At 69.4% G+C, this 114,585-nt stretch carries 106 protein-coding genes, 5 tRNA genes, 7 pseudogenes and 1 riboswitch (2 of these 119 cut by a window edge); of the genes and pseudogenes, 81 read left to right on the top strand and 37 right to left on the bottom strand.

The features are described from left to right. The 5 genes from OG953_RS13040 to OG953_RS13020 form a co-directional block, all read right to left on the bottom strand. A protein-coding gene (locus OG953_RS13040) for a nitrate- and nitrite sensing domain-containing protein (protein WP_405684292.1) crosses the window boundary here: on the bottom strand, positions 1-2,743 show its 5' portion. The gene continues 431 nt to the left of window position 1, outside the view; the window shows 2,743 of its 3,174 coding nt (coding positions 1-2,743); the start codon lies at positions 2,741-2,743; the stop codon falls past the left edge of the window. Between the two features lie 347 nt (positions 2,744-3,090). Further along, a complete protein-coding gene (locus tag OG953_RS13035; protein ID WP_405684291.1) occupies positions 3,091-3,672 on the bottom strand; it encodes a GTP-binding protein in 582 nt (193 codons plus the stop codon). After that, on the bottom strand, positions 3,653-4,060 hold the full coding sequence (locus tag OG953_RS13030; RefSeq protein ID WP_405684289.1) for a DUF742 domain-containing protein: 408 nt from the start codon (positions 4,058-4,060) through the stop codon (positions 3,653-3,655). Before OG953_RS13030 ends, OG953_RS13035 begins: the two co-directional genes overlap by 20 nt. Before the next feature lie 132 nt (positions 4,061-4,192). Continuing rightward, a complete protein-coding gene (locus tag OG953_RS13025; protein ID WP_003966009.1) occupies positions 4,193-4,615 on the bottom strand; it encodes a roadblock/LC7 domain-containing protein in 423 nt (140 codons plus the stop codon). Beyond that, a complete protein-coding gene (locus tag OG953_RS13020) occupies positions 4,616-8,365 on the bottom strand; it encodes a nitrate- and nitrite sensing domain-containing protein (RefSeq protein ID WP_405684288.1) in 3,750 nt (1,249 codons plus the stop codon). It lies immediately after the preceding gene. Positions 8,366-8,945: 580 nt separating this feature from the next. Between OG953_RS13020 and OG953_RS13015 the strand changes: the two genes are divergently transcribed. The 12 genes from OG953_RS13015 to OG953_RS12960 all read left to right on the top strand — a co-directional run bounded on the left by OG953_RS13015 (position 8,946) and on the right by OG953_RS12960 (position 13,873). Then, positions 8,946-9,140, top strand: a complete 195-nt coding sequence (locus tag OG953_RS13015) for a hypothetical protein (protein WP_266357591.1) — start codon at positions 8,946-8,948, stop codon at positions 9,138-9,140. An 81-nt stretch (positions 9,141-9,221) separates the two neighbouring features. Further along, positions 9,222-9,998: a fumarylacetoacetate hydrolase family protein gene (locus tag OG953_RS13010; protein WP_405684287.1), complete on the top strand. Its 777-nt coding sequence runs from the start codon at positions 9,222-9,224 to the stop codon at positions 9,996-9,998. Then, on the top strand, positions 9,991-11,505 hold the full coding sequence (gltX, locus tag OG953_RS13005) for a glutamate--tRNA ligase (RefSeq protein ID WP_405684285.1): 1,515 nt from the start codon (positions 9,991-9,993) through the stop codon (positions 11,503-11,505). The genes OG953_RS13010 and gltX overlap by 8 nt, the downstream gene beginning before the upstream one ends. A 206-nt stretch (positions 11,506-11,711) precedes the next feature. Further along, on the top strand, positions 11,712-12,002 hold the full coding sequence (locus tag OG953_RS13000; RefSeq protein ID WP_405684283.1) for a hypothetical protein: 291 nt from the start codon (positions 11,712-11,714) through the stop codon (positions 12,000-12,002). A gap of 7 nt (positions 12,003-12,009) precedes the next feature. Continuing rightward, entirely contained in the window at positions 12,010-12,348 is a 339-nt protein-coding gene (locus OG953_RS12995) for a hypothetical protein (RefSeq protein ID WP_405684281.1), read from the top strand. Beyond that, on the top strand, positions 12,291-12,506 hold the full coding sequence (locus tag OG953_RS12990; protein WP_405691797.1) for a type I restriction-modification enzyme R subunit C-terminal domain-containing protein: 216 nt from the start codon (positions 12,291-12,293) through the stop codon (positions 12,504-12,506). Before OG953_RS12995 ends, OG953_RS12990 begins: the two co-directional genes overlap by 58 nt. A gap of 74 nt (positions 12,507-12,580) precedes the next feature. Beyond that, the gene (locus OG953_RS12985) at positions 12,581-13,300 is read left to right on the top strand and encodes an HAD family hydrolase (RefSeq protein WP_405684280.1); all 720 of its coding nucleotides are present in this window, start codon (positions 12,581-12,583) and stop codon (positions 13,298-13,300) included. Between the two features lie 88 nt (positions 13,301-13,388). Beyond that, positions 13,389-13,460, top strand: a tRNA-Gln gene (locus tag OG953_RS12980). Between the two features lie 25 nt (positions 13,461-13,485). After that, positions 13,486-13,558 (top strand) — tRNA-Glu (locus OG953_RS12975). A gap of 60 nt (positions 13,559-13,618) precedes the next feature. After that, positions 13,619-13,691 (top strand) — tRNA-Glu (locus OG953_RS12970). A 12-nt stretch (positions 13,692-13,703) separates the two neighbouring features. Then, positions 13,704-13,775: transfer RNA gene (locus tag OG953_RS12965), tRNA-Gln, on the top strand. Between the two features lie 25 nt (positions 13,776-13,800). Further along, a tRNA-Glu gene (locus OG953_RS12960) sits at positions 13,801-13,873 on the top strand. A gap of 57 nt (positions 13,874-13,930) precedes the next feature. Here the strand turns inward: OG953_RS12960 and OG953_RS12955 are convergent. Continuing rightward, positions 13,931-14,110: pseudogene (locus OG953_RS12955) on the bottom strand (transcriptional regulator); the annotation flags it as partial. Here OG953_RS12955 and OG953_RS12950 point away from each other — a divergent pair. Further along, positions 14,102-14,431 (top strand): annotated as a pseudogene (locus OG953_RS12950) (monooxygenase family protein); the annotation flags it as partial. The pseudogenes OG953_RS12955 and OG953_RS12950 sit on opposite strands and share 9 nt — an antisense overlap. 56 nt (positions 14,432-14,487) lie before the next feature. Here the strand turns inward: OG953_RS12950 and ndgR are convergent. Beyond that, positions 14,488-15,204: an IclR family transcriptional regulator NdgR gene (gene ndgR, locus OG953_RS12945; protein WP_014048551.1), complete on the bottom strand. Its 717-nt coding sequence runs from the start codon at positions 15,202-15,204 to the stop codon at positions 14,488-14,490. 174 nt (positions 15,205-15,378) lie between these two features. On the opposite strand from ndgR, the gene leuC reads away from it, so the two are divergent. From leuC to OG953_RS12925, 4 genes are all read left to right on the top strand, one after another. Next, positions 15,379-16,803: a 3-isopropylmalate dehydratase large subunit gene (gene leuC / locus OG953_RS12940; protein ID WP_405684279.1), complete on the top strand. Its 1,425-nt coding sequence runs from the start codon at positions 15,379-15,381 to the stop codon at positions 16,801-16,803. 5 nt (positions 16,804-16,808) lie between these two features. After that, entirely contained in the window at positions 16,809-17,402 is a 594-nt protein-coding gene (leuD, locus tag OG953_RS12935) for a 3-isopropylmalate dehydratase small subunit (protein ID WP_405684278.1), read from the top strand. Positions 17,403-17,506: 104 nt separating this feature from the next. After that, entirely contained in the window at positions 17,507-17,734 is a 228-nt protein-coding gene (locus OG953_RS12930) for a hypothetical protein (protein ID WP_072487271.1), read from the top strand. Positions 17,735-17,877: 143 nt separating this feature from the next. Beyond that, positions 17,878-18,546 (top strand): HU family DNA-binding protein, encoded by a 669-nt coding sequence (locus tag OG953_RS12925; protein ID WP_405684276.1) that lies wholly within the window; start codon positions 17,878-17,880, stop codon positions 18,544-18,546. A 91-nt stretch (positions 18,547-18,637) separates the two neighbouring features. Here OG953_RS12925 and OG953_RS12920 read toward each other — a convergent pair whose 3' ends face one another. Both OG953_RS12920 and cofC read right to left on the bottom strand, forming a co-directional pair. Then, complete coding sequence (locus OG953_RS12920) at positions 18,638-18,841, bottom strand: hypothetical protein (RefSeq protein ID WP_093899138.1); 204 nt, start codon at positions 18,839-18,841, stop codon at positions 18,638-18,640. Positions 18,842-18,851: 10 nt separating this feature from the next. After that, a complete protein-coding gene (cofC, locus tag OG953_RS12915) occupies positions 18,852-19,535 on the bottom strand; it encodes a 2-phospho-L-lactate guanylyltransferase (RefSeq protein WP_405684275.1) in 684 nt (227 codons plus the stop codon). A gap of 150 nt (positions 19,536-19,685) precedes the next feature. Here cofC and OG953_RS12910 point away from each other — a divergent pair, with 150 nt between their 5' ends. The 3 genes from OG953_RS12910 (at position 19,686) to OG953_RS12900 (ending at position 22,718) form a co-directional block, all read left to right on the top strand. After that, a complete protein-coding gene (locus OG953_RS12910) occupies positions 19,686-20,438 on the top strand; it encodes a lysophospholipid acyltransferase family protein (RefSeq protein ID WP_405684273.1) in 753 nt (250 codons plus the stop codon). Then, the gene (locus tag OG953_RS12905; protein ID WP_405684271.1) at positions 20,435-21,445 is read left to right on the top strand and encodes an NAD(P)H-dependent glycerol-3-phosphate dehydrogenase; all 1,011 of its coding nucleotides are present in this window, start codon (positions 20,435-20,437) and stop codon (positions 21,443-21,445) included. Before OG953_RS12910 ends, OG953_RS12905 begins: the two co-directional genes overlap by 4 nt. A gap of 115 nt (positions 21,446-21,560) precedes the next feature. Next, the gene (locus OG953_RS12900) at positions 21,561-22,718 is read left to right on the top strand and encodes a D-alanine--D-alanine ligase family protein (protein WP_405684269.1); all 1,158 of its coding nucleotides are present in this window, start codon (positions 21,561-21,563) and stop codon (positions 22,716-22,718) included. Between the two features lie 52 nt (positions 22,719-22,770). Here OG953_RS12900 and OG953_RS12895 read toward each other — a convergent pair whose 3' ends face one another. Both OG953_RS12895 and OG953_RS12890 read right to left on the bottom strand, forming a co-directional pair. Then, entirely contained in the window at positions 22,771-23,259 is a 489-nt protein-coding gene (locus OG953_RS12895) for a DUF3515 domain-containing protein (protein WP_405684267.1), read from the bottom strand. A 20-nt stretch (positions 23,260-23,279) separates the two neighbouring features. Further along, positions 23,280-23,513, bottom strand: a complete 234-nt coding sequence (locus tag OG953_RS12890; RefSeq protein ID WP_093899132.1) for an Lrp/AsnC family transcriptional regulator — start codon at positions 23,511-23,513, stop codon at positions 23,280-23,282. 323 nt (positions 23,514-23,836) lie between these two features. On the opposite strand from OG953_RS12890, the gene OG953_RS12885 reads away from it, so the two are divergent. Next, the gene (locus tag OG953_RS12885) at positions 23,837-24,808 is read left to right on the top strand and encodes a thiamine-phosphate kinase (RefSeq protein ID WP_405684266.1); all 972 of its coding nucleotides are present in this window, start codon (positions 23,837-23,839) and stop codon (positions 24,806-24,808) included. A 10-nt stretch (positions 24,809-24,818) separates the two neighbouring features. Continuing rightward, positions 24,819-24,974 (top strand): annotated as a pseudogene (locus tag OG953_RS12880) (bifunctional hydroxymethylpyrimidine kinase/phosphomethylpyrimidine kinase); the annotation flags it as partial. Positions 24,975-25,106: 132 nt separating this feature from the next. Here the strand turns inward: OG953_RS12880 and rpmB are convergent. Beyond that, the gene (gene rpmB, locus OG953_RS12875) at positions 25,107-25,292 is read right to left on the bottom strand and encodes a 50S ribosomal protein L28 (RefSeq protein WP_030928661.1); all 186 of its coding nucleotides are present in this window, start codon (positions 25,290-25,292) and stop codon (positions 25,107-25,109) included. Positions 25,293-25,550: 258 nt separating this feature from the next. Here rpmB and OG953_RS12870 point away from each other — a divergent pair, with 258 nt between their 5' ends. The 9 genes from OG953_RS12870 to mutM all read left to right on the top strand — a co-directional run bounded on the left by OG953_RS12870 (position 25,551) and on the right by mutM (position 35,154). Beyond that, a complete protein-coding gene (locus OG953_RS12870; RefSeq protein WP_405684265.1) occupies positions 25,551-27,164 on the top strand; it encodes a DAK2 domain-containing protein in 1,614 nt (537 codons plus the stop codon). A gap of 566 nt (positions 27,165-27,730) precedes the next feature. Continuing rightward, positions 27,731-29,995: an ATP-dependent DNA helicase RecG gene (gene recG, locus OG953_RS12865; protein ID WP_405684264.1), complete on the top strand. Its 2,265-nt coding sequence runs from the start codon at positions 27,731-27,733 to the stop codon at positions 29,993-29,995. Between the two features lie 96 nt (positions 29,996-30,091). Next, positions 30,092-30,673, top strand: a complete 582-nt coding sequence (gene rsmD / locus OG953_RS12860; RefSeq protein WP_405684263.1) for a 16S rRNA (guanine(966)-N(2))-methyltransferase RsmD — start codon at positions 30,092-30,094, stop codon at positions 30,671-30,673. Positions 30,674-30,702: 29 nt separating this feature from the next. After that, entirely contained in the window at positions 30,703-31,182 is a 480-nt protein-coding gene (gene coaD / locus OG953_RS12855) for a pantetheine-phosphate adenylyltransferase (protein WP_189279123.1), read from the top strand. Positions 31,183-31,281: 99 nt separating this feature from the next. Beyond that, the gene (locus OG953_RS12850; RefSeq protein ID WP_405684262.1) at positions 31,282-32,355 is read left to right on the top strand and encodes a cell division initiation protein; all 1,074 of its coding nucleotides are present in this window, start codon (positions 31,282-31,284) and stop codon (positions 32,353-32,355) included. A 147-nt stretch (positions 32,356-32,502) separates the two neighbouring features. After that, positions 32,503-33,171, top strand: coding sequence for a YceD family protein (locus OG953_RS12845; protein WP_405684260.1), 669 nt, complete (start codon positions 32,503-32,505; stop codon positions 33,169-33,171). A gap of 2 nt (positions 33,172-33,173) precedes the next feature. After that, a complete protein-coding gene (gene rpmF, locus OG953_RS12840; protein ID WP_003965982.1) occupies positions 33,174-33,347 on the top strand; it encodes a 50S ribosomal protein L32 in 174 nt (57 codons plus the stop codon). A gap of 19 nt (positions 33,348-33,366) precedes the next feature. Then, positions 33,367-34,191 (top strand): ribonuclease III, encoded by an 825-nt coding sequence (rnc, locus tag OG953_RS12835; RefSeq protein ID WP_329836320.1) that lies wholly within the window; start codon positions 33,367-33,369, stop codon positions 34,189-34,191. Between the two features lie 93 nt (positions 34,192-34,284). Further along, positions 34,285-35,154, top strand: a complete 870-nt coding sequence (mutM, locus tag OG953_RS12830) for a bifunctional DNA-formamidopyrimidine glycosylase/DNA-(apurinic or apyrimidinic site) lyase (protein WP_405684259.1) — start codon at positions 34,285-34,287, stop codon at positions 35,152-35,154. Here the strand turns inward: mutM and OG953_RS12825 are convergent. Together OG953_RS12825 and OG953_RS12820 are read right to left on the bottom strand one after the other, a co-directional pair. Then, positions 35,151-35,555 (bottom strand): winged helix-turn-helix transcriptional regulator, encoded by a 405-nt coding sequence (locus tag OG953_RS12825; RefSeq protein ID WP_405684258.1) that lies wholly within the window; start codon positions 35,553-35,555, stop codon positions 35,151-35,153. The genes mutM and OG953_RS12825 overlap by 4 nt on opposite strands. 71 nt (positions 35,556-35,626) lie before the next feature. Beyond that, positions 35,627-36,445 (bottom strand): annotated as a pseudogene (locus OG953_RS12820) (CAP domain-containing protein). Between the two features lie 145 nt (positions 36,446-36,590). On the opposite strand from OG953_RS12820, the gene OG953_RS12815 reads away from it, so the two are divergent. The 4 genes from OG953_RS12815 (at position 36,591) to OG953_RS12800 (ending at position 43,090) form a co-directional block, all read left to right on the top strand. Further along, positions 36,591-36,872: an acylphosphatase gene (locus OG953_RS12815; RefSeq protein ID WP_405684257.1), complete on the top strand. Its 282-nt coding sequence runs from the start codon at positions 36,591-36,593 to the stop codon at positions 36,870-36,872. Between the two features lie 439 nt (positions 36,873-37,311). Beyond that, the gene (locus tag OG953_RS12810) at positions 37,312-37,524 is read left to right on the top strand and encodes a hypothetical protein (protein WP_018551753.1); all 213 of its coding nucleotides are present in this window, start codon (positions 37,312-37,314) and stop codon (positions 37,522-37,524) included. A 303-nt stretch (positions 37,525-37,827) separates the two neighbouring features. Beyond that, a complete protein-coding gene (gene smc / locus OG953_RS12805) occupies positions 37,828-41,436 on the top strand; it encodes a chromosome segregation protein SMC (protein WP_405684255.1) in 3,609 nt (1,202 codons plus the stop codon). A gap of 235 nt (positions 41,437-41,671) precedes the next feature. Further along, entirely contained in the window at positions 41,672-43,090 is a 1,419-nt protein-coding gene (locus tag OG953_RS12800; protein WP_405684254.1) for a sugar porter family MFS transporter, read from the top strand. A 76-nt stretch (positions 43,091-43,166) separates the two neighbouring features. Here OG953_RS12800 and OG953_RS12795 read toward each other — a convergent pair whose 3' ends face one another. Both OG953_RS12795 and OG953_RS12790 read right to left on the bottom strand, forming a co-directional pair. Further along, positions 43,167-44,132 carry an LLM class flavin-dependent oxidoreductase gene (locus OG953_RS12795; RefSeq protein ID WP_405684252.1) on the bottom strand — a complete coding sequence of 322 codons (966 nt, stop codon included), beginning with the start codon at positions 44,130-44,132 and terminating at the stop codon, positions 43,167-43,169. 58 nt (positions 44,133-44,190) lie between these two features. After that, a pseudogene (locus OG953_RS12790) lies at positions 44,191-45,576 on the bottom strand (purine-cytosine permease family protein). Positions 45,577-45,685: 109 nt separating this feature from the next. On the opposite strand from OG953_RS12790, the gene ftsY reads away from it, so the two are divergent. Further along, on the top strand, positions 45,686-46,897 hold the full coding sequence (gene ftsY, locus OG953_RS12785) for a signal recognition particle-docking protein FtsY (RefSeq protein WP_405684251.1): 1,212 nt from the start codon (positions 45,686-45,688) through the stop codon (positions 46,895-46,897). Between the two features lie 165 nt (positions 46,898-47,062). On the opposite strand, the gene OG953_RS12780 is transcribed toward ftsY, so the two are convergent. Next, positions 47,063-47,722, bottom strand: coding sequence for a bifunctional DNA primase/polymerase (locus OG953_RS12780; protein WP_405684250.1), 660 nt, complete (start codon positions 47,720-47,722; stop codon positions 47,063-47,065). A 422-nt stretch (positions 47,723-48,144) separates the two neighbouring features. On the opposite strand from OG953_RS12780, the gene OG953_RS12775 reads away from it, so the two are divergent. From OG953_RS12775 to ffh, 5 genes are all read left to right on the top strand, one after another. After that, positions 48,145-49,620, top strand: coding sequence for a hypothetical protein (locus OG953_RS12775; RefSeq protein ID WP_405684248.1), 1,476 nt, complete (start codon positions 48,145-48,147; stop codon positions 49,618-49,620). A 369-nt stretch (positions 49,621-49,989) separates the two neighbouring features. Continuing rightward, complete coding sequence (locus OG953_RS12770) at positions 49,990-51,348, top strand: ammonium transporter (RefSeq protein WP_405684246.1); 1,359 nt, start codon at positions 49,990-49,992, stop codon at positions 51,346-51,348. Then, positions 51,345-51,683 carry a P-II family nitrogen regulator gene (locus OG953_RS12765; RefSeq protein WP_093899110.1) on the top strand — a complete coding sequence of 113 codons (339 nt, stop codon included), beginning with the start codon at positions 51,345-51,347 and terminating at the stop codon, positions 51,681-51,683. The genes OG953_RS12770 and OG953_RS12765 overlap by 4 nt, the downstream gene beginning before the upstream one ends. Positions 51,684-51,712: 29 nt before the next feature. After that, the gene (locus OG953_RS12760; protein WP_405684244.1) at positions 51,713-54,172 is read left to right on the top strand and encodes a [protein-PII] uridylyltransferase; all 2,460 of its coding nucleotides are present in this window, start codon (positions 51,713-51,715) and stop codon (positions 54,170-54,172) included. 132 nt (positions 54,173-54,304) lie between these two features. Continuing rightward, a complete protein-coding gene (ffh, locus tag OG953_RS12755; protein ID WP_266357542.1) occupies positions 54,305-55,855 on the top strand; it encodes a signal recognition particle protein in 1,551 nt (516 codons plus the stop codon). A gap of 59 nt (positions 55,856-55,914) precedes the next feature. Here the strand turns inward: ffh and OG953_RS12750 are convergent, their stop codons facing one another. The 8 genes from OG953_RS12750 to yhfZ form a co-directional block, all read right to left on the bottom strand. Beyond that, complete coding sequence (locus OG953_RS12750; protein WP_405684242.1) at positions 55,915-57,156, bottom strand: phosphopentomutase; 1,242 nt, start codon at positions 57,154-57,156, stop codon at positions 55,915-55,917. A 26-nt stretch (positions 57,157-57,182) separates the two neighbouring features. Continuing rightward, on the bottom strand, positions 57,183-58,346 hold the full coding sequence (locus OG953_RS12745; protein ID WP_405684241.1) for an alanine racemase: 1,164 nt from the start codon (positions 58,344-58,346) through the stop codon (positions 57,183-57,185). 2 nt (positions 58,347-58,348) lie between these two features. Further along, complete coding sequence (locus OG953_RS12740) at positions 58,349-59,464, bottom strand: aminotransferase class V-fold PLP-dependent enzyme (protein ID WP_405684240.1); 1,116 nt, start codon at positions 59,462-59,464, stop codon at positions 58,349-58,351. Positions 59,465-59,466: 2 nt separating this feature from the next. Beyond that, positions 59,467-60,423: a phosphotriesterase gene (locus OG953_RS12735; RefSeq protein ID WP_405684238.1), complete on the bottom strand. Its 957-nt coding sequence runs from the start codon at positions 60,421-60,423 to the stop codon at positions 59,467-59,469. Between the two features lie 35 nt (positions 60,424-60,458). Next, positions 60,459-61,793, bottom strand: coding sequence for a YhfT family protein (locus OG953_RS12730; RefSeq protein WP_405684236.1), 1,335 nt, complete (start codon positions 61,791-61,793; stop codon positions 60,459-60,461). A 42-nt stretch (positions 61,794-61,835) separates the two neighbouring features. After that, positions 61,836-62,192: a DUF2620 domain-containing protein gene (locus OG953_RS12725; RefSeq protein WP_405684234.1), complete on the bottom strand. Its 357-nt coding sequence runs from the start codon at positions 62,190-62,192 to the stop codon at positions 61,836-61,838. A gap of 66 nt (positions 62,193-62,258) precedes the next feature. Continuing rightward, positions 62,259-62,645, bottom strand: a complete 387-nt coding sequence (locus OG953_RS12720) for a PRD domain-containing protein (protein ID WP_405684232.1) — start codon at positions 62,643-62,645, stop codon at positions 62,259-62,261. Between the two features lie 97 nt (positions 62,646-62,742). Beyond that, a complete protein-coding gene (gene yhfZ / locus OG953_RS12715; RefSeq protein WP_405684230.1) occupies positions 62,743-63,681 on the bottom strand; it encodes a GntR family transcriptional regulator YhfZ in 939 nt (312 codons plus the stop codon). Positions 63,682-63,846: 165 nt separating this feature from the next. On the opposite strand from yhfZ, the gene ftsH reads away from it, so the two are divergent. Further along, positions 63,847-65,760 carry an ATP-dependent zinc metalloprotease FtsH gene (gene ftsH / locus OG953_RS12710; protein ID WP_405684229.1) on the top strand — a complete coding sequence of 638 codons (1,914 nt, stop codon included), beginning with the start codon at positions 63,847-63,849 and terminating at the stop codon, positions 65,758-65,760. Between the two features lie 31 nt (positions 65,761-65,791). Here the strand turns inward: ftsH and OG953_RS12705 are convergent, their stop codons facing one another. Next, on the bottom strand, positions 65,792-66,652 hold the full coding sequence (locus OG953_RS12705; RefSeq protein ID WP_405684227.1) for a methyltransferase domain-containing protein: 861 nt from the start codon (positions 66,650-66,652) through the stop codon (positions 65,792-65,794). Between the two features lie 242 nt (positions 66,653-66,894). On the opposite strand from OG953_RS12705, the gene proS reads away from it, so the two are divergent. From proS to OG953_RS12615, 18 genes are all read left to right on the top strand, one after another. Continuing rightward, positions 66,895-68,310, top strand: a complete 1,416-nt coding sequence (gene proS / locus OG953_RS12700) for a proline--tRNA ligase (RefSeq protein WP_405684226.1) — start codon at positions 66,895-66,897, stop codon at positions 68,308-68,310. A 214-nt stretch (positions 68,311-68,524) separates the two neighbouring features. Then, the gene (locus OG953_RS12695; RefSeq protein ID WP_030928573.1) at positions 68,525-69,118 is read left to right on the top strand and encodes a hypothetical protein; all 594 of its coding nucleotides are present in this window, start codon (positions 68,525-68,527) and stop codon (positions 69,116-69,118) included. A gap of 157 nt (positions 69,119-69,275) precedes the next feature. Further along, complete coding sequence (gene rpsP / locus OG953_RS12690; RefSeq protein ID WP_030928571.1) at positions 69,276-69,719, top strand: 30S ribosomal protein S16; 444 nt, start codon at positions 69,276-69,278, stop codon at positions 69,717-69,719. 2 nt (positions 69,720-69,721) lie between these two features. Continuing rightward, the gene (locus tag OG953_RS12685; RefSeq protein WP_005311361.1) at positions 69,722-69,961 is read left to right on the top strand and encodes an RNA-binding protein; all 240 of its coding nucleotides are present in this window, start codon (positions 69,722-69,724) and stop codon (positions 69,959-69,961) included. A gap of 79 nt (positions 69,962-70,040) precedes the next feature. Then, positions 70,041-70,625 carry a ribosome maturation factor RimM gene (gene rimM / locus OG953_RS12680; RefSeq protein ID WP_405684224.1) on the top strand — a complete coding sequence of 195 codons (585 nt, stop codon included), beginning with the start codon at positions 70,041-70,043 and terminating at the stop codon, positions 70,623-70,625. After that, entirely contained in the window at positions 70,625-71,446 is an 822-nt protein-coding gene (trmD, locus tag OG953_RS12675; RefSeq protein WP_405684223.1) for a tRNA (guanosine(37)-N1)-methyltransferase TrmD, read from the top strand. The genes rimM and trmD overlap by 1 nt, the downstream gene beginning before the upstream one ends. 129 nt (positions 71,447-71,575) lie before the next feature. Beyond that, positions 71,576-71,926, top strand: a complete 351-nt coding sequence (rplS, locus tag OG953_RS12670) for a 50S ribosomal protein L19 (RefSeq protein ID WP_093899094.1) — start codon at positions 71,576-71,578, stop codon at positions 71,924-71,926. Positions 71,927-71,971: 45 nt separating this feature from the next. Further along, positions 71,972-72,742, top strand: a complete 771-nt coding sequence (gene lepB, locus OG953_RS12665) for a signal peptidase I (RefSeq protein WP_405684221.1) — start codon at positions 71,972-71,974, stop codon at positions 72,740-72,742. After that, positions 72,735-73,811: a signal peptidase I gene (lepB, locus tag OG953_RS12660; RefSeq protein WP_405684220.1), complete on the top strand. Its 1,077-nt coding sequence runs from the start codon at positions 72,735-72,737 to the stop codon at positions 73,809-73,811. The genes lepB (OG953_RS12665) and lepB (OG953_RS12660) overlap by 8 nt, the downstream gene beginning before the upstream one ends. Beyond that, positions 73,711-74,625 carry a signal peptidase I gene (gene lepB / locus OG953_RS12655; protein ID WP_405691795.1) on the top strand — a complete coding sequence of 305 codons (915 nt, stop codon included), beginning with the start codon at positions 73,711-73,713 and terminating at the stop codon, positions 74,623-74,625. The genes lepB (OG953_RS12660) and lepB (OG953_RS12655) overlap by 101 nt, the downstream gene beginning before the upstream one ends. A 51-nt stretch (positions 74,626-74,676) precedes the next feature. Further along, on the top strand, positions 74,677-75,423 hold the full coding sequence (gene lepB, locus OG953_RS12650) for a signal peptidase I (RefSeq protein WP_405684219.1): 747 nt from the start codon (positions 74,677-74,679) through the stop codon (positions 75,421-75,423). Further along, complete coding sequence (locus tag OG953_RS12645; protein ID WP_405684218.1) at positions 75,413-75,901, top strand: NUDIX hydrolase; 489 nt, start codon at positions 75,413-75,415, stop codon at positions 75,899-75,901. Before lepB (OG953_RS12650) ends, OG953_RS12645 begins: the two co-directional genes overlap by 11 nt. Positions 75,902-75,965: 64 nt before the next feature. Beyond that, on the top strand, positions 75,966-76,274 hold the full coding sequence (locus OG953_RS12640; RefSeq protein ID WP_003965949.1) for a DUF2469 domain-containing protein: 309 nt from the start codon (positions 75,966-75,968) through the stop codon (positions 76,272-76,274). A gap of 136 nt (positions 76,275-76,410) precedes the next feature. Continuing rightward, positions 76,411-76,770, top strand: coding sequence for a YraN family protein (locus OG953_RS12635; RefSeq protein ID WP_093899088.1), 360 nt, complete (start codon positions 76,411-76,413; stop codon positions 76,768-76,770). Continuing rightward, the gene (locus OG953_RS12630) at positions 76,770-78,395 is read left to right on the top strand and encodes a YifB family Mg chelatase-like AAA ATPase (protein WP_405684216.1); all 1,626 of its coding nucleotides are present in this window, start codon (positions 76,770-76,772) and stop codon (positions 78,393-78,395) included. The genes OG953_RS12635 and OG953_RS12630 overlap by 1 nt, the downstream gene beginning before the upstream one ends. Continuing rightward, entirely contained in the window at positions 78,392-79,636 is a 1,245-nt protein-coding gene (gene dprA, locus OG953_RS12625; RefSeq protein WP_405684215.1) for a DNA-processing protein DprA, read from the top strand. The genes OG953_RS12630 and dprA overlap by 4 nt, the downstream gene beginning before the upstream one ends. Positions 79,637-79,878: 242 nt before the next feature. Further along, entirely contained in the window at positions 79,879-80,715 is an 837-nt protein-coding gene (gene whiG, locus OG953_RS12620; RefSeq protein ID WP_093899085.1) for an RNA polymerase sigma factor WhiG, read from the top strand. Positions 80,716-80,832: 117 nt separating this feature from the next. Then, complete coding sequence (locus tag OG953_RS12615) at positions 80,833-81,399, top strand: TetR/AcrR family transcriptional regulator (RefSeq protein WP_405691793.1); 567 nt, start codon at positions 80,833-80,835, stop codon at positions 81,397-81,399. 215 nt (positions 81,400-81,614) lie between these two features. Here OG953_RS12615 and OG953_RS12610 read toward each other — a convergent pair. Further along, positions 81,615-82,115, bottom strand: a pseudogene (locus OG953_RS12610) (peptidoglycan DD-metalloendopeptidase family protein); the annotation flags it as partial. 277 nt (positions 82,116-82,392) lie between these two features. On the opposite strand from OG953_RS12610, the gene rpsB reads away from it, so the two are divergent. The 10 genes from rpsB (at position 82,393) to OG953_RS12560 (ending at position 92,998) form a co-directional block, all read left to right on the top strand. Further along, entirely contained in the window at positions 82,393-83,301 is a 909-nt protein-coding gene (rpsB, locus tag OG953_RS12605; RefSeq protein WP_405684212.1) for a 30S ribosomal protein S2, read from the top strand. Positions 83,302-83,403: 102 nt separating this feature from the next. Continuing rightward, positions 83,404-84,240 (top strand): translation elongation factor Ts, encoded by an 837-nt coding sequence (tsf, locus tag OG953_RS12600; RefSeq protein ID WP_405684211.1) that lies wholly within the window; start codon positions 83,404-83,406, stop codon positions 84,238-84,240. A gap of 159 nt (positions 84,241-84,399) precedes the next feature. Further along, entirely contained in the window at positions 84,400-85,176 is a 777-nt protein-coding gene (gene pyrH / locus OG953_RS12595; RefSeq protein WP_405684209.1) for a UMP kinase, read from the top strand. Positions 85,177-85,356: 180 nt separating this feature from the next. Further along, entirely contained in the window at positions 85,357-85,914 is a 558-nt protein-coding gene (frr, locus tag OG953_RS12590; RefSeq protein WP_093899080.1) for a ribosome recycling factor, read from the top strand. Then, positions 85,914-86,999, top strand: coding sequence for a phosphatidate cytidylyltransferase (locus OG953_RS12585; RefSeq protein WP_405684207.1), 1,086 nt, complete (start codon positions 85,914-85,916; stop codon positions 86,997-86,999). The genes frr and OG953_RS12585 overlap by 1 nt, the downstream gene beginning before the upstream one ends. Before the next feature lie 101 nt (positions 87,000-87,100). Next, a complete protein-coding gene (rlmN, locus tag OG953_RS12580; protein ID WP_093899078.1) occupies positions 87,101-88,207 on the top strand; it encodes a 23S rRNA (adenine(2503)-C(2))-methyltransferase RlmN in 1,107 nt (368 codons plus the stop codon). Positions 88,208-88,248: 41 nt separating this feature from the next. After that, positions 88,249-88,365: riboswitch (TPP riboswitch) on the top strand. 74 nt (positions 88,366-88,439) lie between these two features. Then, complete coding sequence (locus tag OG953_RS12575) at positions 88,440-89,549, top strand: thiamine ABC transporter substrate binding subunit (protein ID WP_405684205.1); 1,110 nt, start codon at positions 88,440-88,442, stop codon at positions 89,547-89,549. Positions 89,550-89,695: 146 nt separating this feature from the next. Then, a complete protein-coding gene (locus OG953_RS12570; RefSeq protein WP_405691791.1) occupies positions 89,696-91,309 on the top strand; it encodes an ABC transporter permease in 1,614 nt (537 codons plus the stop codon). Between the two features lie 2 nt (positions 91,310-91,311). Further along, positions 91,312-92,337, top strand: coding sequence for an ABC transporter ATP-binding protein (locus tag OG953_RS12565; RefSeq protein ID WP_405684203.1), 1,026 nt, complete (start codon positions 91,312-91,314; stop codon positions 92,335-92,337). 208 nt (positions 92,338-92,545) lie between these two features. Then, the gene (locus tag OG953_RS12560; protein WP_405684201.1) at positions 92,546-92,998 is read left to right on the top strand and encodes an SRPBCC domain-containing protein; all 453 of its coding nucleotides are present in this window, start codon (positions 92,546-92,548) and stop codon (positions 92,996-92,998) included. 11 nt (positions 92,999-93,009) lie between these two features. Here the strand turns inward: OG953_RS12560 and OG953_RS12555 are convergent, their stop codons facing one another. From OG953_RS12555 to OG953_RS12535, 5 genes are all read right to left on the bottom strand, one after another. Then, positions 93,010-94,137 (bottom strand): LOG family protein, encoded by a 1,128-nt coding sequence (locus OG953_RS12555; protein WP_405684200.1) that lies wholly within the window; start codon positions 94,135-94,137, stop codon positions 93,010-93,012. A 55-nt stretch (positions 94,138-94,192) separates the two neighbouring features. Continuing rightward, positions 94,193-95,377, bottom strand: a complete 1,185-nt coding sequence (locus tag OG953_RS12550) for a hypothetical protein (protein ID WP_405684199.1) — start codon at positions 95,375-95,377, stop codon at positions 94,193-94,195. After that, the gene (locus OG953_RS12545; protein WP_405684198.1) at positions 95,359-96,096 is read right to left on the bottom strand and encodes an ABC transporter ATP-binding protein; all 738 of its coding nucleotides are present in this window, start codon (positions 96,094-96,096) and stop codon (positions 95,359-95,361) included. The genes OG953_RS12550 and OG953_RS12545 overlap by 19 nt, the downstream gene beginning before the upstream one ends. A gap of 333 nt (positions 96,097-96,429) precedes the next feature. Beyond that, positions 96,430-97,809, bottom strand: coding sequence for an aspartate aminotransferase family protein (locus OG953_RS12540; RefSeq protein ID WP_093899072.1), 1,380 nt, complete (start codon positions 97,807-97,809; stop codon positions 96,430-96,432). Continuing rightward, positions 97,794-98,285: an Lrp/AsnC family transcriptional regulator gene (locus OG953_RS12535; RefSeq protein ID WP_030928325.1), complete on the bottom strand. Its 492-nt coding sequence runs from the start codon at positions 98,283-98,285 to the stop codon at positions 97,794-97,796. The genes OG953_RS12540 and OG953_RS12535 overlap by 16 nt, the downstream gene beginning before the upstream one ends. A gap of 178 nt (positions 98,286-98,463) precedes the next feature. Between OG953_RS12535 and OG953_RS12530 the strand changes: the two genes are divergently transcribed. The 4 genes from OG953_RS12530 to OG953_RS12515 all read left to right on the top strand — a co-directional run bounded on the left by OG953_RS12530 (position 98,464) and on the right by OG953_RS12515 (position 103,201). Further along, on the top strand, positions 98,464-99,903 hold the full coding sequence (locus tag OG953_RS12530; RefSeq protein ID WP_266357463.1) for a gamma-aminobutyraldehyde dehydrogenase: 1,440 nt from the start codon (positions 98,464-98,466) through the stop codon (positions 99,901-99,903). A gap of 191 nt (positions 99,904-100,094) precedes the next feature. After that, the gene (locus OG953_RS12525) at positions 100,095-101,258 is read left to right on the top strand and encodes a PotD/PotF family extracellular solute-binding protein (protein ID WP_405691789.1); all 1,164 of its coding nucleotides are present in this window, start codon (positions 100,095-100,097) and stop codon (positions 101,256-101,258) included. A 53-nt stretch (positions 101,259-101,311) separates the two neighbouring features. Then, the gene (locus OG953_RS12520; RefSeq protein WP_405684196.1) at positions 101,312-101,854 is read left to right on the top strand and encodes a hypothetical protein; all 543 of its coding nucleotides are present in this window, start codon (positions 101,312-101,314) and stop codon (positions 101,852-101,854) included. Positions 101,855-102,040: 186 nt separating this feature from the next. Further along, on the top strand, positions 102,041-103,201 hold the full coding sequence (locus tag OG953_RS12515) for an RNA-guided endonuclease InsQ/TnpB family protein (RefSeq protein ID WP_405684194.1): 1,161 nt from the start codon (positions 102,041-102,043) through the stop codon (positions 103,199-103,201). Between the two features lie 96 nt (positions 103,202-103,297). Here the strand turns inward: OG953_RS12515 and OG953_RS12510 are convergent. The 4 genes and pseudogenes from OG953_RS12510 to OG953_RS12495 all read right to left on the bottom strand — a co-directional run. Then, a pseudogene (locus OG953_RS12510) lies at positions 103,298-103,378 on the bottom strand (hypothetical protein); the annotation flags it as partial. A 619-nt stretch (positions 103,379-103,997) separates the two neighbouring features. Further along, a complete protein-coding gene (locus OG953_RS12505) occupies positions 103,998-104,798 on the bottom strand; it encodes an SAM-dependent methyltransferase (protein WP_405684193.1) in 801 nt (266 codons plus the stop codon). Positions 104,799-104,866: 68 nt separating this feature from the next. After that, positions 104,867-105,571 carry a glycerophosphodiester phosphodiesterase gene (locus OG953_RS12500; protein ID WP_405684192.1) on the bottom strand — a complete coding sequence of 235 codons (705 nt, stop codon included), beginning with the start codon at positions 105,569-105,571 and terminating at the stop codon, positions 104,867-104,869. A 22-nt stretch (positions 105,572-105,593) separates the two neighbouring features. After that, positions 105,594-106,628: an adenosine deaminase gene (locus tag OG953_RS12495; RefSeq protein ID WP_405684191.1), complete on the bottom strand. Its 1,035-nt coding sequence runs from the start codon at positions 106,626-106,628 to the stop codon at positions 105,594-105,596. Between the two features lie 135 nt (positions 106,629-106,763). On the opposite strand from OG953_RS12495, the gene OG953_RS12490 reads away from it, so the two are divergent. Beyond that, on the top strand, positions 106,764-107,489 hold the full coding sequence (locus OG953_RS12490; protein ID WP_405684189.1) for a DUF4190 domain-containing protein: 726 nt from the start codon (positions 106,764-106,766) through the stop codon (positions 107,487-107,489). Between the two features lie 110 nt (positions 107,490-107,599). On the opposite strand, the gene OG953_RS12485 is transcribed toward OG953_RS12490, so the two are convergent. Next, entirely contained in the window at positions 107,600-108,139 is a 540-nt protein-coding gene (locus OG953_RS12485) for an NADAR family protein (RefSeq protein WP_405691787.1), read from the bottom strand. Between the two features lie 216 nt (positions 108,140-108,355). On the opposite strand from OG953_RS12485, the gene OG953_RS12480 reads away from it, so the two are divergent. The 6 genes in view from OG953_RS12480 to OG953_RS12455 are tightly spaced (at most 56 nt apart) and all read left to right on the top strand, a layout consistent with a single transcriptional unit that may run on beyond the window. Beyond that, positions 108,356-109,870 carry a gamma-aminobutyraldehyde dehydrogenase gene (locus OG953_RS12480; RefSeq protein WP_405684188.1) on the top strand — a complete coding sequence of 505 codons (1,515 nt, stop codon included), beginning with the start codon at positions 108,356-108,358 and terminating at the stop codon, positions 109,868-109,870. Between the two features lie 43 nt (positions 109,871-109,913). Continuing rightward, the gene (locus tag OG953_RS12475) at positions 109,914-111,164 is read left to right on the top strand and encodes a spermidine/putrescine ABC transporter substrate-binding protein (protein ID WP_405684187.1); all 1,251 of its coding nucleotides are present in this window, start codon (positions 109,914-109,916) and stop codon (positions 111,162-111,164) included. A gap of 56 nt (positions 111,165-111,220) precedes the next feature. Beyond that, a complete protein-coding gene (locus OG953_RS12470) occupies positions 111,221-112,387 on the top strand; it encodes an ABC transporter ATP-binding protein (protein WP_405684186.1) in 1,167 nt (388 codons plus the stop codon). Beyond that, on the top strand, positions 112,384-113,310 hold the full coding sequence (locus tag OG953_RS12465) for an ABC transporter permease (protein ID WP_405684185.1): 927 nt from the start codon (positions 112,384-112,386) through the stop codon (positions 113,308-113,310). Before OG953_RS12470 ends, OG953_RS12465 begins: the two co-directional genes overlap by 4 nt. After that, positions 113,310-114,110 (top strand): ABC transporter permease, encoded by an 801-nt coding sequence (locus OG953_RS12460; RefSeq protein ID WP_405684184.1) that lies wholly within the window; start codon positions 113,310-113,312, stop codon positions 114,108-114,110. Before OG953_RS12465 ends, OG953_RS12460 begins: the two co-directional genes overlap by 1 nt. Before the next feature lie 24 nt (positions 114,111-114,134). After that, positions 114,135-114,585 carry the beginning of an NAD(P)/FAD-dependent oxidoreductase gene (locus tag OG953_RS12455; RefSeq protein ID WP_405684182.1) on the top strand. It continues 965 nt past the right edge of the window, so the window shows 451 of its 1,416 coding nt (coding positions 1-451); the start codon lies at positions 114,135-114,137; its stop codon lies beyond the right edge, outside the window.

Genomic DNA, 114,585 nt, shown 5'->3' with positions numbered 1-114,585 from the left:
CGGAGTTCGGGGTGGCCCCCGGACGATCGAAGCCTACGCGTTCCTGCGGCTCGGCGGGGATGCTCGGGGAAGATTCCGCTTCGACTTCTGCCGGCGGCTCGTACGCGCCCTGGTAGGCGCTCTGATCCGCCCACCCGTCCTGGTGGGGCTGGGGGGCGAACTGCTCCTCGTACGACGGCTGCGGGACCTCACCGGCCGCATAGGCAGCCTCCGCATAGCCGCCCTGATGAGCGCGGTCGGGCTGCTCGGCAAAGCCCGCGTCGCCGCGGTAGGGGTCGTAGCCGCCCTCGTACGAAGCCTGCTCGTACTGCTCCTGCTGCGGCTCCTGGGCGTACCCGTTCTCGGCGTACCCGTTCCCGGCGGGCTGGTTCGCGGCGTACTGCTCCTGCGGGAACTGCGGGCGCTCGCCGGCCGTCTGTGCCTCCAGCGTGGCCCGGCGCTCCTCACGCATCAGCGAGCGGCCCACCGGGTCCAGCTGCGCGGCGTCCACCGACTGCTGCTCGTAGCGAGAGTCGTCGAAGCCGAGCTCCGCCGCCGTGCGCATCTGGGGCTGGTGCGGCAGCTGGTCGAAGGTCTGCTGCTGCGGAATGATCGAGGAGACGGTGAAGTCGTCCTGCGCGGCGACCGGTTCGCCACCGCCACCGTGGGTGATGGCGTCCGGCAGCATGACCAGCGAGGTCGTTCCGGCCTGCTCGCCCGAGGGGCGCAGCTGGACCCGGATGCCGTGCCGGTCGGCGAGCCGGCCGACCACGAACAGACCCATCCGCTGGGACACCGCGGCGTCCACGGTCGGCGGGTTGGCCAGCTTGTGGTTGATGTCGGCGAAGTCCTCGGCGGTGAGGCCGATGCCCTTGTCGTGGATCTCGATCATCACGCGGCTGTCGGGCAGCCGGGTCGCCGTGACCCGCACCTTGGTCTGCGGCGAGGAGAACGTGGTGGCGTTCTCCAGCAGCTCGGCCAGCAGGTGCACGAGGTCGGTGACGGACTGGCCGTGGATCTCGGTCTCCGGCACCCCGGAGAGCTCGATGCGCTCGTACGACTCCACCTCGGAGGAGGCAGCCCGCAACACGTCGACCAGCGGGACCGGCTGGTTCCAGCGGCGGCCCGGTTCCTCGCCGGCGAGGACGAGGAGGTTCTCGCCGTTGCGGCGCATACGGGTGGCCAGGTGGTCCAGCCGGAAGAGGTTCTCCAGCTGGTCCGGGTCGGCCTCGTTGTTCTCCAGGTCGGTGATGAGGGTCAGCTGGCCCTCGATCAGCGACTGGTTGCGACGCGACAGGTTGGTGAAGATCGCGTTGACGTTGCCTCGCAGCATGGCCTGCTCGGCCGCCAGCCGCACTGCCTCGCGGTGCACCTGGTCGAAGGCGCGGGCGACCTCACCGATCTCGTCACGGCTGTCGATCGGGATCGGCTGGACACGGGTGTCGACCCGGCCCGGATCGGTCCTGGAGAGCTGGTCGACCAGCATTGGCAGCCGCTGCTCGGCGACCTGGAAGGCGGCTGTACGCAGTCGGCGCATCGAGCGGCTCATCTGCCGGGCCATCAGCCATGCCAGGACGAAGGCGGCCAGCAGGGCGACGATCACGACGGCGGCGTTGACGACGGCGGCTTTCTTGGCGCTGGACGAGATGTCCGCGGCCTCGGCCACCGCCTTGTCGACGAGTTCGTTCTCGACCGTGGTGTAGGCGTCGAACTTGGCGGTGGCGGCCGCCATCCAGGTCTCGGGCGTGATGCCCTTCGCAGCCAGCTTCTCGGGCGACTTGCCCTGCCCGATCTGCTGGGCCATGCCGTCGAAGACCGAGCCGTCGACACTGGGAGGCGTGACGAACGGGACACCCGCGGCGTCGGCCTCCTCCTTGGCCTTCTTCAGCTTCTTCGCGCCGTCGGCCGACTTGTCGGCCATGACCTGCTTCAGCCGGGCGGCGTCGGCCTCCGTACCACCGGAGATGAACTCGTCGAGTGCGATCTGTTCCAGGTAGTTGTATGAGCCGAAGGCCTTGACCTGGGCCTCGAACTTGGCGCTCTCCTGGCTCGGACGCACCAGGAGGTGCATGCCGATGGAGCGCTGAAGCGATTCTGCAGCTTTGGCGAGTTGGATCGCGTAGAGAGTACGGCCATAGCTGGTGATGTTGCTGGTGCCCAGCCCCAGCTCGTTGGAGAACTGCATCAGGTAGTGCTGCACCTCGACGTAGCCCTCTTCCGTCTTCACCGGGTCCATGCCCTCGGCGTAGGCGGCCTTGCGCAGCTCGGGAAGCTTGGGCTCCTCCAGCCGGAACAGCTGAAGACGCCGCTCCAGGCCCTGATCCTTCGGCAGGTCCTGCACGGCCTTGTCGAACTTGGCCGCGGCCGCGTCGGTGGCGGCCCGGGCCTGGCTGACGACAGCGGCGTCACGCTCGTTCGACAGCATGGGCTGTGCGGTGAGGTCACGCTCATTGAGGAGCGCCTGGCCGTACTCGGAGGCCGCGCGCACGATCTGCGCGGTCTTCTCGGCCTCCTGCGCCTCCCGCCAGGTGTCGACCGACTCCGTCACCTGGAAGCCGCCCATGACCAGGCCGACCAGTACCGGGATCAGGAGGATCGCGTTCAGCCGGGTGGGCACCCGCCAGTTGCGCGGGGACATCCGGCTGCTGCTGCCACCGGACGCCACTGCCCTGGACGCATCGGCAGGCGACGCCGCGGCGCGCGGCGGTGGGGTGAAGTTGCCCCGCTCTCGCTGCGCCGCGGAGCCCTCGTTGCTACGCCTCACTCGACCAACAACCTCTCGGCGTCGGCACCTACGTTGTGCCGTTTTTCGTTCAGGGCCGTACTACTGGGAAGTTCGTCGAATTCCAGCACGGGGACCGGCCGCGTTCCAAACAGTCGGAACCAGCCATTCCGAGTGGTCCAGGCCTCAGATATAACGGGCATAAAGAGCGAGCCCCGTCAAAAGGCGGGGCTCATGTGAGCACAGCGGTACCGATCGAATGCATCGGGTGTTGAACGCGGGACAATTCTCTGTCGAAACGTTATGAACACGGGGGCGGATCGTGTCAAAGGACACAGTCCACCCCCGTTTGGTTACGGTAACTGCCATATATCAATACAGACTTGTGCCTACTTCAGCCGCGCCATCAGAGCGTGTTCCACGAGCGTGATGAGGCCGCTCTTGGCATCCGCACGGTGCCGCGCGTCCGTCGTGATGATCGGGGTGTCGGGTCCGATCTGGAGCGCTTCGCGGACCTCGTCGGGGGTGTAGGGCTGGTGTCCGTCGAAGCCGTTGAGGGCGATGACGAAGGGGAGTCCGCTGTTCTCGAAGTAGTCGACGGCGGGGAAGCAGTCGGCGAGGCGGCGGGTGTCGACGAGGACGACGGCGCCGATGGCGCCGCGGACCAGGTCGTCCCACATGAACCAGAAGCGGTCCTGTCCGGGCGTACCGAAGAGGTACAGGATCAGGTCCTGGTCCAGCGTGATGCGGCCGAAGTCCATGGCGACGGTCGTCGTCGTCTTGCCGCCGGTGTGCGTCAAGTCGTCGATGCCCGCGGACGCGGACGTCATCACGGCTTCCGTACGCAACGGGTTGATCTCCGAAACGGCACCGACGAACGTGGTCTTACCCACGCCGAAGCCCCCCGCCACCACGATCTTCGCCGAGGTGGTGGAGCGGGCCGCACCGCCGCTAGAGCTTGCGAAGTCCACTGAGCACCCTTTCGAGCAGCGTCACATCCGGCGTGCCGCCGGCCTCTCCATTGCCCGGCTGGTGGATGGCCACCATGCCGGCTTCCGCCAGGTCCGCGACAAGAATCCGGGCCACACCGAGCGGCATCGACAGCAGCGCCGAGACCTCGGCCACCGACTTGACCTCACGGCAGAGGTGGCAGATCCGCTGGTGCTCGGGGAGCAGCGTCCCCAGATGCGCGGGGTCGGCCGTGGTGGAGACCAGCGCCTCGATCGCGAGCTGGTAGCGCGGCCGGGTCCGGCCGCCGGTCATGGCATACGGACGGACCAGCGGCTGGTCGCCTTCACCGTCGTACGACGCGTGGTGCAGTACGCCGTACGGATCGGGTGAGGCGGGTGGCGGGGTCATGAATCCTCCGGGCGTGACAGCAAGGGGTCGGCTTGCCGTCTGAAGGGGCCGGTGGGGGCTATAAGCGGCCGAACGGGCTGGGGATGAGGGCGTTACCTGGGGCAATCGAGTCTGTCATCGATCCACGGCTGCCTAGTGGAGCAGGCTGCCTTGGAGCTCGGCACGGAGGTCCGGGGTGAGGACGGTGCCCGCACGGTCGACCAGGAGGGCCATTTCGTACCCGACCAGACCGATGTCGGCGTCCGGGTGGGCGAGCACGGCCAGCGAGGAGCCGTCCGAAATGGACATCAGGAAGAGGAACCCGCGTTCCATCTCCACCACGGTCTGGCTGACGGCGCCGCCTTCGAAGATCCGGGAGGCGCCCGCGGTCAGCGAGGTCAGACCGGAGGCGACAGCCGCCAGCTGGTCCGCGCGGTCGCGCGGGAAACCTTCGGACATGGCCAACAGGAGTCCGTCGGCGGAGACCACCACCGTGTGCGACACCCCGGGGGTGTTGTCCACGAAGTTGGTGATCAACCAGTTCAGATTCTGCGCGGCCTGACTCATCGGGCTCAACTAACGCTCCTGCTGGTGAGTGGGGCCGAGGGGAAAACTTCCGGTCGACTGGCCGTTGTTGGCCTGCCGTCCTTGCTGGATGCCCCGGCGGAGATTGGTCAACCGCCCGCGCACATCATCGGGCGCACGCGACACCTGAGGACCGGACTGATGGTTCTGCTGCTGGGCGGTGCCCGGCACCAGATTGGCGCGAGGTACCCGGCGAGGCAGTCCGGAGGTGGTCACTCCGCCTGCCGCGGGCTTCTTGGCCCGCTCCGCCTGCCGTACGAGTTCGTCGTTCGGCGAGGGGCGCCAGGAGCTTGTGGTGGCGCCCGTGTCGCCTCCGTCGCGGCGCGGCGCGGCGGGAACGGGGCGCTCCTGGGCCGGCTGCTGCGGGGAGGCGGGCGCCTGCAGCTCGGCGGGCGGCTGCTGGCCGCCCTGCTGCGGGCCGTGGAACCAGTTCGTCTCCAGGGTGTCGTACAGCGGCGTACGACCGTCCCCGGGCCCGGCCGGAGGCAGCGCCTCGGGCTGTGGCTGTGGCGGCAGGACCGGGCGGTACTGCGCGTCACCGTTGGGCAGGGCGGGCGGACGCGGGGCACCGAAGTCCCCGTTGTCCCGGCCGCGGTGACGCGGTGCCGGCAGGCTCTGGTCCTGCGCCCGAGCGGGCTGCGGCTGTCCGAAGTCGGGGCGGGCGAACTGCGCGGTGCTCGCCGGGTCCTGCGGAGACTGAGCCTGCGGGGCCGGGGCCGAGAAGTCCGGGCGGGCGAACTCGGCGGTGGAGCCGGGGCCCTGCCGGTCGTCCATGGGCGGCCGCGGGGTGAGTGGAGGGCTCGTCGGTCGCTGGAACAGGCCGGTGGACTCGGGCTCCTCGTGGCCGCGCGGGGCGTCCAGCGGAGCACGCCGCGGCGCGGACGGCTCCTCGGTGCCCCAGCTGGTGGTCTGCGGGCGCTGCGGCTGCGGGTTGCCACCGGGCAGCTCGGCACGCGGACCGCCGACCGGGGGCAGCTGACGACCGGGGTCGACCGGGCCGTCGGGCTGCTGGAAGCCGCCCTGGCCGCCCGGGTTCTGCCGGGCCTGCTGCGGCTGCGGGGACTGCCACGGGGCCGGGCCGTTCGACCGGCCCTGCTGGTCGCCGCGGTCCTGGCGGTGCTGGTCCTGGCGGCTCTGGCCGAACATGTCGGGCTGGGACGAGTCCGTACGGCCCGTTCCGTCGCCCTGGCCGCGGGCGCCGAGCCGGGCACCGTTGCCGAAGGCACCGGCGAGGCCGCCACCCTTACGCTGCGGCTCCTGGCGCGCGGTGTCCTGCGGGCCGGTGTTGGACAGCCCGGCGGACTGGAAGCCGGCGTTCTGCTGACCCGGCTGACCCTGTTGGCCCTGCTGGTTCTGCGGCCGGCGGGGGCCGCCGTCACGCGAGGGCAGTGCGGCACGCGGACCGGAGCCCGCGCCGACCTGACCGCGCGCGGCACCCGGGCCCGCGGCGAGCCGGCCGGCCGGGGCCGACGGAGCACCTCCGAGACCGGGACGGGAGCCGTTGCCCGCGCCCGTACCGCTGCCACCGCCGAGCAGACCGCCGGGGGCGGAGGGCTGCTGCCCCGGTCCCGGCTTGGGGGCCGGCTGCTTGCCGCCGTGCGCGACATCGACGGGGAGCATGACCAGCGCGGTCGTACCACCGGAGTCGGAGGGCCGCAGCTGGATCCGGATGCCGTGACGCAGGGACAGCCGGCCGACCACGAACAGACCCATGCGGCGGGAGACCGAGACATCCACGGTGGGCGGCGAAGCGAGCCGCTCGTTGATCGCCGCGAGGTCCTCGGGGGAGAGGCCGATGCCGGTGTCGTGGATCTCGACCAGCACCCGCCCGTCGGGCAGCGCATGACCGGTTACCCGGACCTTCGTCTGCGGCGAGGAGAACGACGTGGCATTCTCCAGCAGCTCGGCGAGCAGGTGCACGAGGTCGTTGACGACGCGGCCCGCGACCTCGGTGGCGGGCACCGCGGCCAGTTCGATGCGCTCGTACTGCTCCACCTCGGAGGCGGCGGCACGGAGCACGTCGACCAGCGGGACGGGACGGGTCCACCGGCGGCCCGGCTCCTCACCCGCGAGGACGAGGAGGTTCTCGCCGTTACGGCGCATACGGGTCGCGAGGTGGTCGAGCTTGAAGAGCGAGGACAGCTGGTCCGGGTCGGCCTCGCGCGACTCCAGTTCGGAGATGAGCGAGAGCTGACGCTGGATGAGGCCCTGGCTGCGGCGCGAGAGGTTGGTGAACATCGCGTTGACGTTGCCCCGCAGGAGGGCCTGCTCGGCGGCGAGACGGACGGCCTCGCGGTGCACGTCGTCGAAGGCCGCGGCCACCTTGCCGATCTCGTCCCGGGAGTGCACACCGACCGACTCGACCGAGGTGTCGACGTCCTGCGGGTCGGCCTCGGAGAGCTGCTTGACGAGCTCGGGCAGCCGGTCCTGGGCGACGCGCGTAGCAGTGTCCTGCAGTCGCCGCAGCGAGCGGATCATCGACCGGGCGACGACGAAGGCACCGACCAGCGAGACACCGAGCACCAGCAGGATGAGCGCACCGCTGATGATCGCTTCGCGCTTCGACTCGTCGCGGAGCTCGCGAGCCTTGCCCTCCATGTCGCTGAGGAGGGTTTCCTCGATGGTCTTCATCGCCTGGATCTTGGTGGAGCTCTGGTCGTACCAGTCCAGATAGGAACGCCGAGGCATGTTGTCCATGCCCGAGGGGCTGTCCAGGACCTGCTTCGCATAGGTCTCGGAGGCCTTGATCTCCGGGTTGCCCTCCTTCAGCGTGGCGATCAGCTCTTCGGCGTTGTTGCCGGTCGCCGCGTAGACCGCCTCGAAGGAGCGGAGCGCAGAGTCTTCCTTGTCCAGCGCGGCGCGGCCGAACTGCTTGTCGTTCGGGTCGAGGTGCGGCTGCTTGCCGTTGCCGCCGGGCAGCGACGCGGCGATGACCGCCCGCTGGATCGAGGCGTACTCCTTGGCGGAGGAGAAGGCCGCCAGCGCCCGGGTCCGCTTGATCATCTCCGAGTTGCTGGTCGCCTGCGCCATGTCCTGCGAGAGGCTCAGCAGCGAGGTGATCAGCTGGCTGTACTGGTCGACGGTCTGGAGACTGGGGGAGCCCTTGGCGTACGCCGTCTTGCGGATCTCGCGGATCGAGGACAGCTGGCTGGCGATCTGATGGACGCTCGAGTTGATGCCCTCGAGGGCCTCGTCGCCCGACGGGTCGCCGATCGAGTTCGTCGCGTCCAAGAAGGCCGTCTTCGCCCGGTCGGTCTTCTTGCGGGGCTCGGTGACCTTGAAGTCGTCGGCCTTCACCCCGTTGGACAGTGGACCGGCCGAGCGGTCGCGCTCCTCCTGGAGCGCCTGGGCGAGCGTGGTCGCCTGCTTGGTCATCTTGGTCAGCAGCTGCATGTGATCCAGCTGCTGGATGTCGTTCATGGAGTCGTTGATCCGCAGTCCGCCCAGCGTGGTCGCGGCGACCACCGGAAGGGCGAGCAGGGAGACCAGACGCGTGCTGATGCGCCAGTTGCGAAGAGCCACACGCGAGCCCGTGCTGAGGGGGCCCTGGGGCTTGAGCGACGAGATGGGATCGGTGCCGCTGCTCACCGTGGCATCGGGGCGCCGGTCGCGGTCACCGCTGTCGCCGGCCGAGGCCGGTCCGGGGTTCTGGGCGTGCTGGGGCGAGGAACCGCGGTCGGTCCCGCCGTGCGGCTCCTGTTCCGCCGCAGCGCTGCCATCCCTCTTGAAACGTCCCTGCACTAGCGTCGCAACCTCTGGACCAGGCGTCCCTCCGCGCGAAGCGGGTGGGACGGTGTCGGCGTCGTGGGGCATCGTGTCCGCCCCCTGGTGGTCGTGAGTGACCGGCGCTCTTCCCCCTTCCGCCGCCACTCGGCGCTCCGTTGCGCCCCTGCGCGCCGGTTTGAAACCCGCGGCGGTGCGTGGAATTCCAGCACAGTGCCGGATCTCCAACAAGGGCCCCGTACCGGGCCGTGGCCAGGGTGACGCGTTGTGATGACCGGGTGACAAACCGTGGAGCGTGTTCGCGGGCAAAGTGGATCATTAAGGGTGAATCGATGGAGGGCGAAGGGTGTCCCAGTCGACATGATCAGGAGCGGAATGGCTCATTCAGTGCCGCAATGTCCGTTTCTGTCGGAGTGATCTGCTGTCCGGAATGAGGTAATTGTCAACACGGTCGTGAGGAAACTCACATGATGATCGCCGTCTCATCCAGGCTCCCGAAGGGAATTGGATGTCTTAGCCTGACGCTTTACAGGGATGGCAAATCCGACAACCGGCGCCCCTCCGGGCGGCGCCCGTACCGACAGGGTCCGAACGGCAGATGAAGACGACGACGATGTTCCGCAACATTGCCAACCCCCGGCGCACCACGCTGGCGCACCTCAAGGACGCCGACGAGCTGCAGACGCCGGAACTGCCGGAGCGCGCCGTCGAGCTGCCCACCCAGACGGCCAACCCCCGCCGCACCATCCTCATGGAAGCCCCGGTCACGGCCCCGGCCGCAGCGGCCGAGTAATGCGCGGTCGTCCCCCCTCACCCGCGTTAGCCTGGAGCGTCAGTCTTCAGCCAGCCAGCAAGTGAGGGGCGACAGCATCCCGTGCGCATCGCCAGGTTCTCCATCGACGGCAATGTCGCCTTCGGCGCGGTCGAGGGCGAGGGGCCCGATGGTCTCGTCCTCGACATCATCAAAGGCATCCCGTACGCCGAGTTCGAGCTCTCCGGCACCAAGGTTCCGCTGAGCAAGGTTCGCCTCCTGCCGCCCGTGCTCCCCAACAAGGTCGTGGCCATCGGCCGCAACTACGCGGAGCACGCCGCAGAACTCGGCAACGAGGTCCCGGACGTCCCCGTCGCCTTCTTCAAGCCCACCACCTCGGTGATCGGCTCCGGCGACGCCATCGAGTACCCCTCCTTCTCCAACGAAATCCACCACGAGGCCGAACTGGCCGTGGTCATCGGCCGCATGTGCCGCGAAGTGCCGCGTGAGCGCGTGAAGGACGTCATCTTCGGCTACACCTGCGCCAATGACGTCACCGCCCGCGATGTCCAGAAGCGCGAGAAGCAGTGGGCACGGGCCAAGGGCTTCGACACGTCCTGCCCGCTCGGCCCCTGGGTGGAGACCGACCTCGACCCCAGCGACCTGACCATTCAGGCCACGGTCAACGGCGAGCAACGCCAACTGGGCCGTACGAGCGACATGATCCGCTCGATCGAGGATCTGGTCGTCCACATCACGGAAGCCATGACGCTGCTCCCGGGTGATGTGATCCTCACCGGCACTCCCGCAGGGGTCGGACCCCTCCATGTCGGCGACGAGGTCGCCGTCACCATCGAAGGCATCGGCACTCTCACCAACAAGGTGATCAAGCGTGGTTAACGCACCATTCCCCAAGCTCTCGGCTCCGCTCGAGCAGGGGACACCCCATCGCGTACGTTTCTGTCCCTCCCCGACCGGCAACCCCCATGTGGGCCTGGTCCGCACCGCCCTCTTCAACTGGGCTTTCGCCCGCCACCACGGCGGCACCCTGGTCTTCCGCATCGAGGACACCGACGCGGCCCGCGACTCCGAGGAGTCCTACAACCAGCTCCTGGAGTCGATGCGCTGGCTCGGCTTCGACTGGGACGAGGGCCCCGAGGTCGGCGGCCCGCACGCCCCGTACCGCCAGTCGCAGCGCATGGACATCTACAAGGATGTCGCCGAGAAGCTTCTCGCAGGCGGGTACGCGTACCACTGCTACTGCACCACCGAGGAGCTCGACACCCGCCGCGACGCCGCCCGCGCCGCCGGCAAGCCGTCCGGCTACGACGGCCACTGCCGCGACCTCACGGCCGAGCAGATCGCCGCGTACGAGGCCGAGGGCCGCACCTCCATCGTCCGCTTCCGGATGCCCGACGAGGCGCTCACCTTCACCGACCTGGTCCGCGGCGAGCTGACCTTCCAGCCGGAGAACGTGCCGGACTACGGCATCGTCCGTGCCAACGGCGCCCCGCTCTACACGCTGGTCAACCCGGTCGACGACGCGCTGATGGAGATCACCCACGTCCTGCGCGGCGAGGACCTGCTCTCCTCCACCCCGCGTCAGATCGCCCTCTACAAGGCGCTCATCGAGCTGGGCATCGCCAAGGCCACCCCCGCGTTCGGCCACCTCCCGTACGTCATGGGCGAGGGCAACAAGAAGCTCTCCAAGCGCGACCCGCAGGCTTCGCTCAACCTCTACCGCGAGCGCGGCTTCCTGCCCGAGGGGCTGCTCAACTACCTCTCCCTGCTGGGCTGGTCCATCGCCGAGGACCGCGACATCTTCTCCATCGAGGAGATGGTGGCCGCGTTCGACATCAAGGACGTCAACGCCAACCCGGCGCGCTTCGACCTGAAGAAGTGCGAGCACATCAACGCCGAGCACATCCGCAAGCTGGATGTGAAGGCGTTCACCGAGGCGTGCGGCCCCTGGCTGAAGGCGCCGTTCGCCCCGTGGGTCCCGGAGTCCTTCGACGCGGAGCAGTTCGCGGCGATCGCCCCGCACGCCCAGACCCGTGTCACGGTCCTCTCGGACATCACGGCCAACGTCGACTTCCTCTTCCTCGACGAGCCGGCCATCGACGAGGCGTCCTGGGCCAAGGCGATGAAGCAGGGCTCCGACGCCCTGCTCGTCACGGCCCGCGCCAAGCTGGCCGCCGCCGAGTGGAACGCGGACGCCCTGAAGAACGCCATCCTCACCGCCGGCGAGGAGCACGGCCTGAAGCTCGGCAAGGCCCAGGCCCCGGTCCGCGTCGCGGTCACCGGCCGCACGATCGGCCTGCCGCTCTTCGAGTCCCTGGAGATCCTGGGCCGCGAGAAGACGATCGCCCGCATCGACGCGGCACTGGCCAAGCTGGCCGCCGCGTAGGCATCCAGGTCACGCCCGGAGGGGGCGGCCACCGGTTCACTCCGGGGGCCGTCCCCTCGGCCGTTTCCCGGCTACGAGGCGCGTTTCAGCCGGGGTGGGGTACGGGATTCAGTCGAATATCGTCGTTCACTTACGGGAATTTTCGACGTGGCCAGGATCAGTCGGCGTGGCCCGACAGGGGTGCGTGACGCAGGAATGAAGGGCAGATGACAGGGGATCTCAACCTCTCCGCGGCTGAGTTATATGCTTCGGCGGGGGCCGCAGACACGCTCGTAACGGATTTGCAAGGGCCTTTGCGGAAGGCGATCGACGATACGGCTGCGGCATTCCGGGCATGGGACGACAAGGGCCGTATCGAGGCCGTCGGTACCGGCTGGGGCGACGCCCTGACCACTCTGAAGGATCGTTTAGCGGAACACGCGAACGGTCTACGGCTGCCGGCCGATGGCCGCAGCATCAACGACGCGGACGTCGGCGACTGCTTCAAGGGCTGGTGAGCCCGGAATGCCAGAACTCTTCGCACAGCTCTTCCGCCAGGACTTCTCGGATCTGGAAGCGGCCACCGGCTCGTGGCAGAAGCCGACCGAGATCCTCGGCGACACCCGGATCGGCAGCGGGAAGCGCGTCTCCGAGTTCGGCGAGATCACCGAGGCCGAGATCCGCGGTGTCCCGACCGGAACCGACGAACAGCGCTTCCGGCAGAAGGCCCGCGCCTACCTGCTGCGTCACGAGGGCCAGCCGACCGTCCACAATCTGCGCCACAACGAACAGATCACCAGTGAGGACTGGACAGGCAAGCAGCCCAGCAGGCGTTTGAGGGCTTCATCGCGGGCAAGCAGCTGAGCGCCGGCCAGCTGGACTTCATCACGCTCATTGTCGACGTGGTCGCGAAGCGTGGTCTGCTCGGCCTGGGTGACCTGTATGAAGTCGGCAGTCCCTTCCACGACCGGGCGCCCGGCGGGCCCGGACGACCTTCACCCCTGAGGACATCGACGACCTGAAGTTTGTCTTCATCGGCCTACGGAGCACCGCGAAGCCCAGCGCGCCCGCCGCGTAGGAACCTAGGCTGGGCCACATGACGATCCGCGCGGTCCTCTGGGACATCGACGACACGATCTTCGACTACACGGGCGCCGACCGCGCCGGCATGAGCAAGCATCTCGAACAGGAGGGCCTGCCCGACGGATACGACTCCGTCGAGCAGGCCCTCGCTGCGTGGCGGGCGATCACCGATGTGCACTGGGCGCGGTTCGCCGCCGGGGAGACGGACTTCCAGGGGCAGCGCCGGGACCGGGTCCGGGAGTTCCTCTCGCGGGCGCTGGACGACGCCGAGGCCGACGACTGGTTTGCTCGGCACGCCGCCCATTACGAAACCGCCTGGTCGCTCTTTCCCGATGTGCTGCCCGCGCTGGATCTGCTGGCGGACGGCTTCCGCCACGGGGTGCTGTCGAATTCCAGCATCCACAACCAGGACCGGAAGCTGCGCACGCTCGGTGTGCGGGAGCGGTTCGAGGCCGTGGTGTGCGCTGTGGAGCTGGGCGTCTCCAAGCCCGAGGCCGGAGCCTTCCACGCCGCCTGCGACGCGCTGGCGCTGGAGCCGCAGGAGGTCGCGTATGTGGGGGACGAGCCGGACATCGACGCGAGTGGCGCGGTCGCCGCGGGGCTGATGGGGATCTGGCTGGACCGCGGCGGACGCGGTGGGCGGCCCGAGCTCGTCCGGATCAGCGGGCTCGATCAGCTTCCCGGCCTGCTGGCGGGCAATACCCGTTTTGGAGCGCCGGACACCTTCGGGTAATGTTCTTCCTGCGCCGCCCGAGCGGGACGGAAGATCTGAACGGGAAGCGCAAACCGAACAAAACCCCCTTCCGGGGGTTGAGTTTTGGTGGGCTATGGTGTAATTGGCAACACTACGGTTTCTGGTACCGTCATTCTAGGTTCGAGTCCTGGTAGCCCAGCGCAGAAATGCAACAGCAGTAACAAGCCCCCGTTGTGTAGCGGCCTAGCACGCTGCCCTCTCACGGCAGTAGCGCCGGTTCGAATCCGGTCGGGGGTACAGATCCTTCCCGCGAGATCATCTGGGTCGCACCCACGCTCTCGATGCAGGATCGCTAGGGCCCCCGTTGTGTAGCGGCCTAGCACGCTGCCCTCTCACGGCAGTAGCGCCGGTTCGAATCCGGTCGGGGGTACTTGTAACACCATGGGCTATGGTGTAATTGGCAACACTACGGTTTCTGGTACCGTCATTCTAGGTTCGAGTCCTGGTAGCCCAGCGCAGAAATGCAACAGCAGTAACAAGCCCCCGTTGTGTAGCGGCCTAGCACGCTGCCCTCTCACGGCAGTAGCGCCGGTTCGAATCCGGTCGGGGGTACAACAGAGCGACAGAGTAGGGCCCTTCACTGAGGTGAAGGGCCCTACTGCTTGTCCGTCAGAGTCCGTACCGCCGGGCCGACTCCTCCTCCTGAGCCATCCTGCGCAGCGCCATCAGCAGTGGCTCGCAGAGCACCGCCGACGCGACCGCCGTCTCCACCTGTTCCGCCTTCGTGGGGTACGTCTCCATCATGTCCAGGTCCTGGACGGCGACTTGGTGCATGAGGCGGGCCTGCTCGGCTACACGCTGCTGTCCGGCTCGCCGCGCACGTACTGCGTCGTCCAGTACTGGGAGTCGAAGGAGAAGCTGTACGCGTACGCGAGCGCTTTTGACATGTTGCACCGCAAGGCGTGGGCGATGCTGAACCGCAAGGAGAAGAAGTCCCGGCAGCACGTGGGGCTGTGGCACGAGACGTACATAGTGCCCGAGGGCGGTTGCGAATCCATCTACGCGGATATGCCGGCCTACGGACTGGCTGCGGCGACCGGCGTACTGCCGATCGAGGGGCGGGGTCGCAGGGCCGCGGACCGTCTCGCGCACCGCTCGTCCGCGCAGTGAGGTACTGAGAGAGGCCGCCACGACGCTGGGGCGGCCAGGGCTTTTTTCCGTGTACGTCAGCCGGTGCGGCGCAGGGCCTCGCTGAGCCTGGCCGCCGAGTCGATGACCGCCTGGGCGTGCATCCGGCCGGGGTGCCGGGTCAGCCGCTCGATCGGTCCGGAGACCGAGACGGCGGCGACCACCCGGTTCGAGGGGCCGCGCACCGGCGCCGAGACCGAGGCGACGCCCGGCTCGCGCTCGCCGATCGACTGGGCCCAGCCCCTGCGCCGTACGCCCGAGAGTGCCGTCGCCGTGAAACGGGCGCCCTGGAGGCCGCGGTGCAGGCGCTCCGGCTCCTCCCAGGCCATCAGGATCTGGGCCGACGAGCCGGCCTTCATGGTGAGCGTGGAGCCGACCGGCACGGTGTCCCGCAGACCGGACAGCCGCTCTGCCGCCGCCACGCAGATCCGCATGTCGCCCTGTCGCCGGTAGAGCTGCGCGCTCTCGCCGGTGATGTCACGGAGGTGAGTGAGCACCGGTCCCGCCGTGGCCAGCAAGCGGTCCTCACCCGCCGCCGCCGCCAGTTCCGCCAGCCGGGGGCCGAGAATGAAACGGCCCTGCATGTCCCTCGCCACCATGCGGTGGTGTTCGAGTGCCACGGCCAGTCGATGTGCCGTGGGTCGTGCGAGCCCGGTCGCCGCGACCAGCCCGGCGAGGGTGGCCGGACCGGACTCCAGGGCGCTCAATACCAGAGCTGCCTTGTCGAGAACGCCGACGCCGCTAGAGTTGTCCATACGACGATACTCCCGTCTCACTCTGTGAAACGCAAGTTCAATTTTCGGCGGAAGTTGCGAACCTGTAGGGGCGGCCACACAACGGCCCGCAGCCACCGCCCCGCACGGGGGTCCGGACGGCGGCGCACCGAATCTCTAGTTGGGCCGGCGAAGACGCCGGCCGGAGGGAAAGCGATGGGTAGGACACTCGCGGAGAAGGTCTGGGACGACCATGTCGTCCGGCGCGCCGAAGGCGAGCCCGACCTCCTCTTCATCGATCTGCACCTGCTGCACGAGGTGACCAGCCCCCAGGCCTTCGACGGCCTCCGTCAGGCCGGACGCCGGGTGCGGCGCCTCGACCTCACCATCGCCACCGAGGATCACAACACCCCGACCCTCGACATCGACAAGCCCATCGCCGACCCGGTCTCCCGTGCCCAGTTGGAGACGCTGCGCAAGAACTGTGCGGAGTTCGGTGTACGGCTGCACCCGCTGGGCGACGTCGAGCAGGGCGTCGTGCATGTGGTCGGCCCGCAGCTGGGGCTGACCCAGCCCGGCACCACGGTCGTCTGCGGCGACTCCCACACCTCCACACACGGTGCGTTCGGCGCGCTGGCATTCGGCATCGGCACCAGCCAGGTCGAGCACGTGCTGGCCACCCAGACGCTGCCGATGGCCCGCCCGAAGACGATGGCGATCACCATCGACGGCGAACTGCCCGACGGCGTCACGGCCAAGGACCTGATCCTCGCGATCATCGCCCGGATCGGCACCGGCGGCGGCCAGGGCTACATCCTCGAATACCGCGGCTCGGCCATCGAGAAGCTCTCGATGGAAGCCCGGATGACCATCTGCAACATGTCGATCGAGGCCGGTGCCCGGGCAGGCATGATCGCCCCGGACGAGACCACCTTCGACTACCTGAAGGGCCGCGACCACGCCCCGCAGGGCGAGGACTGGGACGCCGCCGTCGCGTACTGGAAGACGCTGCGCACGGACGACGACGTGGTCTTCGACGCCGAGGTCGTCATCGACGCCGCCGAACTGGCGCCGTTCGTCACCTGGGGCACCAACCCCGGCCAGGGCGCGCCCCTCTCGGCCAACGTCCCCGACCCGGCTTCGTACGAGGACGCCTCGGAGCGCAATGCCGCCGAAAAGGCCCTGGAATACATGGGGTTGACCGCCGGGCAGCCGCTGCGCGAGATCAACGTGGACACCGTCTTCGTAGGCTCCTGCACCAACGGCCGGATCGAGGACCTGCGTAATGCCGCCGCGATCCTGGACGGCCGCAAAGTCGCGGGAGGCGTACGGATGCTGGTCGTCCCGGGCTCGGTCCGGGTCGCCCTGCAGGCCGTCGAGGAGGGCCTGGACAAGGTCTTCACCGCCGCAGGCGCCGAATGGCGGCACGCGGGCTGCTCGATGTGTCTCGGCATGAACCCCGACCAGCTGGCCCCCGGCGAGCGCTCCGCCTCCACCTCGAACCGCAACTTCGAGGGACGGCAGGGCAAGGGCGGCCGTACGCACCTGGTCTCCCCGCAGGTCGCCGCCGCCACCGCCGTGCTGGGCCACCTGGCCTCGCCGGCCGACCTGTCCGACGCCCGTACGCCTGCCGGAGTCTGAGAATCATGGAAGCTTTCACCACGCACACCGGCCGGGCCGTCCCGCTGCGCCGGAGCAACGTCGACACCGACCAGATCATCCCCGCCCACTGGCTGAAGAAGGTCACCCGCGACGGCTTCGAGGACGGACTCTTCGAGGCCTGGCGCAAGGACGCGAACTTCGTCCTCAACCGCCCGGAGCGCAGCGGCGCCACGGTGCTGGTGGCCGGTCCGGACTTCGGTACCGGATCGTCCCGCGAACACGCCGTGTGGGCGCTGCAGAACTACGGTTTCAAGGCCGTGATCTCCTCCCGGTTCGCCGACATCTTCCGGGGCAACTCGCTGAAGAACGGGCTGTTGACCGTCGTCCTCGACCAGAAGGTCGTCGACGCGCTCTGGGAGCTGACCGAGGCCGACCCGACGGTCGAGATCACCGTCGACCTGGAGGCGCGCCAGGTCCGCGCCGAGGGCATCACGGCCGACTTCGAGCTCGACGAGAATGCCCGCTGGCGACTGCTGAACGGGCTGGACGACATCAGTCTCACCCTTCAGAACGAAGCGGACATCGCGACTTATGAGGTGGCAAGGCCGACCTTCAAGCCGCGTACAATTAACGCCTGAGCAGCGCGTTTCCAGGACTGCGCCCCCCACCATCTGGTAGGGGGCGCAGTCGCTTGTTGAGACCCCGTCGGGCGACAACTCGCCCCAGATGGCACAATCGGTGCATGGAACGCGACAGCCAACTCAAGCTTTACGGCCAAGTCGCCGACCGATTGAAGGAAGCGCACACAAGAGTGCGCGCACTGCAAGTCCCGGAGGGCGTAAGGATGGCGCTGTCCCGGAAGCTGTTGGTCATCACGGCCGCGGCTAAGCACGATCTCCCGGATGCGGCAAGGCGTCTGGACCGGTTGATGAAGGACCTCGATGAGGGCCGATTCCCCGAAGGTGACTGACTCTGCGGAACTGTGCGGCGGTCGACTTCGTTGCGGCACTAGGGTGATTAGCCCGTTTCGTGTTTGATTTGCGGTATATATCTGCCTAACGTGCGAAAACGCTTGAACACTTTCGTTCTGGCAATGTCTCCGAAGGGGAAGACGTGAACAAGGCGCAGCTCGTAGAAGCGATTGCCGACAAGGTCGGCGGCCGTCAGCAGGCCGCCGACGCCGTCGATGCGGTGCTCGACGCGATCGTCCGTGCGGTTGTCGCGGGGGACCGGGTATCGGTCACCGGCTTCGGCTCGTTCGAGAAGGTCGACCGCCCCGCCCGCTACGCCCGCAACCCGCAGACGGGTGAGCGGGTGCGGGTCAAGAAGACCTCGGTGCCCCGTTTCCGTGCAGGACAGGGCTTCAAGGACCTGGTGAGCGGCTCGAAGAAGCTCCCCAAGGGCGAGGTGGCCGTGAAGAAGGCGCCCAAGGGCAGCCTCACGGGCGGTGTTGCCCGTGCGACGACCAAGGCCGCGGCCAAGAAGGCCGCCGCCAAGAAGGCCGTGGCGAAGAAGGTCACCGCCAGGAAGACCGTGACCGCGGCGAAGACCGCTGCTGCGAAGAAGACCACCGCGAAGAAGACCACCACGGCGGCCAAGAAGACCACGGCAGCGGCCGCGAAGAAGACCACCGCCGCGGCGGCGAAGAAGACGACGGCCGCCAAGAAGGCCGTCGCCGCCAAGACCGCGCCCGCCAAGAAGGCCGTGGCGAAGAAGGCTCCCGCGAAGAAGGCCACGGCGCGCAAGACCACGGCGAAGAAGGCCACTGCACGGAAGAAGTGAGGCCGAGCAGCGCAGGGCTACTCACGCGCCGGGCCGGGCTCCCCTCGGGGAGCCCGGCCCGCGGGCTGTTGTGGGCAGTGTGCGGAGCCGTTCAGAACGTCTGCAGCGTCACCAGCGTGATCCGTAGATCCGCGCCCTCGCCGGTGACCTCGATCCGCACCCGCTGCCCCGGACGCAGCAGCCGCAGACCGCCGGCGTCGAAGGCCCGGGCGTCGAATTCCACCGGGGTGCCGTCGTCGAGGAGCACACTGCCGGTGCGCGTCTCGGGGTCGTACGTGTACGAGGTCGCCTGCATGAACGGCAGCCTATCGGTCCCCGAGGGGCGCTCCGGCGGCCCAGCGCCCCGCCGTGTGCGGGCCGACGCCCAGGGTCAGGGCCGCCCGCAGATCGTCGCCGGTGTCCACGTCCTGGCGGACCGAATCGATGCCGGTCAGGCTGATTTCCACCGCTCCGGAGTCCAGATGTCGGGCCCGGGAAGAACCGCCGAAAGCCGGTCGCAATTCCACTCCCGGCGCAGCCGACAGAAATGTTGTACCGATTCCAGCCGAATCGGTGACAAATGCGCGGGGAAATGCGGCGGAAAAATTGAGTACCCGGGCCAATTCTCCGGGGCGCAGCGCGGGCAGATCCGCATTGAGGGCGGCGAGAGCCGCCCCTGGCCGCTCGGCCCGCACGGTCCGCTCACCGTGCGCCAGGGCGGCGTTGAGCCCGCGGTCCGGTTCGTCGGGAACGATTCGCGCTCCGAGGGCCGCGAGAGCCGCCCCGGCCTCCGTGTCGTCCGTGACGACCACCACATCCCGTACCGCTGGGCACGACAGGGCGGCGGCCACGGTGTCCCGTGCGAAGGCGAGGGCGAGCCGCGGGCGCAGCGCGGCGCCCGTCGCAGGCGCGAGCCTGCTCTTGGCCCGCGCCAAAGGCTTCAACGGGACGACCAGCGACCAAGGACCGGCCGGGGCGGTGTTCGTGGCGATCTGCCTCTCGATGCGCATCGCCGCTTATTCTCGCCTGCCGGTGCGAGAACCCGGAGGTTCGGTCCCGAAAGCGGGGCGTACGGTGTTCTCGACAGAGCAGGGGCCTGGGGCGAGACTTGACCGGTCGGTAGCCAGGCAGTAGTCAGGTCCTTAGAGGAAGGTGTCCGAGTGTCCCGCCGCAGAATCGGCTTCTGGTACCGCCTGGCGGCGGTCATCGCAAAACCGCCGTTGGTGGTTCTGTTCAAGCGCGACTGGCGGGGAATGGAACACATTCCGGCCGACGGCGGATTCATCACTGCGGTCAATCACAACTCCTATCTGGACCCGCTTTCCTACGGTCACTTCCAGTACAACACCGGACGGGTGCCGCGGCTTCTCGCGAAGGCGGGCCTCTTCAAGACCCCCTTTGTCGGAATGATGCTGCGCGGCACCGGACAGATCCCCGTGTACCGCGAGACGACCAATGCGCTGGACGCCTTCAGGGCCGCCGTCGACGCCATCGAGCGCGGTGAATGCGTCGCCTTCTACCCGGAGGGCACCCTCACCCGCGACCCCGACTTGTGGCCGATGGCCGGCAAGACCGGTGCGGCCCGCGTTGCGTTGATGACGAAGGCCCCCGTCATCCCGGTCGCCCAGTGGGGCGCCAACCTGGTCATGCCGCCGTACGCCAAGGAGAACAAGCTCCGGCTCTTCCCCCGCAAGACCCTTCAGGTGCAGGCCGGACCGCCCGTCGACCTCTCCCGGTTCTACGACGAGGATCCGACGCCGGACGTCCTGCGCGAGGCGACCGAGGCCATCATGGCGGCGGTGACCACGCAGCTGGAGATCGTGCGGGGCGAGAAGGCGCCCGCGGAGCCGTACGACCACCGCCAGGCCCGTGCAGAACAGCGGCGCAAGGCCGAAGGAAAGGGACCCAAGTGACGCACCCCGCAAAGGCAGCCGTCTTCGGAACCGGCTCATGGGGTACGGCCTTCGGCGTGGTTCTCGCCGACGCCGGCTGCGAGGTCACCCTCTGGGGCCGTCGCGCCGAAGTTGCCGAGGCTGTCAACACCACCCGTACCAACCCAGACTATCTGCCGGGAATTGAGCTCCCCGAATCCATCAGGGCCACCACCGACGCCGCCGAGGCGCTGCGCGGTGCCGACTTCGCCGTGCTCGTCGTGCCGTCGCAGACGCTGCGTGCCAACCTCGCCGACTGGGCCCCGCACCTCGAACCGGACACCGTCCTCGTCTCGATGATGAAGGGGGTCGAACTCGGCACCGCCAAGCGGATGAGCGAGGTCATCGAGGACGTCACCAAGGTCGGCGCGGACCGCATCGCCGTCATCACCGGCCCCAACCTGGCCAAGGAGATCGCCGAGCGACGCCCCGCCGCGGCCGTCGTCGCCTGCCAGGACGAGTCGGTGGCCCGTCGCCTCCAGGCCGCCTGCCACACCCCGTACTTCCGCCCGTACACCATCACCGATGTGGTCGGCGCCGAACTCGGCGGCGCGGTCAAGAACGTCATCGGTCTCGCCGTGGGCATCGCCGACGGCATGGGCCTCGGTGACAACGCCAAGGGCTCGCTCATCACCCGCGGTCTCGCCGAGACCACCCGGCTCGGCCTCGCCATGGGCGCCGACCCCCTGACGTTCTCCGGACTCGCGGGCCTCGGCGACCTGGTGGCGACCTGCTCCTCGCCGCTCTCGCGCAACCACACCTTCGGCACCAACCTCGGCCGCGGAATGACGCTCCAGGAGACGATCGCGGTCACCAAGCAGACCGCCGAGGGCGTCAAGTCCTGTGAATCCGTGCTCGATCTGGCGCGCAGGCATGGCGTCGACATGCCCATCACCGAGACGGTCGTCGGCATCGTCCACGAGGGTAAGCCGCCGATGGTCGCACTGGGCGAGCTGATGTCGCGCAGCGCGAAGCCCGAGCGACGCTGACGGGTTCGCCGGGGGAGGACCTGAAGGGCGCGCAAGCCGGTGAACGTTTGCGTATCGCTCCAGCGGCCCCGGCCACGCTGACGCGAGTGGTACCAGCAGGTACGCTCAACGCGATATGAGCAGCGAGAACCTCCCCCAGAGCCCGGAGCAGCAGCTCCGCAAGCCGCGCGTGGCCGTCGTGTTCGGCGGCCGCAGCTCCGAACACGGCATCTCGATCGTCACGGCCGGCGCCGTCCTGAACGCCATCGACCGGACGAAGTACGACGTCCTGCCGATCGGCATCACGACGGACGGCCGCTGGGCGCTCACCGCCGACGAGCCCGAGCGCATGGCCATCGCGGACCGGAAGATGCCGGACGTGGCCGAGCTGGCCGAGTCCGCCGAGGGCAGCGTGGTGCTCTCCGTCGACCCCGGCAGCCGTGAAGTGGTGTACAGCGAGCCCGGCTCGGTCCCCAAAGCGCTCGGCGAGGTCGACGTCGTCTTCCCCGTGCTGCACGGCCCGTACGGCGAGGACGGCACCCTTCAGGGGCTCCTGGAGCTCTCGGGTGTGCCGTACGTCGGCGCCGGGGTGCTCGCCTCGGCGGTCGGCCAGGACAAGGAGTACATGAAGCGGGTCTTCACCTCGTTCGGGCTGCCGGTCGGCCCGTACGTCGTGGTACGTCCCCGCGAATGGGACACGGACCCCTCCGCTGCCCGCAAGCGCATCGTGGACTTCGCCGGTGACCACGGCTGGCCGCTCTTCATCAAGCCCGCACGGGCCGGCTCGTCGATCGGTATCACCAAGGTCGACGATCTCGCCGGTCTCGACGATGCGATCGAGGAAGCCCGCCGCCACGACCCCAAGTTCCTGGTCGAGTCGCTGCTGCGTGGCCGCGAGATCGAGTGCGGGGTGCTGGAGTTCGAGGACGGACCGCGCGCCAGCGTGCCCGCCGAGATCCCGCCGGTGACCTCGCACGACTTCTACGACTTCGAGGCCAAGTACATCGACTCGGCCTCCGGGATCGTGCCCGCCCCGCTCACCGAGGAGCAGACGGCCGAGGTCCAGCGGCTGGCGGTCGACGCCTTCGAAGCCGTGTCCTGCGAGGGCCTGGTGCGGGCCGACTTCTTCCTCACCGAGGACGGCAGCTTCGTGATCAACGAGATCAATACGCTGCCGGGTTTCACCCCGATCTCCATGTACCCGCGGATGTGGCAGGAGAGCGGCGTGAGCTACCAGGAGCTGGTGGACCGGCTGATCCAGGCCGCGTTGAACCGGCCGACCGGCCTGCGCTGAGAAGACGAGACCCGGGCCGTAGGGCGTGCGCTCCGGAACGGGAGCGCACGCTCTACAGGCTGCTGGGAACCGTCTTCCGGACGGCCGGGCCGAACGCGGCCAACGGGCTCGCGTCATGCGCGTACGCCGTGGACAGGCTCACCTCGACGTACGCCTTGCGGTAGGTCGTCGTAAAACGCGGACCGGCGTCTTCCGGCTGCTCCAGCAGCCAGTTGACGCCGTCCGCCTCGACCCCCTTGGCCATGGGGTCGTCCATCTTCGCGGGCCGGGGGACACCGCAGCGCAGTACGATCGCTCCGTCCCCCCACTCGGCGGTCAGTTCGGACTTCGTCCCGGTGTCACCGCGGTCGAGTCCGGCAACGGTCTTCGGCAGCTCCTTGTGCAGTGCACGGCAGTAGGCTGCGGCTTCCGGCGGTGGCGTGGGAACCGTGATCGACGCCGCGGCGTCCGTTGAGGAGCAGCCCGCCGCGGCCAGCAGCAGCGCGGCAACGGACGGACCGAGAAACACGGGGTGGCGGAACCGGCGGCGCAATGATGTCACCGGCCCAGCGTAGACGGGGGCTACAGATGAACGACCGGGCAGGTCAGGGTTCTGGTGATGCCTTCCACTTGCTGGACCTTGGCGACCACCATGCGGCCGAGTTCATCGACAGTGTCGGCCTGGGCGCGCACGATCACGTCATAGGGGCCGGTGACGTCCTCTGCCTGGATCACTCCCGGAACTTTGGCGATGGTCTCGGCGACGGTCGACGCCTTGCCCACCTCGGTCTGAATAAGGATGTACGCCTGTACCACGGAACCTCCAGGGCGGCCACGAGGATCATGTGGGGGAAAGGGACGCCACGGTATCGCGTTGCCGCGGGCCGCGGGGAGACCTACGGGGCGGTTGACGTCCACAGCGTGGCGCACGCAAGACACAAGTTGACGTATCTCTTGACAGTACCGACAGCAGTGACGGCCCGCGACCGCAAGTGCAGCGGTGCGAAAGGGGGACAGGCATGCCGATGAGAACCGGTGCAGACTGCTCCCTGCGGCGGCGGCCGGTCCACGATCCGGACCCCCGGCCGCTGAAGCAGCCCGGACGATCGTCCGGGGCGATAGATGAGAGGTGAGACTCGGTGAAGGGAACCGTGGGCGAGTTGGGGGAGTTCGGGCTCATCAGGGAGCTCACTTCCCGGCTCACCACCACTCCGGCGGTACGGCTCGGCCCCGGCGACGACGCCGCGGTCGTGTCCGCTCCCGACCGCAGGGTCGTGGCCAGTACGGACATCCTGTTGGAGGGACGGCACTTCCGTCGCGACTGGTCGACGGCGTACGACGTCGGCCGCAAGGCCGCCGCCCAGAATCTCGCCGACATCGCCGCCATGGGCGCCGTGCCCACCGCGCTGCTGCTCGGCCTGGTCGTCCCCGCCGAACTCCCGGTCACCTGGGCCGGCGAGCTGATGGACGGCATCCGTGACGAGTGCCAGGTCGCCGGCGCGGCCGTGGTCGGCGGCGATGTGGTGCGCGGCGAGACGATCACCGTCTCGATCACCGCACTCGGCGATCTGCGCAACCATGAACCGGTCACCCGGTCCGGCGCCCAGCCCGGCGACGTCGTCGCCGTCACCGGCTGGCTCGGCTGGTCCGCTGCCGGATACGCCGTGCTCTCCCGCGGCTTCCGCTCACCCCGCGCCTTCGTCGAGGCCCACCGGCGCCCCGAACCGCCGTACCACGCAGGCCCCGCGGCCGCCGGACTCGGCGCCACCGCGATGACGGACGTGAGCGACGGACTCGTCGCCGACCTCGGGCACATCGCCGAGGCCAGCAAGGTCCGGATCGATCTGCGCTCCGGACTCATCGACATCCCCTCGCAGATGTCCGACATCGGGCAGGCCGTCGGCGTGGACCCGCTGCAGTGGGTGCTGACCGGGGGAGAGGACCACGCGATTGTCGCCACTTTCCCGCCGGACGTGAAGCTGCCCGCCCGCTGGAAGGTGATCGGCGAAGTCCTCAACCCCTCGGCGCTGCCGCAGGTGACGGTCGACGGGGCGCCCTGGACCAGCAAGGGCGGCTGGGACCATTTCGGGGACATCGAGGACGCCCACTAGATTTCGGCGGGTGTCCCCATCTGTTGCTGTATCCGCCCGTGTACTCACCGTCGCCGGTTCCGATTCCGGCGGCGGTGCGGGCATTCAGGCCGAGCCGAGGACGATGCCGGCGTTCGGTGTGCGCGGAGTGAGCGTGCTGACCGCCGTCACGGCCCAGACGGGCATCTGCCCGGCGAGCCCGTCGACCACGGCTGGCTGACGCGCACCGTGTGAGGGCCCCAGGAGCACAGCAAAAAGCCGGTCCACCGAGGTGGACCGGCTTTTTGGGCAACCGGAAGGCTGCGCTACGACGGGAACGTCAGCGCGCGACCTTGCCGGCCTTGATGCACGAGGTGCAGACGTTGAGCCGCTTCGGCGTCCGACCGACCACGGCACGCACGCGCTGGATGTTGGGATTCCAGCGACGGGACGTACGGCGGTGCGAGTGCGAAATGTTGTTGCCGAAGCCCGGCCCCTTGCCGCAGACGTCGCAGTTGGCAGCCACGGGTCACTCCAAAGACTTCAGGTGCACTTACAGTGAATTCCGGCGCGCCGGATTCATTTGACTGAAGTGGCGGTACCGGAGGAATGGCCCGACTCTCATCGGGCAACCGAAGCAGCATACAACGGCTGCGTCGGTGGAACGAAACTACCATGGGTTCCGCCGCCTCCTGTCCCGCCCCTGTCCCTGCCGGACCGGCGGCACGGGGCTACTCTGCGGTGCAGCCGGCCGTCCACGGCCGATTTCGAGGAGGACCGACAGGTGCCGCAGACCGCCGACGACATGGACGCCGTCGCGGTGCGTACCTGGTGCTCACTGGCCCTGGAGGCACTGGGCCGGGAGCGCGAGGCGATCGACGCGATCAACGTCTACCCCGTCGCCGACGGGGACACCGGTACGAACCTCTATCTCACCGTGGAGTCCGCGACCCAGGCCGTCGAAGCGGTCTTCGCCGCCCATGAGACCGGTACGACCGTGCCCGTCGCCGCCGACGCGATACGGGCCATGGCGCACGGAGCACTGATCGGTGCGCGCGGAAACTCCGGCACGATCCTGGCCCAGCTGTTGCGCGGGATGGCAGGGGCGCTGGCCGACGGGCACGACGCGGACCATCTGCGCCGGGCGCTCACCGGAGCCGCCGCAGCCGCCCGGCAGGCCGTCGCCCACCCCGTCGAGGGCACCGTGCTGACCGTGGCCACCGCAGCCGCCGAGGCCGCCGGACGCGCGGCGGACGACGCCGGAACCGCGGCGGTCGCACGGGCGGCGTACGAGGGAGCGCGGACGGCCCTGGAAGCGACGCCCGGACAGCTCGCCGTCCTCGGACGGGCGGGCGTCGTGGACGCCGGCGGACGGGGTCTGGTGACGGTGCTCGGGGCGCTCGTCGAAGCGGTCTCCGGGCGGGCTCCCGAGCGCACATACGTGGCTGTGCCCGCGACCGTGGTCCCTGTGCTGCAGGACTGCGCGGAGGGCGGACCGGCCTTCGAGGTCATCTACCTGCTGGAGGCCACGGACGACGCCGTGGACCGGCTGCGGACCCGGCTCGACGGGCTCGGCGACTCGCTCGTAGTGGTGGGCGGCGACGGGCTGTGGAACGTCCATGTGCATGTCGACGACGCGGGTGCGGCGGTGGAGGCCGGTGTCGAGGCGGGGCGGCCGCACCGCATCCGGATCACCCACTTTGGCGCGGACCGGGTACACCCCCCCACCGAACCCGTGCAGCGCGCGGTCGTCGTGGTGGTCCCCGGCGACGGGCTCCGCGGCCTGTGCAAGGAGGCCGGGGCGACGACGGTCCTGGCCCGCCCCGGGGAGCCGCCTGCCAGCGGCGAACTGGTCGACGCGATCCGCCGGGCGCACGCCCGCGAGGTGGTTCTGCTGCCCAACGACGCGGAGCTGCGCCACACCGCCGCTGCCGCCGCCGAACAGGCCCGCGCGGAGGGTGTCCGGGTCGCCCTGATCCCGACCCGGGCCGCCGTCCAGGGCATCGCGGCCCTCGCCGTCCACGAACCCGACCGCAGCTTCGACGAGGACGTGGTGGCGATGACCGCCGCGGCCGGTGCCACCCGCTACGCCGAACTGGCCGTCGCCGAGCGGCAGTCCTGGACCATGGCGGGTATCTGCCAGGCCGGCGACATCCTGGGCCTGATCGACGGCGATGTCGCGGTCATCGGCGAGGACGTACCGGAAACGGCCCGGAACGTGCTGGACCGCATGCTGGCGGCGGGCGGTGAACTGGTCACCCTGGTCCTTGGCGAGGACGTCCCCGACAGCCTGGCCGACGAGCTGGAGGAGCACGTACGGGAGGGCTATCTGGCGGTCGACACGGTGGTGTACCGGGGCGGCCTCCAGTGCGCTCCGCTGCTGATCGGGGTGGAGTAGGGCGGCGCGCGGCCGGCGCGGGTGTCCTCAAGCACCGGGCGGGCTTGATTTCTGCACCTGTGCATCGGACGCGCGGGTGGGAGACTGTCCTCAAGCCCCGGACGGGCTTGGATTCTTGGCCACGTACTTCCCATCTTGCGCCGTTCCTCGTCCCCGTACGCATCGAGGACGCTGCGGGCCCGTGCCCGGGCCGCGTCCGGGCGGTTCAGGTCCGCCTCCGGCCAGGCGGCCGTCAGATCGGAGGCCGTGCGCAGGCCGGGGAAGCCGGGCCCGGCCTCCGCGAAGCCGGCGACCGCCCGGTGCACGTACGCGAGCGCCTCTTCGAACCCAGGTGCCTCACCCGGCTCGCCCTCGCGGACATGGGATCAGCTCGCCGGTCCGGTGGAACGGCAGCCCGGCCGCTGCCCCGTCCGGCTCGGCGGCCCGGCGGGCGACGGAATCCGTGAGAGGTGATCGCGAGCCGGAAGCGTGGGAGCCGGTCCTGGGGGCGTGGCGACAATTCCGACCAGCGGATTCCGGTGTTCCACGTGGTGCCCGGCGGACATCTGTCAGTGGTGTGGTGTGCAATGGATCGCGTGTCTGCGTTCGATGAACCCCTCAAGAAGCTGCTCGGCGGAGCCACCGCGAAGGTGATGGCCGAACACCTCGACCTGCATACGGTCGGTGATCTGCTGCACCACTACCCCCGGCGGTACGAGGAGCGCGGTCGGCTCACGGCGCTGACCGACCTTCCGCTGGACGAGCATGTGACGGTGGTCGCCCAGGTCGCCGACGCACGCATCATGATGTTCAACAACGGCCGCGGCAAGCGCCTCGAAGTGACCCTCACCGACGGCAACGGCCGCCTCCAGCTGGTCTTCTTCGGCCATGGCGTCCACAAACCGCACAAGGAGCTGTTGCCGGGCCGGCGGGCGATGTTCGCGGGCAAGGTCTCCGTCTTCAACCGGAAGATGCAGCTGGCCCACCCCACGTACCAGCTGCTGGACGCCGAGTCCATCGACGGGGCCGAGGCCACGGAAGCGGTGGACGCATTCGCCGGGCGGCTGCTGCCGATCTACCCGGCCTGCAAGCAGCTGGACTCGTGGCGGATCGCCAAGGCCGTCGACGCCGTGCTGCCCAGCGCGCGGGAGGCCGTCGACCCGCTGCCGCCGAGTCTGCGCGAGGGCCGCGGGTTCACTCCACTCCCGGAAGCGCTGCTGAAGGTCCACCGCCCGCAGACCAAGGCGGACATCGCGCAGGCCAGGGACCGGCTGAAGTGGGACGAGGCCTTCGTCCTCCAGGTCGCGCTGGCCCGCCGCAGATACGCCGACACCCAGCTCCCGGCAGTGGCCCGCAGACCCAGGTCCGGCGGACTGCTCGACGCCTTCGACGCCAAGCTGCCCTTCACCCTCACCGAGGGACAGCGGAAGGTCTCCGAGGAGATCTTCGACGACCTGGCGACCGAGCACCCGATGCACCGGCTCCTCCAGGGCGAGGTCGGGTCCGGGAAGACCATGGTCGCGCTGCGCGCGATGCTCGGCGTCGTCGACGCTGGCGGGCAGGCCGCCATGCTCGCGCCCACCGAAGTGCTTGCTCAGCAGCACCACCGCTCCATCACCGAAATGATGGGCGAGCTGGCCGAGAACTGGGGACTGTGGCGCGAAGCGCCCCCTCAGGAGGGGCGGCGGTCGGACGACGGGCGGGCGCTCGGCGGCTCCGAGCAGGGGACGAAGGTGGTGCTGCTCACCGGCTCCATGGGCGTCGCGGCCCGCCGCCAGGCCCTGCTCGACCTCGTGACCGGCGAGGCCGGGATCGTGATCGGCACACATGCGCTGATCGAGGACAAGGTGCAGTTCCACGACCTGGGCCTGGTCGTCGTCGACGAACAGCACCGCTTCGGGGTGGAACAGCGCGACGCCTTGCGCTCCAAGGGAAAGCAGCCGCCGCATCTGCTGGTCATGACCGCGACCCCCATTCCCCGTACGGTCGCCATGACCGTCTTTGGCGACCTGGAGACGTCCGTACTGGACCAGCTGCCGGCCGGCCGCTCACCGATCGCCAGCCATGTCGTACCCGCCAAGGACAAGCCGCACTTCCTCAGCCGCGCCTGGGAACGGGTCCGCGAGGAAGTGGAGAACGGGCACCAGGCCTATGTGGTCTGCCCCCGCATCGGCGACGACGCCGAGGACGAGGCGGCGGGCAAGAAGAAGAAGGCGGCCGAGGACGACGGCGAGAAGCGCCCGCCCCTTGCCGTCCTGGAGATCGCCGAACAGCTCGCCAAGGGCCCGCTCACCGGTCTGCGCGTCGAGGTGCTGCACGGCAGGATGAACCCCGACGACAAGGACGACGTGATGCGCCGCTTCGCCGCGGGCCAGGTCGACGTCCTCGTCGCCACCACCGTCATCGAGGTCGGGGTCAACGTCCCCAATGCCACTGCCATGGTGATCATGGACGCCGACCGGTTCGGGGTCTCCCAGCTCCACCAACTGCGCGGCCGGGTCGGCCGCGGCTCCGCCCCTGGACTCTGTCTGCTGGTCAGCGAGGCCCACGAGGCCAGCCCCGCCCGCGCCCGGCTCTCCGCCGTCGCCGCCACCCTCGACGGCTTCGAGCTGTCCCGGATCGACCTCGAACAGCGCCGCGAGGGCGATGTCCTCGGCCAGGCGCAGTCCGGGGTCCGCTCCTCGCTGCGGATGCTCACCGTCATCGACGACGAGGAGGTCATCGCCGCCGCCCGCGAGGAGGCCGCCACGATCGTCGCCGCCGACCCGGAGCTGGAACACCTGCCCGAGCTGCGGATCGCGCTGGACGCGCTGCTCGACAAGGAGCGCGAACAGTACCTCGACAAGGGGTGACGGGTGCGCGGGCCCCATCCGCCACGACGCCATATCGTGGGTGGCACGGCGCCGCAGCATCCTGTGGGCCGCCCACGAACCGAGGACCAGACATCCATGACCCGCGTGATCGCCGGCTCGGCCGGCGGACGCCGCCTGGCCGTCCCGCCCGGCACCGGCACCCGCCCCACCTCCGACCGTGCACGTGAGGGCCTCTTCTCCACCTGGGAAGCCCTCCTGGGCAGCCTCCACGGCACTCGTATCGCGGATCTGTACGCGGGTTCCGGTGCCGTCGGCCTGGAGGCACTCTCCCGCGGCGCTGTCCACGCCCTGCTCGTCGAGGCCGACCCCAAGGCCGTCCGCACCGTCCGGGACAACGTCCGCACACTCGGCCTGCCCGGCGCCGAAGTCCGTACCGGCAAAGCCGAACAGATCGTGACGGGACCGGCGCCCGCGGAGCCGTACGACGTGGTGTTCCTGGACCCGCCGTACGCCGTGACCGACGACGATCTCGGCGAGATACTGCTCACACTCCGTGCCCAGGGGTGGCTCACAGTCGACGCCCTCGTCACCGTGGAACGCAGCACGAGAGGCGGAGAATTCAACTGGCCCAAGGGATTCGAGCCACTGCGGACCCGTCGCTACGGCGAGGGAACGCTTTGGTACGGTCGCGCCGCCTCTACGTGCGAAGACGCATGATGACCGGACCGGAGAGCGAGGGGACCAAGTTGCGCCGTGCCGTCTGTCCGGGGTCATTCGACCCCATCACCAATGGACACCTCGACATCATTGGCCGCGCCTCGAAGCTGTACGACGTCGTACATGTCGCGGTGATGATCAACCAGTCCAAGAAGGGCCTGTTCACGGTCGACGAGCGGATCGACCTGATCCGCCAGGTCACCGCGGACTTCGGCAACGTCGAGGTCGAGTCCTTCCACGGTCTCCTGGTCGACTTCTGCAAGCAGCGCGACATCCCGGCGATCGTGAAGGGCCTGCGGGCCGTCAGCGACTTCGACTACGAGCTGCAGATGGCCCAGATGAACAACGGCCTCTCCGGCGTCGAAACGCTCTTCGTGCCGACCAATCCCACCTACAGCTTCCTGTCGTCCTCCCTGGTCAAGGAGGTCGCCACCTGGGGCGGCGACGTCTCCCACCTGCTGCCCCCGGTGGTCCATGAAGCCCTCACCGAACGCCTCGCTCAGCGCTGAAGAGCTGACGAACCGTCACCAGGTGTCGGGCGGGCGCCGACTGGCCGTACAGTCGTCCCGTCCGTCTCCAAATCGGCTGTAGAGAGTGGCGAGCACACGGTGGACGTGCAGAAGAAGCTCGACGAGATCGTCGAGGCGGTCGGGAGCGCCCGGTCCATGCCCATGTCGGCTTCGTGCGTGGTCAACCGCGCCGAGCTGCTCGCGATGCTCGAAGAGGTGCGCGAGGCCCTGCCCGGCTCGCTCGCCCATGCCCAGGAGCTCATCGGCGGTCGGGAGCAGATGGTCGAGCAGGCCCGTCAGGAGGCCGAGCGGATCATCGAGACCGCCCACGCCCAGCGCGGCTCACTGGTCTCCGACACCGAGATCGCCCGGCAGTCCCAGACCGAGGCCGACCGCATTCTCGACGAGGCCCGCCGGGAGGCCGCCGAGGTCCGCGCCGAGGCGGACGAGTACGTCGACAGCAAGCTCGCCAACTTCGAGGTCGTCCTCACCAAGACCATCGGTTCCGTCGACCGCGGCCGCGAGAAGCTCCTCGGCCGTGGCCAGGCCTTCGACGAGCAGGGGTACGAGGACCCGGACTTCGCCGAGGCCCCGGAGCGCAGCACCGACCCGGCCACGCTCCAGCGCCGCGCCGACGAATACGTGGACACCAAGCTCGGCGCCTTCGAGGCCGTGCTCGCCACGACCCTGGAAGCGGTCGGCCGAGGCCGGCAGAAGCTGCACGGCCGGGTCGCCACCGACGAACTCGGCGCGCACGTGGCCGCCCAGGACGCGGCGGGCAACCAGGGGCACATGAGCGACGAGGACCACTGGGCCGGCCTCGCCGAGCTCGCCGCCCCGGAGCCGCAGCCGGTGCACCAGCAGGTCCAGCCGCACTTCCCCGCCCAGGCCCAGCCGAGCTACGCGGAGACGTACGCGTACCAGGAGCAGCCGCAGCAGGACGTCTACGGGTACCAGCAGCAGCCGGACCCGTACGCCGCCTATCAGCAGCAGGGCTACGACCAGAGCCAGGCCCAGATTCCGGTCCAGGGGTACGACGGCTGGCAGCAGCAGCCCATGCAGCCCCAGCAGGCGCTCCGGCCGCAGGGCGAGAGCGCCCTCGACGAGACCAGCCTGTTCGACACCAGCATGATCGATCTGGACCAGCTCCGCCGGTACGAACAGGAGCGCTGACCGGGCGGCAGAGAGCCGGGGCGGACCGGATTGGGAGCTGGGCGGCGCGTCCAGTATCCTGGCTGTTCGGTCGCGCGTATGTCCGCGATCCCGGCTGCCCGTTTCGAATCCGAATCCGGTCGGCCCTCCCCACAATGCGCGATGCACATGATTTCGAAAGCAGGAAAAGCTCTGAACGGCCACCTCGACCACCGAAACCCCCTCGTGTTCGACACGCACGAGCTGGGTCGGCGTCCCGGTGCCCTCCAGCGGCTGACCCGCTCGGTGGACGCACCCGGTTCACCAGCCCTCGGCATCGACGGGGTCATCGGTGTGCCGGAAGGCGCACCCGTGGAGCTGGACCTCCGCCTCGAATCGGTCATGGAAGGGGTGCTTGTCACAGGCACCGCCCGTGCGTCGGTCGAGGGGGAGTGCGTAAGGTGTCTGGAGCCGCTGCGCCAAGAGGTTGTGGCGGACTTCCAGGAGATGTTCTCGTACCCTGACGCCGATGACCGGGGCCGCAGCAAAGCGGAGCCGGCCGACGACGCCGAGGACGACGAGGACAGGTTCTTCATCGAGGACGGCCTGTTCGACCTCGAACCAGTGCTGCGCGATGCGGTGGTGCTCGCACTGCCGATGCAGCCGGTGTGCCGGGAGTCCTGTGCCGGTCTGTGTTCCGAATGCGGAATCAGGCTGGACGAGAACCCCGGTCACCACCACGATGCCGTCGACATCCGTTGGGCGGCATTGCAAGGACTCGCCGACACCGTTCAGGACGGCGAGAAGGACAACATGGGCGGCGCCGAAGCGGGCGTCGACGAGAAGCAGGAGAAGTAGCCGTGGCTGTTCCGAAGCGGAAGATGTCGCGCAGCAACACGCGCCACCGCCGGTCGCAGTGGAAGGCTGCGGTCCCCACCCTGGTTTCGTGTGAGCGTTGCCAGGAGCCGAAGCTGCAGCACATCGCGTGCCCCAGCTGCGGCACGTACAACAAGCGCCAGGTCCTCGAGGTCTGAGCGGCTGGTGAGAGGCCCGATGTCTGAGTTGTCCAACGCCAAGAAGCAGGCAGACAACGTCAACACAGCCTCGTCCCACACGCTTCTGGAAGGGCGGCTCGGGTATCACCTCGAGTCCGCCCTTCTGGTGCGTGCGCTGACCCATCGTTCGTACGCATACGAGAACGGCGGTCTGCCCACCAACGAGCGACTCGAATTCCTCGGGGATTCGGTACTCGGCCTGGTGGTCACGGACACGCTGTACCGCACCCACCCCGACCTGCCCGAAGGCCAGCTGGCCAAGTTGCGGGCCGCGGTGGTCAACTCGCGTGCACTTGCGGAGGTGGGCCGCGGCCTCGAACTCGGCTCCTTCATCCGGCTCGGCCGCGGTGAAGAGGGCACGGGCGGCAGGGACAAGGCATCCATCCTCGCCGACACCCTTGAAGCGGTGATCGGCGCGGTCTACCTCGACCAGGGTCTCAGCGCGGCCTCGGAGCTGGTCCACCGGCTCTTCGACCCGTTGATCGACAGGTCCTCGAACCTCGGCGCCGGCCTGGACTGGAAGACCAGCCTCCAGGAACTCACCGCGAGCGAGAGCCTCGGCGTCCCCGAGTACCTCGTCACGGAGACCGGTCCGGACCACGAGAAGACCTTTACTGCTGCTGCTCGCGTCGGTGGTGTCTCGTACGGCACCGGCACCGGCCGTAGCAAGAAGGAAGCGGAGCAGCAGGCGGCGGAGTCCGCCTGGCGCGAGATCAGCGCCGCCGCGGAGGCGCGGGAGGCTGCGGCGAAGGCCGCTGCCGACGGAGGGGCCGCCGACACCCCTGCCAACCCGTCGCCGTCCACGGACGTCGCTCCGGCCTGACCCGAGAACCCCTCGGTGCCCTGCGCACCGAGGGGTTTTTCCTGCCCGGATATCCTTTTCATCTCTCCAGTTCACTTCTTCAGGAGCGACACCGTGCCCGAGCTGCCCGAGGTCGAAGTCGTACGACGCGGTCTTGAGCGCTGGGTCACCGGCCGCACGGTCGGCAATGTCGAAGTGCTGCATCCGCGTGCGGTCCGCCGCCATCTCGCGGGCGGTGTGGACTTCGCGGCCCGGCTCGGCGGCGCCCGCTTCGGAACGGCCATGCGCCGCGGCAAGTACCTCTGGGTGCCGCTGAACGACGCGTCCAGCTCACTGCTGGGCCACCTCGGCATGAGCGGCCAGCTGCTCGTACAGCCGCAGAACACGCCCGACGAGAAGCATCTGCGCATCAGGATCCGCTTCGACGACTCGCTCGGCACCGAGCTGCGCTTCGTCGACCAGCGGACCTTCGGCGGGCTCTCTCTCCACGAATGCGCCGCCGACAGCACGGACGGGCTGCCCGACACCATCGCGCACATCGCCCGCGACCCCCTGGACCCGGCGTTCGACGACGACGCCTTCCACACCGCGCTGCGCCTGCGCCGTACAACGGTCAAGCGCGCCCTGCTCGACCAGTCGCTGATCAGCGGCGTCGGCAACATCTACGCGGACGAGGCGCTCTGGCGCACGAAGCTGCACTACGACCGGCCCACCGCGACCCTCACCCGGCCCAGGTCGGCCGAGCTGCTCGGCCACGTCCGTGAGGTGATGAACGCGGCGCTCGACCAGGGCGGCACCAGCTTCGACAGCCTCTACGTCAATGTGAACGGCGAGTCCGGATACTTCGACCGCTCGCTCGACGCGTACGGGCGAGAGGGCGAGCCCTGCCACCGCTGCGGTACGCCGATGCGCCGCCGCCCATGGATGAACCGCTCCAGCTACTTCTGCCCGCGCTGTCAGCGACCGCCGCGCACGGCTTCCTAGACGTCGGCCTCCGGGCTCGGGTGGGCCTCGTCGTAACGGTCACGGGCCTGGAGCACCTCGGGCATCCGGCCCTCGACGAGCTCGATCAGTCCGAGCAGCCGCTCGGCGACCTGCCGGCCCAGAGACGTCAGCTCGTAGTCGACGCGCGGCGGATTGGTGGGCTGGGCCTCGCGGTGGACCAGACCGTCCCGCTCCAGGGCGTGGAGCGTCTGCGAGAGCATCTTCTCGCTCACCCCGTCGACCCGGCGACGGAGTTCGTTGAAACGGAAGCTGCCCTCGTACAGCGCTCCCAGCGTCAGACTGCCCCAGCGCCCGGTGACATGCTCCAGGGTGCCGCGTGAGGGGCACTGCCTGGAGAACACATCAAAAGCGAGCGCGTCCAGACGGGTGTTCTCGTCCATGCCGACCAGCGTACGCCGCACAGCGCTTACCAATGGGGTGCGCTTTCTGCTGGAGAGCGTGCCGGGAGTGCTCAGAAACCGAAGTCCTGGGTCCACCAGGGGCCGCCCGCACCGAAGTGCACGCCGACGCCGAGCGTTTTGTAATCGCAGTTGAGAATGTTTGCCCGATGGCCGTCGCTGCTCATCCAGGAGTCCATCACGGCCTGCGCGTCGGCTTGACCGCGGGCGATGTTCGCACCGCCGAGCCCCTGCACACCGGCCTTCGCGGCGCGGTCCCAGGGGGTCCGGCCATCGGGGTCGGTGTGGTCGAAGAAGTCGCGGGCAGCCATGTCGTCGCTGAAGTCCTGGGCCAGCGAGGCCAGTGAGGCGCTGGCCGTCACGGGGCTGCAGCCGACCTTCGCGCGCTCTTGGTTGACCAGGGTGAGCACAGCGGCCTGCGCGGAGCCGGCGGCGGCCGGTGTCGGTTATTCGGAGGGCTTCGCCCGCCCGGTCGGTCCGGACGTCTTCGACGGGGAGGCGGACGACGGGGACCCGGTGGGGGACTCCGCCTTCGTCGGGCCATCGGCGCGCCCGACGCCGCGGCCGGCCGCGGTGGCGCGGTCGGCAGGGGCGGTGGTGGAGGCGCCGTGGGTCAGCAGATCCGGGGCCCCTTTGGTACGCACCTGGTCGGCAGCCGTGCCGCCGCCGATCGTGTAGGTGTCGCCGCCGGGCAGCAGACCGGACGCGACCGCCACGGCCCCCACGGCAAGGGCCGCGGACGCGCCGATCAGTCCCGTACGAACAGGTATCCCGGACCGCTTCCTGCGGCGCGCACCCCGGTGCCGGCCCGCGTCCCCCGCCGCGTGGTACTCAGCGGCAGGAGCTGCGGCGGAGCGTCGATGGCGTCCCATCTGCTGAGCCCTTCTGGGGGTCTGGACGCCGCTCTCGACGTCAACATGATTCACCCGATGGGGTGAAGCTATTGCGACGGGACTGTAGCCCATGCCCTATCGGCGGGAAGTGTTCCAAGAGCGATTGGCCGGTTAGCGTTCGGGCATGAACGAAGATGTACGACTCACCGCCTGGGTACGCGGCCGAGTACAGCAAGTAGGGTTCCGCTGGTTCACCAGGGCAAACGCTCTGGAGATCGGTGGCCTCACCGGGTTCGCCCTGAATCTCGACGACGGCAGGGTGCAGGTCGTCGCCGAGGGCCAACGTGAGAATTGCCACCGTCTACTGGAATGGCTGCGCTCGGACGACACACCCGGGCACGTTGACGGAGTCACTGAGATCTGGGACACCCCGCGCGGCGGATACGAGGGCTTCGCGATCCGCTGATCCGGGCTCGATGTGGGGCCGTCACGGGGGGCTGTGTTCGGACCGTGTTCGACGGGCGGCGCGGGGTGACGGAGCGGGCGCTCATCTGCGTACACATGAAATGACCTGCGGAATGACCGGGTGGTTGCCAAGATTCGGTTGGCGTGCCAGGCTGCGGCACTAAGGATGATCTCCACGCCCCCGAGGGTCCCGCAGGAGAGTCGCGCCGCATGATCGTCAAGCCGCGCGCCCCCGGGCCGCCCATCTCTACAGGGCGTGATCGTGTTGACCGTCAAACTTTTTGGTGAGACGCTGAAATCCCCGCGCACCTTAGCTGTTTGGCAGAGCTGTTTGGCAGCAGAACAGCAGTGAATACAGAGCACTGCCGAGCACCGCGGGTGCGATTCCCTCACGACCCACACCGCATCGGTCGGTCACTCAGTGTGGAGGACCATCCATCATGGCAAAGGCGCTTCTCGGTTACGTCGGCGGTTCCGACCCGCGACTCCTCGCCGAGATGCGACGGCTCCAGCAACGCGTCCAGGACCTCGAATCCGAGCTCGTACGGATTCAGGACGAGAATGACGCGCTCAATGCCGCCGCCCAGCACCAAGAGTCGCTGCTCGACAGCATCGACATCGACGTACCTCAGGCGGAGCCGGCGCTGACCTGACCGATGGCCCCCAGGGCCGGTCAGGCTGTCCGCGCCAGCCGTCCGAGAACATCACCCGGATCGTCGCCGGATCATTGAAGATCACTGCTCTTGATCTGTCACCACCGTGACATGTCCTTGATCCGTCATCCGCTGCACCGGTAACACCGCACAAGATTTACAAGGGGCGCTTCGGCGTCCCTTCTTTCTTTTCCGCTCGGACCTGTGCGGGACCCGCCCCGGACGTACACCCCTTCCCTTACCGTCTGATGTGCCCTGCACCTTCATCAGCGAAACCGAGAGTGAAAGGTAGAGTCCGGCGGCGTGCACCTCAAGGCCCTGACCCTGCGTGGTTTCAAATCGTTCGCCTCCACCACGACGCTGCGGTTCGAACCCGGTATCACGTGCGTCGTCGGTCCCAATGGTTCGGGCAAGTCCAATGTGGTGGATGCGCTCTCCTGGGTCATGGGGGAGCAGGGTGCCAAATCCCTGCGCGGCGGCAAGATGGAAGACGTGATCTTCGCCGGCACCACCGGGCGGCCGCCGCTCGGACGGGCGGAAGTATCGCTGACCATCGACAATTCCGATGGCGCACTGCCCATCGAGTACGCCGAAGTGACGATCACTCGGATCATGTTCCGCAACGGCGGCAGCGAATACCAGATCAATGGCGACACCTGTCGGCTCCTGGACATCCAGGAACTCCTCTCGGACTCCGGTATCGGCCGCGAGATGCATGTCATCGTCGGCCAGGGCCAGCTGGACTCCGTACTCCATGCCGATCCGATGGGGCGGCGCGCATTCATCGAGGAAGCCGCGGGCGTGCTCAAGCACCGCAAGCGGAAAGAGAAGGCGCTGCGGAAACTGGACGCGATGGGGGCCAATCTGGCCCGCGTCCAGGACCTGACCGACGAGCTGCGACGGCAGCTGAAACCACTGGGCCGGCAGGCGGCCGTGGCGCGCAGGGCCGCCGTCATCCAGGCCGACCTGCGCGACGCCAGGCTGCGGCTGCTCGCCGACGACCTGGTGCGGCTGCACACCGCGCTGCGAAGCGAGATCGCCGACGAAGCGGCACTCAAGCAGCGCAGGGAGGCCGCGGAGGCGGAGCTCAAGTCCGCCGTGGCGCGCGAGGCGGAGCTGGAGGACGAGGTACGGCGGCTGGCGCCGCGGCTCCAGCGGGCCCAGCAGACCTGGTACGAGCTGTCGCAGCTGGCCGAGCGTGTGCGCGGCACGATCTCGCTGGCCGATGCCCGGGTGAAGAGCGCCGGCGCCGCCCCCGAGGAGGAGCGGCGCGGCACGGGATTCAGGGACCCTGAAAGCATGGAGCGCGAGGCCGCCCGGATCCGTGAGCAGGAGGCGGAGCTGGAGGCCGCGCTGGAGGCGGCGGAACACGCGCTGGAGGACACCGCCGCCCACCGGGCCGAACTGGAAAGGGAGTTGGCGGTCGAGGAGCGCAGGCTCAAGGATGCCGCCCGCGCCATCGCGGACCGCCGCGAAGGGCTCGCCCGGCTGAACGGGCAGGTCAACGCGGCCCGCAGTCGGGCCGGTTCGGCACAGGCGGAGATCGACCGGCTGGCCGCCTCGCGCGACGAGGCGCAGGAGCGGGCGGTCGCCGCGCAGGAGGAGTACGAACAGCTCAAGGCCGAGGTCGAGGGCCTGGACGCGGGCGACGCGGAGCTGGGTGAGCGGCACGAGGCCGCCAGGCGGGAACTCACGGAGGCGGAGGCGGCGCTCTCCGCGGCCCGGGAGGCCGCGACCGCCGCCGAACGGAAGCGGGCGGCGGTCGCGGCCCGCCATGAGGCACTTGCCCTCGGTCTGCGACGCAAGGACGGCACCGGTGTCCTGCTCGGTGCGCGGGACCGCCTGTCGGGCCTGCTCGGCCCGGCCGCGGAACTCCTGACGGTGGCGCCGGGGCACGAGGTTGCGGTGGCGGCGGCACTGGGCGCGGCGGCGGACGCGGTCGCGGTGACGGACCCGGCCGCGGCGGCGGACGCGATCCGGCTGCTGCGCAAGCAGGACGCGGGGCGGGCGGCGCTGCTGTTGGGTGGGGCGCGGGGTGGGGTGCCTGATCAGGGGAGTGCTGGTGGTGCTGGTGCATCTGGTGTCGATGTGGCCGGAGCGCCCGCCGGAGCTCCGCCCGCAGTGGCCGACCTCGTCCGCGGGCCCGTCGAACTGGTGGGCGCGGTAAGGAGGTTGGTGCGGGACATGGTGGTCGTCGGCACCCTGGAGGATGCCGAGGATCTCGTCGCCGTACACCCGGAACTGACGGCCGTGACCGCCGAGGGGGACATCCTCTCGGCCCACTTCGCGCACGGCGGTTCCGCCGGGGCGCCGAGCCTTCTCGAAGTGCAGGCATCGGTCGACGAGGCCGCTGCCCAGTTGGAGGAACTGGCCGTGCGGTGCGCGGAGTTGACCGAGTCCCAGCGGCTCGCGGGGGAGCGGCGCAGCGCGAGCGCCGGGCTGGTCGAGGAGTTGGGGGAGCGGCGTCGGGACGCCGAGCGGGAGAAGTCCGGGGTGGCTCAGCAGCTCGGGCGGCTCGCCGGGCAGGCCCGTGGCGCCGCGGGCGAGGCCGAGCGGATGACCGCGTCCGCCACCCGTGCCCAGGAGGCGCTGGAGCGGGCGACGGAGGAGGCCGAGGAGCTGGCCGAACGGCTGCTCGTCGCCGAGGAGATGCCGGTCGAGGAGGAGCCGGACACCTCCGTACGCGACCGGCTCGCCGCCGACGGTGCCAACGCCCGCCAGACCGAGATGGAGGCCCGCCTCCAGGTGCGTACCCATGAGGAGAGGGTCAAGGGACTCGCGGGCCGCGCGGACTCCCTCGACCGGGGCGCCCGAGCCGAACGCGAGGCCCGTGCCCGCGCCGAGCAGCGCCGTGTCCGACTGCGGCACGAGGCGGCGGTGGCCTCCGCCGTCGCGTCCGGCGCCCGTCAGTTGCTGGCCCATGTCGAGGTGTCCGTCGTACGGGCCGAGGAGGAGCGGGTCGCGGCCGAGGCGGCGAAGGCGGAGCGGGAGCGGGAGCTGGTGGCCGAGCGAAACCAGGGCCGCGAGCTCAAGAGCGAGCTGGACAAGCTCACCGACTCCGTCCACCGCGGCGAGGTGCTCGGTGCCGAGAAGCGGCTACGGATGGAGCAGCTGGAGGCGAAGGCGCTGGAGGAGCTGGGCGTCGAGCCGGCCGGGCTGGCCGCCGAGTACGGCCCCGACCAGCTCGTACCACCGTCACCGGCCACCGAGGGCGAGGAGCTGCCGGAGGACCCGGAGCACCCGCGCAACCAGCCGAAGCCGTTCGTCAGGGCCGAGCAGGAGAAGCGGCTGAAGTCGGCCGAACGGGCGTATCAGCAACTCGGGAAGGTGAATCCGCTTGCCCTTGAGGAGTTCTCGGCGCTGGAGGAGCGGCACAAGTTCCTCTCCGAGCAGCTCGAAGACCTGAAGAAGACCCGGGCCGATCTGATACAGGTCATCAAGGAGGTCGACGAGCGGGTCGAGCAGGTGTTCACCGAGGCGTACCGGGACACGGCCCGTGAGTTCGAGGGCGTCTTCTCGCGGCTCTTCCCGGGCGGCGAGGGGCGGCTCATCCTGACCGACCCGGACAACATGCTCGCGACCGGCGTGGACGTCGAGGCCCGACCGCCCGGCAAGAAGGTCAAGCGACTCTCGCTGCTGTCCGGCGGGGAACGCTCGCTCACGGCGGTGGCGCTGCTGGTCTCGATCTTCAAGGCCAGGCCGAGTCCGTTCTATGTGATGGACGAGGTCGAGGCGGCGCTCGACGACACCAATCTGCAGCGACTGATCCGGATCATGGAGGAGCTCCAGGAGAGCTCTCAGCTGATCGTGATCACGCACCAGAAGCGGACGATGGAGGTCGCCGACGCGCTGTACGGCGTCTCGATGCAGGGCGACGGCGTCTCCAAGGTCATCAGCCAGCGGCTGCGCTGAACCTTACTCAATCTTCAATGCTTCAACGCACCTTTTTGGGTGTTGCTGAATAAATGTGCACCAATGCAGCAATCTTGCAATCTTGACTTCGAAACTTGAACGTATAGTCTCCGCAAATTCGTTTTTATGTTCAAGTGGTGGCAGTCGTGAAGTTATGCGCCACTTGGAAGAGCTCGCTCCCCCCACAAGAGCTCGCCCCCACACCTGACGACGCGGCCAGGCATCAGGAGTACAAGTGACCAGCACATCGCAGGGACCGGCGTCCGGAGCCCGGGAGGCCCATCCGGACCACCTCGGCCATGTCATCTTCATCACGGCAGCCGCTGCGATGGGTGGTTTTCTGTTCGGCTACGACAGCTCCGTCATCAACGGCGCCGTCGAGGCGATCCGCAGCCGGTACGACATCGGCTCGGGAACGCTCGCCCAGGTCATCGCCGTCGCCCTGATCGGCTGTGCGATCGGCGCGGCCACGGCGGGGCGCATCGCCGACCGCATCGGCCGAATCCGCTGCATGCAGATCGCTTCCGTGCTCTTCACCATCAGCGCCGTCGGTTCCGCGCTCCCGTTCGCGCTCTGGGACCTGGCGATGTGGCGCATCATCGGCGGCTTCGCCATCGGTATGGCCTCGGTGATCGGCCCGGCGTACATCGCCGAGGTCTCGCCGCCCGCCTACCGCGGCCGGCTCGGCTCCTTCCAGCAGGCGGCGATCGTCATCGGCATCGCCATCTCCCAGCTGGTCAACTACGGCATTCTGCAGCTCGCCGACGGCGATCAGCGCGGCGAGATCGGCGGCATCGAGGCCTGGCAGTGGATGCTCGGTGTGATGGTGGTCCCCGCCGCCCTGTACGGACTCCTGTCGTTCGCGATCCCCGAGTCGCCGCGGTTCCTGATCTCGGTCGGCAAGAAGGACCGGGCCCGGCAGATCCTCGAGGAGGTCGAGGGCAAGAACGTCGACCTCGACGCCCGGGTGGCCGAGATCGAGACCGCCATGCACCGTGAGCACAAGTCCAGGTTCAAGGACCTGCTGGGCGGCCGCTTCGGATTCCTGCCGATCGTCTGGGTCGGCATCGGCCTGTCGGTCTTTCAGCAACTCGTCGGCATCAACGTGGCGTTCTACTACTCGGCGACGCTCTGGCAGTCCGTCGGCATCGACCCCTCGGCCTCGTTCCTCTACTCGTTCACCACGTCGATCATCAACATCGTCGGCACCGTGATCGCGATGGTGCTGGTGGACCGGGTGGGCCGCAAGCCGCTCGCGCTGGTCGGCTCCACCGGTATGGCCATCGCCCTCGCCTTCGAGGCCTGGGCCTTCTCCGCCCACCTGGTCGACGGCAAACTGCCCCACACCCAGGGCATCGTGGCGCTCGTCGCGGCCCATGTGTTCGTGCTGTTCTTCGCCCTGTCGTGGGGTGTCGTGGTGTGGGTCTTCCTCGGCGAGATGTTCCCGAACAAGATCCGCGCTGCCGCGCTCGGCGTCGCCGCGTCCGCGCAGTGGATCGCCAACTGGGCGATCACCGCGAGTTTCCCGAGTCTGTCCGACTGGAACCTGTCGGGCACCTACATCATCTACGCGTGCTTCGCCACGCTCTCGATCCCCTTCGTGCTCAAGTTCGTGAAGGAGACCAAGGGCAAGGCGTTGGAGGAGATGGGCTGATCCCCGCTGCCCCTCTCCTCGACCACGCAATGCCCCGGCCCGCACCCGCGTGCCGGGGCAGTTCCGGTGGCCCGGGTCAGCGCGCGACCGCCTCGCAGAACAGCCGCAGACTGTGCCACCCCTCCTCGACCGGCATCCCCCCGCACAGCGGATGCAGCACCAGGCTGTCCAGTTCCCCGGCCGCCCCGGCGCACTCGTCCGGCGTGATGACCCGGTAGACCCCCTCGTCCCGCAGCTCCGCCACCGTCGTCGCCGCCGAACGCACGGCCGAGCGGATGTCCTTGGACTGCCAGGAGGCGTACGTACGCGCCTCGTGCAGGAAGTGCTCGCCGTACTCCGCCCAGGTCCGGTCCGGGTCCTCGGACACATGCAGCAGCGGCGTCTCGGTGGACGGCATCATGCAGAAGCCGTCCGTCCCGAATTCCGCACGCTGCTCTTGGTAGTACGCCTCCAGCTCCGGCAGATGCGCGCTCGGGAAGAACGGCAGCCCGAACCGGGCCGCCCGCCGCGCCGCCGCCCGCGAGCTGCCGCCCACCAGCAGCAGCGGATGCGGCTGGGTGTACGGGCGTGGCGTGATCCGGACCGTACGGCCCCGGTACGGGAACGGTTCCCCGGTCCACGCCTGCAACAACGTCTCCAGGAGCTCGTCCTGGAGCCGGCCACGCCTGCCCCATTCGACACCCGCCTGTTCGTACTCCTCGGGCCGGTAGCCGATCCCCGCCACCGTGACCAGCCTGCCCGCGCTCAGCAGGTCCAGGACCGCGATGTCCTCGGCCAGCCGCAGCGGGTCGTGCAGGGGGCCGATGATCGCCGAGACGGTGAGCGCGATCCGGCGGGTGGCGCCGAAGACCGAACCCGCGAAGACGAAGGGGGAGGGCAGCCAGGAGTTGGCGGCGCCGTGGTGCTCCTCGGTCTGTACGGTGTCGACGCCGTGCTCGTCGGCGTACGCGGCCATTTCCAGCGCGGCGCGGTACCGGGCCGAGAGCGACTCGGGGGTGGCATCGGGATCGACGAGATTGAACCGGACCACTGTGAAGGCCATGACACTTGTCCCCTGCGTCGGGCGGACTCGGCGAGGCGGGACGCTAGCTGACGTAGCGTCAGAAGTGTAGAGGTGTGACGCCTCCGGGCCGTTCTCGGCCGGCGGGACGCGGCAGGATCGCGTACAGCGCGGCGGACACGACGATCGTGGCCGCCCAGCCCAGTCCGTGGCGCCCGGTCCAGGTGGCGGCGAGCGGGCCGGAGAACCACTCCATGCCGGTGAAGAGCAGGCCCACCACCAGACCCACGGCCCACGCGGTCACGGCGGTCACGGCGAAACCTCCGGTGTACCAGTAGGCGCTGGCCGGTGTGGTGTCCAGGAGTGCCGCGGGGTCGTACGTACGCCCCCGCAGTTGATCCACACCGAAGACGCCGATCCATGCCGAGAACGTCACCGCGAGCAGCGTCAGAAAAGATACGAAGGAATCCAGGAAACCCGCCGCCGTCATCATCAGCAACGAGCCCGGAAACAGACTGATGGCGGCATTCACCCCGACCGCCCACGCGCGGGGGATCATGAATCCCAACGTCTGTGCGGTGAATCCGGCCGAATACATCGACATCGCATTGATCAGCACCATGCCGACCACGGAGATCAGCAGATACGGCACCGAGAGCCAGTCCGGCAGCAGGGGACCGATGAACGAGACCGGATCCCGGGTGACGGCCAGGCCCGGCGTGGCGACCGCCATCACGGAGCCCATCAGCACCATCGGCAGAAACGCGATCCCGGTGCCGCCCACGGTCGCCACGATCATTGCCCGGCCGGACGCGGTGCGCGGCAGATAGCGGGCGAAGTCGGGGCCGGTCGGAACCCAGCTGATCCCGCCGGCCGCCAGTGTGCCGACCCCGGCGATCATCATCGCCGTGGGCCCGGCGGGTCTGTCCAGGACGTCCCGCCATTCGGTCCGGCCGATGAGGTGGATCAGTACGAGGATGCTGAAGCCTCCGAAGAGATCGCCGACCAGGTGCAGCACACCCGCAGGGCGCGCACGCCCGGCCCCGACACCAGGAAGTTGCTCCCCACGAAGGCGAGCAGGGTCGCCATGATCAGGGTGCTGCTGCTTTCGATGGAGAAGAGCAGATCCAGTACGGCCAGCAGGGCGTAGGCGCCGGTTACCGCGTTCACCGTCTCCCAGCCCCAGCGGGCGATCCAGATCAGCGCACCGGGCAGTAGGTTGCCGCGCTGACCGAAGACGGCCCGGGAGAGTGCCCCGCCCTGCTTGCCCGCGATCGAGACGAGGCCGGCCAGTCCGAAACTGACGACCGGCGCCGCGATCGCGACGGCCAGCACCTGCCAGAAGTTCAGCCCGTTGAAGACGGCGAGCCCCGCACCCATGGTGAGCAGCAGCACGGTCGGGTTCGCGCCGACCCAGGTGGGGGAGAGTCCGGACCCGGCCGGTGCGCTCGCTGTCGGGGACGGGTTCCAGGCCAAGGGTCTCCACAGGCAGGGTCGTGCCTTTACCGCCAAAAGGTGTATAACACCCAAGGGGATTCGGGGGTGATTCTTCGGGGCGGCCCCCCGCGGCGGACGTGACTGATACTGGGTGGGTTATGGAATTCGTCATCCTTGCTGTAGTCATCGCCCTGGTCGCGGTCGGCGTGATCAGCGGGCTCGTGGTCAGCAGCCGCAAGAAGAAGCAGCTGCCCCCGGCGCCGTCGAGCACGCCGACCATCACTCCTCCCGCCGAGCCCCATGTCGGCGAGGAAGCCGAGACGCCGCGCGAGGAACCGCGCCGCACCATCGAGGAGGTCGGTCCCCCCTCGGCCGAGGCTCCCGCCGAGGAAGCCCCCGAGGCCGTCGAGCCGGAGGCGCCCGCCGCCCCCGTCCTCGAGGTGCCCGAGCCCACTGCGGGCCGTCTGGTGCGGCTGCGTGCCCGGCTCGCCCGCTCGCAGAACTCCCTCGGTAAGGGGCTGCTCACGCTCCTGTCCCGCGACAACCTCGATGAGGACACCTGGGAGGAGATCGAGGACACCCTCCTCACCGCCGACGTCGGCGTCGCACCCACCCAGGAACTGGTGGAGCGGCTCCGTGAACGCGTCCGCGTTCTCGGCACCCGTACCCCCGAAGGGCTGCGCTCGCTGCTGCGCGAGGAGCTCCTCACCCTGCTCGGCACCGACTTCGACCGTGCGGTCAAGACGGAGAGCGGTGTCGACACCCCCGGTGTCGTGATGGTCGTCGGCGTCAACGGAACCGGCAAGACCACCACCACCGGCAAGCTGGCCCGGGTGCTCGTCGCCGACGGCCGCAGCGTGGTGCTCGGCGCCGCCGACACCTTCCGGGCCGCCGCCGCCGACCAGCTCCAGACCTGGGGCGAGCGCGTCGGCGCCCGCACCGTGCGAGGACCCGAGGGCGGCGACCCGGCGTCGATCGCCTTCGACGCGGTGAAGGAAGGGATCGCCGAGGGCGCCGATGTCGTCCTCATCGACACCGCGGGACGGCTGCACACCAAGACCGGGCTCATGGACGAGCTCGGCAAGGTCAAGCGCGTCGTCGAGAAGCACGGACCGCTCGACGAGATCCTGCTCGTCCTCGACGCCACGACCGGACAGAACGGTCTGGTGCAGGCCCGGGTGTTCGCCGAGGTCGTCGACATCACCGGCATCGTGCTGACCAAGCTGGACGGCACCGCCAAGGGCGGCATCGTCGTCGCCGTCCAGCGTGAACTGGGCGTACCGGTGAAGCTGGTCGGTCTCGGCGAGGGACCGGACGACCTGGCTCCGTTCGAGCCGGAGGCATTCGTGGACGCCCTGATCGGAGACTGACGCCTCGCGCGCCCGCAACAGAGCCCGACCGCATGATGCAACTGCGGTCGGGCTCTTCGTCTTGTCGGGCTCCGCGCCTGGGATCGGCGGGCTCCGTGTCTGAGGGCGGCCACCGATTGAGCAGCCCCGACGGCGGGACCCCACCTCCGCGAAAGTGGCGGCGGTTCAGCCGCAAAGGGGCGCGCGATGGCAGCTGTACGCCAGCGTGCCCAGCAGCAGCCGCGCCTGCGGCGGTGCGGCCGCCGTGTCCAGCACCGGCGGGCGCAGCCACCGGACCGGGCCCAGGCCGCCCTCGTCGGACGGCGGGGCGGTGATGTGGCAGCCGGGCCCCAGCGCCCGCAGGTCCAGACCCGCGTCGTCCCAGCCCATCCGGTACAGCAGCTGCGGGAGCTCGGCGGCGGCACCCGGGGCCACGAAGAACTGCGCCCGCCCGGCCGGTGTCACCGCGACCGGGCCGAGTGGCAGGCCCATCCGCTCCATGCGGACCAGGGCCCGGCGCCCGGCCGCTTCGGCGACGTCGAGGATGTCGAAGGTGCGGCCCACCGGAAGCAGCATCGAGGCGCCCGGCACCTGGGCCCAGGCATCCGCCGCCGTGTCGAGCGTGGCCCCTGCGGGGACCTCGCGGGCGAAGTCCAGTGGATGGGCGCCGGGGGAGGGGCACTGCGCCTGCCCGCACGAGCAGCGGCCGGCCGCGGCCCGCGCTCCCGGCGCGACGGCCCAGCCCCACAGCCCTGTGTACTCGGCCACTGCTGTGCACTCGGCCGCACGGCCGCGGCGCCGTGAGCCGGTGCGCATCTCGCGGATGCCGCCGATCGTGAAGCCCATGCCCCCTCCAACGTGTCCGACTCGCCAGTGGTTACGACGCGGAGTTCAATCGTGACGCTCCGTCGCCACTGTTGATTCGTGGCGCGCCGGTGCACTCGGAGTCTTGCGACATGTTCCATGCGCCCCGTCGTGCGTCACTGCGTCCACCGCTGATCGTCGTGTGTCAAGTGAATCGCGCCCGACGGTGGTGGCGTTCATTCGAAGGGGTGGCGAATGGTGGCGTTTCTGTAATCGTCCTCGCGGAGGCGGTGATCGTGGGATTACCGTCGGTACGCGAACCATGGAAGTATGTGCGCCCATGGGTATGCCGGAGGCAACCCGATTTCCTGTTCGATCGTGCGCAACCTCCGTATGGGCGGCATCGGATCAGGGCGATCTGATAGTGGTTCGCGCGACAGTATTCGGCGGATGGGGGCGTTCCAGTGAGTGGCAGCGGCGCGGGCGATACGAATGCCGGTAAGCGCCCCAATGGGCAATTGGGCTCATGGTTCGTGCGCAGCGGCTGGTCGAAGGGCGAGCTGGCGCGGCAGGTGAACCGTCGGGCGCGCCAGATGGGCGCTCACCACATCAGCACCGACACCTCCCGGGTGCGGCGCTGGCTCGACGGTGAACAGCCGCGCGAGCCGATCCCGCGCATCCTCTCCGAGCTCTTCTCGGAGCGCTTCGGTTCCGTCGTCGCCATCGAGGACCTCGGACTGCGCGCGGCGCATCAGTCGCCATCCGTGTCCGGCGTGGACCTGCCCTGGGCAGGCCCGCAGACCGTCGCCCTGCTCAGCGAGTTCTCCCGCAGCGATCTCATGCTCGCCCGCCGCGGATTTCTCGGCTCCTCGCTCGTGCTCGCCGCAGGACCCGCCCTGATCGAGCCCATGCAGCGCTGGCTGGTGCCCGTCACCGCCACCGGACCCGCACGGCCGGAGTCGGCCGCCGCGGCCCGCCGACCCTCCCGGCTCTCCGGCCCCGAGCTCGACCTGCTGGAGTCGACCACCGCGATGTTCCGCCAGTGGGACGCGCAGTGCGGCGGCGGACTGCGCCGCAAGGCCGTCGTCGGTCAACTCCACGAGGTCACCGACCTGCTGCAGGAACCGCAGCCGGCGGCCACCGCGAAGCGGCTCTTCCGCTGCGCCGCCGAACTGGCGGAGCTGGCGGGCTGGATGAGCTACGACGTCGGCCTCCAGCCCACCGCCCAGAAGTACTTCGTCCTCGCGCTCCACGCCTCGAAAGAGGCCGGTGACAAACCGCTCGGTTCGTATGTTCTGTCCAGTATGAGCCGCCAGATGATCCACCTCGGACGGCCCGACGACGCCCTCGAACTGATCCATCTCGCGCAGTACGGCAGCAGGGACTGTGCCACTCCGCGCACCCAGGCCATGCTGTACGCGATGGAGGCTCGTGCGTACGCCAACATGGGCCAGCCCAGCAAGTGCAAACGAGCCGTCCGGATGGCCGAGGACACCTTCCTCGATGTCGGGATCGACGGCGAGCCCGAGCCCGACTGGATCCGCTTCTTCTCCGAGGCCGAGCTCAACGGCGAGAACTCCCACTCGTACCGCGACCTCGCCTATGTCGCGGGCCGCAGCCCCACGTACGCCACGCTCGCCGAACCCCTCATGAAGAAGGCAGTCCGGCTCTTCGGCGAGGACGACGAGCACCAGCGGTCGTACGCACTCAACCTGGTCGGCCTCGCCACCGTCCACCTCCTCCAGCGCGAGCCCGAGCAGTCCACGGTGCTGGCCGAGAAGGCGCTGCGCGTCGCCAAGAAGATCCGCTCCGAGCGCGTCAACACCCGGCTCCGCAAGACCGTCGACACCGCTGCCAGGGACTTCGGAGACATTCCCGAAGTCGCCAGGCTCACCGATCTCCTCACCGGGCAGCTGCCCGAGACCGCAGAAGCGGTCTGAGCCGCCCCCAGGCCCCGGCCACGGCGACCACCCCGCACAGACCGACTTCGGCTCCCCCCATTGCCAGGTCAGCGGGTGGTCGGCGTGGCCGGTTCGCGTTGTCGTTCCCGTACGGGAGAGTCGTAACCGCACCGTATGCGGTCCCGGCCGCAGAGTAGGGCCGGCCCCGGGTACGCCACGGCCGGTTCATGGCGACGTAACACACCGGACCTCTTCGTCACTGCCGCGAAACGCCGTGCGGCATCGGCGGAAACCGTGCTGGGCGAATCTCATGGCGCATAACCGGCCCGCACCTTTTCCCCAGTGGTCCCGCACGTGGTCCCGCTCATATCGCCCGCACGCGGCCGCACCGACGACGAGGAGACGCCGATGCCCCCAGGCATCACGACGCTTGCCGCAGACGCCCCGACGCTTTCTGCCGCCAACACCGGGTTCATGCTCATCTGCTCCGCCCTGGTGATGCTCATGACCCCGGGCCTGGCCTTTTTCTACGGAGGCATGGTCCGCGTCAAGAGCACCCTCAACATGCTGATGATGAGCTTCATCAGCCTCGGGATCGTCACGATCCTGTGGGTGCTCTACGGATTCAGCCTCGCCTTCGGCACCGACATCGGCTCCGTCATCGGCTGGAACTCGGACTACGTCGGCCTCAGCGGGATCGGTATCACCCAGCTCTGGGACGGCTACACGATCCCCGTCTACGTCTTCGCCGTCTTCCAGCTGATGTTCGCCGTCATCACCCCCGCACTGATCAGCGGCGCCCTCGCCGACCGGGTCAAGTTCACCTCCTGGGCCCTGTTCATCACGCTCTGGGTCACCGTCGTCTACTTCCCCGTCGCCCATTGGGTCTGGGGCGCGGGCGGCTGGCTCTTCGAGCTCGGCGTCATCGACTTCGCCGGTGGCACGGCCGTCCACATCAACGCAGGTGCCGCGGCGCTCGGCGTGATCCTCGTCATCGGCAAGCGCGTCGGCTTCAAGAAGGACCCGATGCGGCCGCACAGCCTGCCGCTCGTCATGCTCGGTGCCGGACTGCTCTGGTTCGGCTGGTTCGGCTTCAATGCCGGCTCGTGGCTCGGCAACGACGACGGCGTCGGCGCGGTCATGTTCGTCAACACCCAGGTCGCCACCGCTGCCGCGATGCTCGCCTGGCTCGGTTACGAGAAGCTCCGCCACGGCTCCTTCACCACCCTCGGTGCGGCCTCCGGCGCGGTAGCGGGCCTCGTCGCCATCACACCTTCCGGCGGCGCGGTCAGCCCGCTCGGCGCCATCGCGGTCGGCGCCATCGCCGGTGTCCTGTGCGCCATGGCCGTCGGCCTGAAGTACAGGTTCGGCTACGACGACTCCCTGGACGTCGTCGGCGTCCACCTCGTCGGCGGTGTCGTCGGTTCCCTCCTCATCGGCTTCTTCGCCACCGGTGGTGTCCAGTCCGACGCCAAGGGCCTCTTCTACGGCGGCGGCCTCGACCAGCTCGGCAAGCAGGCCGTCGGTGTCTTCGCCGTCCTCGCGTACTCTCTGGTCGTCTCCGCGATCCTCGCCTTCCTCCTGGACAGGACGATCGGGATGCGGGTCGACGAGGACGACGAGATCTCCGGCATCGACCAGGTCGAACACGCCGAGACCGCGTACGACTTCAGCGGAGCGGGCGGCGGCGCGGCCCCGCGCACCACAGCCTCCGCAACGGCACCGGGCACGACGGCAGCACCGCAGACGAAGAAGGTGGACGCATGAAGCTCATCACCGCAGTCGTGAAGCCACACCGGCTCGACGAGATCAAGGAGGCCCTCCAGGCCTTCGGCATCCAGGGCCTCACGGTCACGGAAGCCAGCGGATACGGGCGTCAGCGCGGCCACACCGAGGTCTACCGGGGCGCCGAGTACACCGTCGACCTCGTCCCCAAGATCCGTATCGAGGTCCTTGTCGAGGACGAGGACTCCGAACAGCTCATCGACGTTGTCGTGAAGGCCGCCCGAACCGGCAAGATCGGTGACGGCAAGGTCTGGAGCGTGCCGGTCGACACCGCGATTCGCGTACGAACGGGCGAACGCGGCCCGGACGCACTCTGACCCACGGTCCCGAGACGAAAGGCAGCCGGGTGACGAGCACCGAAGTGACCACCGAATCCGAAGGCTCGGAACCCAGCAGCTACGCGGCGGCCCGGCTGCGCCTCCTCCAGGAGAAGGCGCAGTCCGGGCCGCCGCGCCGTGCGGCCCTCGCATCACTCACCGACGACTGGCTCACCGCGCTGTTCATCGCCGCGGCCGAACCGACCGGCGTCCGCGGCGCCGCCCTCGTCGCCGTCGGCGGCTACGGCCGCGGCGAACTCTCCCCGCGCAGCGACCTCGACCTCCTGCTCCTGCACGACGGCAACGCCGACGCCGGGGCCATCGCCTCCCTCGCCGACCGCATCTGGTACCCCGTCTGGGACCTCGGCCTCGCCCTCGACCACTCCGTACGCACCCCCGCCGAAGCCCGGAAGACAGCCGGCGAGGACCTCAAGGTCCAACTCGGACTGCTCGATGCCCGGCCCGTCGCAGGAGACCTCGGCCTCGTCGCCGCCATGCGCACCGCGATCCTCGCCGACTGGCGCAACCAGGCTCCCAAACGCCTCCCCGCCCTCGACGAGCTCTGCCGCGAACGCGCCGAACGCCAGGGCGAGCTCCAGTTCCTCCTCGAACCCGACCTCAAGGAGGCCCGCGGCGGACTGCGCGACGCCACCGCCCTGCGCGCCGTCGCCGCCTCCTGGGTCGCCGACGCCCCCCGCGAAGGCCTCGCCGAAGCCCGTCGCGTCCTCCTCGACGCCCGCGACGCGCTCCACCTCACCACCGGCCGCGCCACCGACCGCCTCGCCCTCCAGGAACAGGACCAGGTCGCCACCGCCCTCGGTCTCCTCGATGCGGACGCACTGCTCCGCCAGGTGTACGAGGCCGCCCGCACCGTCTCCTACGCAACCGACGTCACCTGGCGCGAGGTCAACCGCGTCCTGCGCGCCCGGTCCGTGCGCCCCCGGCTGCGCGCCATGCTGGGCGGCGGCAAGACCGCCGCCACCGAACGCACCCCGCTCGCCGAGGGTGTCGTCGAGGCCGACGGCGAAGTCGTCCTCGCCCGCTCCGCCCGCCCCGAACGCGACCCCGTGCTCGTACTGCGCGCCGCCGCAGCGGCTGCCCAGTCCGAACTCCCGCTCTCCCGCCACGTCGTACGCCACCTCGCCACCGCCGCACGCCCGCTGCCGGTGCCCTGGCCCGCTGAGGCCCGTGAGGAACTCGTCACCCTCCTCGGCGCGGGCGACGCCACCGTCCCCGTCTGGGAAGCGCTCGAAGCGGAAGGACTGATCACCCGGCTGCTCCCCGACTGGGAACGCGTCCACTGCCGCCCCCAGCGCAACCCTGTCCACACCTGGACCGTCGACCGCCACCTCGTCGAAGCGGCCGTCCGCGCCTCCTCCCTCACCCGCCGCGTCGGCCGCCCCGACCTCCTCCTCGTTGCCGCACTCCTGCACGACATCGGCAAGGGCTGGCCCGGCGACCACTCCGTCGCCGGGGAGGTCATCGCCCGCGACATGGCGGCCCGGATCGGCTTCGACCCGCACGACGTGGGCGTCATCGCCACCCTCGTACGTCACCATCTGCTGCTCGTCGAGACCGCCACCCGCCGCGACCTCGACGACCCGGCGACCGTGCGCTCCGTCGCCACCGCCGTCTCCACCACCTCCACCCTGGAGCTCCTGCACGCCCTCACCGAGGCCGACGCACTCGCCACCGGGCCCGCCGCATGGTCCACCTGGCGCGCCTCTCTCGTCGCCGACCTCGTCAAACGCGTCGCCGCCGTGCTCGCCGGCCAGGCCCCGGAGGAACCGGAGCCCGCCGCCCCCAGTGCCGAACAGGAACGCCTCGCCATCGAGGCCCTGCGCACCGGCGAGCCCGTCCTCGCCCTGCACACCCAGGCCGAGACCCCGAACGAGGACGGCGAACCGGAACCCGTCGGCGTCGAACTCCTCATCGCCCTGCCCGACCGCCCCGGCGTGCTGCCCGCGGCGGCGGGCGTCCTCGCCCTGCACCGCCTCACCGTGCGAGCAGCCGACCTGCGGGCCGTGGAACTCCCCACCGAGCTCGGCGAAGACGACTCCGCCGACCTGCTGCTGCTCAGCTGGCGGGTCGCCGCCGAGTACGGCTCCCTGCCGCAGGCCACCCGCCTGCGCGCCGACCTCGTACGCGCCCTGGACGGTTCCCTGGACATCCGGGCCCGCCTCGCCGAACGCGAGGCCGCCTACCCGAGGCGGCGCGGGGTGAAGGCCCCGCCGCCGAGGGTGACGGTCGCGGCGGCCGGCTCACAGCTGGCGACGGTGATCGAGGTACGGGCCCAGGACGCCCCGGGACTGCTGCACCGGATCGGCCGGGCGCTGGAGCAGTGCGAGGTACGGGTGCGCAGCGCGCATGTTTCGACGCTGGGTGCGAACGCGGTGGACGCTTTCTACGTCACGGATACGGACGGTGAGCCGCTGCCCGAGGTACGGGCCGCGCAGGTGGCCCGGGAGGTCGAGAAGGCGCTGGGCTGAGCCCCGCTGCCGCGCCCACAGGCCCTCGTCCGCCCATGAGAACCGGGCGAGGGCTTTGTGTTTCCCGGGGTCCGGATACCCTTGGGGACGACTGACCTGCCCCGCCCCCGACCCTGAGGACCGACGAGCGCCGTGTTCGATACTCTCTCCGACCGCCTTAGCGCGACTTTCAAGAACCTCCGGGGCAAGGGCCGCTTGTCCGAGGCGGACATCGACGCCACGGCCCGCGAGATCCGTATCGCCCTGCTCGAAGCGGATGTCGCGCTGCCGGTCGTCCGCGCCTTCATCGGCAACGTCAAGGAGCGGGCGCGCGGCGTCGAGGTCTCCCAGGCGCTGAATCCCGCCCAGCAGGTCGTCAAGATCGTCAACGAGGAGCTCGTGGGCATCCTCGGCGGCGAGACCCGGCGGCTGCGGTTCGCCAAGAACCCGCCCACCGTAATCATGCTCGCCGGTCTCCAGGGTGCCGGTAAGACCACCCTCGCCGGAAAGCTCGGCCTCTGGCTCAAGGGCCAGGGCCACTCCCCGCTGCTCGTCGCCTGTGACCTCCAGCGCCCCAACGCCGTGAACCAGCTCAGCGTCGTCGCCGACCGCGCCGGTGTCGCGGTGTACGCCCCGCAGCCGGGCAACGGCGTCGGTGACCCGGTCCAGGTCGCCAAGGACTCGATCGAGCACGCCCGCTCCAAGCAGTACGACGTCGTGATCGTCGACACCGCCGGCCGCCTCGGCATCGACCAGGAGCTGATGCAGCAGGCCGCGGACATCCGCGACGCCGTCAGCCCCGACGAGATCCTCTTCGTCGTCGACGCGATGATCGGCCAGGACGCGGTCAACACCGCCGAGGCCTTCCGCGACGGCGTCGGCTTCGACGGCGTGGTGCTCTCCAAGCTCGACGGTGACGCCCGCGGTGGTGCGGCCCTGTCGATCGCCCATGTCACGGGCAAGCAGGTCATGTTCGCGTCGAACGGTGAGAAGCTCGAGGACTTCGACGCCTTCCACCCCGACCGCATGGCGTCCCGCATTCTCGACATGGGTGACCTGCTCACCCTGATCGAGCAGGCGGAGAAGACCTTCAGCCAGGAAGAGGCCGCCAAAATGGCCTCCAAGCTGGCGTCCAGCAAGGGCAAGGACTTCACGCTCGACGACTTCCTGGCCCAGATGGAGCAGGTCCGGAAGATGGGCTCCATCTCCAAGCTGCTCGGGATGCTGCCCGGCATGGGGCAGATCAAGGACCAGATCAACAACATCGACGAGCGCGACGTGGACCGTACCGCCGCGATCATCAAGTCGATGACCCCGAAGGAGCGCGCCGAGCCGACGATCATCAACGGCTCGCGCCGGGCCCGTATCGCCAAGGGTTCCGGTGTCGAGGTCAGCGCCGTGAAGAACCTGGTGGAGCGGTTCTTCGATGCGCGCAAGATGATGTCGAAGATGGCGCAGGGTGGCGGCATGCCGGGGATGCCGGGGATGCCGGGCATGGGTGGCGGTCCCGGTCGGCAGAAGAAGCAGGTCAAGCAGGCCAAGGGCAAGCGCAAGAGCGGCAACCCGATGAAGCGCAAGGCCGAGGAGCAGGCCGCGGCGGCCCGTCGCGAGCAGGCGGCGGCGCAGGGCGGTGCGTTTGGTCTGCCGGCGCAGGAGGACAAGAACTTCGAGCTGCCGGACGAGTTCAAGAAGTTCATGGGCTGATCGCCCGACGACATGCGCAGGGGGCGCCCACCGACGGTGGGCGCCCCCTGCGCATGTTCCTATGCGGCGTGCCGTCCCGGTCGCAGCGTCGTGCCGTTGGCGAGGTCCGCCGGGTCCAGGGAGAGCGCTGCGGCCGCGGTGGCGCCCACATCCGCGAGGCTGTCCGCGTCCGGCAGTAGTTCCACGCCGTCCGTGCCGGGCCGGTGGATCAGCACCGGCACGTACTCGCGGGTGTGGTAGGCGTGCCCGATCGTGGGGTCGTTCCCGTGGTCGCCGGTGACGATCAGCCGGTCGCCGGGGCTGTCGAGCAGCGCCACGAGCCCGGCGAGCCCGGAGTCCACCTGCTCCAGGAGGTGTCCGTAGCGCTCGGTGTCCTGCTGGTGCCCCGCCAGATCGGTCTCCTGGACGTTGGTGACGACGAGCGCGTCGCCGGGGGCGCGTACCGCTTCGAGGGTGTACGAGAGCACGTCGGCGGTCTTCACGGCCGGGTGTCGCCTCGCCGCCTCACAGGCCAGGATGTCGGCGGCCTTCCCCACCAGGGTGACCGGGATGCCGGCGCGGGCGGCCAGACCGGGGAGCTGGCGGGTGTGGTCGAGCTCGGCGCCCAGGTGCTGGACTTCCAGGCCGCCGTTGCGGTAGAAGCCGGTGGCGGGGGTGTCGAGTCCGACGGTTCCCGCATCGCCGGGGCGCACGAACTGCCTCAGCGGGCCGTCCGCGTTGCCGCCGACCGCGATGACCCGGGCGACGGGCGCGACGGCGCGGACGGTACGGGCGATGGCGAGGATTCCGCCGGGGCCGTCGAAGGACAGGTCCTCCAGGCGGCCGGAGGCGTTCCAGTTGATCCCGGGGTCGGCTTCCAGGTTGTCGTGGACGAGGACCGTGCCGTCGACGACGAGGAGCGGCTTGCCGTCCAGCGGTTCGACGCGGTGGCCGGCCGCTTCGAGGGCTGCGGCCACCTCGGCCAGATGGTCGGCGAGCCGGGCCACCGTGACCCGGCTGAAGTCGGCGCCCATCATCGTCTGGTGGCCCGCGAAGGTGTCGGCGCCGGGATAGCCGAGCGCGGCGCGGCCCGCGCCGACGGGCAGATGGGTACGGCGGGCGAGGTCCTGGTGCGGGTGGACCAGACCGAGACCCAGCGCGCCGAGCACGGGCAGGCGCAGCGGTCGGCCGAGGGCCGCGCGGCAGTGGTCGAGGACGTGTCCGCAGGTGTCGGCGGTGAGATCGCCGGGGCGCAGGGTGCCCGCGTCGGGCATGGCGCCGATGCCGAATCCGTCGATGACGACGATGACGGTCTTGGCCATGGGTGCCTCCTATTGAGGGGTCGGCCTTACAGGGCCCGGCCCTGGGCGTCGTACAGCCCGCTCAACCGGGGTGTGCCGGAGGCGAGTCCGGAGACGACGGCGACGGTCGAGCGAGTGACGAAGATCTGCGTACGGAAGGCGAGCAGTGCGGTGTCGCCGAGCCGGACGTCCTGGCGGTCGGCGGGAGCGTCGAGCAGCCGGTAGTAGTCGATGTTCTCGGCGGGTGCGTCCTGTACGCCGAGGCGTGCGCCGGTGCGCGGCAGCAGGGCACTGCGGATATGGGACCGGGCGTAGAAGCCGCCGCCGCGGATCGCCGGGCGGCCGTCGTCGAGGGTGTGGGCGATCTCGCTGACGTACACGTACGCGGGCTTCTCGGGCTGCTGCGGGTCGAGGGCGTGCAGCGGGGTGGTGCCGGTGAGGGCGTGGCCGGGTTCGCCGTGGGTGGCGCCGAGTTCGGCGAGCAGCGGGAGGGACGCCATCGAGGTGGCGCTGGGGGCGCTCAGCTTCAGGTGTTCGTGTCCCCGGGCGGCCAGGACGTCGCGGGCCTTGAGGGCGAGCGCGAAGTTGGGGGTGGCGTGGGGGATGCCGGTCGCCGGGTCGCACAGGACGCAGGGGAAGGCGGTGACGCCCGCGATCCGGATGCCGGGCAGTTGCTCGGCCGCTTCGGCGAACGAGTCGAGGCGGCCGAGCGGGACGCCTCCCTCCTGGCCGGGGTAGACGGTGCCCTCGGCGCCTTCGAGGCGTACGAGAACGTCCTGGACGAAGCCGAGCCGCTGGGCGGTCTCGGACACGGCCCGGGCGTTGGCGAGGTCGAACACGGTGACGGTCTCGGGGCGCCAGGCCAGCATTTCGGGCAGTGCGCGGCGGGGGATCTGGACCAGGTGGCCGAGGTTGCCGGCCTGTGCGCCCGCGGCGTGCAGGGTGCGGGCCTCGGGCGGGTCGATGGCGGCGAACTTGGGGATGTGCCGGGCAACGGCCCTGATCAGCTCGGGGTTGCGGCCCAGCTGTTTGACGACGAACCAGAGGCCGATGCCGACCCGTTCGGCCTCGGCCGCCAGCAGCGCGGCGTTGGCCTCGACGGCGTCGACGTCCATCACGTAGGTGTCGGGCGGGATCTCGCCGCGCCGGTGAAGGGCGGCCGCGGCGTCGACGAGCTCGGGGTTGCGGGTGAGCACGGTGTCGAGAAACACGGTCAGTCGTCCTTCGGGTCGTGCAGCACGTCGAGCGAGCGGCGCAGGATGTCGATGACGAGATCCGCGCCCGCCCGCATCGGGTTGATGCGTACGGTCCAGTCGGCCAGCTCGGGGGAGTCGTCCAGGGCGGAGCTGGACATCCGGTAGAAGAGCGGCGCGATCTCGTAGCGCGAGTTGGAGCCGACGGGGTAGGGGGCGGCTCCGAAGCGGGCGGCGACGGCGGGCAGTTCCTTCGCGACCGGCCGGTCGAGGCGGACGAGCAGGCAGCGGTCCTGGGCGTTGGCGATCCGTACCTCGGCGACGCCCTCCACTTCGCCCGCGGCCAGCCGCTCGGCGACCTCGGCGCCGACCCGGGACTGCACGGACCACATGACCGGTACGTGGGTGAGGGCGCGCAGGGCGTCGAGCGCCTGATGGCCCTGGACCTGTCCGCCGCCGGAGTAGTTGTCGCGGCGGATGTGCCCGACCAGATCGCGGGCGCCGACCACGATGCCGACGCCTTCGGGGCCGTGCAGTTTGAACAGGGAGAAGCAGGAGGCGTCGGCGCCGAGCTCCACTCCCGAGGCGGGGGTGCGCATGACGGCGTAGTTGTCGTCGACGAGGGTGCGGACTCCGGCGGCCCGGCAGGCGGCGAGGACCTCCGCGGGGTCGTACGAGTCGGCGAGCCGCTGCCGGGTGTGCTGGACGTAGGCCCACCGGAACCGGCCGGACTCCAGGGCCTCGTGCAGCGCCCGCGCGTCGTTGAAGTCGACCTCGACGGTCCGTACACCGATGCCGCGCAGCGTGACCTCGGTGGTGCGGTAGACGGGGGCCCGGTGGATGAGCAGCGGGTCGCCCGCCCTTACGGCGGCGCCCAGGGCGGCGCGGATCGCGCCGGTGCCCGCGCCCTGGACGAAGGCGGCGTCCTCGGCGCCGAAGAAGTCCGCGAGTACGGCTTCGACGCGGGCGGTGGTGCGGGGGCGGCCGAGACCGGGGACGACTCCGGCGTCCGCGTCGAAGAGCTGGGGGCCCTCGAAGTGCGCGGCGGTGGCCTCCAGGAGTCGGAACTGTCTGGCGATCGCGTCGTCCAGCTCCACCGTCGCGAGCGGGAAGGTCTGCGGAAGTACAGGGCTCATGGTCAGAACTCCTCCACGCGCGCGCCGGTCAGGAAGCAGAGCGGATTACGGCGGGTCATCAGGTCGATCAGGTCGTCGTCGACACCGGCCGCACGGGCCTTGGGCAGGAAGCTCCGGAAGAGATGTCCGTATCCCCGGCCGCCCTCGTCGAGGAGGTAGCCGTGGCGGGAGATGTCGCAGCTGAGCAGTACCCGGTCGGCGTGCCCGGCCTCGACGAGGGCGAGCAGCAGCCGCAGCCGGGTTTCGTCGCTCTGGTAGCCGTCCTTGCCGACGGTGTCGAACGCGACGTACGCCCCGCTCGCCGCGAGCTCCTTGTGGACGGCGGGGTCGTCGAGCAGATCCTGGTGGCCGATGCTGATGCGATGGGCCGGCAGGCCCTCTCCGGTCAGCAGCTCCAGCTGGGCGATTCCGCCGCGGCCGAGCTGGGCGTGGGTGGCGACGGAGAGGCCGGTGGCGAGGGCGGCCCGCGCACTGGCGCGCAGCACCTTGGCCTCGGGCGTGGTCGGGGTGTCGCCGTGGCTGCCGATCTCGCCGAGAACACCGGGGCGGATGCCGGTGACACCGATACCGCCGTCGATCTCCTGGACGAGCGCGCCGGTGAGCTCCTCGACGCTGCTGCCGTCGATCTCGGGGGTGTGGAACGGTTCGTAGTACCAGCCGGTCGCGGCTACGACGGCGATCCGCGCGTCCCGGGCGATGCGGGCCAGGGCACGGACGTCGCGACCCATGCCGCGGCAGGTCAGTTCGACGACGAGGGAGAGACCGAACTCGGCGCGCAGCGCGGCGAGTTCGGCGGTGACCGCCGCGGAGTGGAGGCCCGGGTCGAGGACGACCGCGCCGTCGCCCTTGTGGTCCAGGTCGAGGATGAGGTGCTCATGGGCGAGGGCGGGGCCGGCCACGGAATCGGCTGCGAGATCGCCGACGACGGTGCGCAGGACGGGCGGTGCGGGGTGGTTCATCGTGGGGGGTTCCTTCTTCGTGTACGTACCCGGCCTCAGCCCTTGATCGGGGTGAACAGGTCGAGCCAGTACAGGACGTTGAGGAGGATGCCGCCGACGATCACCGCGGCGGGAGCGGCGGCCATCTTCACGACCGGCCGGCCCATCGCCTCGTTCATCAGGTAGAGCCCGCCGACGACGAGGATGCCGAGCCCGCCGCCCATGGCGTTGGCGGCCATCAGCGAGCCGAAGAGGATCGCGAGCTGAAGGGTGTCGCCGATCGCGCTGCGCAGGTGCTCCGAGGAGTCACGGACGCTGGGGAGCTTGCCGAGGACCTTGCCGATGTACGAGAGGGCCAGGATCTCGGCGGCGAAGACGGCGGCGCCGACGACCGCTGCCAGGAACGGGCTCGGCATCAGATAGCCGATCGGGTACACCAGGGTGAATCCTGCGATGCCGTACGCGCCGGAGGCCAGCGCGGTCGTCGCGATCAGCGGGATGAAGCCGAAGACCCGGTAGAAGTCGACCTGGGCGGCCTCGGCGTACTGCCCCTTGGCTATCAGGAAGCTGGTCGCTTCGCCGCCGCCGAATATGTGCATCTGGGCCAGCACGCAGACTCCGGCGCCGAGCACCATGAACAGCGGGAGGTACTTGCGCAGTCGGGCCGCGCTGGCGCTGAACAGCGAGGCCATCGGGTCGTCCTCCAGGACGACCTCGGTGACACCCGCGGCCCGGTCGGCCCTGCGCTGCTTCATGTCCTTGGCGACGGCCAGGGCGATCAGCATCAGCACGCCGGCGGCCATGGCCAGCGAACCGGCGAACATCTTCGGCCAGACCTTCATGGTCATGACCACCAGAGCGAGTTCCAGGACTCCGGCGACGGCGCCCCACTTGCGGCCGAACTGCTTGGTGATGGCGAGCACCGGGAACAGCGCGAAGAGGAAGAGGATCGGCGTCGACATCTGCTGCATGGCGGTGATGAAGTCGACGGGCAGGTCGTGCGCGACGTTGTTGGCGCCGTTCAGTCCGAAGACGACGACCGCGCCCCAGGCGCCGCCGAGGATCGGCGCGAGCCACTTCTTCGGCGCCAGTATGCCGAGGATGTCGGTGGGCAGGAAGACGAGCCACGGGTTGAGCACGCCGGTGGAGAGCGCCATCGGGGCGCCGAGTCCGAAGATGAACCCGGCGGAGAGGCCGAAGGAGACCGCCGTCGTTGCGCTGCGGGTGGTGCGCCCCTGGATGAAGTCCAGCAGGAACGGACGTACGCCGTCGTTGAAGACGGCCAGAGCCATGTGCGAGATATACGCCGTCAGCGCACAGAGGGCTATCACGGTCAGCTGCTGGGCCAGTGTGAAATCAAGGCTGGTACCGGCGGCGAGTGTGGTGCTCACGAGTCACTCCTTCGTGCCCGGGACAAGGGGGATTCGGCCGGATCAGCCGCGGGCAGCGATGGCGCGCGCCATGAGTGGGGCGACGGCGTCGATCTGGTCCATCGAGAAGCCGAAGACCTTCTTGCCGTCCGCGATCAGGGCGGTGATCTCCTCCTCGGTGGGCACGCTGCGGCCGAAGGTGTGGCAGGCGGCGCTGCCCATGAGACCGACGAGGACACCGAGGGAGGCACCGGCGCCGGTGCGGCAGGTACCGAGGTAGTAGTCGGCCTGTCCGACACGGAGCTTCATCGCGGCATCCATGTCGCTGGAGGTGACGACGTCGAGGGAGTCGATGCCGAGGTTGCCGATGGCCTGGGCGACCTCGACCTTGCCGACTCCACCGGTGAGGATCTTCGTCATGGCTGTCTCTTCTCTCTTTGTCTGTTTCTGCGTGCGGGGAGGTGTCCGTCCGCGCACCGGGACCGGTCAGGAAATGGGGGCGGCCGGTGACTGCTGGGCCAGTACGGCGAGGTGCATACCGAGGAAGTTGACCTCCGAGTCGGGGAGCGCGGCGCCGAGATCCCGCTCGGCCCGCGCGGATACGGCACGGGCGCGTTCGACGGCGTCGGGGTGTCCGGCCAGTTCGGCGGCGACCTGGTTGTCGGTGAGGAACTGTTCGATCGGTTCGCCGTCCAGGAGCCGGGTGAGCGCCATCATCAGATGGCTGGTCAGCATGCCCGCGGTCGCTTCGGTGACCGTGCGCCCGTCGGCTTCGAGGGCGGTCAGCTCGGCGGTGACGAAGTCGGCCACCTCGGGCCGGACCTGACCGCCTTCGCGGAAGAGCTGGATCCGCAGTGCGAGCTGGTCGTCCATGGCGAATCTCCTAAAATCAACAATAACCAGGATTCTGTATTTTCATACTGGCGAAAGTCCCGCACGGATGAGATCTCCGTCACTGGACCCGTGCCGGTCAGTACGAGGGCACGCGCTCGCCCCGCAGTACTTCACTCTGCAGCCGGGTCACCAGGGACAGATCGAGTGAGTCCCGGACCGCGGCGAGGGCCTTCGCCCCGTCGGTCCGGCCGATGATGGCCGCGCTGGAGTTGCGCAGCGACAGCTCCCGGGTGACTTCGTCGCCGAGCGGCAGCACATCGACGCCCAGCCCGATCCGGTCCTGCACCTCGTCCAGGTTCCAGACGGTGGCGTCGACCTCGTCGCGGGCGAAGAGATCGCGCAGCTGCATGTACGAGGTCTCCAGCCACTTGATGTCCTTGCGGCCGGCGAAGACCCGCTCCACGAGCATCCGCAGATCCTCGGACGCGTGGTCGACGGCCACCCGCAGCCCGGGGGAGTCCGGGTCGACGCCGTGCCGCAGCAGCATGCCGTGCGCGCCGACGTAGGTGGCGGGGCCGAGGTCGGCGACGAGCTCCACCGGGTGCTCGGCGATCAGCTGGTCGGCCGCGAAGCGGGACAGGACGACGAGATCGACCTTGCCCTCCAGCAGGGCGGCGGTGCGGGCTCCGGCGCCCCGCATGAACGTGATCGCGAACGGGGCGCCCGCCTCCTCGAAGGCGCCGCGCAGCCCGGTCGCCAGGCCTTCGTACCTGCGTGAGTACGGGAGCGGCATCGCGGCGAGCAGGGTGCCGAGTCCGGACAGCCGCCAGAGGACGGAGCGGTCCGAGCGGACAAGGAATGTGCCGAGATGGCCACGGGCGGTCGTCTCGATCGCCCCGGAATCCTCCAGCAGCTGCAGCGCCGCCTGAACGGTCCCGTTTCCGCAGCCCAGCTCCTCGGCGAAGTCGCGCACACGGGGCAGACGGGTGTCCGGCTCATGATTGAGCAGCAGGACGGCGAGCTGCCGGGCGGCGAGGCCGTTTCGAGTGAGGAAGCGGTCATCGAAATCGTTCACGAATCAAACAGTAAACAGGATTCTGGATATTGACAAGAGGTTCGCGAAAGGTTCATCCGTTGAGCCCCGCTTCCCCCCTGTGGGCCCACTGGGGGGCCCACAGGGGGCTTTGGCTCCGTTTATCGTCTAATGTCACATGCACTGACTGTCGGCAGAGGAGCGCGCGTGACCACCCCCGTACCTCCCCGTGACCGAACCGATCTGCCGTGGCGCTCCGAGGGCGCCCCGCCGCCACCGCCGCCGGGCCGGAAGATGCCGGGAGGCTGGCGCGGGCTGCTGCTGACCGCGCTCGCCGTGTATCTGATCGCCAATCTGGTGCTGGCCCTCTTCAACGGGGGGAAAGAACAGACGATCGCGTACACGGAGTTCAGCAAGCAGGTCACCTCGGGCAATGTCTCCAAGATCTACTCCAAGGGCGAAGCCATCCAGGGGCAGCTCAAGAAGGAGGCGAAGGTCCCAGGGAGCGACAAGAAGTACACCAAGTTCGTCACTCAGCGGCCCGCCTTCGCGGCCGACGATCTCTGGGCCGAACTGGTCAAGGGCGATGTCACGGTCACCGCGGAGCCGGTCGTCCAGCAGCGCAGCTTCCTCGCCAATCTGCTGATCTCGCTGGCCCCGATGCTGCTGCTCGTCCTGCTCTGGGTGTTCTTCGCCCGCCGGATGTCCAGGGGCATGGGCGGCGGGATGGGCGGCCTCGGGCGCAAGACCCCGCCCAAACCCGTCGAGCTGGAGGGCGGCAAGCGCACCACCTTCCAGGATGTGGCCGGGATCGACGAGGTCAAGGGTGAGCTCAGCGACGTGGTGGACTTCCTGAAGAACCCGCAGGCGTACCGGAAGATGGGCGCCCGGATGCCCGGGGGAGTGCTCCTCGCGGGACCGCCCGGCACCGGCAAGACATTGCTCGCACGAGCCGTCGCGGGTGAGGCCGGGGTGCCGTTCTTCTCGGCATCGGCCTCCGAATTCATCGAGATGATCGTCGGCGTCGGCGCGAGCCGGGTGCGGGAACTCTTCGCGGAGGCGCGTAAGGTCGCCCCCGCCATCATCTTCATCGACGAGATCGACACCATCGGCCGGGCCCGCGGCGGCGGCTCCGGCATGGGCGGCCACGACGAGCGCGAACAGACGCTCAACCAGATCCTCACCGAGATGGACGGTTTTTCCGGTTCGGAGGGCGTCGTCGTCCTCGCCGCCACCAACCGCGCCGACGTCCTCGACCCCGCCCTCACCCGGCCCGGCCGCTTCGACCGGATCGTTCAGGTGAGCCCACCGGACAAGGGCGGCCGGGAGGCGATCCTGGAGATCCACACCCGGCAGATCCCGCTCGCCGACGATGTGAACCTGGCCCAGGTCGCCGGTACGACCCCCGGTATGACGGGCGCCGATCTCGCCAACCTGGCCAATGAGGCCGCGCTGCTCGCGGTCAAGCGCCGGCAGTCCGAGGTCAGCCAGTCCGATCTCTCGGACGCCCTGGAGAAGGTCCAGCTGGGGGCGGAGCGCTCACTGGTCATGTCGGACGAGGAACGCCGCAGGACCGCGTACCACGAGAGCGGGCACGCCCTGCTCGGCATGCTCCAGCCCGGCGCCGACCCGGTCCGCAAGGTCACCATCGTGCCGCGCGGCCGGGCCCTGGGCGTCACCATCTCGACTCCGGACGCCGACAAGTACGCCTACACCGAGCAGTATCTGCGCGGCCGCATCATCGGTGCGCTCGGCGGCATGGCCGCCGAGCAGGTGGTCTTCGGCGTGGTCACCACCGGCGCGGAGAGCGACCTGGAACAGGTCACCAACCTGGCCAGGGGCATGGTCGGCCGCTGGGGCATGAGCCACAAGGTGGGCAGGCTGACGGCGATCCCGAGCGATGCTCAGCAGGCGTACGGACTGTCGGCGGCCCCCGCGACGCTCGACGCGGTGGACGGCGAGATGCGGCGCATCGTCGACGAGTGCTACGAAGCGGCGTGCCGACTCCTGAGCGAGAACCGGGACAGGCTGGACTCGCTGGCCGCGGCGCTGCTGGAGAACGAGACGCTGGACGAGGCCGCGGCCTATCGTGCGGCCGGCATCACCCGCCTGGGCAAGTAGCGGCCGGTGCACACGAGGTTCACGCAATGGCTCAGGTGGTGCACACGAGATAGCGGAAGACGTTCGGCATCCAGATCGTGCCGTCCCGGCGCCGGTGCGGATGCAAGGCCTCCGCGACCTCTTTGGCCACCTGGTCCCGGTCCGTCGCCCGCACCGCCGTATCGAAGAGCCGTGTCGACAGCAGCCCCCGTACCGCACTGTCCATGTCCGCGTACCCGAACGGGCACGCGACCCGTCCGGAGCCGTCCGGATTCAGACCGGCCCGGAACGCCACTTCTTCCAGATCGTCCCGGGTCCACGGCCGCCAGCCGCCCGTGCGCGGCGCCCGCGACCCGTCGGAGAGCCGGCCCGCCACCCGAAGCACCGGCGCCGTCGCGCACCGCTCCGGTGGACCCCACCCGGTCAGTACGACCGTGCTGCCCCGGGCGGCCAGCGGTACGGCGGACCGCAGCGCCTCCACGAGCCCTTCCCCGTCGCCGGACGAGCAGCCGATCGGGGTGAACGCGGTGAGCAGGTTGTACGGCGTTCCGTCGGCCGGGGCGGCCGCGGACGGATCGCCGTCCAGGAGCCGCGGATGCCCGGCCGGCGGCCCGGCATCGCTCCCCGGACCGGGCAGCAGCCGGGCCCGGGCGAGTGCCAGTCGTTCGGGGTCGGTGTCGACGCCGGTGACGCGCGCCCCGCGCGCGGCCGCGATCAGCAGCGCGAGACCGGAGCCGCAGCCGAGGGAGAGCAGCCGGGTGCCACTTCCCACTTCGAGCCGCTCGTACACCGCTTCGTACAGCGGTGCGAGCATCCGCTCCTGAATCTCGGCCCAGTCCCGGGCATGGTTGCCGGAGTCCACCGGGGTGGCCGTGTGCGCGAAGCTGTGGTGCCGGACGAGCGTTGGTGTCATGGAAGCGCCCCAATCCGCCGAGAGGTCGGTCATGTCCGATCGGTCGTGCCCCGAGTGGATGCCCCCCGTACGTGTGCGCCCGCTCCCCCCCCCCCGTATGTCAGAGAACTGCGCATCCGCGCCCGCGTCCAGGGGTCTGATGGCAATGCTTGCGTGCTCCGGTGGTGCGCCCGTGGGGACGGCCCGTGGACGCAGGGCCCGTCGCCCTGTGTGGTGGGTGGTATCGCCGTACGATGCGCGCCATGGCAAAGGCACCCGTTCTCACGCCCCAGGCCGAGGACTTTCCCCGCTGGTACCAGGATCTGATCAACAAGGCCGAACTCGCGGACAACGGTCCGGTGCGCGGCACCATGGTCATCCGGCCGTACGGATACGGCCTGTGGGAGCGGATGCAGCAGGAGATGGATGCCCGTATCAAACAGGCGGGCGCCCGGAACGCCTACTTCCCGCTCTTCATCCCCCAGTCTTACCTGACACGCGAAGCCGAGCACGTCGAGGGCTTCGAGCCGGAGCTCGCGATCGTGACCCACGCCGGCGGAAAAGAGCTCGAAGAGCCCGTGGTGGTGCGGCCGACGTCCGAAACGATCATCAACGAGTACTTCTCGAAGTGGGTGCAGAGCTACCGGGATCTGCCGCTGCTGATCAACCAGTGGGCGAATGTCGTGCGCTGGGAGATGCGCCCGCGGGTCTTTCTCCGTACGACGGAATTCCTCTGGCAGGAGGGTCACACCGCCCACGCCACCTACGAGGAGGCCCGGGAGTACGCGGCGTACATCCACCGGGACGTCTACGCGGACTTCATGGTCAACGTGCTGGGCATCGATGTGGTCCTCGGCCGCAAGACCCCCGCCGAGCGGTTCGCCGGGGCCGTCAACACCCTGACGCTCGAAGGGATGATGCGGGACGGCAAGGCCCTGCAGATGGGTACGAGCCATGAGCTCGGCACCAACTTCGCCGAGGCCTTCCACACCAGCTACCTGTCCAGGGAAGGCAGGCAGGAACTCGTCTGGCAGACCTCGTGGGGCTCGTCGACCCGCATGGTCGGCGGGCTGATCATGGCGCACGGCGACGATCACGGCCTCCGGGTGCCGCCGCGGCTCGCGCCCGTCCAGGCGGTCGTCCTCGCGATCAAGGGGGACGAAGCGGTGCTGACCGCGGTCCGGTCCATCGGAGAGCGGCTGCGCGCCGCAGGGATCAGGACCGAGGTCGACGACCGCACCGACACCCCGTTCGGCCGCCGCGCAGTCGACTGGGAGCTGAAGGGCGTGCCGGTACGGATCGAGGTCGGCCCGCGCGATCTGGCGAACGGCACCGCGATGCTGGCCCGGCGCATCCCCGGCGGGAAGGAGCCGGTCGCGGTCGAGGCCCTGCCCGCGCTGCTTCCGGCGGTCCTCGAGGAGGACCAGGCGACGCTGCTGAGGGAGTCCCGGAGCCGGCGCGAGTCGTCCACCAGCGAGGTCGCGTCCGCCGACGAGGCCGTGGAGGCGGCGGCGGCGGGCGGCTGGGCGCGTATCGACTGGTCGGCCCTCGGTGCGGCGGGCGAGGCCCGGCTCGCGGAGCACGGGGTGTCCGTACGGTGTCTGGTCGCCGAGGACGGGTCGGTGCCGGACGCGGACGATGCCCCCGGTACTGTCGCCCTGGTGGCCCGCGCCTACTGACGCGGAGCCGCTCGGCACCCGGCGTACGTTTGCCGCCTACGCGTCCCGGCGTACGGGTCGCTACGTACCACCTTGGTGTGGGCTGTGAGACTTCTCCGCAGATCTGCGCACCCGCCCTCGTCAGGACGCATCAACGGCAACTGACTGGTACGTGCAAATTATTTGGGATGGCCCGGAATCGGAACACCTGGGCACTCGCGCTCGTTGTCACGACGTGAGCACGACACCACCTGTACTTGCCGCAGAGCTGGCGCAGGCGTGGGCCGACATTCAGCGGTACCACCCCGAGCTGCCGGATCTAGCCGCGCCCGAGTCCCTGATCGGAGAGTCCTCGTCCGCCTGTGGCGCCGAGCTCTCCTTCGAACGACTGCTGCACGAGGCAGTCCATGGCATCGCCGCCGCGAGAGGTGTCCGCGACACCTCGCGAGCCGGCCGCTACCACAACCGTCGATTCCTCGCGATCGCCGAGGAGTTGGGTCTCGACCATGCCGAGGAGCCCCACCCCAGCAGTGGCTTCTCGCTGGTCACGCTCAATCCCGAGGCCAAGCGCAGGTACCGCCCGACGATCGAGCGGCTGCAGCGCGCCCTCAAGGCGCATACGGTCGCCACCGCCGCCGACACCAAGCGTTCCTTCCGTGGCCCGGCCGCCCGGCACGGCTCCTCCGGCGGAGGAGTCCGCGTCAAGGCCGTCTGCGACTGCGGACGCAATGTGCGAGTCGTCCCGTCGGTCCTGGCGCAGGCACCGATCGTCTGCGGTGGCTGCGGAAAGCCGTTCCGTATCCCGGAAGCCGCGGTCGCGGTGGGGTGACCCGATGTGGTGTGGCACAATGGCTAGCTGTACTCGACAGTCGCATAGGACCCCTCTCTCCTCCGGCTGACGCGTCCATCGGGCACCCGAGTACCGCAACCCCACGTGGCATCTTCGTTGTGCCCAACCACGTCATAGACCAGGAGACACCACTTCCGTGGCAGTCAAGATCAAGCTGAAGCGTCTGGGCAAGATCCGTTCGCCTCACTACCGCATCGTCGTCGCCGACTCCCGTACCCGCCGTGACGGCCGGGCCATCGAGGAGATCGGCCTGTACCACCCGGTGCAGAACCCCTCGCGCATCGAGGTCAACTCGGAGCGTGCGCAGTACTGGCTGTCCGTCGGCGCCCAGCCGACCGAGCCGGTTCTCGCGATCCTGAAGCTCACCGGCGACTGGCAGGCCCACAAGGGTCTCCCGGCCCCCGCGCCGCTGCTGCAGCCGGAGCCCAAGGCCGACAAGCGCGCCCTGTTCGAGGCTCTGGCCAAGGACACCGGCGAGGAGTCCAAGGGCGAGGCCATCACGCAGAAGGCGAAGAAGGCCGACAAGAAGGCGGACGAGGCTGCTGACGCGGCTGCGCCCGCCGAGTCGACCGAGGCCTGAGCATGCTCGAGGAGGCTCTCGAGCACCTCGTGAAGGGCATCGTCGACAACCCCGACGATGTGCAGGTTGCCTCGCGCAACCTGCGCCGTGGTCGCGTACTCGAGGTCCGGGTCCACCCCGACGACCTCGGTAAGGTGATCGGCCGCAACGGCCGCACCGCACGCGCACTGCGTACCGTCGTGGGCGCCATCGGCGGCCGTGGCATCCGCGTCGACCTCGTCGATGTGGATCAGGTTCGCTGACAGAGTTGAACACCGGCACGGGCCGGGGAGGGCCATGCGCCCGCCCCGGCCCGTCGTCGTATGACAGGAGAGACACAAGGTGCAGTTGGTAGTCGCGCGGATCGGCCGTGCCCACGGCATCAAGGGCGAGGTCACCGTCGAGGTGCGTACGGACGAACCGGAGCTGCGGCTCGCGCCCGGGGCCGTACTCGCCACCGAACCGGCCACCGCCGGACCGCTGACGATCGAGACCGGCCGAGTGCACAGCGGACGGCTGCTGCTCCGCTTCGAGGGCGTACGCGACCGTACGGCTGCCGAGGCCCTGCGCAACACGCTCCTGATCGCCGAGGTCGACCCGGCGGAACTCCCCGAGGACCCCGAGGAGTTCTACGACCATCAGCTCATGGACCTCGACGTGGTCCTCGCCGACGGCACCGAGATCGGGCGGATCACCGAGATCACGCATCTGCCGTCCCAGGATCTCTTCATCGTCGAGCGGCCGGACGGCAGCGAGGTGATGATCCCGTTCGTCGAGGAGATCGTCACCGAGATCGATCTGGAGGAGCAGCGCGCGGTGATCACCCCGCCGCCCGGTCTGATCGACGAGAGCCAGGCCGTGATCGCCTCCTTGCGCGACGAGGACGGCGACGAGGACGAGGCGCCCGAGTCCGGGAAGGACGCCTGATGCGCCTCGATGTCGTCACGATCTTCCCGGAGTACCTGGAACCGCTGAACGTCTCCCTCGTCGGCAAGGCCCGCGCGCGCGGCCGGCTCGATGTGCACGTGCACGACCTGCGGGACTGGACGTACGACCGGCACAACACGGTCGACGACACCCCGTACGGCGGCGGCCCCGGCATGGTGATGAAGACCGAGCCGTGGGGCGAGGCGCTGGACGACGCGCTGGCGGGCGGGTACGAGGCCGGGGCGCACTCCCCGGTCCTTGTGGTGCCCACACCCAGCGGCCGTCCGTTCACCCAGGAACTCGCCGTCGAGCTCTCCGAGCGGCCTTGGCTGATCTTCACGCCGGCCCGTTACGAGGGCATCGACCGGCGGGTGATGGACGAGTACGCGACCCGCATGCCGGTCGTCGAGGTGTCCATCGGGGACTATGTGCTGGCCGGTGGGGAAGCCGCGGTGCTGGTGATCACGGAGGCGGTGGCCCGGCTGCTGCCCGGCGTGCTCGGCAACGCCGAATCGCACCGGGACGACTCCTTCGCCCCCGGCGAGATGGCCAATCTGCTGGAGGGGCCCGTCTACACCAAGCCGCCCGAGTGGCGCGGCAGGGGCATCCCGGACGTCCTGCTCAGCGGTCACCACGGGAAGATCGCACGTTGGCGGCGGGACGAGGCGTTCCGTCGTACCGCGCTCAACCGGCCCGATCTCATCGAGCGCTGCGAGGCGCGCGGCTTCGACAAGAAGGACCGCGAGATCCTCTCCATCCTCGGCTGGTCGCCGGAGCCCGGTGGACAATTTTGGCGCAGGCCCGAGGCCATGGAAGAATAGGCCGCTGCTGTACGTCCGGCGTGCGCCCCTGCCACAGGGGGAACGACGCCCGCCCGACGCGATCAGCACCCCCATCTCCTTACTATCTCCCGCCGATGACCTGTGGCATCGGCGAAGAAAGCAGACAACATGGCTTCCCTGCTCGATGGCGTCAACGCCGCATCGCTGCGTACCGACGTCCCGGCGTTCCGCCCCGGTGACACCGTCAACGTCCACGTCCGAGTGATCGAGGGCAACCGCTCCCGTATCCAGCAGTTCAAGGGCGTAGTCATCCGCCGCCAGGGTTCGGGCGTCAGCGAGACCTTCACGGTCCGCAAGGTCTCCTTCAGCGTCGGCGTCGAGCGCACCTTCCCGGTGCACAGCCCGATCTTCGAGAAGATCGAGCTCGTCACCCGTGGTGACGTCCGTCGCGCCAAGCTGTACTACCTCCGTGAGCTGCGCGGCAAGGCCGCGAAGATCAAGGAGAAGCGCGACAACTGAGCTAACTCCCAGGTCCACAGGATGGCCGGATAAGCTCTGGCCCCGATGGACACGGAAGCCAAGCCCTCGGAGCGCGACCGCTCCTCCGGACCCGCAGCAGGGTCGGAGGAGGGGTCGCGCTTCTCGCGTATCCCGGACCGGTTGACCGCCTCGATCTCGTGGCGGCGGACCGCCGTACTCGGAGCCGTCTGCTCGGTCTTCGTGCTGCTCCTCAGCGCCTTCGTGGTGCAGCCCTTCCTGATTCCCAGCGGTTCGATGGAGCCAACACTGCGAGTGGGGGACCGGGTGCTGGTCAATAAATTGGCGTACCGTTTCGGCTCCGTACCGCAGCGCGGCGATGTGGTGGTATTCGACGGCGCCGGATCGTTCGTGCAGGAAGCTCCCCAGGAGAATCCCGTCACCGGGCTGCTGCACGGTGTGGCAGCGTCCTTGGGGCTGGCAGAGCCTGCCGAGACCGACTACGTGAAGCGCGTGGTGGGCGTGGGAGGCGACCGGGTGGTCTGCTGCGACAGGCGCGGAAGGGTCGAGGTGAACGGCCGGCCGGTCGACGAGGGCTACCTGTATCCGGGAGATGCGCCGTCCGGGGTGGGCTTCGACATCGTCGTGCCCGACGGCGCGCTGTGGATGATGGGCGACCATCGCAGCAATTCCCGCGACTCACGTGACCACCTGGGAGAACCGGGCGGTGGCATGGTCCCGGTCGACATGGTGATCGGCAGGGTGGACTGGATCGGCTGGCCGCTGGGCCGGCTGGGCTCGCTGCCGGACAGTGGCGCCTTCGCCGGCGCACGGGTGACGGGCGGGGCCCATGGGTAACCGCGGGCGGCGACAGGACGGGCCCGACCCCGAGATACCGCTGCCGACCGGCAGCCGGCCGATGGTCGCGCGCTCACTGCCGACCAGGGCGGAACGGCGCAAGCTGGCCCGCAAGGTCAAGCGGAGGCGGCGCAGGTCGGCCGTGCGGGAGATCCCCCTTCTCATCACCGTGGCGCTGGTGATCGCGCTCGTGCTCAAGACCTTCCTGGTGCAGGCCTTCGTGATCCCGTCGGGGTCGATGGAACAGACCATCCGGATCGGCGACCGGGTGCTCGTGGACAAGCTGACGCCCTGGTTCGGATCCAGGCCTCAGCGCGGCGATGTCGTCGTCTTCAAGGACCCGGGTGACTGGCTGAAGCAGGAGAACGCCGGAAAGAAGGACTCGCCCGTCGTCGTCAAGCAGGTGAAGGAGGCACTGACCTTCATCGGGCTGTTGCCGTCCGACGACGAACAGGATCTGATCAAGCGGGTGGTCGCGGTCGGCGGCGACACGGTGAAGTGCTGCGACAAGGACGGCCGGATCACCGTCAACGGCGTACCGCTGGACGAGCCCTATCTGAATCCCGGTAATCCGCCCTCCCTCATCAAATTCGAGGTAAAGGTTCCGGCCGGGCGGATCTTTGTGATGGGCGACCATCGGTCCAATTCGGCCGATTCGCGCTATCACCTGGACGAGCCGGAACACGGCACGGTTTCCGAGGACGAGGTCGTGGGACGGGCTGTGGTGATCGCCTGGCCCTTCGGGCACTGGCGAAAACTGGAGGAACCGGCGACATTCGACTCGGTCCCTGACGCGCGCGCCGGGACGGCTGCTGCGTCGGGCCCGTCGAATAGTGTGTCGTCCAAGGATCCCAATGGAATGATCCCTCTCCCGACCCCTGCGGAACTCCCGCTCGTTATGGGAGTGGTGGGCCTGCACCGGCTAGGGCGCAGGCCGTGGCACGGAGTAAGGAGTGGATGTGGGGGATTTGGCGGTCGGCGCACGATCCGGACACGACGAACCCGAGGACCGGCCGGACAATCCGGAGAACGTCGAGTCCGCCGGAGCGGCGGACAACACGGAGGGTGACGGCGACGCTCCGAACGGCGGTAGTACGTCCCAGAAGAAGCCACGCTCCTTCTGGAAGGAGCTGCCCCTGCTCATCGGCATCGCGCTGGTTCTCGCGCTGCTGATCAAGACGTTTCTGGTGCAGGCGTTCTCGATCCCCTCGGACTCGATGCAGGACACGCTCCAGCGGGGCGACCGGGTGCTGGTCGACAAGCTGACCCCTTGGTTCGGCGCGGAGCCCAAGCGTGGCGAGGTCGTGGTCTTCCACGACCCGGGCGGCTGGCTGGAGGACACCCAGACGCCCAATCCGAATGTGGTGCAGAAGTTCCTCAGCTTCATCGGACTGATGCCGTCCGTCGAGGAGAAGGACCTGATCAAGCGGGTCATCGCGGTCGGCGGCGACACGGTGGAGTGCAAGAAGAACGGCCCGGTCATCGTCAATGGCAAGGCACTGGACGACCAGTCGTTCATCTTCCCGGGAAACACCCCCTGCAATGACGAACCGTTCGGCCCGATCAAGGTGCCCGAGGGTCGGATCTGGGTGATGGGCGACCACCGCCAGAACTCCCTCGACTCCCGCTACCACCAGGAGCTGCCGGGTGGCGGCACGGTCTCCAACGACGAGGTCGTCGGCCGGGCCATCGTCGTGGCGTGGCCGATCAACCGCTGGGCGACCCTGCCCGTCCCGAAGACCTTCGACCAGCCGGGGATCAACGACCAGTCGGGGATCAACACGGCGATGGGCCTGGCTCCGGGAGCACTCGGTGTAGCCGGAGCGCTGCCGCTCGTGCTGTGGCGTCGCAGGAGGCTGACCAGCGAGCGTACCGCCGGGTAGGGTGCCGACTCGGATCAGCGATTGTCGATCTCCGAGGTGGGGGACGCTGGGATGAGTGGAACAGGACGTACGGATGACGGCCACGGTCGGCTCGGCAGCATGCTGTCGGGGCTGGCCGTGGCCGTCGGCTGTGTGCTCTTCCTCGGCGGCTTCGCCTGGGGAGCCGTGGTGTACAAGCCGTACACCGTGCCGACCGAGTCGATGACACCGACGGTGCACGCCGGCGACCGGGTGCTCGCACAGCGGATCGACGGCAGCGAGGTGCACCGGGGCGACGTGGTGGTCTTCACCGATCCGGTGTGGGGTGACATGCCGATGGTGAAGCGTGTCGTCGGGATCGGCGGCGACAAGATCGCCTGCTGCGACAAGGGCCGGCTCACCGTCAACGGCAAACCCATTGAGGAACCGTATCTGCGGACCAAGGGCCTCGCCTCGGCGAACGACTTCACCGCGGATGTTCCCAAGGGGCAGCTCTTCCTGCTCGGGGACGAGCGCAGCGCCTCGCTGGACTCCCGGGTCCACCTGGACGACCCGGGGCAGGGCTCCGTGCCGCGCAGCGCGGTGCAGGCCCGGGTGGACGCCATCGCCTGGCCGCTGGGCGGCATGGTCGAACGGCCGCAGACCTTCGCCTCCTTCCCCGGTGGGGTGTCGTCGCCCGGACCGCTGCGGCTGCAGCTCGGGGCCGTGGTGGCGGGTGTGGTGCTCATCCTCGTCGGTGCCGCATCCGGCCCGATCGCGGCACGGTCCGCGCGGTCGGCACGGAACAGGCGCGAAAGGGTACTTGCCGGTGCGCGTTGAGGAGCGGAAGGTCGCCAGGGTGGTGCTCCTGGACTCTGACGACCGCATTCTCCTGATACACGGGTTCGAGCCGGAGGACCCCGAGAGCACCTGGTGGTTCACCCCCGGCGGCGGTCTGGAGGGCGACGAGACCCGGGAACAGGCCGCGCTGCGGGAGCTCGCGGAGGAGACCGGGATCACCGACGTCGAGCTGGGCCCGCTGCTCTGGCAGCGGATGTGCTCGTTCCCGTTCGACGGGCGCCGCTGGAACCAGGACGAGTGGTACTTCCTGGCACGTACGAAGCAGACCGCCACCGATACCAGTGGGCTGACCGGGCTGGAGCAGCGCAGCGTCGCGGGTCTGAGGTGGTGGACCTCCGCCGAACTGTCGGTGGCGCGTGAGACGGTATACCCGACCAGACTCGCCGAGCTGCTGCGCACGCTGCTCGACGAGGGTCCTCCGCGTACGCCACTGGTTCTGGCCCCCGAAATCGCCTAAGCGCCCAGGGGCGCCGGAGCCTGGCGCACAATGGGGGCACGCACGGCTGAAGGGGAACATGCCAATGAGCGCCGAGGACCTCGAAAAGTACGAGACCGAGATGGAGCTGAAGCTCTACCGGGAGTACCGAGATGTCGTCGGTCTGTTCAAATATGTGATCGAGACCGAACGGCGCTTCTACCTCACCAACGACTACGAGATGCAGGTGCACTCGGTTCAGGGTGAGGTGTTTTTCGAAGTATCCATGGCGGACGCCTGGGTCTGGGACATGTACCGGCCCGCACGGTTCGTCAAGCAGGTACGGGTGCTGACGTTCAAGGACGTCAACATCGAGGAGCTCAACAAGAGCGATCTCGAACTTCCGGGTGGCTGAGCCCGTTTTACGCGCTCTTCAAGGGGATGGATTCCCCCTTCCGGGTGGCTGAGTTGTCCACAATCCCGGAGTTGTCCACCAAGATCCACCAGCTGGGACCGGACGCGTCAGAGTCGGTGCCGGAGGTGGTGCCGATATGAACGCACGGGGGGCACTCGGGCGGTACGGCGAGGATCTGGCGGCGCGGCTGCTGACCGACGCCGGCATGTCCGTACTGGAACGGAACTGGCGCTGTCGTGCCGGTGAGATCGACATCGTTGCGATGGACGGCGACGCACTCGTGGTCTGCGAGGTGAAGACCCGCAGGGCGGGTGCCTTCGAGCATCCGATGGCAGCCGTCACACCGGTCAAGGCGGAGCGGCTGAGACGGCTGGCCGGGATCTGGCTCCACCGGCACGGCGGCCCGCCGCCCGGTGGGGTCCGGATCGACCTGGTCGGCGTGGTGCTGCCCAGGCGCGGCGCACCCGTCGCCCAGCATGCGCGGGGGGTGGCCTGATGGGGTTCGCGCGAGCGTGTTCGGTGGCGCTCGTCGGCGTCGAGGGTGTGGTGGTGGAGGTCCAGGCGGACCTGGAGGCGGGGGTGGCCGCATTCACCCTGGTGGGGCTGCCGGACAAGAGCCTGGTGGAAAGCCGGGACCGGGTCAGGGCCGCGGTTGCGAACTCAGGGGCCGAGTGGCCGCAGAAGAAACTCACGGTGGGTCTGTCACCGGCTTCCGTACCCAAGGGCGGCTCCGGTTTCGATCTGGCGGTTGCCTGTGCGGTGCTGGGCGCGGCCGAGCGGATCGACCCGGCCTCCATCGCCGATGTGGTGATGATCGGTGAACTCGGGCTGGACGGCCGGGTGCGGCCGGTGCGCGGCGTGCTGCCTGCCGTGCTCGCCGCGGCGGAGGCCGGGTATCGCCAGGTCGTCGTGCCCGAGCAGACCGCGGGGGAGGCGGCGCTGGTGCCCGGGATCTCGGTCCTCGGGGTACGGAGCCTGCGGCAGCTGATCGCGGTGCTCTGCGACGAGCCGGTGCCGGACGAACGGCAGGCTCACGGCGAGGGGCGCCCCGACACCATGCTGGCCGGGCTGATGGTGCCCGGCGCGGGTATCGGCATCGGGCTCGCCCGGGTGCCCGGGCAGGGTGACGGCAACCCACCGGATCTGGCGGATGTGGCGGGGCAGGAGCGGCCCCGCAAGGCGCTGGAGGTTGCCGCGGCGGGCGGTCATCACCTGCTGCTCTCCGGACCGCCGGGCGCCGGCAAGACCATGCTGGCCGAAAGGCTGTCGGCGATTCTGCCGACGCTGACCAGGAAGGAGTCCCTGGAAGTCACCGCGGTGCACTCGGTGGCAGGCATTCTGCCGCCGGGGGAACCACTGGTCACCCGTGCGCCGTACTGTGCACCGCACCACTCGGCGACCATGCAGTCGCTGGTGGGCGGGGGAAACGGGCTGCCGCGGCCCGGTGCGGTCTCTCTGGCCCACCGGGGGATTCTCTTTCTGGACGAGGCGCCGGAATTCTCCGTGCGGGCGCTGGACGCGCTGCGCCAGCCGCTGGAGTCGGGGCATGTGGTGGTGGCACGCAGCGCCGGGGTGGTGCGGCTGCCCGCCAGATTCCTGATGGTGCTGGCCGCCAACCCCTGCCCCTGCGGCCGGCACACCCTCAGCGGTGCCGGTTGCGAGTGCGCGCCCTCGACGGTCCGGCGCTATCAGGCGAGACTCTCCGGGCCGTTGCTGGACCGGGTGGATCTGAGGGTGGTTGTCGACCCGGTCAGGCGCGAGGACCTGATGGGGCAGGGCGGCAGGGGTGAGTCGACGGCCACCGTCGCGGCCCGGGTCCGGGAGGCCAGGGCGCGGGCGGCAGACCGGTTGGCCGGCACGGTGTGGACCACCAACAGCGAGGTGCCCGGCCATGAGTTGCGGACCCGGCTGGCCGCGGCACCGGGCGCGCTGATGGAGGCCGAACGGGACATGGAAAGGGGCGCGCTCACCGCACGGGGCCTGGACCGGGTGCTCAGGGTGGCGTGGACGGTCGCCGATCTGCGCGGTGCCGACCGCCCGGACGGCTTTGACATCGCGGTGGCGCTGGAACTGCGGACCGGGATCCCACGGGGCGCCTTGACGAAGGCCGGAGCGTCATGAATCCGCGGGCGGACCCTGGGCAGGGGCAGGAAACGGGGTGCCTTCCGGCGTGGGACCCGGAGCGGGGCGCGGGGCCGGGGCCGGCGGTGAGCGATCGGGAACGGCTGGCGCGGGCTGCGCTGACCCGCATCCTGGAGCCGGGGGACGAGCGCGGCGGCCGCTGGATGCGCGAGTGCGGTGCCGTCGAACTGTTGCGGCGGATCACCACCAGGGACGGGGCCGCGGAGCGGCTGAGCGGAATGACTCCGAAACGTCTGGGCGGATACCGGTTACGGGCCGAGAGCGCCGAGCCCGAGCGGGACCTGGCGGCGGTCGCCGCCCTCGGCGGGCGGTTCGTCTGCCCCGGCGACCGGGAATGGCCCAGCCAGCTCGACGACCTGGCAGACGCCAGGCCGACCGGCCTCTGGGTGCGGGGGCCGCGCGATCTGCGGCTCTGGGCGCTGCGCTCGGTCGCCGTGGTCGGCAGCCGTGCCTGCACACCGTACGGATCCCATATGGCGGCGAGCCTCGGCGCGGGGCTCGCGGAGCTGGGGTGGGTGGTCGTGTCGGGAGCGGCGTTCGGGGTGGACGGGGCAGCCCATCGTGGCGCGCTCGCCGTTGACGGGGCGACGATGGCGGTCCTGGCCTGCGGTGTTGACGTCGCCTATCCCCGGGGACATGCCGAGCTGATCGGACGCATGGCGGAACAGGGGCTCGTCATCGGCGAGTTACCACCGTCCGATCATCCGACCCGCAGCAGATTCATTCTCCGGAACCGGGTCATCGCCGCGCTGACGCGCGGGACGGTCGTGGTCGAGGCCGAATACCGCAGTGGTTCGCTGGTCACCGCACACAGCGCGCAGCGGCTCGGCCGCTTCACCATGGGCGTGCCGGGCCCCGCCACCAGCGGGTTGTCAGCAGGAGTCCATGAACTCCTCCGCGGGGAGGGCATCCTGGTGACGGATGCCTCGGAAGTCGTCGAACTGGTGGGGGACATCGGCGAACTCGCTCCGGCCAGACGCGGCCCCGTACATCCCAGGGACCTGCTGGACGCGGTCTCCGCCAGGGTTCTCGACGCGCTGCCGTCCCGCGGCGCCGTCGGCGGGCGCGATGTGGCCCGCGGCGCGGGAACCAGCATCGATGAAGCGCTCGGCAGACTGTACGAACTGCACTCACTGGGGTTCGTCGAACGTGATGGCGATGGATGGCGGTTGACGCCGAGACCGACATGCAACGGCGACGCGCGGCGAGGCGGTACTTGACCTGGAGCATTCGGGTGAAAAGGTGATGCCGATGACCTCGGCGGATCCTTCAGCGACGCCTCCGGGGCCGGCGCACGTGGCGACGGCCCCGGACCTCAGTCATGTTCGATCGGTCGGAATCGCACGGCGCCGATCCACTGTCCTGCGCGGACCGCGACGCCTCGGTCACGCTACGCTCACATGAATTCCGACTCAGACACAAGTCCCCCAGCACTTCACAGCAGAACGGCTCAAGGCACCACATGCCCCAGCACACCTCCGGGTCTGACCGCGCGGCAGTACCACCGGCTGCGCGTGGCACTGTGCGCCCCCCTGCCCCCTCCTCGCTCGACGAGTTGTGGCGTTCATACAAGTCCACGGGCGACGAGCGGCTGCGGGAGCAGCTGATCCTGCACTACTCGCCGTTGGTGAAGTACGTCGCGGGCCGGGTGAGTGTGGGCCTGCCTTCCAATGTCGAGCAGGCGGACTTCGTCTCCTCGGGGGTGTTCGGACTGATCGACGCGATCGAGAAGTTCGATATCGAGCGCGCAATCAAGTTCGAGACGTACGCGATCACCCGCATCCGTGGCGCGATGATCGACGAACTCCGTGCGCTGGACTGGATCCCACGCTCGGTGCGCCAGAAGGCGCGGGCCGTGGAACGCGCCTATGCCACGCTGGAGGCGCAGCTGCGACGCACGCCTTCCGAGCCGGAGGTCGCTGCGGAGATGGGCATCGCGCTGGAGGAACTGCACGCGGTTTTCAGCCAGTTGTCGCTGGCGAACGTGGTCGCGCTGGAGGAACTGCTGCATGTCGGCGGCGAGGGCGGTGACCGGCTGAGCCTGATGGACACGCTGGAGGACACCGCCGCCGACAATCCGGTGGAGGTCGCCGAGGACCGTGAGCTCAGACGGCTGCTCGCCCGGGCGATCAATACGCTTCCGGAGCGCGAGAAGACGGTCGTCACGCTCTACTACTACGAGGGCCTCACTCTCGCCGAGATCGGCAATGTGCTCGGGGTGACCGAGAGCCGTGTGAGCCAGATCCACACCAAGTCGGTGCTGCAACTGCGCGCGAAATTGGCCGACGCCGGACGGTGATACCACCGGTGGCCGCTGCCGGCCGTGGCTGCTTCGGCCACTGATCGGGGCCACACCCGCCCTCTCGAACACCGGTCGCCGTAGAGTGGATGCGTGCCCAGGATTCGAGCGGCCTCGGTGGCCGAGCACCGGACCATGCAGCGCGGCGCCCTCCTGGACGCCGCCCGCTCCCTGCTGTCCGAGGGGGGTACGGAGGCATTGACCTTCCCCGCCCTCGCCGAACGCACGGGCCTCGCCCGGTCCTCCGTCTACGAGTACTTCCGCTCCCGTGCGGCCGTCGTCGAAGAGCTGTGCGCCGTCGACTTCCCCGTCTGGGCGGCCGAGGTCGAGAACGCGATGGAGCAGGCCACCACGCCCGTGGGAAAGATCGAGGCCTACGTACGACGGCAGCTCGACCTCGTCGGAGACCGCCGCCACCGGGCGGTCGTCGCGATCTCGGCGAGCGAGCTGGACGCCGGCGCACGCGAGAAGATCCGGGCCGCGCACGGCGGGCTCATCGCCATGATCGTCGAGGCGCTCGGCGATCTCGGCCACGAGCAGCCGAGACTGGCGGCGATGCTGCTGCAGGGCTCGGTGGACGCCGCGGTGCGCCGTATCGAACTCGGCGTGGCGGAGGAGCCGGCCGTGATCGCGGACACCGCCGTCGCCATGGTCCTGCGAGGCGTACAGGGCATACAGGACTGACGTCGGGGCCGCGCCGCGGCAACGACGAACAGAACGCCGGGGGCGGCGAGTCCGTCCCCGGCCCCCTCGGCCGAGGGCCTGGGCTCCGGTACGCCGAACACTGGCAGCAGCCGGGACGGACCCCGTCGCAGCAGTTCCGGCGGCAGCAGCGACAACGGATCCAGATATGCGTCACCGTGCCGCAGTCCCCAGTGCAGACAGCCCGATGCGCAGTGGAAGGGCCCCGCCTCCACGACCGCCACTACTTGTCCTGCCGTCACCTTCTCGTCCTTCGCGACCAGCGCGCGCACCGGCTCGTACGTGGTCCGCAGCGGCGGATCGCCGGTCCCGGCCACCTCGATCGCCACCACCCCGCGCCCCGCCACACGCCCTGCGAACGAGACCCGGCCCGAGGCCGCGGCGAGCACCGCCGTGCCCGGCTCTGCGGCGAGATCCACCCCGCGGTGGCCCCGTCCGTAGGTACTCACCGGCGGCTCCCATCCCCGTACGACCGCAGGCCGTCCGGCAAGCGGCCACAACCGGGCACCGTCCGGCCGGGGCGCCGGTGAGGGAGCGGGCGCGGGTGCGGGAACAGGCGCGGGCGCCGGCTCTTCGGCTGCCGCGACCGGCGCGCCGCACAGCGCTGAGAGAAGAACCAACACCGCCACGAGCGCGGCGCCGCAGAAGCGGAATCTGTGCCTGAAAAGGGAAACGGTCGGATCCGGTGTGCATCGCATGGCAGAACCGTCCCGCACCGCTCGGAATCGCGGGGATCATGAACCGGATCTGTGGACTACCGACCGGTTGTGGACAGCGCCGTCACCCGGCACTCGACCTGTCCCGTACACTTCCTATGGCGATCCGGGTCACCGGGTCGACTTCGCACGCCCCGCCACCTCCCTCTCTGCGGATGGTGGCCGCGCTCCTCGGTCCCTTGTGGCACGGCGCGTCGGGGCGTCAGGCGCGACAGCAATCCTGCGGTCGCGACAACCGAGCACCTCAAGGAGTACGGCCATGGCCGTCGTCACGATGCGGGAGCTGCTGGAAAGCGGCGTCCACTTCGGTCACCAGACCCGTCGCTGGAACCCGAAGATGAAGCGCTTCATCTTCACCGAGCGCAACGGCATCTACATCATCGACCTGCTCCAGTCGCTGTCGTACATCGACCGCGCCTACGAGTTCGTCAAGGAGACCGTCGCCCACGGCGGCTCCATCATGTTCGTCGGTACCAAGAAGCAGGCCCAGGAGGCCATCGCCGAGCAGGCGACGCGCGTCGGCATGCCGTACGTCAACCAGCGTTGGCTCGGTGGCATGCTCACCAACTTCTCCACCGTCTACAAGCGCCTTCAGCGTCTGAAGGAGCTCGAGCTCATCGACTTCGAGGACGTGGCCGCCTCCGGCCTCACCAAGAAGGAGCTCCTGGTTCTCTCCCGCGAGAAGGCCAAGCTGGAGAAGACCCTCGGTGGTATCCGCGAGATGCAGAAGGTGCCGAGCGCCGTCTGGATCGTCGACACCAAGAAGGAGCACATCGCCGTCGGTGAGGCGCGCAAGCTCCACATCCCGGTCGTCGCGATCCTCGACACCAACTGCGACCCCGACGAGGTCGACTACAAGATTCCGGGCAACGACGACGCGATCCGCTCCGTCACCCTGCTCACCCGCGTGATCGCCGACGCCGTCGCCGAGGGCCTCATCGCCCGTTCCGGTGCCGCCACCGGTGACTCGAAGCCGGGCGAGAAGGCCGCCGGCGAGCCGCTCGCCGAGTGGGAGCGCGACCTGCTCGAGGGTGACAAGAAGGCCGATGCCGAGGTGCAGACCTCTGCCGAGACCGAGAAGGTCGCGGACGCCGCCGAGACGCCGGCCGAGGTCGCTGCCGAGGCCCCCGCTGCCGAGGCTCCGGCCGCGGACGCCGAGCAGGCCTGACACCTCCGTCACGGCTGAATGACGGCGGGGGCCGGTGCCACGAGCACCGCCCCCGCCGTCCACCCGTAGATCTTTCAGACTTCGAGAGAGAAACACAGACTCATGGCGAACTACACCGCCGCTGACGTCAAGAAGCTCCGCGAGCTGACCGGCGCCGGCATGATGGACTGCAAGAAGGCGCTCGACGAGGCCGAGGGTAACGTCGACAAGGCCGTCGAGGCGCTCCGTATCAAGGGTCAGAAGGGCGTCGCCAAGCGCGAGGGCCGTTCTGCCGAGAACGGCGCCGTCGTCTCCCTCATCTCCGAGGACAAGACCTCCGGCGTTCTGCTCGAGCTGAAGTGCGAGACGGACTTCGTCGCCAAGGGCGAGAAGTTCCTGGCCGTCGCCAACGCGCTCGCCGCCCACGTCGCCGCGACCTCGCCGACCGACCTGGCCGCGCTGCTCGCCTCCGAGATCGAGGCAGGCAAGACCGTCCAGGCGTACGTCGACGAGGCCAACGCCAACCTCGGCGAGAAGATCGTCCTGGACCGCTTCGCGCAGTTCACCGGCGGTTACGTGGCTGCGTACATGCACCGCACCATGCCCGACCTTCCGCCGCAGGTCGGCGTGCTCGTCGAGCTGGACAAGGAGAACGCCGAGGTCGCCAAGGACGTTGCGCAGCACATCGCCGCCTTCGCCCCGAAGTACCTCAACCGCGACGAGGTCCCGGCCGAGACGGTCGAGAACGAGCGTCGTGTCGCCGAGGCCACCTCTCGCGAGGAGGGCAAGCCCGAGGCCGCCCTTCCGAAGATCGTCGAGGGTCGCGTCAACGGCTTCTTCAAGGACGTCGTCGTCCTGGAGCAGGCGTTCGCCAAGGACAACAAGAAGTCCGTCCAGAAGGTTCTGGACGAGGCCGGTGTCACCCTGAAGCGCTTCTCGCGCATCAAGGTCGGCATCTGAGTCCGTCCGCGAACAACGGTGGACCCCGATAGGGTCTGGTGCAGTCGTCGGCCGCACACATGCCGTACGACCGCAGAACTGACGAGGAGGCCATTGCCGCTGAGGGACACCAGACCCACCGGCAATGGCCTTCTTCGTATGTGCACGAGGAGAATCTCCATGAACAAGGGCGCGGACGCCGCAAAAGGTGACCACAAGCGCGACGACGGCAAGGTACCCGGGCGCTTCATGCTGAAGCTGTCCGGAGAGGCGTTCGCCGGCGGCGGGGGTCTCGGTGTCGACCCCGACGTCGTACACGCCATCGCCCGGGAAATCGCGGCAGTCGTCCGCGACGGCGCGCAAATCGCGGTCGTCATCGGCGGCGGCAACTTCTTCCGCGGTGCCGAGCTCCAGCAGCGCGGCATGGACCGGGCCCGCTCCGACTACATGGGCATGCTCGGCACGGTCATGAACTGCCTGGCGCTCCAGGACTTCCTGGAGAAGGAGGGCATCGACTCCCGCGTCCAGACCGCCATCACCATGGGGCAGGTCGCGGAGCCGTACATCCCGCTGCGCGCCGTGCGCCACCTGGAGAAGGGCCGTGTCGTCATCTTCGGCGCCGGCATGGGGATGCCGTACTTCTCCACCGACACCACTGCCGCCCAGCGCGCCCTGGAGATCGACGCCCAGGGTCTGCTGATGGGCAAGAACGGGGTGGACGGGGTCTACGACTCCGACCCGAAGACCAACCCCGACGCGGTGAAGTTCGACGCCCTTGAGTACAGCGAGGTGCTCGCCCGCGATCTCAAGATCGCCGACGCCACCGCCATCACGCTCTGCCGCGACAACCAGCTGCCGATCCTCGTCTTCGAGCTGACCGCCACGGGCAATATCGCCCGCGCGGTCAAGGGTGAGAAGATCGGCACGCTCGTGAGTGACCAGGGCACCCGGGCCTGAGAACCGGGGGACCTTCCCGGGAAGTCAAGGAAAGGTCCGGGGCCTGCGGGGAACACCCCGGGACAGGCCCCGAAGGATGGACAACGGCCTGCCGGTCGGACACCGTGCAGGTGAGGACGCGACGCAGGACCCGCCGGGCCCGAGCACGCCGGGCCCACTCAAGACACGCAGGAGCACGTGGTGATCGAAGAAACCCTCCTTGAGGCCGAGGAGAAGATGGAGAAGGCCGTCGTCGTCGCGAAAGAGGACTTCGCCGCGATCCGTACCGGCCGTGCGCACCCGGCGATGTTCAACAAGATCGTCGCCGACTACTACGGCGCGCTGACCCCGATCAACCAGCTCGCCTCGTTCTCGGTGCCCGAGCCGCGTATGGCCGTCGTGACGCCGTTCGACAAGAGCGCGCTGCGCAACATCGAGCAGGCCATCCGCGACTCGGACCTCGGCGTCAACCCGAGCAACGACGGCAATATCATCCGGGTGACCTTCCCGGACCTCACCGAGGAGCGTCGCCGCGACTACATCAAGGTCGCGAAGACGAAGGCCGAGGACTCCAAGATCTCCATCCGGGCCGTGCGCCGCAAGGCCAAGGAGACTCTCGACAAGCTGGTCAAGGACAAGGAGTCCGGCGAGGACGAGGTGCGTCGCGCCGAGAAGGAGCTCGACGACACCACCGCGAAGTACGTCGCACAGGTTGACGAGCTGCTCAAGCACAAGGAAGCCGAGCTGCTCGAAGTCTGATGAACGACTCTTCCTGGGGCGCCCCGCGGGGAGCCGGTCACTGGGGTGTGCCCGCGACGCAGGCCGCTCCGGCGGGTCCTGCATACGATGTGCATGACGCCCAGCAGACTCGGCCCATGCCCATAGTGCCGGACGTTCCCGACACAGGTAGAGACGCTGACGACCGTGATGGCAGGGAACAGGGGGCCGCACGCCTGGGCGGCGGCCCCCTGTTCCGTGACGAGAAGCCGCAGGAGCCCATGTCCACCGCGCCACCGCCCCCGCAGAAGAAACGTGCGGGCCGTGATCTGCGATCCGCAATAGGGGTCGGTGTGGGGCTCGGCGCCGTCATCGTCGCCTCGCTGTTCATCGTGAAGGCCGTCTTCGTCGGTGTGATCGCCGTCGCCGTCGTCGTGGGCCTTTGGGAGCTCACTTCCCGGCTGGAGGAGCGCAAGGGCATCAAGGCGCCGCTCATCCCGCTGGCGGTCGGTGGCGCGGCGATGGTGGTGGCCGGATACGCACGCGGCGCCGAGGGCGCCTGGGTGGCGATGGCGCTGACCGCACTCGCGGTGCTCGTCTGGCGGATGACCGAGCCTCCCGAGGGCTACCTCAAGGACGTTACGGCCGGCGTGTTCGCCGCGTTCTACGTACCGTTCCTGGCCACCTTCGTCGCCATGCTCCTGACCGCGGACGACGGGCCTCAGCGGGTGCTCACCTTCCTGCTGCTGACCGTGGTCAGCGACACGGGTGCGTACGCCGTCGGCTGGCGCTTCGGCAAGCACAAGCTCGCGCCGCGCATCAGCCCCGGAAAGACCCGCGAGGGCCTGTTCGGGGCCGTCGCCTTCGCGATGGTCGTCGGCGCGCTGTGCATGCAGTTCCTGATCGACGGCGGTTCCTGGTGGCAGGGACTGCTGCTGGGGCTCGCGGTCGCGGCCAGTGCCACTCTCGGTGACCTGGGCGAGTCGATGATCAAGCGGGACCTCGGGATCAAGGACATGGGCACGCTGCTGCCGGGCCACGGCGGCATCATGGACCGGCTGGACTCGCTGCTGCCGACCGCCCCGGTGGTCTGGCTGCTGTTGGTGCTGTTCGTGGGTTCCGGCTGATCCCCGAGTTCTACCGCCCTGACCTGGGCTTTTGCGAGTGAGGGTCCGTTGTCCACAGGGCGGCGGGCCCTCACTGTTCTGTCTGCGACACTGGATGAACCATGCCTAAGCCCGGAGAACTCACTTTCGTCGCGCCCCGCGGAGCCAAGAAGCCGCCGCGGCACCTCGCCGACCTCACGCCCGCCGAGCGCAAGGAAGCGGTCGCCGCGATCGGCGAGAAGCCGTTCCGCGCCCAGCAGCTCTCACAGCACTACTTCGCGCGGTACGCGCACGACCCGGCCGAGTGGACCAACATCCCGGCCGGTTCGCGGGACAAGCTCGCCGAGGCGATGTTCCCCGACCTGATGTCGGTGGTCCGCCACATCAGCTGTGACGACGACACCACCCGTAAGACGCTGTGGAAGCTGCACGACGGGACGCTCGTCGAGTCCGTCCTGATGCGCTACCCGGAGCGGGTGACGATGTGCATCTCGTCGCAGGCGGGATGCGGGATGAACTGCCCGTTCTGCGCCACGGGACAGGCCGGTCTCGACCGCAATCTGTCGACCGCGGAGATCGTCCACCAGATCGTGGACGGCATGCGCGCGCTGCGCGACGGGGAGGTCCCCGGTGGTCCGGCGCGGCTCTCCAACATCGTCTTCATGGGCATGGGCGAGCCGCTCGCCAACTACAACCGGGTGGTCGGCGCGATCCGTCGGCTGACCGACCCGGAGCCGGACGGGCTGGGGCTCTCGCAGCGCGGGATCACCGTCTCCACCGTGGGCCTGGTGCCCGCGATGCTCCGCTTCGCCGACGAGGGCTTCAAGTGCCGCCTCGCCGTCTCCCTGCACGCACCGGACGACGAGCTGCGCGACACGCTCGTCCCTGTGAACACGCGCTGGAAGGTGGGCGAGGTGCTGGACGCCGCGTGGGAGTACGCGGAGAAATCCGGCCGCCGCATCTCCATCGAGTACGCGCTGATCCGGGACATCAACGACCAGGCGTGGCGCGGTGACCGGCTCGGCCGACTCCTCAAGGGTAAGCGTGTGCACGTCAATCTGATCCCGCTGAACCCGACGCCGGGCTCCAAGTGGACTGCCTCGCGGCCCGAGGACGAGAAGGCGTTCGTCGAGGCGATCGCGGCACACGGAGTGCCGGTCACCGTGCGGGACACCCGCGGCCAGGAGATCGACGGGGCCTGCGGGCAGTTGGCGGCAGCCGAGCGCTGAGGCCGGAACGGCCCGTGTAGCCTGGGCCTGAAATCAACTTCATATTCCGACAGGGGAGCGCCACAGCGCTGAGAGTGCGGCACCGAGAACAGGTCGGCCGCAGACCCTCTGAACCTCGCCCGGGTCATTCCGGGTAGGAAGTTCGGTCATCAACTCATGCTGTTGCGCCCTGCCCGCTTCTCCAGGGGCAGGGCCGCGTCTCTTCCTGGCCAAAGCCCAGGAGGAATCCACAATGAGCACCACGCGCAGAACCAAGCAGCTTGCGGCGACGGCCGTCGCCGCCGCGCTCGGCGTCACGGCACTTGCCGGATGCGGGAGTTCCGGCAAGTCGGACTCCGGTTCCGGCGGCACGAAGAGCTCCGGTTCGAAGACCGTGACCCTCGTCAGCCATGACTCCTTCAACGCCTCCAAGGATGTGCTCAAGGAGTTCACCGAGGAGACCGGCTACACCGTCAAGGTGCTGAAGAGCGGCGACGCGGGTGTCGCGCTCAACCAGGAGATCCTGACCAAGGGCTCCCCGCGCGGCGATGTGTTCTTCGGCGTCGACAACACCCTGCTCTCCCGCGCTCTCGACAGCGGTCTCTTCACGCCGTACGAGGCGAAGGGCATCGACCAGGTGGCGGCCGGCACCCAACTGGACGCCGAGCACCGGGTCACCCCGATCGACACCGGCGACATCTGCATCAACTACGACAAGAAGTACTTCGCCGACAAGAAGCTCGCGCCGCCGCAGTCCTTCGACGACCTGGCGAAGCCCGAGTACAAGAACCTCCTCGTCACCGAGAACGCCGCGACCTCCTCGCCCGGCCTCGGCTTCCTCCTCGGCACCGTCGCCACCTACGGCGAGAAGGGCTACCAGGACTACTGGAAGAAGCTGAAGAGCAACGGCGTCAAGGTCGTCGACGGCTGGGAGCAGGCGTACAACGAGGAGTTCTCCGGCTCCGCGGGCGGCAAGAAGGCCAAGGCCGACCGGCCGCTCGTCGTCTCGTACGCCTCCAGCCCGCCCGTCGAGGTGCTGTATGCGAAGCCGCAGCCGGCAGAGGCCCCGACCGGGGTCGCCACCGGGACCTGCTTCCGTCAGATCGAGTTCGCGGGTCTGCTGAACGGCGCGAAGAACGAGGCCGGCGGCAAGGCCCTGCTGGACTTCCTGATCAGTAAGAAGTTCCAGGAGGACATGCCGCTCAACATGTTCGTGAACCCGGTCACCAGGAGCGCGGAACTGCCGGAACTCTTCACGAAGTTCGGCGCGACGGTGGACAAGCCGACGACCGTCGCCCCCGACAAGATCTCCAAGAACCGTGAGCAGTGGGTCCAGTCGTGGTCCTCGCTCGTAGTGAAGTAGCGAAGACTCCCGTACGCGGAACGGACGCGGGCGGGAAGGGCGAGCATGGGGAGGGGCCGCGCGGGAAGAGGCCGCGCGCCCGCTCCGGGCACGCGAACTCGGCGCGCGCAAAGGCGTGGCGCGCGAGCGCGGTGCGGCTCGGCCTGATGGCCGTGCCCGTCGCGTTCTTCGCGCTGTTCTTCGCCTACCCCGTCGCCGCGATCGTCGGCCGCGGGCTGAAGGTGGACGGCGTCTGGCAGTTCGGCCGGATCGGCGAGGTGCTGACCCGGCCGGACATTCGCGACGTCCTCTGGTTCACCACCTGGCAGGCGCTCGCCTCGACCGCGCTGACCCTGCTGATCGCGCTGCCCGGCGCCTATGTCTTCGCCCGCTTCGACTTCCCCGGCAAACAACTGCTGCGGGCGGTCGTCACCGTGCCGTTCGTCCTGCCGACCGTCGTGGTCGGGACCGCCTTCCTGGCGCTGCTGGGACGCGGCGGGCTCCTCGACGAACTCTGGGGCGTACGGCTCGACACCACCGTCTGGGCAATTCTGCTCGCCCATGTCTTCTTCAACTACGCGGTGGTCGTGCGGACCGTGGGCGGGCTGTGGTCACAGCTCGACCCACGGCAGGAGGAGGCCGCCCGGGTGCTGGGCGCCGGCCGGTTCGCCGCCTGGCGGCGGGTCACCCTGCCGGCGCTCGCACCCGCCGTGGCCGCCGCCGCGCTGATGGTCTTCCTCTTCACCTTCACCTCCTTCGGGGTCGTACAGATCCTCGGCGGCCCGGGGTACTCCACGCTGGAGGTGGAGATCTACCGGCAGACCGCCCAACTGCTCGCCCTGCCGACAGCCGCCGTGCTGACGCTGGTGCAGTTCGCCGCGGTCGGCGCGATCCTCGCCGTCCACGCGTGGACCGTACGGCGCAGGGAGACCGCGCTGAAGCTGGTCGACCCGGCACAGACCGCCCGCAGGCCGCGCGGCGCCGGGCAGTGGGCGCTGCTCTGCGGGGTGCTGCTGACCGTGCTCGTGCTGATCCTGCTGCCGCTCGGGGTGCTGGTCGAGCGCTCGCTGGACACACCCGGCGGCCATGGCTTCGACTTCTACCGGGCCCTGCGGTCCGCCGACGCGGGCGGCGGTACGTTCCTGGTCGCCCCGCTCGAAGCGATCTGGAACTCAACTCAGTACGCACTGGTCGCGACCGTCATCGCGCTGGTCATCGGCGGGCTCGCCGCCGCGGCGCTGACCCGGCGCGCGGGGCGGCTCGTCCGCGGCTTCGACGCCTTGCTGATGCTGCCGCTCGGGGTGTCCGCGGTCACCGTCGGCTTCGGCTTTCTGATCACCCTGGACAAGCCGCCGCTGGATCTGCGGACTTCATGGATTCTGGTGCCGCTCGCCCAGGCGCTGGTCGGTGTGCCCTTCGTCGTACGGACCATGCTGCCGGTCCTGCGGGCGGTGGACGGCCGGCTGAGGGAGGCGGCCGCGGTGCTCGGGGCGTCACCCCTGCGGGCCTGGCGGGAGGTCGATCTGCCGCTGGTGCGGCGGGCGTTGCTGGTCGCGGCCGGGTTCGCGTTCGCCGTGTCGCTCGGTGAGTTCGGCGCGACGGTGTTCATCGCACGGCCGGACCGCCCGACGCTGCCGGTGGCCGTGGCCCGGCTGCTGGGGCGGGCCGGGGAGCTCAACTACGGCCAGGCGATGGCCCTCAGCACCATTCTGATGGTCGTCTGCGCCCTCTCGCTGCTGCTGCTCGAACGTATCCGCACGGACCGATCCGGGGAGTTCTAGAGATGCTGACACTGGAATCGGCCACGGTCCGCTTCGGTGAGCGGGCGGCACTCGACAGGGTGGATCTGGAGGTCGCCGAGCACGAGATCGTGTGCGTGCTGGGGCCGAGCGGCAGCGGCAAGTCGACCCTGCTGCGGGTGGTCGCCGGACTGCACCCGCCGGACGGCGGCCGGGTGCTGCTGGACGGCGCGGACCAGGCCGGGGTGCCGGTGCACCGGCGCGGACTCGGCCTGATGTTCCAGGACCATCAGCTCTTCCCGCACCGCGATGTCGGCGCCAATGTCGCCTTCGGGCTGCGGATGCACGGGGTGTCGCGGCGCGATCAGGAGCGCAAAGTCGGTGAACTCCTCGACATGGTGGGCCTGCCCGGCTCCGAACGGCGGGCCGTCGCCGCGCTGTCCGGCGGTGAGCAGCAGCGTGTCGCCCTCGCGAGGGCGCTCGCGCCGAGCCCGAAGCTGCTGATGCTGGACGAGCCGCTCGGCCAGCTCGACCGCGGCCTGCGTGAACGGCTCGTCGTCGAACTGCGCACGCTCTTCGGACGGTTGGGTACGACGGTGCTCGCCGTCACCCACGACCAGGGCGAGGCGTTCGCCCTCGCCGACCGGGTGGTGGTGATGCGCGACGGGCGGATCGCCCAGGTGGGCACCCCACTGGAGGTCTGGCAGCAGCCCGCCTCCGCCTTCGTCGCCCGGTTCCTCGGCTTCGACAACGTGGTGGAGGCGACGGTGGCCGGTACGGCCGCCGACACGGTGTGGGGCAAGGTGCCGGTGCCCGAGGGCTCGCCGCAGGGGGCCTGCGATCTGCTGGTGCGCCCGGCCGGGGTCCGGATCGGGTCCCCGGACGGGGGGCTGCGCTGCACGGTCGGGACGCGTACGTTCCGGGGCAACCATGTCGCCGTACAGCTGACGCCCGTGGGTGGTCCGGTCCTGGAGGCGGAGTGTTCGCTGCGGGACGCCCCGGAGGAGGGCGCGACGGTCGGGGTCGGGTTCGACGCGGCGGAGACCGTCGTCCTGCCCGCCGTCTTCTGACCGGCCCCGCGCGTCCGGCGGAGGGCACGGCCAGGTTAACTTGACCGGCCGAGCCCGTGTCCGACGGTGCCGCCCGCCGTCTCCCCGCGTCCGGAACTGCTGGAGCGGCCCGGACCGATCACACGCGGCGGGTCTGCGCAGTGGTGTCCGTGCAAGCTGGAGGAGGACATGCGGCAGATCCGGAACGACTCCGAGAAGGACGGGAACCATGACTGAGTCAGCACGCGAGGGCATCGACATCACCCGCATCCTCGACGCCCCGCGGGAACTGGTCTTCGAGGCCTGGACGACGCCCGAGCACTTCGCCGCCTGGTACGGCGGGGACGCCGAGGTGCCGCTCGACCGGGTGTCGATGGATGTCAGGCCGGGTGGCGCCTGGAGCCTGGTCATCGTGGTGCCGGGCACCGAGATGCCCTTCCACGGGGTCTACCGCGAGGTCCTTGCCCCCGAGCGGCTGGTGTTCACGCTGAAGGACTCCACCGCACCCGCCGACATCGAGGGCGAGACCGTCACCGTCACCTTCGCCGACCGCGGCGACAAGACCACCGAAATGGTCTTCAAGCAGCGCGGCGGCAACCTCACGGCAGAGCAGTACGCGGCCGCCGAGGACGGCTGGGAGGCCTTCTTCGACGCGCTCGTGGCCCGTCTCGCGTCCCTCTGAACCGGCCCCGGCTACCGCTTCGCCGACATCCGGGCGAGTGCCTCCGGGGCCTCGTCCACCGTGCCGACGAGCGCGATACGGGACTCCATCGGCCGACTGTCGGCCAGCGCGCGCAGCAGTGGCCACGCGGGCAGCTCCTTCGTCCAGTGCGCGCGGCCGACCAGTACCATCGGGGTCGGCCTGCCGCGGGAGCCGTAGTAGTTCGGCGTCGCGTTGTCGAAGATCTCCTGTACGGTGCCGGCCGCGCCCGGAAGGAAGATCACGCCCGCCGTGGAGCGGGCGAGCAGCCCGTCCTCGCGCAGCGCGTTGGCGAAGTACTTGGCGATGTGGTCCGCGAACGGGTTCGGCGGCTCATGTCCGTAGAACCAGGTGGGGATCGAGACCGAGCCGCCGCCGCCCGGCCAGCGCTCCCGTACGGCGAAGGCGGCCAGCGCCCAGTCGGTGACCGACGGGGTGAACGAGGGGTTGGCGGCCAGGAGTTCGCAGGCCTTGTCCAGCATCGGATCGGGGTGCGGCGCCGCGTACGCCCCGAGGTTCGCGGCCTCCATCGCGCCCGGCCCGCCACCGGTGGCCACCGTCAGGCCGCTCCGGGCCAGCGTCCGGCCCAGCCGGGCCGCGGCCGCGTACTCCGCGCTGCCGCGGGCCGTCGTGTGGCCGCCCATCACCCCGACGACGAAAGCGCCGCCGGCGAGGTGTTCGTCCAGCGCGTCGGAGACCGCGTCGTCGTGGAGCGCACGCAGCATCGACGCGAAGGTGTCGCCGCTCGCCCGGGTCTCCTGGAACCAGCGGTACGCGCGGGCATCGGGCGTCGCCGCGTAACCGCCGTCCGTCAGCCCTTCGTAGAGCGCGTCGGGGGAGTAGAGCAGGCCGCGGTACGGATCGAAGGGCAGTCCGGGCACCGGCGGGAAGACGAACGCACCGTCGGCCCGTACCTTCGCCGCCGTTCCGGGCGCCATCAGACAGCCGAGGAAGACGGCACCGGCCGTATCGGCGGCCAGCAGGGCGGCGCCCCGGTCCGTCAGGTCGACGGACTGGACCCGGCGCCCGGCCAGCCTCCCGGAGGCGACCGCCGCGTCGAATTCGGCGAGCGAATCGATCTCCGGGCCGGGTACGGGAGTGCTGTCGTCCGGGCTGTCCACGTTGTCATGCTACGTAGCGGCCGAGGTGCACGGGCGTGGCCGGGACGCGGCGTCCTCAGGCTGTCAGCGGCAGCGCCGCCAGCTCGGCGACCAGCCAGGTCAACGGGGCGAAGACGACCAGCAGCGCGACGGCGCGCAGGGCCGTCGCGGCCCACAGCACCGAGGCCGGGGCACCCAGCCGCAACAGCGCCCGCGCCGTCCGGGTGCGGTCCTGCCTCGCCTCCAGCGCCGAGGTCAGCAGCGTCGCCGACGTACAGCCGAGGACGAGTACCGCGCCCAGCGCCGTGAGCGGGCCGAAGGGGCGCGGCCCCGTCCCGTACAGCGCGTAGGCGGCGAACATCGCGGAGAGCACCGCACAGACCACACCGAGCGGCCCGCCGATCCGGCGCGCCTCGCCCATCAGCACCCGGCCGGCCAGCAGGCGCACGGCGCCGGGGCGCACCGCCTGGAGCAGCCGCCCGCAGAGATATGCCAGGCCGGGTCCGGCCATGACCAGGCCGATCGCCGTCAGCGTCCACCCTGCCAGCACTCCGGCCGGGGTGGCGTCGAACCTGCCGGGGAGCGGGAGCAGGCTGCGCCCGTCGCCCCGGCTCAGGTACGCCTCCACGGCGAGGCCGGCTGCGATCAGCGCCACCCCCCACGGCAGCCCGGTCGGGGGCGTCGCCGAAGCGGGTGGCCGGTCCTCCGGCACGTCGTCCGAGGAGACGTCGTCCGGGACCGTCGCAGAGACCGGCCGGGTGCGCAGCGCCAGCACGCTCGCCGTGGCCGCGGCCACCGGGACCAGGGCCAGCAGCACGAGTACGGCCGCGAACGGCAGCGGGGCGTCCGCGTCGAGCAGCCCTGCCGCCGCACCGTCGAACGGCAGCCCGGACAGATCGCCGCGCAGATGCAGGAAGAACAGCAGCGCCACCATCGACCCGAGGGTGCAGGAGACGGCTGTGGAGACAGCGGCGAGCACCGTGAGCCTGACCGGCCCGAGGCCCACGGCGGACAGCCCGGAGCGTGGCCGGGTGCTCGGGTCCGTGCGGGCCACCGCGACCGCGAACTGCACGGTGGCGGCGAGCGGTACGAAGCACCACAGCAGCCGCAGCACGGCTGCGGAGGAGTGCGCCGGGTGCCCCGATGCGTAGCCCAGGGCGCACAGCAGCAGGAAGCCGACCCCGGCGGAGGCGGCCGCGACCAGCAGCCGCCGCATCAGGACCAGCGGATGGGCGCCCCGGGCTAGACGGAGAGCGAGCACGCCGCCCTGCCCTCCGCATCGGATACGGCGGGAAGGGCGACGGTGGCGACGAGGCGGCCGTCCAGCAGCGGGACCGTACGGTCGGCGAGGGTGGCGACCTCCGCGTCATGGGTGGCGAGCACGACCGTGATGCCGTGCGAGCGGGCCGCGCTGGTGAGGGTGCGCAGCACATGCGTCCGGTCGGTGCGGTGCAGGGTCGCGGTCGGCTCGTCGGCGAAGATCACCGTGGGGGAGGCGGCCAGCGCGCGGGCCACGGCGATCCGCTGGCGCTGCCCCTGGAGCAGCGTATGCGGTCGCTTCCTGGCGCACACGCCGATGTCCAGCCGCTCCAGCCACTCCAGGCCGACCTTCTTCGCCTCCCGGTGCGAGGCGCCGCGCAGCAGCAGCGGAAGAGCCACGTTCTCCCAGGTGTTCAGCTCCGGTACGAGCTGGGGCTCGGGGCCGATCCAGGCGAACTTGTCGCGGCGCAGCCGTTCGCGCAAGCGGGGGCCCATGGTGTGGACGGGGACGCTGTTGAACCACACCTCGCCCTGCTGGGGCACCAGTTGACCGGAGAGGCAGTGCAGCAGGGTCGTCTTGCCGCTGCCCCTGGGGCCGGTCACGGCGAGGATCTCGCCGTCGTGGACACCCATGGAGACGCCACCGAGCGCGGGTGAGCCGTTGTGGGAGTGGTGCAGGGAACGCGCCCAGATCACGTCGTTGTCCGGCGGGGCCACCATGGAGTACACCTCGGTTCAGATCGTATGTCCCGTCCCCCTTACGGGGGAACGAAGAGGGGCCGATCGGTCACTCGGCACCGTAAGGATTCGAACCGCGGTGTGGTCACAGCACACGGCCCGGGTGCGCTCCATCCCACTCGAATGGGCGCATCCGGGCCGTGTGGACCGTATGAAATGACTGCTGGAAGCCGGTCATGCGGTGGTCAACCGGTGGTCGAGCCGCAGGGCCGTCCGGCGCATGGCGGCCGGACAGATCCTGGCCCGTCGGGCGGACGGGCGGACAGGGGCGATCGGCTGCCCGGTCCGTGGCCGGTCAGCCGATCGAACCGCCGGTCAGAGCTTGGTCCACGCCTCGGTGAGGACGGTCCGCAGAATGCCCTCGATCTCGTCGAACGTCGACTGGTCGGAGACCAGCGGCGGCGCGAGCTGGACGACCGGGTCGCCGCGGTCGTCGGCCCGGCAGTACAGGCCGTTGTCGTACAGCGCCTTGGAGAGGAAGCCGTACAGGACGCGCTCGGTCTCCTCGTCGGTGAAGGTCTCCTTGGTGGCCTTGTCCTTCACCAGCTCGATGCCGTAGAAGAAGCCGTTGCCGCGGACGTCGCCGACGATCGGCAGGTCGAGCAGCTTCTGCAGCGTCGTGTAGAAGGCGTTCTCGTTGTCCAGGACGTGCTGGTTGAGGCCCTCGCGCTCGAAGATGTCGAGGTTGGCGAGGCCGACCGCCGCGGAGACCGGGTGGCCACCGAAGGTGTAGCCGTGCAGGAAGGTGTTGCCACCCTCGTAGAACGGCGCGGCGATGCGGTCCGAGACGATGCAGGCACCGATCGGGGAGTAGCCCGAGGTCATGCCCTTGGCGCAGGTGATCATGTCCGGGACGTAGCCGAACTTGTCGCAGGCGAACATCGTGCCGAGACGGCCGAAGGCGCAGATGACCTCGTCGGAGACGAGCAGCACGTCGTACTTGTCGCAGATCTCGCGCACGCGCTGGAAGTATCCGGGCGGCGGCGGGAAGCAGCCGCCTGCGTTCTGCACCGGTTCCAGGAAGACCGCGGCGACGGTGTCCGGGCCCTCGAAGAGGATCTCCTGCTCGATCTGGTCGGCGGCCCAGCGGCCGAAGGCCTCCGGGTCGTCGCCGTGGATCGGGGCGCGGTAGATGTTCGTGTTCGGCACCTTGTGCGCGCCGGGGACCAGCGGCTCGAAGGGGGCCTTCAGGGCCGGCAGGCCGGTGATCGACAGGGCGCCCTGCGGGGTGCCGTGGTAGGCGACCGCACGCGAGATGACCTTGTACTTGGTCGGCTTGCCCTGGAGCTTGAAGTACTGCTTGGCCAGCTTCCAGGCGGTCTCCACGGCCTCGCCGCCACCGGTGGTGAAGAAGACCTTGTTGAGGTCGCCCGGCGCGTAGTCGGCGAGGCGCTCGGCGAGCTCGACGGCCTTCGGGTGGGCGTAGGACCACACCGGGAAGAAGCCCAGCTCCTGGCCCTGCTTGTACGCCGCCTCGGCGAGCTCGTGACGGCCGTGACCGGCGTTGACCACGAACAGGCCGGACAGGCCGTCGAGGTAGCGCTTGCCCTGGTCGTCGTAGATGTAGGTGCCCTCGCCACGCACGATGGTGGGAACGGGCGCGTTCTCGTAGTCCGACATGCGGGTGAAATGCATCCACAGGTGGTCGTACGCGGTTCGGCTGAGGTCCTTGCTCACGGCTATCGGGTTCCCCACATATAGGTCTGCTTCTTGAGCTTCAGGTACACAAAGCTCTCGGTGGAGCGCACACCGGGGATGGCCCGGATGCGTTTGTTGATCGTTTCCAGCAGGTGGTCGTCGTCCTCGCAGACGATCTCCACCATCAGGTCGAAGGAGCCCGCGGTCATCACCACGTACTCGCACTCGGCCATGGCCGACAGCGCCTCGGCGACGGGATCGAGGTCGCCCTCGACATTGATGCCCACCATCGCCTGACGTCGGAATCCCACGGTGAGTGGGTCCGTGACGGCGACGATCTGCATCACGCCCTGGTCGAGCAGCTTCTGGACGCGCTGCCGCACGGCCGCCTCGGAGAGGCCGACGGCCTTGCCGATCGCGGCGTACGGACGACGCCCGTCCTCCTGGAGCTGCTCGATGATTGCGAGGGACACGGCATCGACCGCTGGGGACGATCCGTTCCCGGTCCTGGAGTCTGCGCTGCGACTGGCCACGCATCCACTCTGCACCGGGACTCGTCGGTCTGGCAACCCCAGATCGATGAAATTCGTTGTCTGAGGGTCTCGATCTCACTGAATCCGAAGTTCACGGCGGTTGGGCATGTCGAAAGCGATACCCGAGCGACTAGGCTGGTCATCTCATCCATTGGACGTGTCGACAGGAGGGGTGGTTGTGACCACCGAGGTGCGCCGTCTGCGCAACTACATCAACGGAGAGTTCCGGGACGCCGCTGACGGGCGGACCATCGACGTGGTCAACCCGGCGACGGAAGAGGTCTACGCGACCTCGCCGCTCTCCGGCCAGGCCGATGTCGATGCCGCGATGGACGCCGCCGCGGCCGCTTTCCCCGCCTGGCGCGACGCCACGCCCGCCGAGCGCCAGAAGGCCCTGCTGAAGATCGCGGACGCCTTCGAGGAGCGCGCCGAGGACCTCATCGCCGCCGAGTCGGAGAACACGGGCAAGCCGATCGAGCTCACCCGCACCGAAGAGATCCCGCCGATGGTGGACCAGATCCGCTTCTTCGCGGGTGCCGCGCGGATGCTCGAAGGCCGCTCGGCCGGCGAGTACATGGAGGGTCTCACCTCGATCATCCGCCGCGAGCCGGTCGGTGTCTGCGCGCAGGTCGCGCCGTGGAACTACCCGATGATGATGGCCGTCTGGAAGTTCGCCCCGGCGCTCGCCGCCGGCAACACCGTCGTCATCAAGCCGTCCGACACCACCCCGGCGTCGACTGTGCTGATCGCCGAGATCATCGGCCAGATCCTCCCCAAGGGCGTCTTCAACGTCATCTGCGGCGACCGCGACACCGGCCGCGCGATGGTCGAGCACCCGACCCCGGCGATGGCCTCCATCACCGGTTCGGTACGGGCCGGCATGCAGGTCGCCGAGTCTGCCGCCAAGGACGTCAAGCGGGTGCACCTGGAGCTCGGCGGCAAGGCCCCGGTCGTCGTGTTCGAGGACACCGACATCGCCAAGGCCGTCGAGGGCATCTCCGTCGCGGGCTTCTTCAACGCGGGTCAGGACTGTACGGCCGCGACCCGCGTCCTGGTCCACGAGTCGATCCACGACGAGTTCGTCACCGCCCTCGCCAAGGCCGCCGCCGACACCAAGACGGGGCAGCCGGACGACGAGGACGTGCTGTACGGCCCGCTCAACAACGCCAACCAGCTGAAGCAGGTCAGCGGCTTCATCGAGCGGCTCCCCGCCCACGCCAAGGTCGAGGCGGGCGGCCACCGGGTCGGCGAGAAGGGGTACTTCTACGCCCCGACCGTCGTCTCCGGCCTCCAGCAGGACGACGAGATCATCCAGAACGAGGTCTTCGGCCCGGTCATCACCGTCCAGAAGTTCACGGACGAGGCCCAGGCCGTCGCGTACGCCAACGGTGTCGAGTACGCCCTGGCCTCCTCGGTGTGGACCAAGGACCACTCCCGCGCCATGCGGATGTCCAAGAACCTCGACTTCGGCTGCGTGTGGATCAACACCCACATTCCGCTCGTCGCCGAGATGCCGCATGGCGGGTTCAAGAAGTCCGGCTACGGTAAGGACCTCTCCGCGTATGGCTTCGAGGACTACACCCGCATCAAGCACGTCATGACCTCGCTCGACGGCTGATCCGTCGTCAGTTGCGGTGTGCGGCCCCGGGCGTGAGTCCGGGGCCGTTTCCGTTCGGTATCGACAGCGGCACCGGCGGCGGCATCGACAGGGTGTGCGGACAGAGCGTGTGCCGCTTGACGGTTGGTCCATTGCCCGCGCCGTCGCCCGACCGGCATCCTGCGCAGGTGCGAGCAATCCCGAAGAACCCCATGTCCCGCCGGTCCCTGCTGCGCGCCTTCGGGGCCACAGCGGCCGGTGTCACGCTGGTCGGCTGCGGAGTGCCCGCTGCGTATGTGGAGCCCGGTGACCGCGCCGGACGCGACACATCGGCGCGTGACCACTCCCTGCACTTCGCGAACTGGCCCCTGTACATCGACACCGACGACGAAGACACGTCGAAGCGGCCCACGCTCGACGCGTTCAGCAAGCGGACCGGGATCTCCGTCACGTACACCGAGGAGATCAACGACAACGACGAGTTCTTCGGGAAGATCAGCCCGGCCCTGATGAACCACCAGGAGACCGGCCGGGATCTGATCGTCATGAGCGACTGGATGGCCGCCCGGTTCGTACGGCTCGGCTGGGTGCAGGAGATGAACCGGGCCGAGCAGCCCAACGTCGCCAAGTACCTGGATCCGCAGCTGCGCTCGCCCGCCTTCGACAAGGGCCGGATGCACAGCGTCCCCTGGCAGTCCGGGATCACCGGCATCGCGTACAACCGCAAGAAGCTCGGCCGCGAGATCAAGCACCTGAGCGATCTGTGGGCGGACGACCTGCGCGGCAAGGTGACGCTGCTGTCCGGGCTTGACGAGTCCTTGGCCCTCCTGATGCAGGGCAACGGCGTCGACATCACCCGCTGGAAGCGGGACGACTTCTACGAGGTGTGCGACCAGGTGGAGAAGCTGGTGAAGAAGAAGCACATCCGTCGCTTCACCGGCAACGACTACATCAAGGACCTGTCGACCGGCGATGTGCTCGCCTGCCAGGCATACTCCGGCGATGTCATCCAGCTCCAGGCCGACAACCCGGAGATCGAGTTCGTGGTGCCCGAGGAAGGTGCCGAGCTCTGGGCGGAGTCCCTCATGATCCCCAACCTCGCCCGCCACAAGCGCAACGCCGAGAAGCTCATCGACCACTACTACCAGCCGGAGGTCGCCGCGGAGCTGGCGACCTGGGTCAACTACGTCTGCCCCGTCCCGGCCGCCCGCGAGGTGCTGGCCTCCTCCAAGGACGAGGAGACCGCCGCGCTCGCCGAGGACCCGCTGATCTTCCCCGACGACACGATGCGCCGACGGCTGGCGATCGCCCGCGACATCACGTCCGAGGAACGCCCCGAGTTCGCCAAGAAGTGGAACTCCATCGTCGGCCTGTGAGCCGTACCCGGGGCGGCGTAAAGAGCCGGTAAATGCGGGCGTACGCTGCGGTCATGAGCGAGCGAAGAGCCCTGCTGAGGCGTATACGCGTGTGGTTGGCCGTCTTTATCGTCTGTCTGGTGCTGAGCGGGCTGACCGCCTTCCCGCTCGTCCATGAACTCCACTGGGCCGAGGACCTGTTGAAGTCCTCGGCCTCTCCGGTACCCGAGCACTTCCCGGCCCTGATGGAGTGGATCACCCGCGTCCGCACCGGTCTCGACGAGGCCGATGCGAAGTACCCCTTCGTGCTGTACGGCACCGACTGGCTGGCCTTCGCGCACCTCGTCATCGCGGTCGCCTTCTACGGCCCCTACCGGGACCCGGTCCGCAACATCTGGGTCGTCGAGTTCGGCATGATCGCCTGCGCGGGGATCATCCCGCTCGCCCTGATCTGCGGACCGATCCGGGACATCCCCTTCTGGTGGTCGGTCATCGACATGTCGTTCGGGGTCTTCGGGGTGATCCCGCTGCTCGTCGTACGCCGCATGATCAAGCGGCTGGAGGCCCTGCCGCAGACACCGTCACCGGAACCGCTCTCCGCCGCGACGGCCGTCTGAGTCACTCCCGCGCCGGGGCTCCGAAGGCGCTGACGATCAGGCCCATCCCTGATCTTCGCAGGGAATTCCGGCCTTCAGGCCGGGCGGGAATGCGGTCCTTGGACCGGAGGCGCGGAGCGCCGGAGTGCTCTGCGTTGTCAGTGGCGCCAGCTATGTTGGTCGGACTGACCGAAGGGGGGTGGCTGGGTGATTCGTGCGTACAAGTTCCTCATGCGGCCCACCGTCCGGCAGGGCCAGGCGCTCGGTGAGATGCTGCGAGATCACTGCTCGCTCTACAACGGCGCATTGCAGGAACGGCGTGATGCCTACCGTCATGTATCGAAGACGAGCATCAAGTACGGGATGCAGTCGGCGCAGTTGAAGGATATTCGGGCGTTCGACCCGGAGCGTCAGGGGCGTTGGTCGTTCTCCTCGCAGCAGGCGACGTTGCGCCGGTTGGACAAGGCGTTTGCGGCGTTCTTCCGGCGGATCAAGGCTGGGGAGACGCCTGGATACCCGCGTTTTCGTGGGGTGAACTGGTTCGACACGGTGGAGTTCCCGAAGGACGGGGACGGCTGCCGCTGGGATTCCACCCCGCACGACCCTGTCACCCGCGTGCGCTTGCAGGGTGTCGGACATGTCAAGGTCAACCAGCACCGGCCCGTAGTGGGCAAGGTCAAGACGGTCGGCGTCAAGCGCGAGGGCCACAAGTGGTTCGTCGTACTGACCGCCGAGCAGGAGCGGCCCGAGCCACTGCCGGCGACGGGCAGCGTGGCCGGCATCGACCTGGGCATCGCCAACTTCCTCGCCGACTCCAACGGCGGGTTCGTGGAGAACCCCAGGCACGGACGCCGCGCTGCCGCGAGGCTCGAAGCTGCCCAGCAGGCGCTGTCTCGGTTCCCGCGATGCAGGGCGAAGGACCGCGCCGCCAACCACCGGCGGGCCGTGGAGCAGGTCGCCAAGCTGCATGGCAAGGTGCGCCGTCAGCGCCTGGACCACGCGCACAAGACCGCCCTCGGCCTGGTCCGCGCGCACGACTTCATCGCGCACGAAGATCTCAGGATCCGCAACATGCCCGCTCCGGGGATCCGCCGGGGCCCGGCACTCACCAGGGTGACTCCTCCCCGCCCTGAAGGGACGGGGCTTCTCGCTATGCCGGTTGGGCTCGCCGGGGCCGTGGAGCAGCCGCACGGACACCGTCCGGGCGGCGGCGTGCCTGACCACGTTCGTCAGGGCCTCCTGCACGATCCGGTGGACCGCGGCCTCGGTGTCCAGCGCCAACGGCCGGGCCGGGCCCATGACCTCGAAGGAGACCTCCAGGCCACTGCCGCGGACCCGTTCGACGAGGCCGGGCAGCGCGGCCAGTGAGGGCTGGGGCTCGCGCGGTGACTCCGGGTGCGTCTCCCTCTCGCGCAGCACGCCGAGCATCCGGCGCAGCTGCACCATCGCGTCCCGGCCCGTCTCCGAGATTGCCTCGAACGCCGCCTCCGCGCGCTCCGGCGCCGTACGGACCGCCACCGGACCTGCCTCCGCCTGCACGATCATCAGGCTCACCGCGTGGGACAGTATGTCGTGCATCTCCCGTGTGATCCGCGCCCGTTCACGTGCCGCGGCCTGTTCCGCCTCGATCCGGTGCGTCAGCTCCAGCTGCCTGGCCCGGTCCTCCACGGCCCGGGTGTACGCCTGCCGGGTGTGGGTGAACCGGCCGAAGGCGTACGCCGCGGTGAAGACGATGAGCGAGAACACCAGCTCACGCGCTTCACCCGTGTTGAACGCGGTCGACGGGAAGACCACGGCGAGGGCCAGGGCTCCGAGGACCTGGCGCCTGGGCGACGGCGCGAGCGCCGCCATGGTGTAGAGGGCGACCAGGCCCGTGTACGGCAGGGTCTGTCCTGGGCCGTCGACGGCGAGTCCGTACAGCGCCTGGGTCGCGAAGACGGCGAGGAGTACGCGCACCGGCGCCCGGCGCCGCCACACCAGCGGCACCACGGTGAGGGTGGTCAGCAGATACGCCGTCGCCGTCGCGGGCTCCAGACGGGGATCCCGGGGGACGACCCACGGCATCGACACGGCGGCCTGCACCAGCAGGGCCACCCCGATGTCCGTCGCCCAGGGGCCGGTGTGCCACAGCCCCCGGGCGCGCGCCCACACCCCCGTATGTCCATTACGGCTTCCGCGCCACCGCGCCGAACTGGGCGACCTCCACCGCACCGGGCTCGCCGCGCCAGCGTGCGCACGACACGATGCCCGGCTCCACGAGTTCGAGCCCCGTCAGGAACGCGGCGAACTCGGCGCGGCTGCGCGCGGTGATCGGCGGGGTGGCGTTCTCGTTCCAGAACCGCATCGCCGCCTCGTTGCCCTCGCCGCCCAGCTCCAGCGTGGGGTGGGTGAGCACCAGATGGCTGCCGGACGGCATCGCGTCCATCAGCGTCCTGACGATGCGCTGCGCCTCATCCGTGTCGAGGACGAAGTTGAGGATGCCGAGCAGCATGACCGCGACCGGCTTCTTCAGGTCCAGCGTCGGTTCGACGGCCTGCAGGATCCGCTCCGGGTGGCGCGCGTCCGCCTCGATGTACTCGGTCGCGCCCTCCGGTGAGCTGGTGAGCAGCGCGCGGGCATGCACCAGCACGGTCGGGTCGTTGTCGACGTACACGATGCGGGAGTCGGGGGCGGTGTGCTGGGCGACCTCGTGCGTGTTGTCGGCGGTCGGCAGGCCGGTGCCTATGTCGAGGAACTGGCCGATCCCCGCGTCACCGGCGAGATACCGGACGGCCCGCCCCAGAAACGCCCGGTCGGCGCGCGCCACTTCGCCGATGCTCGGGTACATGGCGGTGACCTGGTCGCCGACAGCGCGGTCCACGGGGTAGTTGTCCTTGCCACCGAGCCAGTGGTTCCAGACCCGCGCGTTGTGGGCGATGTCGGAACGGATGCGGTCGTTGAGAGGGATGGTGCGGGCTTCGGTCACGTCTCTGCTCCTCTGGCTCCCGGCCTGGCATCACGGCGGATGCGGCGCTGTCCATGATGCCGGACCGATCAAGAGGAGCCGGTGGCCGAGGAGTTGGTGAGGACTCGTCGCAGGGCGTCGACCCGGTTGGTGGTGATCGAGTCGACCCCCTGTCGGACGAGGCGGCGCATGGTGCGCTTGGTGTCGGCCGTCCAGGCGGAGACCAGCAGTCCGTCCCGGTGGAGACGGTCCGTCAGCTCCCGGTCCACCAGCCCGAACCGGTAGTTCAGCCACCTCGGCCTCACCGCGTCGAGCAGTGTGGCGCGTGGTGGCGCGAGTGTCGTCCAGGTCAGGGCGATCTCCGCGGACGGATCGGCGGCGCGCACCCGCAGCATGGCATCTGGGCCCGCGCAGTAATACGCCCGCTCACCGGCCCCGCACTCGCGCACCGCGCCGACGATCCTGCGTACCGAATCATCGGTGGAGCCGGGCAGATCGACCATGACGCGGTGCGTCCCGGCGGCGAGCAGCGCGTCGCGCAGTGTGGGCACACCGCCCGCGGTCAACTCGGTGAGCTCTTTGTGGGTCAGTCGGTCGAGACGCACGTCATGGCCCCACAGCCGCTCCAGTGTGGAGTCGTGCAGCAGGACAGGTACACCGTCGCGGGTGACTCGCACATCGACCTCGACCGTGTCCGCCCCCCGTTCGAGGGCGGAGCGGATCGAGGGCAGCGTGTTCTCGCGGACACGGTAGGGATCGCCGCGATGGGCTACGGCGGTGACAGTGGTGGCCATGGGGCCATTGTGGCCACCGGGGTCAGCGGCCGGTGCCCTCAAGCCAGTTCGTCGTGTACGTGTCGATCTCGGCGGCCAGCGTCCGCTTGCCGGCCGCGTCGAGGTACGACGCCTCGACCGCGTTCTTCGCCAGAGCCGCGAGACCCCGCTCGTCCAGACCGAGGAGACGGGCGGCCACCCCGTACTCCTTGTTGAGGTCAGTGCCGAACATCGGCGGGTCGTCGCTGTTGATGGTGACCAGGACGCCCGCCTGCACCATCTCCCTGACCGGGTGCTGCTCGATGTCGGCCACCGCGCGGGTCGCGATGTTCGAGGTCGGGCAGACCTCCAGCGGGATGCGGTGCTCGGCGAGGTGGGCCAGCAGCTTCGGGTCCTGGACGGAGTGGGTGCCGTGGCCGATGCGTTCGGCGCGCAGATGGGTCAGCGCGTCCCAGACGGTCTGCGGCCCGGTGGTCTCCCCGGCGTGCGGCACGGAGTGCAGGCCCTCGGCGATCGCCCGGTCGAAGTAGGGCTTGAACTGCGGGCGCTCCACGCCGACCTCCGGGCCGCCGAGCCCGAACGAGACGAGCCCCTCGGGACGGAGGTCCACGGCGAGCCGGGTGGTCTCCTCGGCTGCTTCGAGCCCGGCCTCGCCGGGAATGTCGAAGCACCAGCGCAGAACGACCCCGAGCTCGGCCTCGGCGGCCTTGCGGGCGTGCTCTATCGCCTCCATGAACCCCTGCTCCGGGATGCCGCGCCGGGTCGAGCTGAACGGGGTGACGGTCAGCTCCGCGTAGCGGATGTTCTGCCGGGCCATGTCACGGGCGACCTCGAAGGTCAGCAGCCGGACGTCCTCCGGGGTGCGGATCAGGTCCACGACGGAGAGATACACGTCGATGAAGTGGCTGAAGTCCGTGAACGTGAAGTAGTCGGCCAGTGCCTCAGGGTCGGTGGGGACCTTGGAGTCGGGGTGGTGCGCGGCCAGCTCGGCGACGATACGGGGCGAGGCGGACCCGACATGGTGGACATGCAGTTCCGCCTTGGGCAGCCCCGCGATGAAGGGGTGCAGATCGGTCATCGGATACTCCGGTGGCGTGGGACGGTTCGGGTGCCGGGCGCCGGTCGGCCGGGCAGGGGACGGGGATCATCGTAGGCCGGGTCCTGCCGGACGGTGGTGGGCCGTAGCATGACGGGATCACGATGGGGGAGGCCCATGTCAGACAACACAGAGCAGCCCGCGGGCGGGGCCGCGCCGCGCGATCCGTGGGCTCCACCGGACAGCAGGGTGCCGCTGGAGAAGCCGGCCGGTGATCCCCGGCCGCCTGCTGTGCACGATCAGCCGACGGTGACCTCGATGCCGGGCGTGGGGGACTCTCCCGCGCCGGCCACGGGAGAGGGGTTCGGCCCGGGAGGGCAGACCGGGCCGGTGCCCGGCTCCGGGGCCGGGTTCGGCCCCGGGGAGGTGCCGCCGCCGCCGATCGCACCGAACGGACCGGGCCAGCAGGTCCCGCCGGCCGCGGGGCAGTACGGCTACCCTGCCGCGCCGGTTCCGCAGTACGGCAGCTACCCGGGCTACGCCGGCTACAACCAGGCACCCTGGGGCGGTTCCACACCTTCCAACGGCATGGGTACGGCAGCCATGGTGCTCGGCATCCTGGCCATCTGCCTGTTCTGCGTCTACGGGATACCCAGCCTGATCCTGGGCGTACTTGCCCTGATCTTCGGCATCCTGGGCCGCAAGCGGGCGCAGCGCGGTGAGGCGACCAACAGCGGTCAGGCGCTCGCCGGGATCATCATGGGCTCCATCGGCATCGCTTTCGGTGTGGCGATCATCAGCTTCTTCATCTGGCTGTTCGTCACCCACGCCGATGAATTCGACGACAACACGTACAACGACGACCCGTACTCCACGTCTTTGGTCGTCGGCGTCACTCGATAGCCGACGTCGAGCGCCGGTGCCGGATCCCCTGCGGTGCCGGTGCCGTGTCCCACCCGATGGCCGGGCGGGCCGGACTCCGGCCCGCCCGGCCATCGGTCATCCCGGCCGCCTCATGGAGCGCGCAGCTCCGCCCGCGCGTCCATCAGCGCGAACCCCAGCAGATTCAGCCCCCGCCAGGTCGCCGGATTCTCCGCACGCGGGTCGTCCGCCGCCAGCCCGATCCCCCAGATCCGGTCCATCGGGCTCGCCTCGACCAGCACCCGGTCCCCGGTGTTCAGCAGGAACTCCCGCAGCTCCGCGGCCTGGGCGAACTTGTGGACGCTGCCGGCCACCACCAGTGCGTACCGCTCGCGCTCCCACACCGCCTCGTCGAAACCGCGGACCAGCCGGCCCACCTTCTTCGCCTGGGCCGGGCTCTTCGCCGAGATCGCACGGACCTCTGCCTCCGCATCTTCGAAGAGACGTGCCTTGGCGGCCATCATCCAGTGCTCGGCCGACGCATACCTCACCCCGTCGACCGTGAAGGGCGCCGGCCACCACTGACTGAGACAGCTCGCACCGATGCGGCCGTCGGGCCGCGGGCGGTGCCCCCAGAAGTGCAGGTACTTCACCTTCTTGCCGCGCCCGGTCCGCGCCAGCAGGTCGTCCATGTGTTCCATGACACGCGAGTCTGGCATCCGCCACTGACACTCCGTACGGGGAATTCCGCAACGACGCGACACATGGTCGACAGATTCCGTCGCGTAACCAAAAGGCAACAACGGAATCACTTGTTGGGGTTGATCTCCTCTGCCAGGATCGGCACTCAAATCGAGCAGAGACTACGCCGCCCCCGCACTCCGGGGAATGCGGCGGAGGAGAGCGTCATGGGCAACGGCATCCAGGTGCGGGACCGCTTCGCGGACGGCGCACAGTACATCGGCGGAAAGCTGCGGTCCGGTACATCGGGACGCCACCACGAGGTGGTGAACCCGGCAACGGGCAAGAGCGTCTACACCTACGAACTGGCGGGCACCGCCGACGTCGACGCGGCCGTCGCCGCCGCACGCGAGGCGTTCCCCGGCTGGTCGGGTGCGACTCCGGCGGAGCGGGCCGAGGCGATGCACCGCTTCGCCGCCGTCCTCGCCGAGCAGGCCGACGACTTCGCCTACGTCGAGTCCCTCCAGTGCGGCAAGCCGATCAAGCTCTCCACCGAGTTCGATGTGCCCGGCACTGTCGACAACACCTCCTTCTTCGCGGGCGCCGCCCGCCATCTGGAGGGCAAGTCGGCCGCCGAGTACGACGGCGACCACACCTCGTACGTACGCCGTGAGGCGATCGGCGTCGTCGGCTCCATCGCGCCCTGGAACTACCCGCTCCAGATGGCCGCCTGGAAGGTCCTCCCGGCCATCGCCGCGGGCAACACGATCGTCCTGAAGCCCGCCGAGATCACCCCGCTGACCTCGCTGATGTTCGCCCAGGCGGCGACGGAGGCGGGCATCCCGGACGGCGTGATCAACATCGTCACGGGGGCGGGCAAGGAGGCAGGCGAGCACCTCGTCGGCCATCCGGATGTCGTCATGACCTCCTTCACCGGCTCCACCGCCGTCGGCAAGCGCGTCGCGGAGATCGCCACCTCCACCGTCAAGCGCCTCCACCTCGAACTCGGCGGCAAGGCCCCCTTCGTGGTCTTCGACGACGCCGACCTCGAAGCCGCGGTCCACGGCGCGGTCGCCGGGGCGCTCATCAACACCGGCCAGGACTGCACCGCCGCCACCCGCGCCTACGTCCAGCGTCCGCTGTACGACGCCTTCGTGCAGGGCGTCGCCGAACTGATGGAAACCGTCAGGCTCGGCGACCCCTTCGACCCGTCGACCGACCTCGGCCCGCTGATCAGCCACGCCCAGCGGGACCGGGTCGCCGGATTCGTCGAGCGAGCCCGCGCCTACGCCACTGTCGTCACCGGCGGCGAGGCCCCCGGCGGCGAACTGGCCGCCGGTGCCTACTACCGGCCGACCCTGGTCGCCGGCGCCGCCCAGGACAGCGAGATCGTCCAGTCGGAGATCTTCGGCCCCGTTCTGGTCGTGCTGCCCTTCGACACCGACGACGAGGGCATCCGCCTCGCCAACGACACCCCGTACGGGCTCGCCGCCTCCGCCTGGAGCCGCGACCTGTACCGGGCGAACCGCGCCACCCGCGAGATCAAGGCGGGCTGCGTCTGGGTCAACGACCACATTCCGATCATCAGCGAGATGCCGCACGGCGGATACAAGGCCAGTGGCTTCGGCAAGGACATGTCGTCGTACTCCTTCGAGGAATACACGCAGGTCAAGCACGTCATGTACGACAACACCGCGGTCGCCGAAAAGGACTGGCACCGCACGATCTTCGGGGACCGATAAGCCGGCCGACCCCCGGCCACACACACCCGAGAGGGCAACGCGCATGGAGCAGTACGAGCCCGAGCGTCTCTCCGCGGCCCAGCTGGCCGCGATGCGACGAAGCCTGACCAGCGGGCGGGGCGCCCTGACCCGCCGATCGCTACTCCGCGCCTCCGGCATGGGGGCGCTCGCGATCGGCGGTCTCGGCACGCTGAGCGCCTGCGGCATCCCGCCGGCGAAGCGGGAGGGGGACGCCGCGGCGGCCTCCGACGACCACTCGGCCAAGGAGAAGCAGATCAACTTCTCCAACTGGACCGAGTACATGGACGTCACCGACGACGGCAAGCACCGGCCCACCCTGGAGGCGTTCACGGAGCGCACCGGGATCAAGGTCAAGTACACCGAGGACATCAACGACAACGTCGAGTTCTTCGGCAAGATCAAGCCGCAGCTCGCGGCCGGCCAGGACACCGGCCGCGACATCATCTGTGTCACCGACTGGCTCGCCGCGCGCATCGTCCGACTCGGCTGGGCGCAGAAGCTCGACCCCTCGCACCTGCCGCACGCCTACGCGAACCTGTCGGCGCAGTTCCGCTCCCCGGACTGGGACCCCGGCCGCGCCTACTCGTACCCGTGGGCGGGCATCCCCGCCGTCATCGCCTACAACTCCAAGGCGACCGGGGGCCGCAAGGTCGATTCCGTCAGCCAGCTGCTCGACGACCCGAAGCTCAAGGGACGGGTCAGCTTCCTCTCGGAGATGCGCGACTCCATCGGTCTGACCCTGCTCGACATGGGCAAGGACATCGGCACATTCACCGACGCCGACTACGACGCCGCGATCGGCCGGCTCCAGAAGGGCGTCGACAAGAACCAGATCCGGCGGTTCACCGGCAACGACTACACGGCCGACCTCGACAAGGGTGACATCGCCGCCTGTGTCGCCTGGGCCGGTGACATCATTCAGCTCCAGGCCGGAAACCCGGACATCAAGTACGCCGTCCCGGCCGCCGGATACGTCATATCCAGCGACAACCTGCTCGTCCCGGTGAAGGCCAGACACAAGACCAACGCCGAGAAGCTCATCGACTACTACTACGAGCCGACGGTCGCCGCCCAGCTCGCCGCGTACATCAACTTCGTCTGTCCGGTCGATGGAGTCCGCGACGAACTGGCGAAGATCGACAAGGCGATGGCCGACAACGTCCTGATCCTTCCGGACAAGGAGATGGCGGCCAAGTCGCACGCCTTCCGCTCCCTGACGGCCGAGGAGGAGACGGCGTACGAGGAGAAGTTCGCCAAGCTCATCGGTGCCTGACCGCCGCGCGTTTTCCTTTCCCCCGATCTCCCCTGACACCAATGGGACCGCGATCCATGACACAGCAGCAGACAGGCGGCGACGTCCGCCTCACCGGGATCAGCAAGACGTACGGCTCCTTCGCCGCCGTCAAACCGCTCGATCTGACCGTCCCGCAGGGCTCCTTCTTCGCGCTGCTCGGCGCGTCCGGCTGCGGCAAGACCACCACCCTGCGGATGATCGCGGGCCTGGAGGAGGCGACCACCGGCACCGTCTCGCTCGGCGGCCGGGACATCACCGACCTGCCCCCGTACAAGCGGCCCGTCAACACGGTCTTCCAGAGCTATGCGCTCTTCCCGCACCTCGACATCACCGAGAACGTCGCCTTCGGTCTGCGCCGGCGCGGCATCAAGTCGGTGAAGAAGCAGGTCGACGAGATGCTGGAGCTTGTCCAGCTCGGCGACTTCGCCAAGCGCAAGCCGCACCAGCTCTCCGGCGGCCAGCAGCAGCGCGTCGCCGTCGCCCGCGCCCTGATCAACCACCCGCAGGTGCTCCTGCTCGACGAGCCGCTCGGCGCCCTCGACCTCAAGCTGCGCCGCCAGATGCAGCTGGAGCTCAAACGCATCCAGACCGAGGTCGGCATCACCTTCATCCATGTCACCCACGACCAGGAGGAGGCCATGACCATGGCCGACACCGTCGCGGTGATGAATGGCGGCCGGGTCGAGCAACTCGGTGCCCCCGCCGACCTGTACGAGAACCCGAAGACGACCTTCGTCGCCAACTTCCTCGGCACGTCCAACCTCATCGAGGGCGAGATCGTCTCTGCGGGCACGGACATCGTCGTGGCGGCCGGCGGCGGAAAGCTGCGGCTGCCCACCGAGCGATGTTCGGCCCCGACCGCCAACGGCGGCAAGCTGCTGCTCGGCGTACGCCCGGAGAAGATCTCGCTCGCGCACGCCGACGACGCGGATGCGATAGCCGACGGCCGCAACCGGGTCACCGGCCGGATCGTCGACTCCAGCTTCATCGGAGTGTCCACGCAGTACGTGGTGGAGAGCCCGGCCGGCAAGGCGCTTCAGGTGTACGAGCAGAACATCGAGCGTGATACCCGGCTCGCCCCCGGTGCCGAGGTCGTCCTGCACTGGAACCCGGCCCACACCTTCGGTCTGGACGCCGCCCAGTCCATGCTTGCAGGGACGATGGGCGACGCCGGTGTGGAGACGGTGGAGGACGCGGCGTGACCGTCACCCAGGCGCCACCTGTCGCGCCGCTCACGGAGCCGAAAGTACGCAAGGCCTCCACCCGCAAGCGCCTCGTCCCCTACTGGCTGCTGCTCCCCGGCATCCTGTGGCTGGTCGTCTTCTTCGCGCTGCCGCTGGTCTACCAGGCATCGACCTCCGTACAGACGGGATCCCTGGAGAAGGGATTCGAGGTCACCTGGCACTTTCAGACCTACTGGGACGCGCTGAAGGACTACTACCCGCAGTTCATCCGGTCCCTGCTGTACGCGGGCACCGCCACGATCCTGTGCCTGCTGCTCGGCTACCCGCTCGCGTACCTCATCGCCTTCAAGGCGGGCCGCTGGCGCAATGTCGTCCTGGTGCTGGTCATCGCGCCGTTCTTCACGAGCTTCCTGATCCGTACGCTCGCCTGGAAGACGATCCTCGCGGACGGCGGCGCGGTCGTGGACGTACTGAACACGCTGCACATCCTGGACGTCACCAGCTGGCTCGGCTGGACCGAGTCGAACCGGGTGCTGGCCACGCCGATGGCGGTGGTCTGCGGTCTCACGTACAACTTCCTGCCGTTCATGATCCTGCCGCTCTACACCTCGCTGGAGCGGATCGACGGCAGGCTGCACGAGGCGGCCGGCGATCTGTACGCCACCCCCGCCACCACCTTCCGCAAGGTGACCTTCCCGCTCTCCATGCCTGGAGTCGTCTCCGGAACGCTGCTGACCTTCATCCCGGCCAGCGGTGACTACGTCAACGCGGAACTGCTGGGCTCCACCGACACCAAGATGGTCGGCAGCGTCATCCAGACCCAGTTCCTGCGCGTCCTCGACTATCCGACGGCGGCCGCGCTCTCCTTCATCCTCATGGCGGTCGTCCTGATCATGGTCACCGTCTATATCCGCCGCTCCGGGACGGAGGACCTGGTCTGATGCCCGTACTGCGCTGGATTCGCCGGAATCTGATCGTCATCGCGGGTCTGCTGACCCTCGCCTACATGATCCTTCCCAACGTTGTTGTGATGGTGTTCTCGTTCAACAAGCCGAACGGCCGCTTCAACTACGCCTGGCAGCGGTTCTCGCTGGACGCCTGGAAGGACCCCTGCGGTGTCGCCGACATGTGCGGCTCGCTCTCGCTCTCCCTCCAGATCGCCACGTGGGCGACGATCGGCGCGACCGTCCTGGGCACGATGATTTCCTTCGCGCTGGTCCGCTACCGCTTCCGGGCGCGCGGCGCGATCAACTCGCTGATCTTCCTGCCGATGGCGATGCCCGAGGTCGTCATGGCCGCCTCGCTGCTCACGCTCTTCCTCAACATGGGCGCACCGCTGGGCTTCTGGACGATCCTCATCGCGCACATCATGTTCTGCCTGAGCTTCGTCGTGACGGCCGTCAAGGCGCGTGTGATGTCGATGGACCCGCGGCTGGAGGAGGCGGCCCGCGATCTGTACGCGGGACCCGTGCAGACCTTCCTGCGGGTGACGCTGCCGATCGCCGCCCCCGGAATCGCGGCGGGAGCGCTGCTCGCCTTCGCGCTCTCCTTCGACGATTTCATCATCACCAATTTCAACGCGGGCTCCACCGTGACCTTCCCCATGTTCGTCTGGGGATCGGCACAGCGCGGCACGCCCGTGCAGATCAACGTCATCGGTACGGCGATGTTCATCATTGCTGTGCTGGTGGTTGTCGCCGGCCAGCTGATCGCGAACCGGCGGAAGAACAGCGCACGATAGAAAGCCCTGAAGGAGTTGGAAACCATGGCCCCAGTTGCCATGCGTACTGCTGCACAATCACTCGCCGACGCCAAGCCGGTCTCGTTCTGGCTCGACGACCCCGGCAAGCCCGAAGCGCTGCCCGCGCTCACCGGTGACGAGCACTGCGATCTCCTCGTCATCGGCGGCGGCTACAGCGGACTGTGGACCGCGCTGATCGCCAAGGAACGCGACCCGGAGCGGGACGTCGTTCTGATCGAGGGGCACGAGGTGGGCTGGGCCGCGTCGGGCCGCAACGGCGGATTCTGCGCCGCCTCCCTCACCCATGGCCTGCCCAACGGCCTGGAGCGCTGGCCGGACGAGATCAGGAAGCTGGAGGAGCTGGGCGAGCGGAACCTCGACGCCATCGAGGCCGCCGTCGCCCGCTACTCCATCGACTGCGAATTCGAGCGCACCGGCGAGATCGATGTCGCCACCGAACCCCACCAGCTCGAAG

This window comes from Streptomyces sp. NBC_00057 (genome assembly GCF_045041165.1).
Taxonomy (GTDB): domain Bacteria; phylum Actinomycetota; class Actinomycetes; order Streptomycetales; family Streptomycetaceae; genus Streptomyces.
Note: the sequence above shows the minus strand (reverse complement) of the source record. Positions and strands in the feature narration are given on the sequence as shown.

Excerpts from the sequence above, each read along its gene's own strand:
- OG953_RS13030 (WP_405684289.1), bottom strand. The coding sequence starts at position 4,060 with ATGACCCCGCCACCCGCCTCACCCGATCCGTACGGCGTACTGCACCAC.
- OG953_RS13015 (WP_266357591.1), top strand. The coding sequence starts at position 8,946 with ATGAAGACGACGACGATGTTCCGCAACATTGCCAACCCCCGGCGCACC.
- OG953_RS13000 (WP_405684283.1), top strand. The coding sequence starts at position 11,712 with ATGACAGGGGATCTCAACCTCTCCGCGGCTGAGTTATATGCTTCGGCG.
- OG953_RS12995 (WP_405684281.1), top strand. The coding sequence starts at position 12,010 with ATGCCAGAACTCTTCGCACAGCTCTTCCGCCAGGACTTCTCGGATCTG.
- OG953_RS12985 (WP_405684280.1), top strand. The coding sequence starts at position 12,581 with ATGACGATCCGCGCGGTCCTCTGGGACATCGACGACACGATCTTCGAC.
- ndgR (WP_014048551.1), bottom strand. The coding sequence starts at position 15,204 with ATGGACAACTCTAGCGGCGTCGGCGTTCTCGACAAGGCAGCTCTGGTA.
- leuC (WP_405684279.1), top strand. The coding sequence starts at position 15,379 with ATGGGTAGGACACTCGCGGAGAAGGTCTGGGACGACCATGTCGTCCGG.
- leuD (WP_405684278.1), top strand. The coding sequence starts at position 16,809 with ATGGAAGCTTTCACCACGCACACCGGCCGGGCCGTCCCGCTGCGCCGG.
- OG953_RS12930 (WP_072487271.1), top strand. The coding sequence starts at position 17,507 with ATGGAACGCGACAGCCAACTCAAGCTTTACGGCCAAGTCGCCGACCGA.
- OG953_RS12920 (WP_093899138.1), bottom strand. The coding sequence starts at position 18,841 with ATGCAGGCGACCTCGTACACGTACGACCCCGAGACGCGCACCGGCAGT.
- cofC (WP_405684275.1), bottom strand. The coding sequence starts at position 19,535 with ATGCGCATCGAGAGGCAGATCGCCACGAACACCGCCCCGGCCGGTCCT.
- OG953_RS12900 (WP_405684269.1), top strand. The coding sequence starts at position 21,561 with ATGAGCAGCGAGAACCTCCCCCAGAGCCCGGAGCAGCAGCTCCGCAAG.
- recG (WP_405684264.1), top strand. The coding sequence starts at position 27,731 with ATGGATCGCGTGTCTGCGTTCGATGAACCCCTCAAGAAGCTGCTCGGC.
- rsmD (WP_405684263.1), top strand. The coding sequence starts at position 30,092 with ATGACCCGCGTGATCGCCGGCTCGGCCGGCGGACGCCGCCTGGCCGTC.
- OG953_RS12845 (WP_405684260.1), top strand. The coding sequence starts at position 32,503 with ATGATTTCGAAAGCAGGAAAAGCTCTGAACGGCCACCTCGACCACCGA.
- rnc (WP_329836320.1), top strand. The coding sequence starts at position 33,367 with ATGTCTGAGTTGTCCAACGCCAAGAAGCAGGCAGACAACGTCAACACA.
- OG953_RS12825 (WP_405684258.1), bottom strand. The coding sequence starts at position 35,555 with ATGGACGAGAACACCCGTCTGGACGCGCTCGCTTTTGATGTGTTCTCC.
- OG953_RS12815 (WP_405684257.1), top strand. The coding sequence starts at position 36,591 with ATGAACGAAGATGTACGACTCACCGCCTGGGTACGCGGCCGAGTACAG.
- OG953_RS12810 (WP_018551753.1), top strand. The coding sequence starts at position 37,312 with ATGGCAAAGGCGCTTCTCGGTTACGTCGGCGGTTCCGACCCGCGACTC.
- OG953_RS12795 (WP_405684252.1), bottom strand. The coding sequence starts at position 44,132 with ATGGCCTTCACAGTGGTCCGGTTCAATCTCGTCGATCCCGATGCCACC.
- ftsY (WP_405684251.1), top strand. The coding sequence starts at position 45,686 with ATGGAATTCGTCATCCTTGCTGTAGTCATCGCCCTGGTCGCGGTCGGC.
- OG953_RS12780 (WP_405684250.1), bottom strand. The coding sequence starts at position 47,722 with ATGGGCTTCACGATCGGCGGCATCCGCGAGATGCGCACCGGCTCACGG.
- OG953_RS12770 (WP_405684246.1), top strand. The coding sequence starts at position 49,990 with ATGCCCCCAGGCATCACGACGCTTGCCGCAGACGCCCCGACGCTTTCT.
- OG953_RS12765 (WP_093899110.1), top strand. The coding sequence starts at position 51,345 with ATGAAGCTCATCACCGCAGTCGTGAAGCCACACCGGCTCGACGAGATC.
- OG953_RS12750 (WP_405684242.1), bottom strand. The coding sequence starts at position 57,156 with ATGGCCAAGACCGTCATCGTCGTCATCGACGGATTCGGCATCGGCGCC.
- OG953_RS12740 (WP_405684240.1), bottom strand. The coding sequence starts at position 59,464 with ATGAGCCCTGTACTTCCGCAGACCTTCCCGCTCGCGACGGTGGAGCTG.
- OG953_RS12735 (WP_405684238.1), bottom strand. The coding sequence starts at position 60,423 with ATGAACCACCCCGCACCGCCCGTCCTGCGCACCGTCGTCGGCGATCTC.
- OG953_RS12725 (WP_405684234.1), bottom strand. The coding sequence starts at position 62,192 with ATGACGAAGATCCTCACCGGTGGAGTCGGCAAGGTCGAGGTCGCCCAG.
- OG953_RS12720 (WP_405684232.1), bottom strand. The coding sequence starts at position 62,645 with ATGGACGACCAGCTCGCACTGCGGATCCAGCTCTTCCGCGAAGGCGGT.
- OG953_RS12705 (WP_405684227.1), bottom strand. The coding sequence starts at position 66,652 with ATGACACCAACGCTCGTCCGGCACCACAGCTTCGCGCACACGGCCACC.
- proS (WP_405684226.1), top strand. The coding sequence starts at position 66,895 with ATGGCAAAGGCACCCGTTCTCACGCCCCAGGCCGAGGACTTTCCCCGC.
- OG953_RS12685 (WP_005311361.1), top strand. The coding sequence starts at position 69,722 with ATGCTCGAGGAGGCTCTCGAGCACCTCGTGAAGGGCATCGTCGACAAC.
- trmD (WP_405684223.1), top strand. The coding sequence starts at position 70,625 with ATGCGCCTCGATGTCGTCACGATCTTCCCGGAGTACCTGGAACCGCTG.
- rplS (WP_093899094.1), top strand. The coding sequence starts at position 71,576 with ATGGCTTCCCTGCTCGATGGCGTCAACGCCGCATCGCTGCGTACCGAC.
- lepB (WP_405684221.1), top strand. The coding sequence starts at position 71,972 with ATGGACACGGAAGCCAAGCCCTCGGAGCGCGACCGCTCCTCCGGACCC.
- lepB (WP_405684220.1), top strand. The coding sequence starts at position 72,735 with ATGGGTAACCGCGGGCGGCGACAGGACGGGCCCGACCCCGAGATACCG.
- lepB (WP_405684219.1), top strand. The coding sequence starts at position 74,677 with ATGAGTGGAACAGGACGTACGGATGACGGCCACGGTCGGCTCGGCAGC.
- OG953_RS12640 (WP_003965949.1), top strand. The coding sequence starts at position 75,966 with ATGAGCGCCGAGGACCTCGAAAAGTACGAGACCGAGATGGAGCTGAAG.
- OG953_RS12635 (WP_093899088.1), top strand. The coding sequence starts at position 76,411 with ATGAACGCACGGGGGGCACTCGGGCGGTACGGCGAGGATCTGGCGGCG.
- OG953_RS12630 (WP_405684216.1), top strand. The coding sequence starts at position 76,770 with ATGGGGTTCGCGCGAGCGTGTTCGGTGGCGCTCGTCGGCGTCGAGGGT.
- dprA (WP_405684215.1), top strand. The coding sequence starts at position 78,392 with ATGAATCCGCGGGCGGACCCTGGGCAGGGGCAGGAAACGGGGTGCCTT.
- whiG (WP_093899085.1), top strand. The coding sequence starts at position 79,879 with ATGCCCCAGCACACCTCCGGGTCTGACCGCGCGGCAGTACCACCGGCT.
- rpsB (WP_405684212.1), top strand. The coding sequence starts at position 82,393 with ATGGCCGTCGTCACGATGCGGGAGCTGCTGGAAAGCGGCGTCCACTTC.
- tsf (WP_405684211.1), top strand. The coding sequence starts at position 83,404 with ATGGCGAACTACACCGCCGCTGACGTCAAGAAGCTCCGCGAGCTGACC.
- pyrH (WP_405684209.1), top strand. The coding sequence starts at position 84,400 with ATGAACAAGGGCGCGGACGCCGCAAAAGGTGACCACAAGCGCGACGAC.
- OG953_RS12585 (WP_405684207.1), top strand. The coding sequence starts at position 85,914 with ATGAACGACTCTTCCTGGGGCGCCCCGCGGGGAGCCGGTCACTGGGGT.
- rlmN (WP_093899078.1), top strand. The coding sequence starts at position 87,101 with ATGCCTAAGCCCGGAGAACTCACTTTCGTCGCGCCCCGCGGAGCCAAG.
- OG953_RS12575 (WP_405684205.1), top strand. The coding sequence starts at position 88,440 with ATGAGCACCACGCGCAGAACCAAGCAGCTTGCGGCGACGGCCGTCGCC.
- OG953_RS12570 (WP_405691791.1), top strand. The coding sequence starts at position 89,696 with ATGGCCGTGCCCGTCGCGTTCTTCGCGCTGTTCTTCGCCTACCCCGTC.
- OG953_RS12565 (WP_405684203.1), top strand. The coding sequence starts at position 91,312 with ATGCTGACACTGGAATCGGCCACGGTCCGCTTCGGTGAGCGGGCGGCA.
- OG953_RS12560 (WP_405684201.1), top strand. The coding sequence starts at position 92,546 with ATGACTGAGTCAGCACGCGAGGGCATCGACATCACCCGCATCCTCGAC.
- OG953_RS12545 (WP_405684198.1), bottom strand. The coding sequence starts at position 96,096 with ATGGTGGCCCCGCCGGACAACGACGTGATCTGGGCGCGTTCCCTGCAC.
- OG953_RS12525 (WP_405691789.1), top strand. The coding sequence starts at position 100,095 with ATGTCCCGCCGGTCCCTGCTGCGCGCCTTCGGGGCCACAGCGGCCGGT.
- OG953_RS12520 (WP_405684196.1), top strand. The coding sequence starts at position 101,312 with ATGAGCGAGCGAAGAGCCCTGCTGAGGCGTATACGCGTGTGGTTGGCC.
- OG953_RS12500 (WP_405684192.1), bottom strand. The coding sequence starts at position 105,571 with ATGGCCACCACTGTCACCGCCGTAGCCCATCGCGGCGATCCCTACCGT.
- OG953_RS12495 (WP_405684191.1), bottom strand. The coding sequence starts at position 106,628 with ATGACCGATCTGCACCCCTTCATCGCGGGGCTGCCCAAGGCGGAACTG.
- OG953_RS12490 (WP_405684189.1), top strand. The coding sequence starts at position 106,764 with ATGTCAGACAACACAGAGCAGCCCGCGGGCGGGGCCGCGCCGCGCGAT.
- OG953_RS12485 (WP_405691787.1), bottom strand. The coding sequence starts at position 108,139 with ATGGACGACCTGCTGGCGCGGACCGGGCGCGGCAAGAAGGTGAAGTAC.
- OG953_RS12480 (WP_405684188.1), top strand. The coding sequence starts at position 108,356 with ATGGGCAACGGCATCCAGGTGCGGGACCGCTTCGCGGACGGCGCACAG.
- OG953_RS12475 (WP_405684187.1), top strand. The coding sequence starts at position 109,914 with ATGGAGCAGTACGAGCCCGAGCGTCTCTCCGCGGCCCAGCTGGCCGCG.
- OG953_RS12470 (WP_405684186.1), top strand. The coding sequence starts at position 111,221 with ATGACACAGCAGCAGACAGGCGGCGACGTCCGCCTCACCGGGATCAGC.
- OG953_RS12460 (WP_405684184.1), top strand. The coding sequence starts at position 113,310 with ATGCCCGTACTGCGCTGGATTCGCCGGAATCTGATCGTCATCGCGGGT.